Origin of the sequence: Pandoraea fibrosis (genome assembly GCF_000807775.2) — a bacterium.
In the GTDB taxonomy this organism is placed as follows: domain Bacteria; phylum Pseudomonadota; class Gammaproteobacteria; order Burkholderiales; family Burkholderiaceae; genus Pandoraea; species Pandoraea fibrosis.
In genome coordinates, this window is record NZ_CP047385.1 from 1,439,247 (window position 1) to 1,553,390 (window position 114,144).

Consider the following 114,144-nt stretch of genomic DNA (forward strand, 5'->3'; position numbering starts at 1 on the left):
CGCAGGCGTCGACGTGATTCTCGATGACCGTGGCGAGCGTCCCGGCGTGATGTTCGCCGACTGGGAACTCATCGGCGTGCCGCATCGCCTGGTGATCGGCGACCGGGGGCTGAAGGAAGGCAAGATCGAGTATCGCGGCCGCCGCGACGAGGAGGCCCAGTTGCTCGATGCCGGTGTCGCGGCGGAAGTCGTCACCGGTAAGGTGCGTGCAGCCAAAGCGGTCTGAGCAACGGTGGCGTAAGGGGGGCAGGGTGCCGGTGAACGTCTGCCGGTAAAGCACTGCTCCTCTATCGACGCCACAGTCGCAAGCGGCAATACCTGACGGCAGTCGCCCCGGCGGCTGCCGTTGTCATATCCGGAAGCCCTGTCAGTATGGAATACACGTTCGCCTCGGCAACGATCCTGTTGCTGCTCATCACCGACCCGTTCGGCAATATCCCGATTTTCGTGAATGCGCTGAAGAATGTGCCGGCGCACCGACGGCCTCGGGTGATCCTGCGCGAAGTGTTGATTGCGTTCGTCATCCTGCTGATCTTCATGCTGGCGGGGGACCGGTTTCTGCGCATGATGAGCCTGACCGATCTGTCGCTGCAGTTGGCCGGGGGCATTGTGCTGTTTCTGATTGCGCTGCGCATGATCTTCCCGCGTCCCGATCAGGGCTCGTTGCCCGACGCCGGCGAGCCCCTCATCGTGCCGTTGGCGATTCCGGCGCTGGCCGGGCCGTCGGCGCTCGCGACTGTCATGCTGCTCGTGTCGCAGCAGCCGGGACGTATGCTCGAATGGATCACGGCGCTGTGCGTGACGATGGCCGTTTGCGCGGTGGTGCTGTTGCTGGCCGATCGCATCGAGCGATGGGTGGGCTCGCGCGTGGTGGCGGCGTTCGAGCGTCTGATGGGGCTGATTCTCGTGGCGATCTCGGTAGAGATGATCCTCAAGGGCGTGAGAATCTTCGTCCACCAGTTTTGATGGCGGGGCGTGCACCGCGCCAGTCGTGAAAAAGGAGCCTCGCGGGCTCCTTTTTGCTTTCGTGCGGTGCCCCGATGCGACGTTCAGCGCGGCGTGGTGAGCGCACGGATCGCCGGCAGGTTGCGCCAGTAACCCTTTGCGTCCATGCCGCAGCCGAAGACGTAGCGGTCCGGCACCGTGAATCCGCAGAAATCCGGGTGCGACGGCTTTTCCTTCGTCAGGATCTTCTCGCACAGCACGGCGCTGTAGAACTTCGAGGCGCCCATTTCCAGAATCCGGTCACGAATCGCGGCCATCGTGGCGCCTTCGTCGAGAATGTCGTCGAGCACGAGCACCACGCGGTCGCGCACCGAGTCGCGCGGCGCCACGCGCCACTGCATTGCACCGCCCGTAGTGGTGTTGTTGTAGCGCGAGAGGTGGATGTAGTCGAACTCGAGCGGGAAGTCCAGACGCGGCAGCAGCATGCCGGTGAAGACGGCGGCGCCGCCCATGACCGACAGCACCATCGGGAATTCGTCGCCAATGGCGTCCTTGATGGACTTGGCCATCGTGTCGACCGACTGATTCACCTTGTCGGCCGAGACGATTTCTTCGGAATTACGGAATACTTCGAGGGCTTCTTCGCGGTTCATATGGGGCGACCCTGTGGAACGTGTTGCTGGGGGATGTCGCTAAGTGCGGCCCGGAGTATATACGGAAAATCCGTCGCGTTGCCGGGCCGCAACCGGTAAGCCTGGTTCAGCGCATGCCGGGCATCATGCCCTTCATGCTGCGCATCATTTTCATCATGCCACCGCCTTTGAGCTTCTTCATCATGGTGCGCATCTGATCGTACTGATTGAGCATGCGGTTGACCTCCTGCACCTGCACCCCGGCGCCCGCGGCGATCCGGCGCTTGCGGCTCGCCTTGATCAGTTCCGGTTTGGCGCGCTCGGCCGGCGTCATCGAGTTGATGATGCCCTCCATGCGGCGCACCTGCTTCTCGGCCTGATCCATATTCGTCTGGCTGGCAGCGGCCTGGAATTGCGCCGGCAGCTTATCCATGAGCGACGACAAGCCGCCCATCTTCTTCATCTGGCCGATCTGCGCCTTGAAGTCGTTCAGATCGAAGTCGCCGCCTTTCTTGACCTTCTCGGCGAGCTTTTGCGCGGCCTGAACGTCAACGCCGCGTTGCGCTTCCTCGACGAGCGCGAGAATGTCGCCCATGCCGAGAATCCGGTTCGCCATGCGATCCGGGTGGAAGACTTCGAGGCCGTCGAGCTTTTCGCCCACACCGACGAACTTGATCGGCTTGCCGGTGATGTGACGCACCGACAGCGCGGCACCGCCACGCGAATCGCCGTCGAGCTTGGTGAGCACCACGCCGGTGAGCGGCAGCGCGTCGTTGAAGGCGCGGGCGGTGTTCACGGCGTCCTGACCGAGCATGGCGTCGACGACGAACAGCGTTTCAATCGGTTTCAGCTCGGCGTGCAGGGCACTGATTTCCTGCATCATGACTTCGTCGATCCCCAGACGGCCGGCCGTGTCGACGAGCAGCACGTCATGGTGATGGCGACGGGCCCAGTCGACAGCAGCGCGCGCGATGTCCACCGGCTTCTGATCGGGTTGCGACGGGAAAAAGTCGGCGTCGACCTGCTGCGTCACCGTCTGCAACTGGGCGATAGCGGCGGGGCGGTAGACGTCGGTGGACACCGTGAGCACTTTCTTCTTCTGGGCGCGCAACAGCTTGGCGAGCTTACCGACGGTGGTTGTTTTGCCCGCGCCCTGCAGACCGGCCATGAGGATGATGGCGGGCGGCGTGGTCGCGAGGTTGAGTTCGGCGGCACGGCCTTCGTAATCGCCGCCCATGAGCGCGGTCAGCTCGCGCTGCACCACGCCCACGAGCGCCTGGCCTGGCGAGAGGCTGGAAATGACCTCCTCGCCCAGGGCCTTTTCCTTAACCTTGGCGATGAAATCGCGGACCACCGGCAGGGCGACGTCGGCCTCGAGCAGGGCGAGGCGCACTTCACGCAGCATTTCCTGCGTGTTGGCCTCGGTCAGGCGAGCTTCGCCGCGCAGCGTCTTGACGACCTTGGCGAGGCGCGTAGTGAGATTGTCGAGCATGAAACGTATCCTGTAAGACTCGCAGTGGCCCCGGTGGCCCTGCCTCGCGCCCCGGCAGGGGCGGTGGCGGGTACGGCAGCGCGCCCGTCATGGGCTGGTGTAAACTTCAAATATGACTATTTTACTGTATGCGCTGACCGCCATCCTTTACGCCGGGTTGGCGGTTTGTTCGTGGCAAGGATACCGGCGCGATGCCGCGCTCGCTTTGGCGGGCGGGCAGGTCGCGCCTGCGCCGGTCGCGGGCACGCCCTCGCGCTGGCCGATGCAGCTCTCGCTGTTCGCCGCGCTGTTGCTGCACGGGGTGTTGCTGCATCAGACCATCTTCCGCGCGGACAGCATGCACTTCGGTTTCGCGTACATGCTCTCGGCCATGTTGTGGCTCTCGGTCGGCATTTACTGGATCGAAAGTTTCTTCTTCCCGCTCGACAGCCTGCGACTGATGGTCACACCCGTGGCTGCCGTCGCATGTCTGTTGCCGATGATTTTTCCGGATGTACGCATTCTCGGTTTTGCGGCGGATCCGATTTTCAAGGCGCACTTCATCATCGCCAACATGGCCTACGGGCTGTTTGCGCTGGCGGCGCTGCACGCGTTGCTGATGATTTACGCCGAGAGGCAACTGCATCCGTCGCGCAGCAACGAGGCGACCGGCTGGCTCTCGCGCTGGCTCGAGACACTGCCGCCGCTGCTGACGATGGAAAAATTGCTGTTCCGGTTGATTGGCGCCGGGTTCGTGTTGCTGACCCTGACGCTGATTTCCGGGGTGATGTTCTCCGAGGCGCTCTTCGGGCGCGCGGTGCGCATCGATCACAAGACCGTGTTCGCGGTGGTGTCGTGGCTGATGTTCGGCGCGGTGCTGCTGGGCCGGCACTTTTATGGGTGGCGCGGAAAGGTCGCGCTGCGTTGGGTTCTGGCGTCGTTCGTGGCGCTTTTGCTGGCGTATGTCGGCTCTCGCTTCGTGCTTGAGGTGGTGCTGCATCGCATGACGGAGACTTGAAGCGCGATGCGCAATATCTTGCTGTTACTGGTGTTGTTGGTGGCGGGTACATGGTGGATGCGGCACAACGAGCGCAAGCGTCATACCGAGCGTGATGAGCGCAACGAACGCATGCGTCAGCCCCCGGCGAGCGATCCGCGCAAGACGGTGCGCGACGCGCTCCCGCCCGCGGAGCGCATGGTGCAATGCACCGAGTGCAACACTTTTCTTCCCGAGAGCGAAGCGCTGGGCGGTGCAAATGGCAAACATTTTTGCAGCACCGCGCACCGCGACGCCTATCTGACGCGCGAACACCGCGTCTGAGACCCGCTGCGCAGTCCGGCCGCGCAGCGATATCGAAATTCTCCCTCGTCTGCGTCACGGCCCTCGAAAGGGCCGCCTTGCGCATGCCTGTCGCATGCACTAAAACACAGTAACCGGCTCTGTATAAAAGAACCACAACAACAGGGACGAGACGACAGGAGGGCGCAATATGCTAATGCGCAGACGGATGTATTTTCTTCTTCCCGATCTGGCCAGTGCGCAGCGCACGATGAGCGATTTGCTGCTCGCCCGTATCGAGGAGCGTCACATCCACTTCATGGCACGTGACGAAATGGACCTGGAGGGACTGCACGAGGCTAACCTGCTACAGACTTCCGATATCGTGCACGGCGCAGAAGCCGGGCTCGTGATCGGCGGGTTCTGTGGTTTGGCAGTCGGTGCAGTCGCGGCGTTTTTCCCCATCGTGGGCACGCGTCCCCAATGGGAGTTGATGATCGTGACGGCTCCCCTCGGCGCGCTCTTCGGTGCCTGGGTGTCGAGCATGATCGGTGTCTCGGTGCCGAACTCGCGGCTCAAGGCATTTCGCGAGCCACTCGAGCGCGGCATGATCCTGCTGATGGTGGACGTGCGCGACGGCAGGGTGGATGAGATTCGCGAGATGCTCAAGGAGCATCACCCCGAGGCGCATATGGAAGGGGTGGAAGCCGCAATTCCGGCATTTCCATAATGGATGGCAACTTGCGAGGTCATCGTATCGAAAGCGAAAATCGGGTGAGTGCAGGAGACGAGTTTCACCGGCCGGCAACGGCCAATAGCGTCGCACCTGTGAGCGACGCGGGGTGGTGCGCGTGCCGTATGGCACGAGTGCGACGCCATCCCAGGGCGTGGTCACGCCCACGGAAGCCTCTCGGCCAGGTAAGGCGGGAGGCTTCTTCTTTGGGCGTCGTTTTTCCTTGTCGTGCGGTGGCCGACAGGTATCCGGCGGCGTATCATCACTGAACTCGCCGCCTGCGCCCGGCCGACCTGGCGCGCCCACGGCGGCGTCGCGCCAAGTGGGCTACAATGGCGCCCCTCGCCCCCACGGGAGTTCGCTGTGCCCGTCATGCTCCAGTCATTTGCGTCCCCTAATGTTTCGCTCCGGTCTTGTGGCTGCGGGCAGCAGTGCGTGCGGCCGATGATGCCGACGTTGCCGCGAGGTCGCGCATGAACGCGCCGGACCAACGCCTGCCGCTCACGCTCGATGCCGATGGCTGGGTTCGCGAGGCCGAGCGTCTGCCGTCTCCCAATTTCGACATGCGACCCGATGGCATGCCGACCGACCTGCTGGTGGTGCACAACATTTCGTTGCCGCCGGGACAGTTCGGCGGCGGCGAGATCGCCGCGTTCTTCCAGAATCGACTCGACCACGACGCGCATCCGTTCTTCGACGAGATTCGCGGCGTGCATGTCTCGTCGCATTTTCTGGTGCGCCGCGATGGTGCGTTGCAGCAGTTTGTGTCGTGCCATGCGCGGGCGTGGCATGCGGGCGCGTCGTCGTTTGAGGGCCGTACACGCTGCAATGATTTTTCGATCGGCGTTGAGCTCGAAGGAACGGACGACCTGCCATTTACGGCGGCGCAGTACACCACGTTGGCGGCGCTCACGCGTGCGTTGCGTGAGCGTTTTCCGATTCAAGCCGTCGTCGGACATGCCGATATAGCACCGGGCCGGAAGACGGATCCGGGACCGCATTTCGAGTGGGAGCGGTTGCGACGGATGGCGGATCTGAGCCCCGAAGCGTTGCCGTTTCAGCCAACCGATTAATCCCCATCCGGGGGCAGGTTTTGCTTGACAGGGCGATGCCACGGGCTTCCCCGGCGTGAGAAATTTTTGGGTTTGCGGAGTGCGTCATCTCCACTATACTTAGTGCCAATTCCAGTGCCGACCACTACATCTAGTGGTTGATGTCAGGTTCGGCGAAGAATGCAATAACCATCAATACCGTGCTTGTCCTGCGGCGTTTTGTGGGGCGGCATAGCAGCAAAGCCGTGCAGCGGACACCTCGAACCCTTGGCCGTCCGTCGGTCGTGCGGTGTTCAGCACTTCGCTCCATCGGCGCCCCCAGGGCGCATTTTTGCCGGCCGTAAAACTGGTAGAGACGCGCTAACAGCACCATCTCATTGGAACGGGAGTTTTTACATGCAGACTAACGAAAACCTCACCCGCCCGAACCCGACGCCCGCCGCGAATGCCGGCAGTGGCACGGGTGCGTCGGCGCCCCAGACGACGGGCGCATTCGAGCCGGCCACTAACGCCGACTTCAAAGTGATTCGACGCAACGGCGCGGTGGTGGGTTTCGAGCCGTCGAAGATCGCGATCGCCGTGACCAAGGCGTTCCTTGCCGTGAATGGCGGTCAAGGTGCGGCTTCGGCGCGCGTACGCGAACTCGTGGAGCAATTGACGGAGAACGTTGTGCGCGCATTGGTGCGCAGCCGCCCGAACGGCGGCACGTTCCACATCGAAGACATTCAGGATCAGGTCGAACTCGCGCTCATGCGCGAAGGCGAGCACAACGTGGCCCGCGCCTACGTGTTGTACCGCGAGAAGCGTGCGCAAGAGCGCGCCCACGCGGTCGAGACCACGCAGGAAACGGCAACGCCCGACGCGCCGGTGCTGCGCGTGACCGACAACGGCGTGACGCGTGCGCTCGACATGGCCGTGCTGCGTGGCGTGGTGCAAGCTGCCTGCGAAAACCTTGGCGATGAAGTGGTGGCCGAGCCGATCCTGACCGAGACCATCAAGAATCTGTACGACGGCGTGCCGCTGTCGCAGGTCTACGACTCGGCGATCCTCGCGTCGCGCACGCTCATCGAGAAGGAACCGGCGTATAGCCAGGTGACGGCCCGTATCCTGATGCACACGATCCGCCGCGAAATCCTCGGCGAAGAAGTGCCGCAGGGGGAAATGGCCGAGCGCTACATCGAATACTTCCCGCGTTTCATCAAGCAGGGTGTCGAGGCCGAACTGCTCGACGAGCAACTGCTCTCGTTCGATCTGGCCAAGCTGGGCGCCGCGCTCGACGCATCGCGCGACCTGCAATTCAATTACCTCGGCCTGCAGACGCTGTACGACCGCTACTTCCTGCACATCGATGGCCATCGCATCGAAATGCCGCAGGCGTTCTACATGCGCGTGGCCATGGGCCTGGCGCTGAACGAAGTCGAGCGCGAAGCGCGTGCGATCGAGTTCTACCAGATCCTGTCGAGCTTCGACTTCATGAGCTCGACGCCGACGCTGTTCAACTCGGGTACGCGTCGCTCGCAGCTCTCGTCGTGCTACCTGACGACCGTCTCGGACGATCTGGAAGGGATCTACGAAGCGCTCAAGGAAAACGCACTGCTGTCGAAGTTCGCCGGCGGTCTGGGCAACGACTGGACGCAGGTTCGCGCCCTCGGTTCGCACATCAAGGGCACGAACGGCAAGAGCCAGGGCGTGGTCCCGTTCCTGAAGGTGGTCAACGACACGGCCGTGGCCGTGAACCAGGGCGGCAAGCGCAAGGGCGCTGTCTGCGCTTACCTGGAAACGTGGCACCTGGACATCGAAGAATTCCTGGAACTGCGTAAGAACACTGGCGACGATCGCCGCCGCACGCACGACATGAACACGGCGAACTGGATTCCCGATCTGTTCATGAAGCGCGTGATGGAAGGCGCCGAGTGGACGCTGTTCTCGCCGTCGACCTGCCCGGATCTGCACGACAAGTACGGCAAGGCGTTCGAGCAGGCTTACACGGCCTACGAAGACAAGGCCGCGCGCGGCGAGATCAAGCTGTTCAAGAAGGTGCCGGCGCAAGCGCTCTGGCGCAAGATGCTGGGCATGCTGTTCGAAACCGGCCACCCGTGGATCACGTTCAAGGACCCGTGCAACATCCGTTCGCCGCAGCAGCACGTGGGCGTGGTGCACTCGTCGAACCTGTGCACGGAAATCACGCTCAATACGAGCGAGACCGAAATTGCCGTGTGTAACCTCGGCTCGGTGAACCTCGTGGCTCACCTGAAGCAGACGGCCAACGGCTACGAGCTGGATCACGAAAAGCTGCAGCGCACCATTCGTGTGGCGATGCGCATGCTCGATAACGTCATCGACATCAATTACTACGCGGTGGCGAAGGCGCGCAATTCGAACCTGCATCACCGTCCGGTGGGCATGGGCATCATGGGCTTCCAGGACTGCCTGCACCTGCTGCGCACGCCTTATGCGTCGAACGAAGCGGTCGAGTTTGCCGACCGTTCGATGGAAGCCGTTTGCTACTACGCTTACTGGGCATCGACCGAGCTGGCCAAGGAACGCGGTCAGTATTCGTCGTACAAGGGTTCGCTGTGGGATCGTGGCATCCTGCCGCAGGATTCGCTCAAGCTGCTGGCCGAAGAGCGTGGCGGTTACGTCGACGTCGACCTGTCGAGCACGCTCGAATGGGACAGCCTGCGCAAGCACATCGCCGAACACGGCATGCGCAACTCGAACTGCGTGGCGATCGCACCCACGGCGACGATCTCGAACATCATCGGCGTCTCGGCCTGTATCGAGCCGACGTTCCAGAACCTGTACGTGAAGTCGAACCTGTCGGGCGAATTCACGGTGGTCAACGAGTATCTGGTGCGTGACCTGAAGGCCCGTGGTCTGTGGGACGAAGTAATGGTCGCCGACCTGAAGTACTTCGACGGCTCGCTGGCTCGCATCGATCGCGTGCCGGCCGACCTGCGCGAGATCTACGCCACGGCGTTTGAAGTCGAGCCGAAGTGGCTGGTCGAGGCGGCGTCGCGTCGTCAGAAGTGGATCGATCAGGCGCAGTCGCTCAACATCTATATGGCGGGCGCATCGGGCAAGAAGCTCGACGAGACGTACAAGCTGGCGTGGACGCGTGCCCTCAAGACCACGTACTACCTCCGCACGATGGCCGCCACGCACGTCGAGAAGTCGACGGTGAGCCACGGCGCGCTGAACGCAGTGAGTTCGGGGGGCGTGACGCCGAGCGGCAGCCTCGCGGCCGAGCCGACCTCGCCGCTGGCACAGCCGATGCCGGAAGCCGAAGGCGCAGTCTGCACGATGCGTCCGGGCGACCCGGGCTTCGACGAGTGCGAGGCTTGCCAGTAAGTTGAGCGTGCCGCGGTGCCTGACAAGGTGCCCGGCATCTGGAAAAAACCCCGTCGCCCTTGTGGGCCGACGGGGTTTTTTCTTGGGCGGATTCGGATGCGTTCGATGAGCGCGCGCCGTGCCCGGGCGAGTCGGAGGGGATCAGGCCAGATCGATCCGCATCGACAGATCGAGTGTCTGCCCGTGTGCCACGACGACATGATCGTCGTCGAACTCGCCGACGCGGTGGGTCGACGGCTCGAGACACAGATACGGGCGACCGGCAGGCGAGTGCAGCACCAGCCAACTGGCGTCGTCGCTGCTCACCGTGGCCGAGCGCAAACCGCCGGCGTAGTCGATGCGCGCGTTGAATGTACCGGACTCGGAGGGCACTTCGGCGAACCAGGTCGACCGTCCCCCGGTGTCGAGTCCACCACCGACCGACACGACTTCCATTGCGCCGACATGCACGCGCTGCTCGCTCGGCCAGCGAATGTCCTCCGACGGCGAGCGCCAGATGGCTTCCGATTCGAACGTCAGACGCGCGCCTGCGGGCCAGCGGAAGTACGGGTGCAGACCGAGCCCGGCCGGCATGTCTTCGGCGCCGAGATTGGTGATCGACAGGTGCATGTCGACGCCGTGCTCGTCGAGCGTCACCGAGAGGTACGCCTGATAGTGCCAGGGCCACTCGGGTTGTGCTGGGCTGTCGAGTTGCAGCACGCAACAGTGCGGGCTCTCGTCGACGACGTCCCACTCGCGCCGCAGCCCCCAGCCGTGCAGCGAACTCGACGCCACCGGCGTCTCGCGAACGGCAATCGCGCGCTCGCGCCAGTGCAGCGTGTCGTCGCGCAACATATTGGTGTACGGCAGCATCGGAAACGCACCGGCCTTCGGCCATTCGTCCGATGGGAACGGCTCGTTGCCCATGGGGACGAGGTAGTCGAAGAGGTCGCCGCGTGTGTCGCGGCGCGCGAGTCGTGCGAGCCGTCCGCCACAACCGGGTTGAACGTCGGCCACGAGTGCGCCCTTCGAGAGACGGATCGGTTTGCCGGGGGTGAGGGTGCGTGGGGTCGGGCCCGGCGAACCTGCCTGGGCCTGTGCGCTGTGGGCGCCTGCGGATGTCATCGTCGGTATCTCCTTCATCGGCGTCTGGAGGTGGCGCGCGCCGGAATCTGTCGTTCCGGTCCGCTGCGCGGTGACGCTCGTCGCGACAGGATACGCCAATGTGACGTGGCATCGGCGCGCCACACCGCCATGACTGTCGTGCGACGCCGTTTCGTGGCAAGATGCCGGTCCCGCGAGGCCGGACGCCTATGCCCTAGGGAAAACCGCCGGACACTAGGTATAGTGGTCATCGTGCGGTGCGACACTATATCTAGTGTGGTGTGCTGGAATGAGTGACGTAATTGTGCTAAATTGGAGTCATTCAATTCGACGTCGGGAGGTCATGATGTTGTTACCGCTCTCGCGTCGGCGTTGTTGTTCAAAACTGCGCAAATGCGCATCTGCATCACCCCCGAAACACGGCAACTTTTCCGGCGGACTTCGCACTGTCGGCGATAAGTCGCCGGCTGCCGGATCGCAAGTTTTTTGTCAGCCTTCGCTCGCGAACGGCTGATCTGTCACTTCGGCGATGTGCGCGTATGTGTGCATCGCATCAACCTGAACGGACTGAGACCCTATGCTTAACTGGGAAGAAGACACCACCGCCGCCAAGTCGGCTGCCCCTGCCTCCGCTCCGGCCCCTGCGCCGGCGTCGAACATTCTCGGCACCCAAGGGGATACCCCGAGTGTGATCGCTTCGCAGTCGACGCGTCGCGTGAGTGCGTCCGACAAGCGCGTGATCAACGGCACGACGGACGTGAACCAACTGGTGCCCTTCAAGTACAAGTGGGCCTGGGAGAAATATCTGGCCGGTTGCGCGAACCACTGGATGCCGCAGGAAATCAACATGTCGCGCGACATCGCACTTTGGAAAGACCCGAACGGTCTGACCGAAGACGAGCGCCGCATCATCAAGCGCAACCTCGGCTTCTTCGTGACGGCCGACTCGCTCGCCGCGAACAACATCGTGCTGGGCACCTATCGTCACATCACCGCTCCGGAGTGCCGCCAGTTCCTGCTGCGTCAGGCGTTCGAAGAGGCGATCCATACGCATGCCTATCAGTACATCGTCGAGAGCCTGGGCCTGGACGAAGGCGAGATCTTCAACGCGTATCACGAAGTGCCGTCGATTCGCGACAAGGATGAGTTCCTGCTGCCGTTCATTGAAGTCGTGGCCGACCCGTCGTTCCAGACCGGTACGCAGGAAGCCGATCAGAAGCTGCTGCGCTCGCTGATCGTGTTCGCCTGCATCATGGAAGGCCTGTTCTTCTATGTCGGCTTCACGCAGATCCTCGCGCTGGGCCGTCAGAACAAGATGACGGGGGCGGCGGAACAGTATCAGTACATCCTTCGCGACGAGTCGATGCACTGCAACTTCGGCATCGATCTGATCAATCAGGTGAAGCTGGAAAACCCGAATCTGTGGACGCCGGAGTTCCGCGAAGAGATTCGTGAGCTGTTCAAGAAGGCGGTCGAGCTGGAGTATCGCTACGCTGAAGATACGATGCCGCGCGGCGTGCTTGGTCTGAACGCCGGCATGTTCAAGAGCTATCTTCGCTTCATCGCGAACCGTCGTTGTGCCCAAATTGGTCTCGAAGCGCTCTACCCGAACGAAGAGAATCCGTTCCCGTGGATGAGCGAGATGATCGACCTGAAGAAGGAACGCAACTTCTTCGAAACGCGTGTGATCGAGTACCAGACCGGTGGCGCGCTGAGCTGGGACTAAGTCAAAAGTGAAAAATGGGTGCTCGCTGCAAAGCAAGCATCCATGCGGGTTTCCAGAGGGTGGTGTGTTCGCGCGCAGCGCGTGTGACCAGCAGCAAGAGAAGCAAAAGAGAACGTGCAGGTCACGCACATCATCCTCACTCGCGAGAGGTTTCTATCGCTTCGCAAGTGCTTCGCACGCATCGACATGCGAGTGCGATGTGCATCAAATACAACAGATTGACTTCATCGTGACGAATGTTGTGCGCTTTTTTACGCGCAAAGTATTAACATCGCATCACAAAAGAATTATTATTCGCTCAAATAAATTGCAGTCTCGATGAACACACGAAAGCACATCGCTTTCCTCCCGCGACAGAGAGCTGGTAGTTACGGAGCGTAAAAACCTTGGTGCATAGCAAGCAGTATCGCTTATCCGCTATCGCAATCTCCTCCATCCCGATGACGGGACAGGCAAGCTACCCCCCGAAGAATCTGGCGAATCCCCCTTCTCAAGACAATCGAATTGCTGGCGGCAATGTCGCCGGCAATTTTTTTGCGCGCGTGACCACACACGGTCAGCGTCATGCGCGCAGCGCCGAATTCATTAGCGTAAGCCGTCGTTGTCCGATGCGTACGCCGATGAATAGCCCGCTCGCCGGCAGTTCACCGCACGGTGGTCGGGTTTCCTTCTCAGGTGGTTTGTTTGAGTGATCTTTCACGTTAAGGAGCAAAGTGATGGCTACTACTGCTAAGAAAAAACCCGCAGCCAAGAAGGCTGTTGCCAAGAAGCCGGTAGCGAAGAAGGCTGCCGCCGCCAAGAAGCCTGTCGCCAAGAAGGCTGTGGCTGCTAAGAAGCCGGTCGCGAAGAAGGCAGCTGCTGCCAAGAAGCCGGCAGCCAAGAAGGTTGCTGCTAAGAAGCCGGCAGCGAAGAAGGTTGCGGTGAAGAAGGTTGCCGCCAAGAAGCCGGTCGCCAAGAAGGCAGCGGTGAAGAAGGTTGCCGCCAAGAAGCCGGTCGCCAAGAAGGCAGCCGTCAAGAAAGTCGCCGCCAAGAAGCCGGCAGCCAAGAAGGCAGCAGTGAAGAAGGTTGCTGCCAAGAAGCCGGCAGCCAAGAAGGCAGCAGTGAAGAAGGCCGCTGCCAAGAAACCGGCTGCCAAGAAGGTTGCTGCGAAGAAGCCGGCTGCTAAAAAGCCCGCTGCCAAGAAGCCTGCTGCTGCGAAGAAGCCGGCTGTGAAGAAGGTGGCGGCAAAGCCTGCTGCGGCTCCGGCTGCAGCACCGGCAGCACCGAAGACGGCGTTGAACCCGGCAGCGGCATGGCCGTTCCCGACCGGCAGCCGTCCGTAATTCGAGTGCCGATGCAGGAACCAAGGCACTTAGGTGTCTTTTGATCGAGTAGGCCTACTCGATCCGAAACCCGCTGTGATGAGCGATCGTCACAGCGGGTTTTTTCATGGCGGAAATGAAAACGGGCGACCTGAGTCGCCCGAGTGATGCGTGCGCGAGAGCGATGCGGGATCGCCCCCGGCGAGTCTTGCCGGCTTCAGTGCAACGTGACGGCTTAGTGCGTCACGCGGGTCACGCCGCCGCTCGAGAGCAGACGCACGCGCTGTCCCGGCTGGAATCCCTCGTCGGCATCTTGTGTGATGGCGCGCAGTTCGCCGTTGTCGAGTCGCACGGTGATTTCCAGACCCGCCTTCTTGCTCATGCGGCTTTCGATGGCCTGACCCGCGACGGCGCCCAGCAGACCCCCGACGATGCCCGTCGCGATCGAGCCGCGACCCCCACCGATGGCGCTGCCGCCAATCGCACCGAGTGCACCGCCGCCGGCGATACCGAGAATCCCCGGATCGCCGTTGCTGCTGTCGATCGTTACCGGACGCACCGATTCAACCGTGCCCATACGCACGACCTGTTCGCGTTGCGCCTGACGGCTGTTGTAGACGCTCGCAGAATTGCTCGGACCGAACGCCGTGCAGGCGGACAGAGAGAGCGAAGCCGCGGCAGTGAGAATAATGAGCGGTGTGGTCAGTCGTGCCATCGTTATGCCTTTGCTGGAATCATTCGAAGCGCTGGCCGAACGCTTCTACATAGTGCGCCTCGATATCGCTGCGCGTCGGTGCGTAAGTCTGCGGGCCCTGCTCGGCAATCTTGAGGGAACCCATCAGGCTGGCCAGGCGGCCGGTCGTCGGCCAGTCGAGGCCCTTTTCGATGCCATACAGCAACCCGCCACGGAAAGCGTCGCCGCACCCGGTGGGATCGACGACACGCTTGGCGGTCACGGCAGGAATGTCGTGTTGCTTGCCGTCGGCGAAGATTAGGGCCCCGTGCTCTCCGCGCGTGACGACAAGTGCCTCCACACGGGACTGCAGGTCTTCCATCGACCAGCCGGTCTTCGAGCAGAGGAGCTTGGCTTCGTAGTCGTTGACCGCAAGATACGTTGCGAGTTCCACCATGCGACGCAGTGCCTCAGCCGAGAGCAGCGGCAAGCCCTGGCCCGGGTCGAACACGAACGGCACGCCCGCCGCGGCGAAGCCTTCGGCGTGGGCGAGCATGGCGTCGGGAGCGTCGGGGGCGACGATGCCGAGCGTGGCGCCTTGGACATCGGCCACGCGATTGCGCGCCGAGAACATCATGGCGCCCGGGTGGAAGGCGGTGATCTGGTTATTGTCCAGATCGGTGGTGATCATGGCGTTCGCCGTCATGCTGTCGCTGACGGTACGCACGAATTCCGTCGTCATGCCAAGCGACTGGAAGCGCTCGAGATAGGCGCCGCCATCGTCGCCGACCATCCCCATCACCACCGGCGTGCCACCCAGCAAATGCAGGCTGTAGCCGATGTTGCCCGCGCAACCGCCGAAGTTACGGCGCATGGTCGGCACAAGGAAGCTGACGTTCAGGATGTGCACCTGATCGGGCAGGATGTGCTCGCCGAAGCGGCCTTCGAACGTCATGATGTTGTCGTAGGCGAGCGAGCCGCAAATCACGGTGGTCACGGGAGAGGTCCTTGCGAAAAATAGAAAAGGGGGCCAACAAGGGCGGCGGCACATGCGCGTCGGTTCGCGTCGGCGTGTGCAGCTAAAAAACTGGCCGACGCATTCCTTGCGTCGGCGCGGGAACTACGCCCGGCGCACCGGCGGAGCCGGATACGCCAGATAAACGACCGTGATTTACGACAGGGCGGCGAGCGCTGCGTCGTAGTTCGGTTCGTTCTTGATCTCGGGCACGAGTTCAGCGTGAACGACGCGGTTATCGGCGTCGAGCACCACGACAGCGCGTGCCGCCACACCGGCGAGCGGACCCGTCGTGATCGCGACACCGTAGTTCTTGAGGAACTCGCGACCGCGCATGGTCGAGAGCGTAACGACGTTGTTCAGGCCTTCGGTGGCGCAGAAACGGCTCATCGCGAACGGCAGGTCGGCCGAGATCACGAGGACGACGGTATTCTCGAGCTTGCCGGCGGCTTCGTTGAACTTGCGGGTCGACGTGGCGCAGGTCGGCGTGTCGAGACTCGGCACGATATTGAGCACCTTGCGCTTGCCGGCAAAGTCGTCGAGCGTGACGTCTTGCAACTTAGCGTTGACGAGCGAGAGTGCCGGTGCGGTCTGACCTTTCTGCGGGAACTGGCCGTCGACTTCGATGGGGTTACCCCCGAGTGTGACTTGGGACATCAATATCTCCTAGATTGAGTGCAACAGCGCTATCAGGGATAGAACGCGAGCACCCGGTAATTGCTTGCTAGCGCTGCCTGCGCCGACAATCGTAACCGAATCGTGCGTTCATTGCGTGAAGCCAGACCGGCCTCGCGCAGTGCGCTGTCGGTGACGTAGTCGCTGGCCGCAAATACGCGTCGCACGACGGGCTTTCCCTCAAGGTCCGACAGCGTCAACTCGAGCGACGGCCAGGCGAGCGCGTAGTCCGCCTGATTGCGGATGAACACGGTGAGCGTCATCGGCACGGCGTTGCCGGGCGAGGCAGACGCCGCGCTTGCCGTCGTGTCGGAGGTGTCCGCGGTGTCGCCTGCGGTGGCTTCGTCGGTCACCAGCGTGACGCTGGAAATCTGAATCATGTCCGGTTGACGCGGCGGCGCGATCGTCACATGCATCGGGCGGCCGATAGCGGCGAACACACCGCGCAACGCCGGCACCCGGTCGATCACTGCGGCGCGTTCGATCCATGCCCACTGTGCGATCAGACCGAGGATGGCCAGTGTGAGCAGCACGCGCCAGATCACGCGAGCGGCACCGGGGCGTTGCGGTTGTCCGGTGAGCGTAGGCGACATGGGCGGTTCGCTGCGCGGTATCGATGTGTTCTGTGCGGTCGGTGCGGCGAGTACCGTGGGGTCGTCGTCGATGTAGCGTCCCGGGCCGTGATGCATTTGCGCACGGCTTTCGTCGGGGCTGCCCAACAGGGCCGCAATGGCGGTGGGCGTCAGCATCTCGGGCACCGGCGGTCGCCCGCTCGAGGCTGAGGGGGCGCCGGATGCCGAGGATTCGTTCGCCGGAGGCGATATGGAGGCAAGCGACTGAGCAGGCTCCGGCACGGGTGAGGGCGACGTCGCTGCTAGCGATTCGCCCGCGACGTCGGGCGCGCCGATGTCGCTCGTGGCAACGGCGTCGGCAAGCGACGCGTCTTCGACGAGCGCTGTGCCCGTCGCACTCGTGGTTTCGGCGGCCCCGGTGGACGCATCGTCACTCGCGTCGCTCGGCGGGTCGCAAAGATAGACGCGTCCGTCGAACACTTCTCGACAGTTGCCGCAACGCACGAGGCCGTCGCGCAGCTTAAGCTGGTCCGCGACGACGCGAAAGACCGTATGGCAGTGAGGGCAGCGGGTAGCGAGAACGCGCGAGGACTGGGTCATGGGACTCGGGGGCTCGGCGCGTGATGCGCGGCTTAGCTGGCGGCCTGCCCGTGCAGGCAGACCCAGCCATCGTGAGCGCGCCAGACCGACATCTTCATATAGGGCGCGTAGGCCGCGATCACCTCGTCAGCCTGTCGTTCCAGCACGCCAGACAGCGCGAGGCGTCCGCCCGGTGCGACGCGAGACGTCAGCATCGAGGCAAGCAGCTTGAGCGGATTCGACAGGATATTGGCGACCACGATATTGAACTGGCCGTCGCGCAGATCGTCGGGCAGCCCGTATTCGACCGGCGCATGATTGCGTTCGCTGTTGTAGCGGGCGGACTCGACCGCTTGCGGATCGATATCGATACCGATGACCGGATCGGCGCCGCACTTGCGCGCGAGAATCGCCAGAATGCCCGAACCGCAGCCGTAGTCGAGCAGCGACTGACCCGGTTGAACATGCTGTTCGAGCCACTCCATGCACAGGCGCGTGGTCGGATGGCTGCCGGTGCCAAAGGCCAGACCCGGATCGAGTTCGAGGATGAGGGCGTCGGTGTCCGGGGCGTCGTGCCACGACGGCACGACCCAGATCCGCTGGCCGATCTGCATCGGTTCGAACTGCGATTGCGTGAGGCGCACCCAATCCTGGTCTTCCACGTCACGCAAGGTGAACGCGGGGGACTCGGTGAGACCCAGTTCATTGATCGCCGCCGCGAGCAGCACGGCGGCGTCCTGATCTTCCCCCACCAGCGCGACCACGCGCGAGTGTTGCCACGCGGTGTCCGGCGGGGTCAGGCCAGGCTCGCCGAACATCGGCTGCTCGTCGGGCGTGTCGGCGTCCGCGTCTTCGACCGAGACCGACAGCACGCCGAGATCGAGCAGGGCGTCTGACAGGGCCTCGGCCTGAGCACGGGCGACTTCTACGACGAGTTCGCGATACATAGCGAGTAGTTCCTGCGAAATAACGACTTAATTACCGCCGACGGCAGACTTCTGCGCCAGCTTGTGTTCCAGATAATGAATGCTCGTGCCGCCTTCGACGAACTTGGCGTCGAGCATCAATTCCCGGTGCAGGGGGATGTTCGTCTGGATACCTTCGATCACGATTTCCGAGAGCGCCACGCGCATGCGGCGAATCGCCTGATCGCGCGTTGCACCGTAGGCGATCAGCTTGCCGATCATCGAGTCGTAGTTAGGCGGGACGAAATAGCCGTTGTACGCATGCGAGTCAACGCGAATGCCGGGGCCGCCCGGCATATGCCAGGCGGTGATGCGGCCCGGCGACGGCGTGAACTTGAACGGATCTTCGGCGTTGATACGGCACTCGATGGCGTGACCCTGGAACTGGATGTCGCGCTGACGGTAGGCGAGCTTCTCGCCGGCCGCGATGCGGATCTGTTCCTGCACGATATCGATACCCGTGATCATCTCCGTGACCGGGTGTTCGACCTGCACGCGCGTGTTCATTTCGATGAAGTAGAACTCGTTGTTCTCGAACAGGAACTCGAACGTGCCGGCGCCGACATAACCCATCTTCTTGCAGGCGTCGGCGCAGCGATCACCGATGCGCTCGATCAGACGGCGCGGGATCAGCGGTGCAGTCGCCTCTTCGATCACCTTCTGGTGACGGCGCTGCATCGAGCAATCGCGCTCGCCCAGCCAGATGGCATTCTTGTGCTTGTCGGCGAGAATCTGGATTTCGATATGGCGCGGGTTCTCGAGGAACTTCTCCATATAGACTTCCGGGTTGCCGAATGCACGGCCCGCTTCTTCACGAGTCATGTTGACCGCGTTCACGAGCGCCGCTTCCGTGTGCACCACGCGCATGCCGCGACCACCGCCGCCGCCTGCGGCCTTGATGATCACCGGATAGCCGATCTGACGTGCAATGCGCACGATTTCCTTCGGATCGTCGGGCAATGCGCCTTCCGAACCCGGCACGCACGGCACACCGGTCTTGATCATCGTCTGCTTGGCCGAGACCTTGTCGCCCATCAGGCGAATGGTGTCGGGGCGCGGACCGATGAACGTAAAGCCCGATTGCTCGACGCGCTCGGCGAAGTCGGCATTTTCGGAGAGGAAACCGTAGCCCGGGTGAATGGCCTGAGCGTCGGTGACTTCCGCTGCGCTGATGAGCGCCGGCATGTTCAGATAGCTCAACGGCGACGGGGCCGGGCCGATACAAACGGCTTCGTCAGCGAGCTTGACGTACTTCGCTTCCTTATCCGCTTCGGAATACACCACGACGGTCTTGATGCCCATCTCGCGGCACGCGCGCTGGATGCGCAAGGCGATTTCGCCGCGGTTGGCGATGAGAATTTTTTCAAACATTATGTGCAGTCCTGCCCGTAAGGGGAGAGGATCGGGGCCGGGCGCCGCTGGCAGCCGGGCGGCACACAGCCGCGCAGGCGGGGCGTCCGACAACCGGCATTAGCCGATCACGAACAGCGGTTGACCGTATTCCACGGCTTGACCGTTCTCGACCAGAATTTCCTTGATCACGCCAGCCTTGTCCGACTCGATTTCGTTGAGCAGCTTCATCGCTTCGATGATGCACAGCGTCTGGCCTTCCTTGACCGTGTCGCCGACTTGCGCGAACGGATCGGCACCCGGCGACGGGGCGCGATAGAACGTCCCGACCATCGGCGAGGTCACGATATGACCTTGCGGCAGCACCGGCGTTGCCGGGGCCGGTGCGGCGCTCGACGCGACCGGGGCTTGCGCAGCGGCCTGCGGGGCGAGTGCCGGCATGGCCATCTGCATCGGGGCGGCGATCACTTGCGGCGGTGCCTTGACGATGCGGACCTTGCCTTCGCCTTCGGTGACTTCGAGTTCGGAAATACCCGATTCGGCCACGAGGTCGATCAACGTCTTGAGTTTGCGCAAATCCATGAAGGAAGCTCCTTGATTCGATATCGACGCGGAGGCAGCGCCCCCGCGCGGGGAAATAGGGGATGTAAGAGGACTACCCGCCGGCGAGTCGCCGCAGGGCAAAATCGAGTGCGAAGGTGTAACCGCGCCAGCCCAGGCCGCAGATCACGCCTTGCGCAATATCGGATAAGTACGAGTGATGCCGGAAGGCCTCGCGCGCATGGACGTTCGAGAGGTGAACCTCGACGAACGGTATGCCTACCCCGGCCAGCGCGTCGCGAATGGCTACGCTGGTGTGGGTGTAGGCCGCAGGGTTGATGACGATGAAGTCGATCGACTCATCGCGCGCCGCCTGAATCCGGTCAACCAATGCGCCTTCGTGATTGCTCTGGAATGTCGCCACCTCGGCACCCGCCGCCTTGCCTTGCGCCACAAGGGCGGAGTCAATGTCGGCCAACGTCGTGCGACCGTACACCTCCGGCTCGCGAGTACCGAGCAGGTTCAGGTTAGGGCCATGGAGCACGAGAATGCGGTGAGGCATCGGCGAATCAAATTTCACGAAATTGGGCGCAATTAAACGCCAGTTGGTGGATTTTGTCCAGTGGGGCGAAAATCGGGCCCCGCCACTCACGTCTGGCGGGACTTCCCGGGATTTCCCTTTTTCGCGGTGGGGTCAGATGAGCGGTTTGAGCGCTGTGCGGACTTCGTCCGACGTGATGCGGCCGAGTTTCTCGTAGTGCAGACGGCCTTGAGGGTCGATCACGACGGTAAAGGGTAACGCCCCGGCCTTGTTGCCCAACGCCCGGGCCAGATCGGTGCCTGCGTAACCCGCCACGAGCAATGGATAGTCCACCTTCACCTTTTGTTCGAAGGCGATCATGTTCTGCGCGGTATCGATGCCGATTCCGACGAATTGGACGTTTTTACTACCGAATTCCGCAGATAACGCCTGCAAATCGGGCATTTCTTCCACGCAGGGCCCGCACCACGGGGCCCAGAAGTTGACCACCAGTGTTTTGCCGCGCCATTGAGAGACGGCTTGCTCGTTACCGCTCAGGTCGGGCAGGCGGGTAGCGAGCAACTGGGCGACGGCGGCGTCCGAGGCGCTCGCCGCCGGCTGGTTCCGGTGGCCGAGCCAGAATCCGCCCGCCAGTCCTGCGAGCGCCAGAATCACCAGAATAACGATGCGTTTTGCCATGATGGGAGGGTGGGCAGAGGTGCCGGGATCAACGGTAGACGAAAAACGGAGGGTAATTGCGAAGAATTAATGGGGATTTGGTCGCCATCTGACGACAGATCAACTGCTGTGCGCTTGTTCGGTCGCTTCGGCGATCAGTGAGCGCAGACCGTTCGCATCCACGCGCACCGGGCGGCCATTGCCGTCGCTCGCCTTGAGCGCACCCCGCATGTCGTCCATGGAGTAGAGCGACAGGTGCACGCCCGCTGGCTCACCGCGTTGATGACGCTCGCGCCAGAGGAAACTCAGTGTCTCGACCATACCGCGGCCATTGAAATGGCGGCTCTCCGAGACTTCATAGTCGATGCCCCGATTCAGCAGATCAATGGCCACTTCTTTCGGATTGTCGCAAAAAGCCTGCAGATAGATATCCGATAGTGCCGTGGCGGTGCCGTTATAGACGGCGCCGGTAATATATGGCCGGTAGCGCGCCAGCTCAGTCATCACCGTGAGCGCCACCTGACGCAGGTGCGCCAGCTCGGCCGGTTGCGTGTCGGAGAGGAATGTCTGGACATACTCACGGACTTCCGCTTCGATCTGGTCATTATCTGGCAGCAATTCGCCGGCAATGCGCGTCTCTCCGGTGATCTGCTTCGCTGCCTTGCGCTTCGCGCTGGCATAGTCGGCGCCCTCCTCAGCGATCAGGCGGGCGGCGGCCAGCGCAATTTCTTCGCGCAGGCGTTGAGCGTCGGTCCAGGATTTACGTGTCATGCGGACGATGATACCCGAAAGGCATTGCGGAGCACGCCGCAGGTACAATGGAGCCCTTGGCTTTTCGGCACCCCCATTTCCCGCACGGGTTCGGCCCGTTCTCACCACGCTCCCCATCCATGCATATTCATATTCTTGGCATTTGCGGCACGTTCATGGGCGGTCTGGCAGTCCTCGCGCGACAGGCCGGCCATACTGTCACGGGTTGCGACGCCAATGTCTATCCGCCGATGAGCACGCAGCTCGAGGCGCAGGGTATCCGGTTGATCGAAGGGTTCGACGCCGAACAGGTCTCGCTGGAACCCGACCTTTTCGTGATCGGCAACGTGGTCTCGCGCGGCAATCCGCTGATGGAAGAGATCCTGAATCGGAACCTGCCTTACACCTCGGGCCCGCAATGGCTCGGCGAGCACGTGCTGTCGAGCAAGTGGGTGCTGGCCGTGGCGGGAACCCATGGCAAGACGACCACCACGTCGATGCTGACCTGGATTCTTGAAGACGCCGGCTACAACCCGGGCTTTCTCGTTGGCGGCGTGCCGATGAATTTCGGGATTTCGGCCCGTCTGACAGACAGCGATTTCTTCGTGATCGAGGCCGACGAGTACGACACTGCCTTCTTCGACAAGCGCTCCAAATTCGTCCACTACCATCCGCGCACGGTGATCCTGAACAATCTGGAGTTCGATCACGCCGACATCTTCCCGGATCTGACGGCCATCGAGACGCAATTCCACCATCTGGTGCGCACCGTGCCGGGTCAGGGCCGCGTGATCGTCAACGGTCGCGAGGCGGCGCTCGAGCGCGTGCTGGCGCGTGGATGCTGGAGTGAGGTCGAACGCTTTGGCGTGGCCGATGGCTGGCACGTTGCTCAGGCCAACGACACGCTCGCCCCTGGGCAGGAGGCGTTCTGGGTCCACCACGGCCCGGTGGCGGCCGGCGAAGTGAAGTGGTCGCTCCAGGGGGAGCACAACCGGATGAACGCGCTGGCCGCGTTGGCCGCCGCGCGACATGTCGGGGTGCCGCCGGAGCAGGGCGCGGCGTCGCTTGGCAAGTTTCAGAACGTGAAGCGCCGCATGGAAGTGCGCGGCGAAGCGGCGGGTGTCACCGTATATGACGACTTCGCCCACCATCCGACCGCCATCCAGACGACGCTGGCCGGGTTGCGCCGCCGTGCGGGCAGCGCGCGTATTCTGGCGGTGCTCGAACCGCGCTCGAATACGATGAAGCTTGGCGTGATGAAGGCTCAATTGCCCGCCAGTCTCGCAGATGCTGATCTGGTGTTCGGTTATGGCGCCCCTTCGGGCAAAGACGCCCTCGGCTGGAATCTCGCCGAGGCACTTGCTCCGCTCGGCGCACGGGCGCAGGCATTCAGCGATATCGATGGCCTGGTGCGCGCCGTGAGTGCGGCGGCACAGCCGGGCGATCAGATTGTGGTGATGAGTAACGGCGGCTTCGGCGGCATTCATCAGAAATTGCTCGACGCGCTGGCGGCGCGCGCCTGATTCGGGCGCGATGGCGCTCGGCGCACATTGACTTGGTTTTATCGGGGGCTCACATGATTCTCTATTTGCACGGCTTCCGTTCCTCGCCGCGTTCGTTCAAGGCGCAACTGATGGCTGCGCGCATGCACCGGCTCGGGCTCGGTCATGACTGGGCTTGCCCGCAGTTGCCGCCGTCGCCGCTGGCCGCCGTAGTCGACGCGCAGCGTCTGCTGACGGGCGTGGCGCCCGATGACTTGACCATCGTGGGTAGCTCGCTGGGTGGTTACTACGCGACCTATCTGGCCGAGAAGCTTGGCTGCCGCGCGGTGTTGCTCAATCCGGCCACGCGGCCATACGACGACCTCGGGAAGTGGCTCGGCGAGCAGCCGATGTGGCACGGTGGTGGCACGATCGTCGTCGAGCCGCGTCATCTGGACGAGTTGCGCATGATCGATGTGGCGCAGATTACGCGTCCCGAGCGCTATTACCTCGTGGCCGCAACCGGCGATCAGACGCTCGACTACCGTGACATGGTGGCGAAGTTTCCGGGGGCGAAACTGACCCAGATCGAAGGCAGCGACCACGGCATTTCCGACTTCGTCGACTATATGGACGACGTGCTGCGCTTTGCCGGCATCGATGTTCCTCCTTCCCCCGGTTCCGCGGGGCCGTTCGCGGGCGAATGACGCGTTTGCCCGTTCTGCCCTAAACCGCCGTAGTCTGGCGGGCTACAATATCGCCTATTGCGATCGATGGCTGTTTCATGAACATTTTTTTTGAGGAATCCGGCGGCTTCAAGGCTGGCACGGTGTTGTCGCAGCAGGGTGAGTCGTATCAGGTGGAACTGCCTGGCGGACGCCGTAGCAAGATCAAGGGACGCGACGTCCTGTTGCGTTTTGAATCGCCTTCACCCACGGAGCTGATCGCGCAGGCTCAGGCAGCCGCACAGGACATCGATATGAGTTTCCTGTGGGAGTGCGCGCCTGCCGAAGAGTTTCCGTTTCCGACGCTCGCCGCCGAGTACTTCGGCGAAACCGCGAGCGCTGCGCAACAGGCCGGACTGGCGCTGGCCCTGCAAGCCTCGCCGATCTACTTCCGCCGCAAGGGCCGTGGTCAGTATCAACGTGCGCCGCAGGAACAAATTCAGGCCGCGCTCGCGGGCCTTGCCCGCAAGCAGCAGCAGGCCGAGTTGCAGGCCGCCTACGCAGACCAGATGATCGCCGGCACGTTGCCCGATGCGCTCAAGGGCAAGGAACTGCTGTTGCTGTTCCGCCCCGACAAGAACTCCATCGAGTGGAAGGCGCTCGACGCCGCTGCGAGCGCGCTGGGCAAGACGCACGCCGAGGTGATGCTTGCCTGTGGCGGTATTGCGTCGCCGCGCGCTTATCACGAGGCAGCGTTCCTCTACGAATACTTCCCGCGCGGTACCGGTTTCCCCGATGTGGGGCCGGTGCCGACACCGGGCGACGACTTGCCGCTGGCCGACGTCCAGGCGTTCTCCATTGACGATTCGACGACAACCGAAATCGACGACGCTCTCTCGGTGCAATTGCTGCCGGACGGCCTGTTGCGCGTGGGGATCCACATTGCGGCGCCGGCGCTCGGCATCACGCGCGGCGACGCCATCGACGAGATCGCCCGCGTGCGTCTGTCGACGGTCTATGCGCCGGGCGAGAAGATCACGATGTTGCCCGATGCCGTGGTCGAGGCGTACACCCTCGCCGAGGGCGGTGCACGTCCGGCGTTGTCGCTGTACGTCGTGGCCAAGGCCGACACCTACGAAATCGTGGCGACCGAAACGCGTGCCGAGCTGGTGCCGATTTCCGCGAATCTGCGTCACAACGAACTCGACGCGATCATCACGGCGGAAACGTTGGCCGATGGCAGCGGCGATTACCCGCACAAGGAAGAGCTGCGTCTGCTGTGGCCGTTCGCGCAGTCGCTGTACGACAAGCGCCAGGCCGCGCGTGTGGGCTACGGTCTGCGTCCGGAAGTGCAGAACAAGACCGACTTCAGTTTCTATGTCGACGGCGAGCATGTCACGATCAAGCAACGCCTGCGCGGCGCTCCGCTGGATCTGATCGTCGCCGAAATGGCGATTCTTGCGAACAGCCGTTGGGGTCGCCTGCTGGCCGAATGCGGCGTGCCCGGCATCTACCGTGCGCAGCGTGCCTACGGTGTGAATCGCACGCGTATGCAAACGTCGCCGGCGCCGCACGAAGGCCTCGGCGTCGAGCAATACGCGTGGAGCACATCGCCGCTGCGTCGCTACGTCGACCTCGTGAACCAGTGGCAGTTGATTGCCTGCGTACGTCATGGCGTAACGGCGAAGCTGGCTGCGCCCTTCAAGCCGAAGGACGCCGATCTGTATGTCACCGTCTCGAGCTTCGAGGCTGCCTATGCGGCTTACGGCGAGCATCAGAGCCGGATGGAGCGTTACTGGTGTCTGCGCTGGCTGCTTCAGGAGAACAAGTCGCAGGTGCAAGCGAGTGTGCTCAAGGGCGACACGGTGCGTCTGAACGACATTCCGTTGACGTTGATCGTGCCGGGGCTCGGTCTGCACGCGCGCGGCACGCAGATCATGCTCGATGTGCTGTCGCTCGACGTGGTGACGCTGGGTATCTCGGTGCGCCTCTCGCAGGTGCTCGATGCCAGCCAGTCGGTGGCGGCCGATGACGATGACGAAGGGGAAGGCGGCGCAGGGGACGGTGGTGACGGGGCCGAAGGCACCGAAGGCGCCGACGGGTCGAATGGTTCCGCCGGGGCTGACGGCGATGACGGCGACGATGCCGGCGATGCCAACGACGAGGACGGTGAACGCGACGCAGACGACGATGCTGCATCGACGTCGCACGACACGAGTGCTGCTGTCGCCCAGCCGGCGGACGCCGCCAATACCTCGCCGCTGGCTGCTGCGCTGATGGCTGCGGGCACTCGCGACGCCTCTGCCAGCCCGGCGTGCTGAAACCGGCACTCGCCTCCGGCAACCTGGGCGCGGCACGACGTCGCGGCTGGTCGCTCATGCGCGAGCATCCGCTTGCCACCGGTCTCGTCTTTTCGGCCGTGGTGCATTTGCTCGCGCTGGCGGTGCATTTCGTTGCCCCCGACAGTTTCCGGTTGCACAGCGCGGACTCGCCGCTTGAAGTCGTGCTCGTGAACGCGAAGTCCGCCAACGCCCCCGAGAAGGCCACCGCGCTCGCGCAGGCCAACCTCGTGGGTGGCGGTGAGCACGACGGTGAGCGTGCGACGTCGCCGTTGCCGTCGCGTGCGCTCGAACGTGACGGCGCGCCCGTTGCACAGATTCAGCGCAACGTGAGCGATCTCGAGGCGATGCAGGAGAAGTTGCTCTCGCAATTGCGTAGTCAGTACGCTGCCGCTCCCGAGTCACAGCGCAACCGCGCCGACACCCCGCAACGCGGGCAAGGTCTCGACGATCGGAACGTCGATCAGCAAATCGCCCGCTTGCAGGCGGAAATCGACAAGCAATTGCGCGCGTATCAGACGCGTCCGAAACGCGGTCAGGTCACGGCCAATACGCGCGAAGTGGCGTATGCCCGCTACTTCGATACGCTGCGCCATCGCGTCGAGCGCTACGGCACCGATCACTTCCCGCAGATCGGAAATGATCGCCTATACGGCGAGCTGATCGTAACGCTCAACGTCAATCAACGCGGCGGGCTCGGGTATCACAAGGACGGCTGGGACGTCTCGGGGGTGGAGATCACGCGAAGCTCCGGGAATCGCGATCTGGATCGTCGCGCCGTGGCGATCGTGCAGGCGAGCGCGCCGTTCGGTGAGTTCTCCGCCGACATGAAGCAGCGTTACGACATTCTCGAAATTGTCACGCGAATGACGTTTTCACGTCAGGGCGTGCAGGCCGAAACGCTGGTCGCGCCGCCAGGCGCCAAGCCACAGTAAGGCCCGGCAGGGCGCAGTCAAGCGGTGCCTTTCACGGGCAGGTCTGCCCGGAAAAACTTTCCAAATATTTCTATAATTGCCGGGTTTTCTCCGACTTTTGGAAAGTCCGCCATGAAATGGATCGTTCTGGCGATCTTTGCTGCTTGTGCTGTCTACGTGCATTTCCGCGGTAAGGTTCGCCATCAATTCTTCCGCCAGCTCTCTGATCATTCGACGTTTCTGTCGCCACTGAATGTGTTCATGTACACGTTCTCTCGTGTGCCGACCACACCGTATCTGAAAGTCGAAAACTTCCCCGAACTAGAACCACTGCGCCAGAACTGGGAGGCGATTCGTGCCGAAGCGGTGTCGCTGCTCGAAGCGAGTCGCATCAAAGCGTCCGACAAGTACAACGACGTCGGCTTTAACTCCTTCTTCAAGAGTGGTTGGAAACGCTTCTACCTGAAGTGGTATGACGATGCCCATCCGTCCGCCAATGAACTCTGCCCGGTGACGACAGGCCTCGTGCGCCAGATCCCGACGATCAAGGCCGCGATGTTTGCCGAACTGCCGCACGGCAGCCGTCTCGTGCGACACCGGGACCCGTTCGCGGGATCGTTGCGTTTTCACCTGGGATTGCTCACCCCGAACGACGATCGTTGCTACATCGATGTCGACGGCCAGCGTTATAGCTGGCGCGATGGCGAGGGCGTGCTGTTCGACGAGACGTACATTCACTACGCCGAGAACCAGAGCGGCCAGAATCGCATCATTCTGTTCTGCGACGTCGAGCGCCCGATGAGGTATCGCTGGACGCAGGCGATCAATCACTGGTTCGGCCGCCATCTGGTCGGCGCGGCGGCATCGCCCAACGAGGCTGGCGATCGCACCGGCGCGCTGAACAAGGCGTTCAAGTATATTTATTCGATCCGCATTCTCGGCAAACGCCTCAAGGCGTGGAACCGCTACGTGTACTATGCGGTGAAATGGGCTTTGTTCGGCGGCATCGCGCTGTGGATCTTCTGGTGACCGGCGCGCACCGAACGTCGGCCAGACACCGAATCTGACGCACAGCAACAGCGGCGCCTGAGCGAAAGCCAGGCGCCGCGTCTTTGAAAACGATGACAAACCAAACGCCATCCGGGGACCGGCCGGCCGATCGCTACGCGGTGATCGGTCATCCCGTCGAACACAGTCAGTCGCCGTTCATTCACGCGGAGTTCGCGCGCGAGACGGGGCAGCATCTTACCTATGAGCGTCTGCTCGCGCCGCTCGACGCGTTCGCGGCCACCGTGAGCGCCTTCATCGGGCATGGCGCACGAGGGGCGAACGTCACGGTGCCGTTCAAGCTCGAAGCGCACGCACTCGCCGATCGTCTGACCGAGCGCGCGCAAGCGGCGGGTGCCGTCAACACGCTGGTATTCGACGCCCAGGGCGTCACCGGCGACAACACCGATGGTGTGGGCCTGGTGCGCGACATCGAGGGGCCGCTCGGCGTATCGCTCAAGGGGCGTCGCGTGCTGCTGCTCGGGGCTGGCGGGGCGTCGCGCGGGGCGATGCTTCCGCTGATCGAAGCGCAGCCGGCGGCGCTGTTCGTCGCCAATCGCACGGCCGCCCGCGCGGACGAACTCGTTGCGCGTTTCACGAGCGCGGCGCAACGTCATGACGTCGCGTTGGCGGGAGGAGGATGGGACGCAACGCCGGCGGCGTTCGATGTCGTGATCAATGCCACGGCCGGTAGCTTGCAGGGTGACGTGCCGCCGCTGCCGAAGGGCGTCTACGCGCCCGGCTCGCTGGCTTACGACATGATGTACGGTGCGCAGCCGACGGTGTTCATGACACATGCGTTGTCCGCCGGTGCGGCGCGCGCGGCGGACGGACTCGGCATGCTCGTCGAACAGGCGGCTGAAGCGTTTGCGGTGTGGCGTGGTGTCCGACCGTCGACCGAGACGGTGCGCGCCGCGTTGCGCGCCCGGCTCGCGGCCAAGGGCTGATCTTCCCCGATGGTTGCGCCGCGACGCGCTCCGCGCACGACCCGCAAACGCCGCTGGGGACCGTGGCAATGGACGGCCTACGTCGTCACGCTGCTGTTCGTGGGGGTGCTGGCGACACAGCTCTATTACTTCGTGCAAATCGGTTGGTGGGTGCGGTTCAATCCGCAGTCGACGGCCTTCATGCGCGCGGCCGAGGCGAGGTTACGCGAGACCGATCCGAATGCGACGCTCAAGCACGATTGGGTGCCGTACGATCAGATTTCGCGCAATCTGAAACGCGCGATTATCGCGAGTGAAGATGCCAATTTCGTCAACCACGATGGCTTCGAGATTGACGCGATGCTCGGCGCGTGGGAGAAAAATCAGAAGAAGGGGCGCATTGTCGCGGGTGGCTCGACGCTTTCGCAGCAGTTGGCCAAGAATCTGTTCCTGTCGAGCGAGAAGAGCTATCTGCGCAAGGCCGAGGAGTTGAGCATCACCTGGATGCTTGAATTCTGGATGGACAAGCAGCGCATCTTCGAGATCTATCTGAATTCGGTGGAGTGGGGCGAAGGCGTGTTCGGTGCGGAAGCGGCCGCGCGCTACTACTACGGCATTCCGGCCTCGAAGCTGTCGCCGTGGCAGGCGGCGCGACTGGCCGTGATGCTGCCGCGTCCGCGTTACTTCGACACCCATCGCAATTCGCCATACCTTGCGCAGCGCGCCGGGGTGATTGCGCGTCGCATGGGGGCTGCGGAGTTGCCGCAGTAGCGGGGTGCCGTGTGGCGCACGCCGCGCCATTGTCTTCGACATCGGATCGTTTTCGCGACAAAAAAAGCGGCACAACTTTCGTCGTGCCGCTTCATGCGCAACCCTCGCGTTTTTTCGCGCCGAGGCTAGTGTCTCGGCTGTGCGGCGTCCGGTATCGTCTGTGCAGGCACTTGCATGATGGTGCGTGTCGGGAACGGCAGCGAGCAGCCCACGCCCTCGACCGTTTCCTTGACGCGGCGCTGGAGATCCCAGTACAGCCCCCAGTAACTGCCCAGCAGCGACCAGACACGCACGTTCACGATCACGGCGCTGTCGCTGACCTGTTTGACCATGATTTCCGGCGCGGGCTTGTCGAGCACCCGGTCGTCTTGCGCGACATGCGTGCGCAGTGCCGCCATGGCGGCGTCGAGATCATCGTCCAGCGCAATACCCACGGTGATCTCCATGCGACGCGTCGCGTTGCGGCTGTAGTTCGTGATCGGCTGGCCCCAGATCTGGTTGTTCGGCACACACACGTAAATGCCGTCGGCACTGGTGAGCGTGGTGGTGAACAGACCGATTTCTTCGACCGTACCCGCAACGGCCGCGCCGGCGGTGATGTAGTCGCCATTACGGAAGGGACGCAACACGAGCAACATCGTGCCTGCCGCGATGTTCTGCAACGTCCCCTGCAATGCGAGACCGATCGCCAGACCGGCAGCCCCCAACACCGCGATGATGCTGGCCGTCTGCACACCGAACTGCGCCAGCACCGCAATGATGGTGATGATGCGTACCGACCACAGCACGACCGACTCGATGAGCGGCTTGAGCGTGGCGTCGAAGTGCGGCGAACGGCTCAACGTGCGGTGAACGAAGCGGGCCAGTCGTTTCGCAATCCAGAAGCCGATCAGCAGGATCAGCACGGCCTGTACGAACGACAGACCGTAGCGAACGGCGTTGCCCGCGAGAAAACCCATCACGGCGTCGAAAGACGCGAGAGGGGTCGTGACTTCATTCATTCTGCTTTTCTCCCTGTCGATGGACGCGTGAACGCGTCGATACCAAGGTTGACGTAAAGTGCGTGGATTGGTTCGATCAGCTTGCCATCGTTCCCTGCCGAACGTGCGGACTTCCTTGATTTTAGGAGGATTCTTACGAGCGAATCGTCCTTCGACTGACGACCGAACGAGGCCTGTCATCGGTGGAAGGTCGCCGCTCTTGGCGTGTCTGTCGCGTGGCTGCTACACTTGCCGTCGCCGCGTAGCTGGGAGAACCTCGTTTGATCAATGCCTTCGTCATCCATCATGGCCGCCTGCAACAGGTGACTTGTGACCACCCCAGTGACCTGGCCAGCGTCTCGCCGGTTTGGGTCGACTTACATAGCGAATCGGAAGAAGAGCGCCGCTGGGTAGAAGAGGCCTACAACGTCAAGTTGCCGTCGCGCGATGAAATCACCGATATCGAGGCATCGGCGCGCTATTACGAAGACGATGGTGGCGTGCTCCACATTCGCACGGACTTCCTGCTCGACGATGAAGAGCAGTCGCGCAACGTGCCGGTGGCGTTCGTGGTGCTCAAGGATTTGCTGATCTCCATTCACGACGAGGATCTGCCGGTGTTCCGGCTGGTGCGCATGCGCGCGCGCATTCGTCCGGGTTCGGTTCGCGACGCCATGGACGTTTTGCTCGACCTCTATTCGACCGATGCCGAGTATTCGGCCGATTCGCTCGAAGGCGTGTATGCCGCGCTCGAAGAGGTGAGCAAGCGGGTGCTGGGCAAGAATCTCACCGATGCCGACGCCGCCAAGGCGTTGGAGAGCATCGCCGCCGAGGAAGATCTGAACGGCCGGATTCGTCGCAATGTGATGGATACGCGCCGCGCTGTGTCGTTTCTCATGCGCGCCCGCATGCTCAAGGACGAGCAGTATCAGGAAGGCAAGCAGATCCTGCGCGATATCGAGTCGCTGGATAACCACACAGCGTATCTGTTCGACAAGATCAACTTCCTGATGGATGCCACGATCGGCTTCATCAACATCAACCAGAACAAGATCATCAAGATCTTCTCGGTGGCGGCGGTCGCTTTCCTGCCGCCGACTTTGATCGCCAGTATTTACGGCATGAACTTCCAGATGATGCCGGAACTGCATTGGGAGGTCGGCTATCCGTTCGCCATCGGCCTGATGATCTTGTCGGCAATTGCGCCGTTCCTGTATTTCCGTCATCGCGGCTGGCTCGACTGAGCGTCGGCGGCCGGTTTGCCGGAGAACGGGAGGCCGTACCGCCGAGCAGGTAAAATAGCGGCCTTGCTGGATGGAAACAGTCTCGAATCACCTTCCGACGGATGACTACCGCCGGAACCCCGCCGGAACCCCGTCATGACATTCACCGAAGTTCTCAACGCTGCCTGGACGCGCAACAATTCGCTGCTTTGCGTGGGCCTGGACCCTGAACCGTCGCGTATTCCTGCGCATCTGCAAGGCAAACCCGAAGCCATTTTCGAGTTTTGCCGCGAGATCGTGGATGCCACGGCCCAGTATGCATGCGCGTTCAAGCCGCAGATCGCCTACTTCGCCGCGCATCGCGCCGAAGACCAGCTCGAACGGCTGATCGCGCATATCCACGCCGATCATCCGGGCCTGCCGGTGATTCTCGACGCCAAGCGCGGCGATATCGGCAGCACCGCCGAGCAATACGCGCGTGAGGCCTTCGAGCGCTACCGCGCCGACGCTGTGACGGTGAATCCGTATATGGGTTTCGACTCGCTGGAGCCGTATCTCGCACACCGCGAAAAGGGCGTGATCGTGCTGTGCCGGACGTCGAATCCGGGCGGCAGCGATCTGCAGTTCCTCGACGTCGACGGCAAGCCGCTGTATCAAACGGTAGCGCGTCTGGCGGCCGGTCCGTGGAATACGAGCGGTCAGATCAGTCTGGTCGTCGGCGCCACGTTCCCGGCGGAAATCGCCACCGTGCGCAGTATCGTCGGCGATATGCCGCTGTTGATTCCGGGGGTGGGCGCGCAGGGAGGGGACGTGGAAGCGACGGTCAACGCCGGGCGCACCGCTAACGGTACCGGCATGATGATCAATTCGTCGCGCGCCATCATCTACGCGGGACGCGACGAGCAATTCGCTGCGGCCGCCGCGACGGCTGCGCAGAAGACCCGCGACAGCATCAACGCTTATCGCTGATGGGGCTCTCGTGTCGATAGACGAGCGATCGTCGTCGGCACGGTTGCCGTGGGTCATGCGGTGACAGCCATTACAAGGTTCGCTGCCTCGTCATGGGGGCCGCGTTCAAAAAAACAGCGCCTTGCGAGTGAATCGCAGGCGCTGTTTTTTTATGGTGGTGGACGCAGCGTTGGCGCTGTTGTCGCGTCGTCGCACAGCCGGCTGTGCAGGGCAGTTGGGACGAATCCGACGAACGGGACGATTACGGTTCGGCCTTGTCGAGCAACTCGATGACACCACGCAACGCATATTGCGCCGCCTGACTGCGCACCTGTGTGCGATCGCCCTTGAACTGCTTCGTCTCGACGAGGGTCGTGACACGATTACTCCAGCCGAAGCACACCATGCCTACCGGCTTGTCGGGCGTGCCACCGCCGGGACCCGCGACGCCGGTGATCGACAACGAGAGTTGGGCGCGACTATTGAGCAACGCGCCTTCGGCCATCGCGCGTGCCACGGGTTCACTCACGGCACCATGCTTCTCGATAAGTTCGGCTGGCACGCCGATCATCTCGGACTTGGCCTGGTTCGAGTAGGTGACGAAACCACGCTCGAACCATTCGCTGCTGCCGGAAATGTCGGTGATCGCCGTGGCGACGAGGCCACCGGTGCACGACTCGGCCGTCGTCAGCATCAGGCGTTCTTCACGCAGACGGTTGCCGACTTTTATCGACAGTTGAGCCAGAAGATTTTGTTCGGAGACCACGGGACGACGCCTTCAAAAAGTCGATGCAACGATGACGCAACGAGCACGCCGTTTAGATCGAGCGCCACAGCGCAATCACGAGCAGCGTGCAGAAGGCGGCGACGAGATCGTCCAGCATGATCCCGAGGCCACCCTTTACGGTGCGGTCGAAGTAGCGGATGGGCGGCGGTTTGACGGCATCGAAAAAGCGGAACAGAACGAACGCCACCAGTTGGCCACCGAAGCTTGCCGGGGTAATGAACAGCAGCACGATCCAGAAGGCGACGATCTCATCCCAGACGACTGCGCTCGGGTCCTGCGTGCCGAGCTTATGCGCCGTATAGCTGCAAATCCAGACGCCGCCCACAAGCGACGCGGCGATCAACACGCCCCAGCCGGTGACCGTCAGATACAGATTGAGCACCAGATACGACGCCCAGCCGAAAAGGGTGCCCACCGTGCCCGGTGCGAAGGACGACAAGCCTGTGCCGAAGCCGAGCGAAAACAGGTGCGCGGGGTGCGACAGCAGAAAACGTGAGGTCGGCCGGCGCGGGCGACTGCCCGGGTTGACGGCGGCCGTTTGATCAGTGCTCATTGGAAATGGTCGAAACTTTTGAAATCGGCAGCGACGGCCGCGCCGGTATTGTCATGAAGGTGCAGCATCGTTTGGCGCGCGTCGGGAACCGCTATTGTACCGATACGCGTAAGACGTATGCCCAGTTCGTCGCCGATCGCCGTGATTCGCTGCCGTTGGGCACTCTCGGCGCAGAAGCACAGTTGATAGTCGTCTCCGCCTGCGAGCGTGCAAAGTTGTTGAATCGCGGGCGTTTGTGAGGAAAGCAATGCGGAACGGGGAAGTGCATCGACGTTGACCTGCGCGCTCACGTCCGAGCGTTCCAGAATATGGCCGAGGTCGCCGAGTAATCCGTCCGAGATGTCCAGCGCCGCGCGTGCGACGCCCCGCAGGGCCAGGCCGAGTGATATTTGCGGCTCGGGCCAGTCCATTGCACGCCGCGCCAGCGCAAGGTCGTCCGATGGCAGTGACCATTCGCCTCGCAATGCGCCGAGCGCCAGCCGGGCATCGCCGAGGGTCCCGGAGACCCAGACGTCGTCGCCGGGTTGTGCCGCATCGCGACGCAGTGCCTCGGCGCCCGGCACGCTGCCGAACACCGTCACGCAGAGATTTCGCGGCCCCCGGGTGGTGTCGCCACCAATTAACGGGCACGCGTAGCGGTCGGCCAACGCGCTCAGCCCTTGTGCGAATGGCGCGAGCCACGCGGGATCGCTGTCGGGCAGGGCGAGCGCCAGCGTGAATCCCAGGGGCTGCGCACCCATCGCCGCCAGATCGGAGAGGTTGACCGCGAGTGTCTTATGACCGAGCGCGCACGGATCGACGTCCGGGAAGAAGTGTCGGCCTTCGACAAGCATGTCGGTGGAAATTGCGAGTTGCTCGCCCGCTGGCGGGCGCAACAAGGCGCAATCGTCGCCGATGCCGAGCGTGACATGCTCACGCTGACGCGTTGCGTGAGTGAAGAAACGGTCGATGAGCGAGAACTCGGATAGCGGCGAAGTTGACGGGAGGGTTGTGGTCATGGGCACCGGCACGGTTGCCAACCTGGGCGGAGTATTGCGTTGCCGCGCGAGGGCATGGCAACGTCAGACGTCAGGCGGGCAGGCAATGGATCAATGCGTCGGAACGCAGGGCTGCGTAAATGGGCAGCGCGAACCCCTATTCTAAGAGGCTGTCTGCGCTTTCCCAAGCAAACAAACGCGGGGGCGTCCCGAATTCGGTCGATGTCTCACGATCCTCTCGGATAACACCTGAGTCGAATTTCATCTCGCGTCTGAAAAGGCGGGCGATGGTGCGATGCAGCGTTGAGTTCACACGGATTTCTGGTCACTATCGTCATGGAATTGCGGTAACGCAGGTGTGGCCCTTATCCGTTTTTTGCATAAATGGCGTGAATAAATAGGGCTACAATTCGCAGAGAAATTTTGATTCATTTTGTTCGCCCAAGAGCCTTTCTCCATGCCCACGCCGATCGATCCGAAACTGCGCGAAGCTGCGCTCGAGTATCACGAATTCCCCACTCCCGGCAAAATCGCCATCGCGCCGACCAAGCAGTTGCTCAACCAACGCGATCTCGCGCTGGCGTACTCGCCGGGCGTTGCGGCCGCGTGTGAGGAAATCGTCATCGATCCGCTCAATGCGTCGCGCTATACGGCGCGTGGCAATTTGGTCGGTGTGATCTCGAACGGCACCGCCGTGCTTGGGCTGGGCGACATCGGCCCGCTGGCATCGAAACCGGTGATGGAAGGCAAGGGCGTGCTGTTCAAGAAGTTCGCCAATATCGACGTGTTCGACATCGAGATCGACGAGAAAGACCCGGAGAAGCTCGTCGAGATCATCGCCGCGCTGGAACCGACCTTCGGCGCGATCAACCTGGAAGACATCAAGGCCCCGGAGTGCTTCATCGTGGAGCGCAAGCTGCGCGAGCGCATGAAGATTCCGGTCTTCCACGACGATCAGCACGGCACGGCCATCGTCGTCGCCGCTGCACTGATCAATGGCCTGAAGGTCGTTGGCAAGGATCTGAAGTCGGTAAAGCTGGTCACGTCCGGCGCAGGAGCTGCCGCGCTCGCGTGTCTGGACTTGCTGGTCGACATGGGGCTGCCCATTGAGAACGTATGGGTGACGGACCTCGCCGGGGTGGTGTACGAGGGCCGCACCGAACTGATGGACCCGGAGAAGATCCGCTTCTCGCAAAAGACCGATGCACGCAGCCTGGCCGAAGTGATCGGCGGGGCGGACGTGTTCCTCGGTCTGTCGGCGGCCGGCGTGCTCAAGCCCGAAATGGTCAAGACGATGGGCGACAAGCCGCTGATCTTTGCGTTGGCCAATCCGAACCCGGAAATCACGCCGGAACTCGCGAAGGAAGTGCGCCCGGACTGCGTGATGGCAACGGGGCGTACCGACTATCCGAATCAGGTCAACAACGTTCTGTGCTTCCCGTTCATTTTCCGTGGCGCCATTGATGTCGGTGCGACCACGATCACGCGCTCGATGGAAATCGCCGCCGTGAATGCGCTGGCGGAACTGGCGCGTCAGGAGCAGAGCGATATCGTGGCGTCGGCTTACGGTATCAAGAATCTGTCGTTTGGCCCGGAATACCTGATTCCGAAGCCGTTCGACCCGCGTTTGCTGGTCAAGGTCGCCACCGCCGTGGCCGAAGCGGCGATGGCCGCGGGCGTCGCCACGCGCCCGCTTGCGGATGTGGATGCCTACTCGCAGTCGCTGCAGCAGTTCGTGTACCACAGCGGCGGTCTGATGAAGCCGCTCTTCTCGGTGGCGCGTAGCGTGCCTGCCAACAAGAAGCGCATTGCGTTCGCCGAAGGTGAAGAAGAGCGCGTGTTGCGCGCCGTGCAAGTGCTCGTGGACGAGCGTGTGGCCACGCCGATTCTGGTCGGACGTCCGGCCGTGATCGAGCACCGCATCGAGCAATATGGCCTGCGCCTGACGCCGGGCGTCGATTTCACCGTCGTCAATCCGGAGCACGACGAGCGCTATCGCGATTACTGGGAGACGTATCACCAGTTGACCAACCGCAAGGGCGTGACGGCGTCGTATGCGCGTGTTGAAATGCGTCGCCGTACCACGCTGATCGCCGCCATGCTGGTGCGCAAGGGCGAGGCAGACGGCTTGATTTGCGGCACGGTGTCGACGCCGGGCCGTCACCTGCACTTCATCGATCGCGTGATCGGTAAGCGCGCGGGCGGTCATGTCTACGCTGCGATGAACGCCCTGATTCTGCCGAATCGCCAGATTTTCCTGGTCGACACGCACATCAATCAGGATCCGAGCGCCGAAGAGTTGGCCGAGATCACGCTGATGGCGGCCGATGAGATTCGCCGTTTCGGCATCCAGCCGAAGGTGGCGCTGCTCTCGCACTCGAACTTCGGTACGAGCGATGCGAGTTGCGCTCGCAAGATGCGCGAAACATTGGCAATTCTGCAAGAGCGTGCGCCGGAACTGGAAGTCGACGGTGAAATGCACGGCGATTGCGCACTCGATCCGGAACTGCGTGCGCGCATCATGCCGGAATCGACGCTGACCGGTGCCGCCAACCTGCTCGTGATGCCGAACATCGACGCGGCCAACATTGCGTACAACCTGCTCAAGACGGCCGCCGGTAACAACGTTGCGATCGGCCCGATCTTGTTGGGCGCTGCGAAGCCGGTGCACATCCTGACCGAATCGGCTACGGTACGCCGCATCATCAACATGGTCGCGCTGGTGGTGGCCGATGCGGCAGCGCAGCAAGAGTCGCGCTGATCCCGCGGGTGTGCGAGGCGGTTCGCCGCTGTTCGCCACACGTTAACGACAAAACGCCGCACCCGTTCGGGGCGGCGTTTTGTCGTTTTTGCGACGTATTTGGCTGATCGTATATGTTCATGTGAGTGCTTGCTGTCGCGAAAACCCTTGTGTTTTCATGAATTTGTTGACTAGTTTGGTTGCAAAATGTAAGCCGACATTGATTCTCGTGAGCAATAGCGATAACCTTACGGCTTCACCCACCAGAACGGGTCCGCAGCGCAAAACGGCGCCGGGCGACAGGCTAGCTATGACAATGGCACGTTGGCTTCATCGGGGCATCGTGGCGCTGACGGCGGCTGGTAGTGTTTTTCTGGCGGGTAATACCGTGGCGCGCGAAACCGCGCCATACGTCACGGATCAAACGGCAGCGGTTTCCGTTGCCGAATTGCCTCGCGAAGCGCAGCGCACGCTGACGCTGATTGCTCAGGGTGGGCCGTTCCCTTATGCCAAGGATGGCATTGTGTTCGGGAACTACGAAAAGCGCCTGCCAAAAAAGCCGCGAGGCTATTACCATGAATATACGGTGCCGACTCCCGGCGCCCGCAATAGAGGTGCCAGGCGCATCATCTGCGGCGGTGACCAACGTACAGTGGATCCGTGTTACTACACCCAAGATCACTACAACAGTTTTAGACGCATAAGGGAATGACAGCAGTATGAGTGAGCCGGTTTTCGCACAGGAACGCGGGAAAGATCTTATGGCAGATCCATTCGGTGCGGGCGAGGGCAACTTGTTCAAGCAGGTGCTGGGCCTGCATGCTGTCGCGCGGGCTGGCCGCCGCCATACCTTATCGGAAGAGGGAGATATGAGTCTTTTCAAGACCGTCAGGCCGAATATTGTGCAGTCGATCCGCGCATTCCGCGTGCCGGAACTGGCCGCAGAGGCCGAGCGACTCGGACAGCACTTCCTTTACGCCAATTGCTCGCAGGCGCAAAGCAAGACCGAGGTGCTGGAGACGATTGCCACGTCGTTCTTGTTCCCCAAGCATTTCGGGAAGAACTACGACGCGTTGCACGATTGCCTCACCGATCTGGTGAGTCACTCCGGACCGCAGCCGGGTTTCGTGGTGGTGCTGGAGGGATTGCCGGTGGTGACGAAGTTCGATAAGGACGGCCGGGAAACGCTGCTTGATGTTTTCCGCGATGCCGCTGAGTTCTGGTCGGAGCGTCGCGTGAGTTTCCGTGTGTTCTACTCATTTGCCTGATCGTTAATGACTTCATCGACGATGAAGGTTCGCGCCATCCTCGTCTGACGGGGTGAAACGAGTCCGCTGATGTGAGTCGGTGCCATGTCGATGCCGGTCGTTTCGGAGGCAAGAAAAAAGGTCCGCGTTGCGGACCTTTTCTCATTTCTGACCGGGTATTGGCGACGTGTCGCTTGCCCTGCCTCAGCAATCAGCCGGTATGGCCGCCGAGGAATTTCTGCGCCAGACTCGCCAGATCCAATTGACCCTGCGGCAAGTCGCCGTTCGGTGTGAGGTGATTGACCACCTCGGGCAATAGCGAGGACAACTGCTGCGCAGCTTCGTCCTGACTGACGCCCGCGCTATCGGCCAGTTGCTGCAAATGTCCGCCCGGGCCCAGCGCTTGCGCTACCTGATCGGCCGAGACCGGCTGATTGCCGCCGGTGCCGACCCAGGAACGCACGGCGTCGCCGAGGCCTCCGTTTTCGAGCATTTGCGTCAAACCGCCCAAGCCGCCAAGCGCTCCCACCAAATCGCCGGGTGAGGTCGCCGGGGCGCCCGCCCCCGTCGGCTGCGCGGCCTGAGCGCCACCCAGCAAGCCGCCCAGAAGCCCGCCGAGACCGCCACCACCGGCTGCGGCACCACCGCCCAGCATTCCGCCGAGTGCGCCGCCTAGCGAGCCGAGCAGGTCGCCGCCGCCTTGTCCGCCCTGGCCTTGCGCGTTGCCGGAGCGGCTGGCAATCATCGCCAGCAAGCCCATCAGCAGCAACATCTTGGTATTGCCGCCGCCGCTGGTGCCACCGGCCTGATTGCCCGACACACCGCCGAGAATGGAATCGAGGATACCCATGAGGAATTACTCCTTAGGCTTGAGAAGCCGTTGTCCGAGTCATCTTTGCTTACCAACCGCCCCAGCGTGCGGCCAAAGCAGCGAGTACCGCAATGCCCGCTGTTTCCGTCCGCAAGATACGTTCGCCCAAGCGAATGGCCGTGAAGCCGGCCTCCCGCGCCAGCGTTTCTTCCTGAGGTGCCAGCCCGCCTTCCGGGCCGAAGAGCAACACGCCGGGCTCCGGCGGTGCTTCGCGCGGCAGCGAATCGAAACCGCTGTCTGCTCTAGGTGACAATAGCACACGCCATCCGTAGCTTGTCACCGTGTTCTGCTCGCGCAGCCATGCGCCGATTGGGCGGATGGGCAGGATGCGTGGCACGCAATTTCTTCCACTCTGCTCGCAAGCGGCTTGCGCCAACGCCTGCCAGTGCGCCACCCGCTTTGCGGCGCGTTCGGCATCGAGGCGGATGACCGATCGTTCGGTGGCAAGCGGCTGGATATCCGTCACACCGAGTTCGATGGCCTTTTCGATCAGCCAGTCCATTTTGTCGCCGCCGGCAATGCCCTGCGCCAGGGTGACGCGATAGGGCGTCTCCGCCTCCCGGGCATCGTGCTGTCCTAGCTGGGCCGTGGCATGGCGTTTCTCCAGCGTCGTGAGCACCGCTGGGTATTCGCCGCCGGCACCGTTGAACAGCGTGAGCGTGTCACCGGTCTTCAGGCGCAATACCTGAACGTGACGAACCACGGCGTCGGGAAGGTCGAGCAGGGCGCCAGCGTGCAGCGGCGCATCGATGAAAAAGCGAGGCATACGGGCGAAGGGCGAGGGAAGACGCGCGGCGCGTTGGGGACAGAAGCATACCCCAATGCGCTCGCAGCACGGGCTTAACTGCGTGGTGCAACGGGTCGGGCAAAGCCCCAGCGATACCCGTCCAGGTCTTCCAGTTGGCAGAAGCGATCCCCCCAGAACTGATCGTTGGGGGGCATCAGTCCCTTCGCGCCCGCGGCGATGGCTCGGGCGTACAGCGCATCGACATCCTCCGTGTACACGTAGAAGCTTTGCGGCGCTTCCACGCCCGAGGTGCGCGGCGTGCGCGCCGTACTGGCAAACGCGCCTTCGGGGGCGAACATCAGGATCAGTTGGCCCTGATAGAACATTTCGACGTGCATGACAGCACCGTCGTCGTCCACCATGTCGTGCACCGTGAAGCCGAACGCATGCTCGTAGAACGTCGCGGCGGCTCGGGCGTCACGCACGGTCAGGTACGGCGTCAACCACGGCACATGGGATGGGCGAGGATCGGACATGACTGTGCTCCGGTAAGTCCGCCGGCGGGGCGATGGGGGGCGTCCAAAAAACGGGTGAGGGCGCGCACGAGGAAAGCCGACGGTCGTGACCCGCCCTCAATATACAAGGAACGCGTGTTCGCTTCACCCGCACGGCGTCAACTTGTTGTGCGGTCATCGGGCACATCGCCAAGCACCGCGGCCAGTTCTGGCGGGATGTCGAATAGCGAAGCGTGTCGGTCGGGCGAATAGTGACGTAGACGTCGCAACCCGTCGGGCAGCGTGTTCGTCACGCCTGAACGCACGTCGAGCGAATCGCTGGCGACGGCCAATGCCCATTGCGTGCCGTACAGGGGGACATATGTTGTCATGGGTTGGACGTGGGCGAATACCGAGCGCAGGGCATCGAGTATGTGCCGCACCTGTCCGGCCTCGAACCAGGGCGCGCCCAATTGCAGGGCGATTCCGCCACGCGGGCCGAGAATCGTGCGGACTTTGGCGAAGAACGCCGCATCGTGGAGCGGCGCCGCCTCGCCATCGGCTTCCGTCAGGTCGAAAATCACCGCATCGAATCGTTTGCCAGTGGCTAACGCATCGTCCACGAGATCCCGGGCATCGCCGATGACGAGCGTGGTGCGCGCATCGTCGAACGCCCCGTCGGCGAGCGCCGGCATGTGTTGCAGGATCGTTGAAGGTACCTGCGCGTCGAGTTCCGCGACAACCACCTCGCGCACATTGGTGTGGCGTAACGCCTCGCGGGCCGAGCCACCGTCGCCGCCCCCGAGTATCAGTACGCGCTCGGCACTGCCGTGCGCCAGCAGAAGCGGGTGCACCATGCATTCGTGACAGATATGAGCGTCGGCGAGCGAGGCCATGAAGCGGCCATCGAGCCGATAGGCGCGTCCGAGGGGCCCGAAGGCGGGCAAATCCACGATTTCGATGTGCTGATAGGCCGAGTGGGTGGCAAATACGGCGTTCGCGGCGAACGTATAGCTTGCCCAGCGCCCGAGGGGCGCCGTGTAAGGCGACGCGGCGACGCCGGAATCCTTCGCAGGGACGTCACGTTTGGCGGGCATTGGCAGGTTAACTTCCTCTAAATTGGGGCGATCGTGTCACTTTTTTGCATGATTCCACGTTCTCGTCGGTTGGGGAAGTTCGCCGCAAACGACCCGGGCAAGTATCGAATCTGCTAAAATCGTGGTCTTTTCTTGCATTTGAATTTCGCGCGGCAGCTCGCGGCAACGGGGCACGCCCGCTCTTCCGGCTGGTCACCATGACGAACTCCTCTACTGCTACGGCTGCACTGATGGCCTCTGCCATTCGCGTCCTCTCCATGGATGCGGTCCAACAGGCCAACTCCGGTCACCCAGGCGCGCCGATGGGCATGGCCGACATCGCGGTCGCTCTCTGGGGCCGGCATCTCAAACACAATCCCGTCAACCCGCACTGGTTCGATCGCGACCGCTTCGTGCTGTCGAACGGCCATGGCTCGATGCTCATCTATTCGTTGCTGCATCTGACGGGTTACGACCTGCCGATCGAAGAGCTGAAGCATTTCCGCCAGCTTCACAGCAAGACACCGGGTCACCCCGAAGTGGGGATCACCCCGGGTGTGGAGACGACCACGGGCCCGCTGGGTCAGGGCATCACTAACGCCGTGGGCTTCGCCCTGGCCGAAGCGCTGCTTGCCAAGGAATTCAATCGCCCGGGCAACGACATCGTCGATCACTACACGTATGCATTCCTTGGCGATGGTTGCCTGATGGAAGGCATCTCGCACGAAGCTTGTTCGCTTGCGGGCACGCTGCGTCTGAACAAGCTCATCGCGCTGTACGACGATAACGGCATCTCGATCGACGGCGACGTCGAGTACTGGTTTGCCGACGATACGCCCAAGCGCTTCGAAGCGTATGGCTGGAACGTGATTCGTGGCGTCGATGGACACAATGTCGATGCCGTCGACGCGGCCATCGCACAAGCCAAGACGTCGGATCGTCCGACCTTGATCTGCTGCAAGACGCTGATCGGTAAGGGCGCACCGAACAAGCAGGGTGGTCACGACGTGCACGGCGCGCCGCTGGGCGCCGACGAAATCGCCGCCACGCGTGCTGCGCTGGGCTGGACGTTGCCGCCGTTCGAAGTGCCGGCCGAGGTCTATGCGGCATGGGATGCCAAGGCTGCGGGCAAGCAAGCCGAAGCGGCCTGGAACGAGCGCTTCGCCGCCTATCGCGGCCAGTTCCCGGCGGAAGCTGCCGAGTTCGAGCGCCGCATGAAGGGCGAACTGCCGGGCGACTTCAAGTCGGCCGCCGCCGCGTTCGTGGCGAAGACCAATGAAAAGGCCGAGACGGTGGCGACGCGCAAGGCGTCGCAACTGGCCATCGAAGGCCTGGCGGCTGTGCTGCCGGAATTCCTGGGCGGCTCCGCCGACCTGACCGGCTCGAACCTGACGAACTGGAAGGCCAGCAAGCCCGTGCGTGCGAACGCCGATGGCGTGCAGTTCGGCAACCACATCAACTACGGTGTGCGCGAATTCGGGATGAGCGCCATCATGAACGGCATCGCGTTGCACGGGGGGTACATCCCGTTCGGCGGCACGTTCCTGACGTTCTCCGATTACAGCCGCAATGCGCTGCGTATGGCGGCGCTCATGAAGCTGCGTTCGATCTTCGTGTTCACGCACGACTCGATTGGTCTGGGCGAAGACGGTCCTACGCACCAATCCATTGAGCACGTCTCGAGCCTGCGCCTGATTCCGCAAATGGACGTGTGGCGTCCGTGCGATACGACCGAAACGGCGGTCGCATGGGTCGCTGCGGTGGAGCGTCACGACGGCCCTTCGAGCCTTGTGCTCAGCCGTCAGAATCTGCCGTTCGTCTCGCGCGACGACGCGCAGATCGCCAATATCCGTCGTGGCGGCTACGTGCTGCGCGACGTGGCGAAACCGCAGATCGTGCTGATCGCGACCGGCTCGGAAATGGACCTGGCCCTTAAGGGGGCTGAAGCGCTGGCCGCTGAAGGCATCGCGGCGCGTGTCGTGTCCATGCCGTCGACCAACGTGTTCGACCGTCAGGACAAGGCGTATCGCGAGAGCGTGTTGCCGCGTGGTGTGCCGCGGGTGGCCGTGGAAGCCGGTGTGACGGCGTTCTGGCATAAGTACGTCGGCCTGGAGGGCGGCGTGGTCGGCATCGATACTTTCGGCGAGTCGGCTCCGGCCGGCGTGCTGTTCAAACACTTCGGCTTCACCGTCGACCATGTGGTCGCGACGGTCAAGTCCGTGCTTGGCTGATTTCGTTAGACCTTACGGAGATACCCCCATGACCATTCGCGTCGCTATCAACGGCTACGGCCGTATCGGCCGCAACGTACTGCGTGCCCATTACGAAGGTGGTAAGAAGCACGACATCGAGATCGTTGCGATCAACGACCTCGGCAACGCACAGACGAACGCTCATTTGACGCAATACGATACGGCCCACGGCAAGTTCCCGGGCACGGTGTCGGTCGACGGCGATTTCATGGTCGTCAACGGCGACAAGATCCGCGTGCTGGCCAACCGTAACCCGGCAGAGCTGCCGTGGGGCGAGTTGGGCGTGGACGTCGTGCTGGAATGCACGGGCTTCTTCACCACGAAGGAAAAGGCCAGTGCTCACCTGAAGGGTGGCGCCAAGAAGGTCATCATTTCGGCGCCGGGCGGCAAGGATGTGGACGCCACCATCGTGTTCGGTGTGAACGAAGGCGTGCTCAAGGCGACGGATACGGTCATCTCGAACGCTTCGTGCACCACGAACTGCCTGGCACCGCTGGTTCAGCCGCTGCACGAAAAGATCGGTCTGGAAACGGGCCTGATGACGACGGTTCACGCCTACACGAACGACCAGGTGCTGACGGACGTCTATCACGAAGACCTGCGTCGCGCCCGTTCGGCCACGATGAGCATGATCCCGACCAAGACGGGCGCGGCTTCGGCTGTCGGCCTGGTGCTGCCGGAACTCAACGGCAAGCTCGACGGCTACGCCATCCGCGTTCCGACGATCAATGTGTCGATCGTTGACCTGTCGTTCATCGCCAAGCGCGACACGACGGTGGACGAAGTCAATGCGATCCTGAAGGAAGCTGCTGAAGGCAAACTGAAGGCGATCGCCACGTACAACACGGCGCCGCTGGTGTCGGTGGACTTCAACCACAATCCGGCCTCGTCGAACTTCGACGGCACGCTGACCAAGGTGTCGGGCCGTCTGGTGAAGGTCAGCTCGTGGTACGACAACGAGTGGGGCTTCTCGAACCGCATGCTCGACACGACCGTCGCGCTGATGTCGGCGAAGTAAGCGCGTTCGACGCGAGTTGTGAAAAAAGCCGCTGTCGTGAGACAGCGGCTTTTTTACGGGTGATCGGCGCTTTAGTTAGCCGTTCGGTATGAGAGTTAAGCGCTACGTGCGCGATCTTTGCGGCACAGTCCGATGACAATGCCCACAATGGCGCCCAGTACCAAGCCGCCAAGGCCAAAGTACAACTTACGCGGGAAGACAGCGTTTTTATTGACCTGAATTGCGCTGACAATCCGGGTGTTGTATGACTGATCCGGAGCGAGTAGTTGCGCTATACGATACCGACTGTCGTTTAGTGTCGCGCGTTCGGACCTGCTGTTTTGTAGCGCGCTTAGTGCCATCACTGAATCGGTGTTCTTCGATCGCACCAAGGCTGCGCTCAATTGCTCTTGCGCCTTGGTATTCGCCTCGATGGCGGCATCGATGACACTTAACTGTTGCTTGGGGAGCGAGCGTACGCGCTCAAGAATTGCGGCGTGCTCGGTTTCAATCCGGTGCGATGCAGCACTCAGGACTTGCTCTGCCTGCTCTTGAGAGCTTCCGCGAGCGGTGATCTCAATATAAGCTGTGCCGGCCAGTGTTCGAGCTTTCAGCGCGTTCCATGCAAGGGTTCGGCGCAGCGCATCCGGGTCGCTTTGCAACTGAGGAAACACGTCTGCGGCCACCTTGTCTTTGAAGGTGCTTAGTTGAACGCGTCCAACTGTCTGCTGAAGCGATTCAATCAGCGGGCCGTCGGGGCCCGCGACAGGTGAACCAGCGGCTCGCCCGACTTGCAGCGTTACCGTGCCTTCCCATTGTTTATGAATGGCGAACGTGCTTCCAATGCCAATGGCGGCACCTACCAAAGCTAGACCAGCTATCACCTTCAGGTTGTCACGGGCAAAACTGAGAATATCCGCCAGCGAGATTTCGTCTGCGTCACTCTGTGTCATGTCGTCGGGTAGTTCTTCGCGATTCATGTGAAAATTCGGGGGACGGTGGTGCTGTGGCGCGTCCGCGTAGGCTGGCCTTACCGCACCTTACGGGGAGTTATTGTAGACGACGCGCAGTAATGTGGACTTTCGCGGGTGGTGGGGATCTGTGGAAAATCCCAGAATGCCTTTGCGAAAAGGCATCCTGACATACCAATTTTTAATTTTTCTGACGGTGAGGGCACGGGTCTTTCGTGCAAGTTCCGTACATGGCGAGCGAGTGCTCTTGCAGCGCGAAGCCATATTTCTTCGCAATCATTTGCTGCCGTTCCTCAATGTCCTTGTCACAAAACTCTTCGACAAGGCCGCAGTCAAGGCACACCAGGTGATCGTGGTGATGGCCCAGGTTGAGTTCGAAAACGGCCTTGCCGGATTCGAAGTTGCTGCGCGACAATAGCCCAGCTTGCTCGAATTGGGTCAGCACACGGTAGACCGTGGCGAGACCGATATCGAGATTTTCGTTGAGCAGATGGCGATAAACGTCTTCTGCGGTCAGATGACGCACCTCGGTATTCTGGAAAATTTCCAGAATCTTGAGGCGCGGAAGCGTGGCTTTCAGTCCGATATTTTTCAAATCGGCGGGATTCGGCATCGCTCTACGTCCCTAGAGTACAATACAGCCCCAATAATAATGCCTTTTTGCCTTGCCCGGGTGCAAACCGGGCAAACGGGACGGTAAATGCCGTCAACGAGGGCGATGTGGCGGCGCGCCCGGCGTGCCGGAGTCATGTTCGATTTTTTTGAAAGCGAGTCAGATTTGCGTCGTTATCTCTCCCTTCCGTTCTCCGTCTGTGCTGCGGCGGCATTCCTGGCTCTGGCCGGCTGTTCGACGTACGACAGCGTGACCGACAAAGTGATCGGCGTGGTCACGCCGTATCGAATCAACATCGTTCAAGGCAATTTCGTCTCGAAAGAGGCCTATGACCAGCTTAAGCCCGGCATGACGCGCGATCAGGTGCGGCAATTGCTCGGCACACCGCTGCTCACGGATATATTCCACGCCAACCGCTGGGACTACGTCTTCTATTTCAAACGTGGCAACGCGTCGGTGGTGCAGGAGCGCCATCTGAAGGTGTACTTCGAAGGCGATACGCTGGCCCGTTGGGAAGGCGGGGAAAACTTGCCGACCGAGTACCAACTGGTTCAGGAAATCGATGGACAGAAGGGTAAGGCTGTGAAGACCGAAGCGCCTGCGCCGTCGACAGCGAGCGCTGCCGCCGCCGAGGCTGCGGCGCCGTCGCCGGATGCGGTGGCTGTCGCCCCCACGGCCGCGCCCGCCGCAACGGATGCCGCAACGGTGTCTGCCCCCGCCTCGCAAGCCGCTCCTGTCGCTGACAGCAGCGCGTCGGGTGGCTCGGGCGTGTCGGGCGGTACCGGACTCGTGCCGTCGCCGCGCGTCACCTCGGGTGGCGGTCTTTTCTCGACACCCAAGTAAGCTGTTGAAAGCAGAAAGAATCACGATGATGAAAATTGCGATTGCCGGTGCGTCCGGCCGTATGGGCCGGATGCTGATCGAAACGGTTCTGGCCGCCGATGACGCTGAGCTGGTCGGGGCGCTTGACCGTGAAGGCAGCCCCGCGCTTGGGCATGACGCAGGTGCTTTCCTGGGCCGCGAGACGGGGGTAAGAATTACCGCTGATCTCGACGCGGCACTCGCCAGCGCCGAATACCTGATCGATTTCACTCGCCCCGAAGGCACGCTGGCGCATCTGGCCGCCGCCGAAAAGCACGGTGTGAAGATGATCGTCGGCACGACGGGCTTCTCCGAAGACGACAAGGCGCGTCTGGCTGCCGGTGCCGAGCGTGTAGCAGTCGTGTTTGCGCCCAACATGAGCGTTGGCGTCAATGCCACATTCAAGCTGCTCGAGGTCGCCGCCAAGATTTTGAACACGGGTTACGACATCGAGATTATCGAAGCTCACCATCGCTACAAGGTCGATGCCCCGTCCGGCACGGCGTTGCGCATGGGGGAAGTCGTGGCCGAAGCGTTGGGTCGCGACCTGAAGGAATGCGCCATCTACGGCCGCGAAGGCGTGACCGGCGAGCGCGATCCGTCGACCATCGGTTTTGCTACCGTGCGTGGTGGCGATATCGTCGGCGATCACACGGTGCTGTTTGCCGGCATCGGCGAACGCATCGAAATCACGCATAAGTCGTCGAGCCGTCTTTCGTATGCACAGGGCTCGCTGCGCGCTGCCCGCTTCCTCGCGCAGCACAAGACCGGCCTGTTCGACATGCAGGACGTGTTGGGCCTACGCTGATCCAGCGTTGGCCTCTGGCCGGGTTGCCGGTGGCGTACCTCAGATGCGTCAACCGGCTCTCCGAGGCCATCGAAAGGGGCGGACGCCACCGCAGATCGCATGACGCATCCGCGGGTTCCGGCGTCAAGGTGACCCAAAGGTCGCATCCCCTCGCTGCCGCCGCGCCGAATCCGCTCCCGGCGGCGTTATAATCATCGTTTTCCCCGGATCTGCCCTGAAAGTCCTGCGTGCCGCACTGTCCGTGCCGCATGCCAGTGGGGGCCGACCGAGCCGAATCCTATCCGCCGACCCATCATGCAAGAAAAATACGTTCCCGCCGACGTCGAAGCTTCCGCCCAGTCTCACTGGCAGGCGATCGATGCCTACAAGACCACCGAGCGCGCGGACAAACAGAAATTCTATTGCGTCTCGATGCTGCCGTATCCGTCGGGCAAGCTGCATATGGGCCACGTGCGTAACTACACCATCAATGACGTGATGTACCGTCAGATGCGCATGCGAGGCTACAACGTGCTGATGCCGATGGGCTGGGATGCCTTCGGCATGCCGGCGGAAAATGCGGCCATGGCCAACCACGTGCCGCCGGCCAAGTGGACGTACGACAACATCGCGTACATGAAGAAGCAGATGCAGGCCATGGGCCTGGCGATCGATTGGTCGCGCGAAGTCGCCACCTGCAAGCCGGAGTACTACCGCTGGAACCAGTGGCTGTTTCTCAAGATGCTCGAGAAGGGTGTCGCCTATCTGAAGACGGGGACGGTGAACTGGGATCCGATCGATCAGACCGTGCTCGCGAACGAGCAGGTGATCGACGGTCGTGGCTGGCGTTCGGGCGCCCTCGTCGAGAAGCGCGAAATCCCGATGTACTACATGCGCATCACCGACTACGCCGACGAACTGCTCGGCGATCTGGACGAACTCGGCTGGCCCGAGCGCGTGAAGGTGATGCAGCAGAACTGGATCGGCAAGAGCTTCGGTGTGAACTTCGGCTTCCCATACGAGCTGGACGGCGAGAGCAAGTTGCTGCGCGTGTTCACCACGCGTGCCGACACGATCATGGGGGTGACCTTCTGCGCGATCGCTGCCGAGCATCCGTTGGCCACGCGTCTGGCGGCCGAGCGTCCCGAGTTGCAGGCATTCATCGCTGAATGCAAGCAAGGTGGCGTGGCGGAAGCCGATATCGCCACGATGGAGAAGAAGGGAATGCCGACGGGCTTCTTCGTCACGCATCCGCTGACCGGCGAGAAAGTCGAAGTCTGGATCGGCAACTACGTGCTGATGGGTTACGGCGAAGGTGCCGTGATGGGCGTGCCGGCGCACGACGAGCGCGATTTCGCGTTCGCGCGCAAATATGGCCTGCCGATCAAGCAAGTCGTTGCCGTTGCGGGTGAGACCTATTCGACCGACGCCTGGCAGGCGTGGTACGGCGACAAGGAAAACGGCACGTTGATTAACAGCGGCAAGTACGACGGCCTGGGCTTTGCCGCTGCCATCGACGCCATTGCTGCGGATCTCAAGGCGAAGGGGGCGGGCGACAAGCAGGTCACCTATCGTCTGCGTGACTGGGGTATTTCGCGCCAGCGCTACTGGGGCACGCCGATCCCGATCATTCATTGCGACGCGTGCGGTGCCGTGCCGGTCCCGGAGAAGGATCTGCCGGTCGTGTTGCCCGAAGATCTCGTGCCGGACGGCACCGGCAACCCGCTCGCCAAGTCCGAAGCATTCCTCAAGTGCGATTGCCCGAAATGCGGCAAGCCGGCACGCCGTGAAACCGACACGATGGACACGTTCGTCGACTCGTCGTGGTACTTCTCGCGCTACGCCTGCCCGGACGCCGACAAGATGGTCGACGAGCGCACCGATTACTGGATGCCGATGGATCAGTACATCGGTGGCATCGAGCACGCGATTCTTCACCTGTTGTATTCGCGCTTCTGGACCAAGGTCATGCGCGATCTGGGGCTGGTGAGCTTCAAGGAGCCGGCGCAGAATCTGCTCACGCAAGGTATGGTGCTCAACGAGACCTACTATCGCGAAGACACTTCGGGCAAGAAGACATGGTTCAATCCGCTCGATGTGCAAGTGCAGTTCGACGACAAGGGCCGCCCGACCAGCGCGACCTCGAAGGCCGACGGCGCGGATGTGACGCTTGGCGGTATCGAGAAGATGTCGAAGTCGAAAAACAACGGCGTCGATCCGCAGTCGTTGATCGATCAGTACGGTGCCGATACGGCGCGTCTGTTCGTGATGTTTGCCGCACCGCCCGAGCAGCAGCTCGAGTGGTCGGGCGCAGGCGTTGAGGGGGCGAGCCGCTTTCTGCGTCGTCTGTGGGGCTTCGGTCAATCCCAGGCGGCCTTGCTGCGCCAGGCGGACGCCGCCATCGATACGGCCAATCCGGCCGCTCAGGCACTGCGCCTGGAGATTCATAGCGTGCTCAAGCAGGCCAACTACGATTACCAGCGTGTGCAGTACAACACGGTCGTGTCGGCGGCGATGAAGATGCTCAACGCCATCGAGAGCGACAAGGGCGCTGCGGGTGCCGGTGCGGTGCGCGAGTGCTACGGCATTCTACTGCGCGTGCTGTACCCGGTCGTGCCGCACGTCACGCACGGCCTGTGGGTCGAATTGGGCTACGCCGCTCAGCAGGGCGATCTGCTCGACGCCGCCTGGCCGGAAGTCGACGAAGCCGCACTGGTGCAAGACGAGATCGAACTCGTGCTTCAGGTCGCCGGTAAGGTGCGCGGTGCCGTTCGCGTGGCGAAGGATGCTTCGCGCGAGGCCATCGAGCAAGCCGCACTGGCACACGAAATGACGGCCAAATTTGGCGAAGGCAAGCCGGTGAAAAAGGTCATCGTCGTGCCGGGCCGTCTCGTGAACGTGGTGGTCTGAGGCGGCGACCGCTGCCGCTGGTCGATGATTTGATGACGTTTGGTGACAAGAGGGCACATCACGTGCAAATGACATCCGGGCAACGAGGCGTCGGCGTGACGCGCAGAATTTTCGGCTGGCTCGCGCTGTTGGGCTGCGCATTGACGCTGTCTGCGTGCGGCTTCCAACTGCGTGGCGCAAGCGAGTACGCATTCCATCGTCTGTACATTTCGGGTGGCGGTCAGATGGCGACCGACATCTCGCGCTACATCCGCTACGGCAGCAAGGGAACGGTGGTTGTTACCGAGCCGAAGGATGCCGATGCCCGGTTGGAGATCGTGAATACTTCGGGCTCACGCACTGCCGTCAGTCTCGACGCGAACGGTCAGGCGCGTGAGTACGAAATGCGCAGCTCGTACACCTTCCAACTGGTGACACCGGATGGAACACCGATCATTCCGTTGAGCACCATTCGCCTGACACGCAATTTGCCCTATAGCGACAGCGAAACGACCGCACGCGACGCGGAAGCTGCTTTGCTTAGCCGGGACATGCAGAAAGATGCCGTGGCCCAGATCATCCGTCGCATGGAAGCTGTGAAGGCCATGCCGGAGAAGAAGCCGGAAGAGTAACGCCCACCGCCATGCAACTGCGTCCCGACGCGCTCGACGCGCATCTCGCCAAGACCCTCTCGCCGATCTATACGATCTACGGCGACGAGAGCCTGCTCGTGCAGGAGGCGGTGGATCGTGTGCGTGCCGCGGCGCGTGCGGGAGGCTTCACCGAGCGCGATGTGCTCAGCGTCGAGCGTAGCTTCGACTGGGGCGCCCTCGCCAATGCCGGGCAGTCGATGTCATTGTTCGGTGACCGTAAGCTCATCGAACTGCGTATTCCCGGCGGCAAGCCCGGCAAGGATGGCGGCGCTGCGCTCAAGGCACACGCCGATGCGGCCAATAGCGACGTCCTGACGATCGTCACACTGCCCCGGCTCGATGCCACGGCGACCAAGTCCGACTGGTTCTCGTCGCTCGATCGCGTTGGTGTCACGATCAAGATCGATCCGGTTGACCGAAGCCGTCTGCCGGACTGGATCGCGCAGCGTCTCACCGCACAGGGACAGCGCGTCGAAGCCGGTGAGTCGGGACGTCGTGTCCTGCAGTTCATTGCGGATCGCGTCGAAGGCAATCTGCTCGCGGCACATCAGGAAATTCAGAAGCTTGGCTTGCTGTATCCAGCGGGCGTACTGGCGTTCGAGCAGGTGCAGGACGCTGTGCTTAACGTTGCACGTTACGACGTTTTCAAGCTCAGCGAAGCGGTGCTGGCGGGCGACGCCGCCCGACTCGTTCGCATGCTCGACGGCTTGCGCGGCGAGGGCGAAGCCGCGCCGCTGGTGCTGTGGGCACTGACCGAAGAAGTCCGCACGCTGGCCAAGATCACGCGCGGGATGGCGGCGGGCAAACCGCTGGCCATGTTGCTGCGCGAATACCGGGTCTGGGGCCCGCGTGAGCGTCTGATGGAACAGGCGGCGAATCGTGCCACGCCGGCCATGCTCGCACAGGCATTGCAGTTGGCTGCGCGTCTGGACCGTCAGGTCAAGGGCTTGCGCGCCGACGGCCTGCCCGGCGACCCCTGGGACGGCATGCTTCAGCTCGGCCTGCTGCTTGCCGGCGAGCGACCGCCGGCGGCGCGCTCCGCCCGCGCACCGCGTCCGGTGCACGCGTAGACCGCGCCCCAGATCCTGCCAACGCCGGCTGCCCGTACTGGCAGCCAACAGAATGCAACGGCGACCGCGTCGCCCCAAGAACAGCCGAACCGACGATATGGATATCAAAGCCTACATGCAATCGCTGGGCCAGCGTGCCCGCGACGCCTCGCGCGCGATGGCGCGTGCCGATACTGCCGCCAAGAATCGCGCGCTGCTGGCGATTGCGGATGCCATCGAACGCGATGGCGCGCAGTTGCAGGAAGTGAACCGCCGCGATCTGGAGCGAGCCCGCGCCAACGGTCAGGACGCCGCATTCATCGACCGCCTCACGCTCTCCGACAAGGCGCTGCGCACGATGATCGAAGGCCTGCGCCAGATCGCGGGCCTGTCCGATCCCATCGGCGAGATCAGCAACGTGCGTGTGCAGCCCAGTGGCATTCAGGTCGGCCAGATGCGCGTGCCGCTGGGTGTCATCGGCATCATCTACGAATCGCGTCCCAATGTGACCATCGACGCCGCAGCGCTGTGCCTCAAATCGGGCAACGCGACCATTCTGCGCGGTGGTTCGGAAGCCATTGAAAGCAACACCGCGCTGGCGGCGCTCATCGCGAAGGCACTCGCACAGACCGGCTTGCCGGGCGACGCCGTGCAGGTCGTGAATACGCCCGATCGCGCAGCCGTCGGCGAACTCATCACGATGACCGACTATGTCGATGTGATCGTGCCGCGCGGTGGCAAGAGCCTGATCGCGCGTCTGATGCAGGACGCGCGTGTGCCGATGATCAAGCACCTCGATGGTATCTGCCACGTCTACGTCGACGGCCGCGCCGATCCGGCGAAGGCGCTGACGATCTGCGAGAACGCCAAGACGCACCGCTATGGGACTTGCAACACGATGGAGACGTTGCTCGTCGATCAGCAGGCCATCGGCCAGTTGCCTGCCATTGCGCGCATGTTCCAGGGCAAGCAGGTCGAATTGCGGGGTTGCGAGCACACGTTAGCAGCGCTGGCCGATGCCGGTGTCTCAGGCGCGGTAGCGGCAACCGAGGAAGACTGGTCGACGGAATATCTTGCCCCAGTGCTGGCCATCAAGATCGTCGACGGTCTTGCGCCGGCCATCGAGCACATCAACCGCTACGGCTCGCATCACACCGACGCCATCGTGACAGAGGACTACACCGCTGCGATGCAATTCCTGCGCGAAGTCGATTCGGCCAGCGTGATGATCAATGCGAGCACGCGCTTTGCCGACGGCTTCGAGTTCGGTCTGGGCGCCGAGATCGGTATCTCGAACGATAAGCTGCACGCGCGTGGGCCGGTGGGTCTCGAAGGCCTGACGAGTTTGAAGTACGTCGTGTTCGGACACGGCGAAGTCCGCCAGTAATCGCGTCGCCAACGACGACTTATGAAACTGCAAGTGCTCGGCCCGGCCGATTTTCTGAAGATGCCGTGGAAGAACGGCCAGGGGGTGACGACGGAACTCGCCGTCGCACGACGCGCCGACGACGACGGCTTTGACTGGCGCATCAGCACCGCGACGGTCGCCGTACCGGGACCGTTCTCCGTGTTCTCCGGCATCGACCGTTCGCTGGCCATTGTCCGGGGCGGCACATTGACGCTCAACGTCGAGGGCCGTCCGGACGTCACGCTCACCACGCGCACGCCTGCCTACCCCTTCGCGGGAGAGTTGGCGGTGAGCAGTACGCCGGTGCTGGAGACGGCCGGTGTCCCCATTGACGACTTCAACGTCATGACGCGCCGCGCCGAGTGGCAGCACACGCTGGTTCAGCATCATCTCGATGGAGCACCGGTCACGTGGGCACTGCCCGTGGAGGCCGATGCCGTCGCCTTCCTCTACTGCGCGAACGGACAAGTGCGATTGACTTTCGGTGATGGTCAGACCGTGAGCGTTGCCGAAGGACATGCGCTTCGCATCGACGGCAGTGACAGCAAAGCCTGTGAACTGCACGCCGACGCAAATCCTGCCGAAGTCTTCCTGACGACGCTCTCGCGCCGGTAGCCAATTGACCTGTGTGCCGCATCGCGGGACATAGGTCGATCGCACCCCGGCCGACATCCTCCGGCACCGCCTGCCGACGTGCCGCCTTGCTCCCCGTATTTTCCCTAGGACGATCCCGATTCTTTTCCGGCGAGCGAAACGGCATACTTTGATTTATCCATAGATAAATCAAAGTTCCACCCATGAAACAAACAATGCTTCACGCCGCGCCAGCCGGGGCGATATGGATCCGCTGAGCGACGTCCTCAACGATCTGCGTGCGGATGCCGTCGTCACGGGCCGGTTCACATTCGGCGCCCCGTGGTCGCTACGCAAACCTGCACTCGATGGCGCACCGTTTCGCACGGCGATGGGAGAGCCGTTCTATCTTGTCGTGGCGGGAATGGCACCCGTGCGCGTCGAGCCGGGCGACTGCGTGTTGTTGCCACACGGCCATGAGCATGTGATGTGTTCGTCGCTCGACGAGACACCGATCGCGTTCGAACAACTGATGTCGGCGCAGGGCATCGAGCCGAGACTCGACACACCGCTCGCCTTTCGCGCGGGGGGACAGGGACCGGTCAGCGATCTCTACACGGGCGTGGTGATGTTCCGCGAACGCGTGCGCAATCCCTTGCTGGCCTCGCTGCCGCCGTTGATCCACATTCGTGCGGGAGACCCTGCGGTTCCGGCGTTGCTGACCACGACCATTGCCGGTTTCATCGAGGAGTCGATGCAACGCGGGGCAGGATGGCGCGTGGCGGTCGCGCGATTGGCCGACGTGTTGTTCGTTCAGATCCTGCGTGCGTATCTGAGCGCCAATGGCGGCGCGACGACGCATTGGTTGCGCGGCATGACCGATCCGCAACTGGGCCGCAGTATCGCGTCGATGCATGAAGCGCCACAACGGCCATGGACGGTCGAGCAATTGGCCGATATCGCGGGCATGTCTCGATCGAAGTTCTGTCTGCGCTTTCGCGACCTCGTGGGCGAATCGCCGATGTCGTATCTCACCACGCATCGCATGTATCTGGCGGCCGAGCGTCTGGCGGGTGCGGGCGCGCGTATTGCCGACGTAGCCGACGCCGTCGGTTATGCCTCCGAGAAAGCCTTCACCCGTGCCTTTCGCCGTTGCTACGGCCTGCCGCCGCGCGAATACCTCCGAAGCTGCGAACTGGGCAACTAGTGCAACCGTAGCGTTGCATGCCTGAGGGTTTTCCCGTCTCTGGACGAACGGCATCCTTTTCGGGCCGAGCGGTCGTTGTTCGCCAATTTTCTCGTTGTGAGAATTCACTCGCCATCTTCCAGTGCGCCGTGAGGGTCACCGGCGCAGGCGGAAGTCACAACGGGAGACATCATGGAATTCCAACTCAACGGGCGGCCCTTCGCCTTCGATGGCGATGACGACACGCCTTTGCTGTGGGTCATTCGCGATGCCGCAGGCCTGACCGGCACCAAATATGGTTGCGGCATCGGCGCTTGCGGCGCCTGCACGGTGCATGTCGAGGGCGTGGCGACGCGCACGTGTGTGCTGCCGGTCTCGGCGGTTGCGGGCAAGCGCATCACCACCATCGAGGCGCTGTCGCCGACACGCTCCCATCCGATTCAGCAGGCGTGGATCGCCAAAGATGTGCCGCAGTGCGGCTACTGCCAGTCCGGCATGGTGATGGCGGCGGCGGCGTTGCTCGACAAACACCCGCAGCCGACCGATGCCCAGATCGACGAGGCCATGACCAACCTCTGCCGTTGCGCGACCTATCACCGTATCCGGGAGGCAATCCATGTCGCAGCAAAACGCTGAGTACAAGGCCTCTGCCGTGGCCAACGCGGGATCGGGTGCCCCGACGTCTCCCTCCCGCCGTCGTTGGCTGGGTGGCATGTCGTTGGCGGCGGGAAGTCTGCTGATTCCGATCTCGGCATCGTGGGTAGCGAGCCCCGAGGCGCGTGCGGCGGGCGAGAACCTCATCGAGATCAACGACTGGATTCGGATCGATGCCGACGGCACGACCGTGTTGGGGCTGTCGCAATGCGAAGTCGGACAGGGCGTCTACACCGGATTGCCGCAGGTGCTTGCCGACGAACTGGATGCCGACTGGCGGCGGGTACGCGTCGAATTCGTGACGGCACGCGACGCCTATCGCACGGCGGCCGCCAACGAAGCATTGCAGCAATTCGTTGGCGCATCGATGTCGGTGACACTGTTCTACGAGCGGTTGCGAGTCGCCGGTGCGCAGGCACGCGAAGCGCTCGTGGCCGTTGCTGCACGCCGGTTCGGTGTGCGCACGACCAACTGTGTCACGCGTGAGGGTCGCGTTCTGCATCCGCAATCGGGGCGCTCGCTGGGCTATGGCGAGTTGGCTGCCGAAGCTGCGAAGCAACCGCTCAATCCGCATCCGCAACTCAAAAACGAAGCCGCACACGCGTTGATCGGCAAGCCCGTGCCGCGCCTGGATACGCCGTCGAAAGTCGATGGCTCGGCGGTCTTCGGTATCGATGTGAAGGTGCCGGACATGCTCGTCGGCGCAGTGCGCATGGCGCCGACCTCCGGAGGCACGCCGCTTGCTGTGCGCAATCGCGATGAGATCAAGGCGCGCAAGGGGGTGCACGACGTCGTCATGGCGAAGGACGCCATCATCGTCGTCGCGAGCGACTACTGGCGTGCGAAGACCGCTTGCGACGCGTTGGACGTCGAGTGGAAAGTGGGCCCGGCCGCCGACAGCAAAACGATTCTGGCACAGCGACGTGCGGCCTTGCTCGATGGGCATGCCGGTGTCGCCACTAACATCGGCGACGCGCCGGGGCGCATCGCGGCGGGCGGCAAGGTGGTGACTGGCGAGTATCACACGCCGTACATCGTCCACGCGACGATGGAGCCGGTGAACGCCACCGTGCATGTGCGCAAGGACAAGGGCGAGATTGAAGTCTGGGGCCCGATTCAGGGACAGGACAAAGTCCGATGGGCACTTGGCGGCATCTTCAAACTGCCGCCGGAGAAAGTCACGGTGCACACCACGTTCCTCGGCGGCAGTTTCGGCCGCAAGTACGTGCCTGACTTCGTGATCCATGCGGCGGTAGCGTCGGCGGCTGTCGGCCGACCGGTCAAAGTGATTCGCTCACGTGAAGACGACACGCGGCATGGCTTCTATCGTCCGTGCGCGTCGGGCCGGTTTCAGGCCGTGCTCGGTCACGACGGATTGCCGACGGCACTGCATGTCCGCGTGGCGGGACAGTCGCTTTACAACGTCATCAAGAAAGACCACTACGAGAAAGCTGGCTACGACGAGACCATGCTCGACGGGCTCTACGACCTTGCGTATGCCGTGCCGAATCTACGCGTGGAAGGCATCGACGTGCCGCAGCCGAACATTCCCGTGAGCTTCATGCGCTCGGTCGGTTCGACATCGAGCGTGTTCTTTCTCGAGAGCTTCATCGACGAAATGGCCGAGGCGGCCGGGATCGATCCCATCGAGTATCGCAAACGTCTGCTCAAGCACGACGCGCTGGCCACCCGTGTGATCGAGACCACCGTGACGTCGGCCGGCTGGCAGGCGAAGGCGAAGCCCGGCGTCCATCGGGGCTTTGGATACAGCACCTATACCGGACGCGGCGCGGCGTTCTCGACCTATGTCGCCGTCGCCGTGGAACTGCGTGTGGTGGACGGGCGCTTCAAAGTCGAACGCGTTGTGTGCGGTGTCGACTGCGGCCGCGCGATCAATCCGAACCTGATTCGCGCCAACATCGAAGGCGGCATTGGGTTCGCGCTGACCAACACGTTCAAGAGCCAGATTACCTTCGCCAACGGTGGCGTGGAGCAAAGCAACTTCGGCGATTACCCGCTGCTGTACCTCGTCGAGATGCCGAAGATCGAGACTGTGATTCTGCCCAGCGACCGTCCGCCCCAGGGCTGTGGCGAAGTGTCGTTGCCGCCGATGGCGCCGGCAGTGGCACAGGCGATCCGGCGCGCCACCGGCGTGCGTGCGCGGTCGATGCCACTGCCGCAAACCGTCGCCGAGGCCAACGCCCTTAGCCGCGAGGGGCATGCCTGATGGACGGAGTCGACGCCGAGGTACTCGACGCCGTTGCGCGCTGGCAGGCGCAGGGTGACGACGTGCTGCTCGCGACCGTGGCACGGACGTGGGGATCGGCGCCGCGTCCCGTAGGCGCAATGATGGCGCTCGCGACCCGGGGACGCGTCGCCGGCTCCGTCTCGGGCGGTTGCATCGAAGACGATCTGCTCGCCAAAGTGGCGGGCGGGTTCCGGCCGGGGGAGCGTCCGCATGTGCAGACGTATGGTCTGACGGCCGACGAGGCGCATCGCTTCGGTCTGCCCTGCGGCGGCACGCTCGAGTTGGTCGTGGAGCGAGTGACGCCACGCAGTGCGCTTGATGCCATGCGGGATGCCATCAGGCGCGGCAGCCTCGGCGTGCGCGACCTCGATCTGCACACTGGCCAGGCGCGGGTGCGCAGCGTGGCGAAACCCTCGGCGTTCGCCTATACCCCCACGCGGCTGACCGTGCCGTTCGGTCCTCGCTGGCGAATCATCGTGATCGGCGACGGGCAACTCACGCACCACCTGGTCGCCATGGCGGTCCCGCTGGGGTATCAGATCGTCATCTGCGATCCCCGCGACATTCACGACGAACCTCCCGATGCGAGGCACGGCGCCTCCCCCAGCGTCCATGTCACCCGCACGCGGGAGATGCCGGACGACCTGATTGTGCGTCTGCGTCCCGATGGTCGCACGGCCATCGTTGCACTCACACACGATCCGAAGCTTGACGACATGGCGCTGTTGGAGGCGCTCAAATCCGATGCGTTCTATGTCGGCGCGATCGGTTCACACCGCAATCAAACGTCGCGTCGCGAGCGTTTGGGAATGTTCGATCTGACCACCACGCAGATCGAACGTTTGCACGGCCCCGTTGGTTTGCCGCTCGGTGCGCGCACACCGCCGGAAATCGCGCTGGCGATTCTGGCGGAGATCACGGCGTTGCGAAACGGCATGGCATGACGGATATGTAATTCGTAGTCCAATATAAATACAGGGGATGTCATGAAACACAAGGTGTGGTTGGCGATGATGTTGACGCTTGGGGCGGGCTGTGCCAAAGCGGATGGGTTGCAAATCTACGGCATTCTGGACAACAGTCTGGAATACCTGAGCAATGCCGGGACGGGGGCGAATGGCAGCAAGCAATCGTTGTTTCGCGTGAGCAATGGATCGCAGGCACCGAACCGGTTCGGTTTCAAGGGATCGGAAGATCTTGGGGGTGGTCTGAAAGCGATCATGCAGCTCGAGGCGGGTTTCAACCTCGACACGGGGCAGTTGCAGCAGGGTGGACGGATGTTCGGCCGTCAGGCGTATGTCGGTTTGCAGAACGAATGGGGTGCGGTGACTATTGGCCGCCAGAAGAACCTGATCTACGACGCGTTTTTGGAACTAGATCCGTTGTCGTACTACAGCTACTCGTTGCCTGCGCTAGACGCGCAGTTTGTCGGAAAGGCGGACAACTCGATCAAGTATGCGGGCAACTTCAGTGGTGTCAAAGTGGCGGGTTTGTTCTCGACCGGGTATGACGCGACGATCACGAATGGCGGACAGGTGCCGGGCGAGTGGCGAGTGGGAAAGGAGTACAGCGTGTCGGTGGGGTACGGCAGTGGGCCGTTCAACATGTCGCTCGTGTATGACCAGCAGCAGGGCACGTCTGTTGCTACGCAGGGGGCGACGACACAGCGGGTGGCGGCGGGTGCCAGCTATGCCATTGGGAACTTCAAGCCATTCGTTGGGTACCAGTGGTATTTGAGCAACGTGCCGGGCGTGGCGGGTCGAAACGAGTTGTACTTCGCGGGTTTGCAATACCGACCTGTCACCGAGGTGATACTTTCGGGCGCGATGTACTACAACAACATCACATCGGCGAATCAGCATCCGTACCTGATGGCGGCGAATGCGGCGTATCTGCTTTCCAAGCGCACACAGCTTTTCGCCCAAGTAGGATTCGCTCGAAACCAGAACCATTCGAATCTGGGCGTGACGGGTTACGGCATGACCATCGTGCCGGGCAGCAATCAGATTGGTGTAGCCGTAGGTCTAGCGCACTACTTCTGAGATGACACCGTCAACGCGAGCCCACACGCGGACAGTCACGAGAGAGTAAGAAGCGGAGAGGTTTCGGTAGAAGTACGGAGGGCAGTGAGGGGGATGGGCCGGGGCCCCTTTCTGCAGCGAGTTGGGTTTATGTCTGAGAGGCGGAAAGGGGCCCCGGCCCATCTGGGGGGAGGTGTGGAAGGAGAGCGTCCGACACCGTCTCCAAACGAAGTCCCGTAAAGTCTCAAAAAAAATGCCGCTTCGAATCATCTCGAAGCGGCATTTTGTCTTCACTGAACGGCGAGCCCAAAAAAGAGGGCGTGCGTCCTGCGTCGCAGCGTTGGGCTTAGTGACGGAAGTGGCGGGTGCCCGTCATCAGCATAGCGACGTTGCGCTCGTCGGCGGCGGCGATGACTTCGTCGTCGCGCATGGAGCCGCCCGGGTGGATCACGCAGGTGGCGCCTGCGTCGACCACTACGTCGAGGCCGTCGCGGAACGGGAAGAACGCGTCCGATGCCACGGCCGAGCCGTTCAACGACAGGCCGGCATTTTGCGCCTTGATGCTGGCGATGCGTGCCGAGTCGACGCGGCTCATCTGGCCTGCGCCTACGCCGAGCGTCATGCCGCCGGCGCAGAACACGATGGCGTTCGATTTGACGAACTTTGCCACGCGCCATGCGAAGAGCAGGTCTTCCATTTCCTTGGGCGTCGGATGGCGTTTCGTGACCACGCGGAGTTCATGCGGCGCCACGTTCTTGGCATCCGGCGACTGAACGAGCAGGCCGCCGCCGACGCGTTTGAAGTCGTACTGATTCACGCCGTTGCCGAGTGGGACTTCCAGCAGACGCACGTTCTGTTTGGCCGCGAAGATTTGCTTGGCTGCGTCGGTGAACGACGGTGCGAGCAGCACCTCCACGAATTGCTTGGCCACCGATTGCGCGGTGGCTTCGTCAACTTCGCGGTTGAACGCGATGATGCCGCCGAAGGCGGATGTCGGGTCGGTCTGGAAGGCCTTGGCGTAGGCGTCGGCTGGCGTGGCAGCCACGGCCACGCCACACGGATTCGCGTGTTTGATGATGACGCAGGCGGGGGCGTCGAATGTCTTCACGCATTCCCAGGCGGCGTCGGCATCGGCGATGTTGTTGTACGACAGTTCCTTGCCCTGAAGCTGGCGATAGTTCGCGAGCGAGCCTTCCGGCGTGACGATGTCGCGGTAGAACGCGGCGCTCTGGTGCGGGTTCTCGCCGTAGCGCATGTCCTGCACCTTCGTGTACGCCAGATTCAGCGTCGACGGGTAGGCGGAGCGTTCGCTGTGACGCAGCGATTCGCCAAGGCTCGTGAGGTAGTTCGTGATCGCGCCGTCGTACTGGGCCGTGTGCGCGAACACCTTCGTGGCCAGACGGAAGTTCGTGGCGTAGCCGACGGTGTTGGCGTTCGCCTTCATTTCGTCGAGCACCACAGCGTAGTCGGCCGGGTCGACGATCACGGTGACGTCGCGATGGTTCTTTGCGGCCGAGCGCAGCATCGTCGGACCGCCGATGTCGATGTTCTCGATGGCGTCTTCGAGCGAGCAGTCATCGCGGGCGACGGTCTGCACGAACGGGTACAGATTCACGACCAGCAGGTCGATCGTCGGAATGTCGTGCTTCTCGAGCGCAGCCATATGCTCGGGCAGATCGCGACGCGCCAGAATGCCGCCGTGAACCTTCGGATGCAGCGTCTTCACGCGCCCGTCGAGCATTTCCGGGAAGCCGGTGTAGTCGGCCACTTCGGTCACCTTCAGGCCAGCTTCGGCCAGCAGTTTGGCGGTGCCGCCAGTGGAGAGGATCGACACGCCCTGAGCAGCGAGCGACTTGGCGAAGTCGACGATGCCGGTCTTGTCGGAGACGGAAATGAGAGCTTGCTTAATCATGACGGACGGTAGTGAAGCGGCAAAAACTGGCGAGTTGGGCGAATGGCTGGGCGTGGCGGTTACAGCAGGCCGTGCTGCTGCAACTTCTTGCGCAGCGTGTTGCGGTTGATTCCCAGATATTCAGCGGCGAGCGACTGGTTGCCGTCGGCCTTGCCGAGCACGAACTCGAGCAGCGGCTTCTCAACGACCGAGACGACCATATCGTAGACATCGTGTGGCCGTGCGCCATCCAGATCGCGGAAATACGAATCCAGACTGTCGCGCACGCATTGTTCTATGTTTGTTTTGCTCATGCGGCTAATAGCTCCCTCGGCGATTCTTGTTCATAGCAGAGACGGTCCGAGTGCGCCTTCTGCTGTTCGAAAAACTCGTTGACCGCAGCCAACTGTTCCTGCGTGGTGTCGAGCGTATTCATACGCTGGCGGAACGTGGCTGCCCCCGGCAGGCCACGCGAATACCACGCGATATGTTTCCGCGCGGTCCGCACCCCCGTGTATTCCCCGTAAAACTCGTAATGGTCTTCGAGGTGTTCGTTCATGATCTGCTGGATCTCGTCGACGCGTGGCGGCAACGCGATCTCGCCCGTCGTGAGAAAGAGTTCGATGTCGCGGAACAACCACGGACGTCCTTGCGCGGCACGGCCGATCATGAGGGCGTCCGCGCCCGTGACTTCCAGCACATGCTTCGCTTTCTGCGCCGTGGCGATATCGCCGTTGGCGACGATCGGAATGCGTGCAGCCGCTTTCACGGCGGCGATGGTCTCGTACTCCGCGTCGCCGTGATACAGGTCGGCGCGGGTGCGGCCGTGGACTGTGAGCATGCTGATGCCGCAGTCTTCCGCGATACGCGCGACCGTCAAGGCGTTCTTGTGGTCGCGGTCCCAGCCCGTGCGAATCTTGAGCGTGACCGGCACCACGTCGCCCACGGCGCCAACGACAGCGGACACGATGCGTGCGACGAGCGGTTCGTTCTGCAGCAGGGCCGAGCCGGCGGCGACGTTGCACACCTTCTTGGCCGGGCAGCCCATGTTGATATCGATGATCTGTGCGCCGCGTTCCACGTTATAGCGGGCGGCTTCGGCCATCATGACCGGGTCGGCGCCTGCAATTTGCACGGAGATCGGGGCGACTTCGCCAGCGTGATTCGCGCGGCGCATCGTCTTCTCGCTTTTCCATAGCTGTGCGTTCGACGCCACCATCTCCGAGACGGCATAACCCGCGCCGAGTCGTTTGCACAACTGGCGGAAAGGCCGATCCGTCACACCCGCCATGGGCGCGACAAACAGGTTATTGCGGAGTTCGTGGGGACCAATACGCACGATGAAGGGAAAAGCCGGGAAAAAGTTTGTATTTTACTGCGAAAACCCGTCCCCGTCGCCTAAAAAATGTGCAAATCGTTCTGCGACCCCGCCGGCCGGGCGGGGCGCAGCCCGGCTCAGCCGCGTTGGCCGAACATCATCTGGCGGGCGAAGGCGGTTTTGACAGGCGGGACGAGGTCGAGACCGGCCAGCGCCATGCCGCGCAGAACGGCGACAGGTGCGGCGTCGATACCGAAGAGGCGGGGTAGCAGATCCGTAATGCGAATCGTGAGGCCGCGGTCGGCACGACGCCGGCGGGCGAAGGCGGCGAGGGCAGCGGGGCCCGGCACGCCGTGATGGAGGGAGGACAGGCGTGCGTCGCGCACCAGCGTGTCGGCCAGATCGAAGGCATCGCGCAGGCCGAGGTTCAGGCCTTGCCCGGCGACCGGGTGGAGCGTTTGCGCGGCATTGCCGATGGCGGCTACCCGGCCATCGACTACATGGCCTAGGGCGTTGAGGCCCAGCGGAAAGCTCGCACGGCCCGTGATCGACGTGAACCGGCCCATCCGGTCGCCGAACACCGTGTGCAGTTCCGCGAGGAATGACGCGTCGTCCATTTCGCGTCGACGCTTCGCCTCGCCGTGCGCGCAGCACCACACCAGCGCATAGCCGTTTTCCTGTGGCAGCAGCGCCAGCGGGCCATCCGGTGTAAAGCGTTCCCATGCCCAGCCGATGCGTGGCCGTTCACAGGTGACGAAACCGACGAGCGCCGTCTGCCCATAGTCGCGGACACGAGGGCGAGCCGTCTGCCCCTCGAACAGGCCACCTTCGGCATTCACGGCCAGCGTGGCGTGCAGCGTGTGCGCCTGATCGTCGATCGACGTGCCAAGCGTGATCGCGACCTGCTGCGAATCCTGATGCAGGGCGATAGCCCGGTACGGACGGAAGTGATGCAAGCCCGGCGCATCCCGCGATGCGAGTGAGGGGGACGATGCGGTCGATACCTCCGACGGTGCGTGTTCGAAACGGGCGGGCACGCGCGACATGGCGGCGTCCAGTGCGCGCATCAGCGCGCCATACCGCACCACGTAACCCAGCGCCGGAACGCCGTGATCGAGATAGTCGATTTCCGTGCTGCCGAAGCGCCGCGCCTGTGAGACGTGGATATGCTGAATCGGTGTGCTGTCGAGCCCCGATCCGTTGTGTGGCCACGCTCCGGCGCGCGAAAGAATCTCGCGGCTGCCGTGCGAGAGGGCCAGGGTACGCGGGTCGTCATAGCCGGTCTGCGCGCCGCGGCCGTCCACCAGCGCGATGCGCAATTGCGGCGCTCGTTGCGCGAGCATCAGGGCGAGCGCAGCGCCGACCGGACCGGCACCGACGATCGCGACATCGAAACGCCGGGCGAGGCGGTCGTCTGCGGCCAGAGTATCGTGCGTCGGGGACGCGGGAGCTGCGTGAGTCATCAGCCGCGCATCAGGGCTTCGATCTCATCGGCATCGACCGGCACGTCGCGCGTGAGCAATGTGCAGCCGTCAGCGGTCACGACCGCGTCGTCCTCGATACGAATACCGATGTTCCAGTAGCGCTCGTCGATGTCCGGTGCCGGGCGCACGTAAATGCCCGGCTCGATGGTCGTCACCATGTTCGGGGCCAGCGTGCGCCACGGGCGTTCGCCGTTTGGTCCGTCCTCGCGATACTCGCCGCAATCGTGCACGTCCATGCCGATCCAGTGCCCCGTGCGGTGCATGTAGAAGCGGCTGAACGACTTGTTGGCGATCACGTCGTCCAGGCTGCCGACGGTATCGTGCTTGAGCAGGCCGGTATCGAGCATGCCCTGCGCAAGAACGCGCACGGCGGCTTCATGGGGCGCATCGAAGCGCACGCCGGCGCGCGTCGCGTCGATGGCGGCTTGCTGCGACGCGAGCACGATGTCGTACAGCTCGCGCTGTGCCGGGGTGAACTTGCCGTTCACGGGGAACGTGCGCGTGATGTCCGACGCGTAGCCGTCCAGTTCGCAGGCGGCGTCGATCAGGCACAGATCGCCGTCGCGCAATTCGGTATCGCCAGCGCGATAGTGCAGCACTGTGGCGTTGGCGCCTGTGGCGACAATCGAACCGTAGGCGGGGAATTGCGAGCCGTTGCGGCGGAATTCGTACAGCAGTTCGGCTTCGAGATGGTACTCGCGCAGCCCGGGACGCGACGTCTTCATCGCACGGACGTGGGCATCGGCTGAAATCTTGCCGGCGCGCGCCATGATGTCGAGTTCGACACTGTCCTTCACCAGACGCATCTCGTCGAGAATCGCGCGGATATCGCGTGCAGCAGACGGGGCCGACACCCCCGTGCGGCCCTGCGCGCGAACGGCGCTCAGCCAGTGACGCACCTGACGGTCCTGCTGGGCCGATGCGCCCAAGGCGTAGAAGAGCGCGGGCGCGTCGGCCAGCAGTTGCGGCAGACGCGTGTCGATCTCGTCAATCGGATAGGCCGCGTCGAAACCAAAGGTCTCGCGTGCGGCGTCGGGACCGTAGCGGAAGCCGTCCCAGATCTCGCGTTCTTCGTTCTTCGCGCGGCAAAACAGAATCGAGTGGCCGGTACGGCTGTCGAGCACGACGACCGCTTCGGGTTCCGTAAAGCCCGACAGGTAATAGAAATAGCTGTCGTGACGGTAAGGGTAGTCGCTGTCGCGGTTACGCGGCACCTCGGGCGCCGTGGGCAGAATGGCAACGCCGCCGCCGGCCTTGCGCATCTGTTCGATGACTCGCTCGCGGCGGGCACGGTACGGGGAATCAGACATCGCGGGCTCCATTTCGGTCTAGTCGTTCTACTCGGTCGATTGCAGACGTGTTCAGGCGATTCTACTGCCGGGGGCGAGGTCGTGCCGTGCGCGCACTTCGGTGTCCAGTGCGGCGAGCTGCGCCGGCGTGCCGACGTTTTCCCAAATACCGTCGAACCGTTCGCCGCTTGCCTGGCCGGCGGCGATCGAGCGTTGATACAGCGGCGTGAGCGCCATGCGCGTGCCGGAGGCAATGCCGTCGAACAGACGCAGGTCGTACAGTGCAATGCTGCCGAACGTCAGCGACTCGGCCGACGCGGGGGCTGCCGCTGGCAAGTGCAGACGGCCTGTCTCGTCGAGCGCGAAGTCGCCTTTCGGGTGAAACGGCGGGTTCGGCACCATGACCAGATGCATTTGCGGCTCGGCCTGCGCCGCCATGCGCGTCGCGTGCGGGCGCAGCGTGGCGAAGTCGAACGACGTGAAGACATCGCCTGCAATGGCCAGAAACACGTTCCCGGCGCCTTCCAGCAATGTCCGCGCTTTCGCGATCCCGCCTGCCGTCTCGAGCGCCTCGGTCTCGGCCGAATAGGCGAGCCGCACGCCGAACGCGCTGCCGTCGCCAAGCGCGGCTTCGATCTGCGCACCCAACCAGGCGTGATTGATGACGATATCCCTGAAGCCCGCCCGTGCGAGCGCTTCGATCTGCCAGACGATGATCGGCTTGCCGCCAACGCTCAGTAGCGGCTTCGGTGTAACGTCGGTGAGCGGACGCATGCGCTCGCCGCGTCCGGCTGCGAAGATCATCGCCCTCATGGCGGTCATGCGGCGCGCCTCAGAACGTATAGCCGACGTCGACCTGCTGGCCGGTCAGCTCGTCGAGCAGTTTGGCCAACGGGCGCAAGGGCGCATAACGATCGGCGACCTTGCGGGCGTACTCGATGAAACGCGGCGTGTCGGCCAGATAGCGCGGCTTGCCGTCGCGATAGTTGATGCGCGCGAAAATGCCGAGCACCTTCAGGTGACGTTGCAGCCCCATCCATTCGGCCTGACGATAGAACTCGCCGAAGTCGGCGTCGACCGGCAGACCAGCTTTGCGTGCACGTTCCCAGTAATACGCCAGCCAGTCGAGTTGGCGTTCTTCGTCCCAACTGAGGAACGCGTCGCGCATGAGCGAGATGACGTCGTAGGTGAGCGGTCCGTAGACGGCATCCTGAAAGTCCAGAATGCCGGGCCCTGTCGTGCCCGGCAGACCCGGCATCAGATTGCGCGGCATGTAGTCGCGGTGCACGAACACCTTCGGTTGGGCGAGCGCACTGTCGATGAGCAGTTGATTGATGCGATCGAGGGTGGCCCGCTGGTCGGCGTTCAGTTCGAATTTCAGATGCTTGCCGACGTACCAGTCGGGGAACAGATCGAGTTCGCGCTGGAGCAGCGCCGTGTCGTAAGCGGGCAGGACTTCCGGGCGCGAGCTTTTCTGCCAGACGATCAGCGCATCGAGGGCGGCACGCATGAGCGCTCGCGCGTTCTCCTCGTTGATCACGTCGAGATATGTCTCGTGTCCGAGGTCCGTGAGCAGCAGAAAACCCTGCGCAAGATCTTCTGCCAGCACCTTTGGCGCTTGCAAGCCCGCTTCGTCGAGCAATTGCGCGACGTGAACGAACGGGCGGCAATCTTCCTGCGGCGGCGGCGCGTCCATCACGATCAGGCTCGGATGGGCGGGGTCGTGACTGCCAATGCGGAAGTAACGCCGGAAGCTGGCGTCGGCCGATGCCGGGGCCCATTGCGTCATGTCGAGCGCAAACGGTTCGGCGACGCTGGCGAGCCAGTCGCTGAGGGCTTTCAGGCGGGGATCGGCGGCGTCGGAGCGCGCGTGGGAAGCGTTGGAAACACTCGCGGCGGCAATGGGGTGTGCGGTCATGATGGGGGCGGTAAACGTCTTGCCATATAATACCCGATCATGTTTTCCCGACACCCTGATTCTCGACCTCGATCGACCGTCCCGAATGTCCCGGTAAAGCCGAGCCGACATACGAGATTGGCTGCCCGCAAGCGGCGCCACGATTGTCACGCTGTTTGCGTACATGCCGGATAAACAAGTCCATACGAATGAAGTTTCTTCGCTGCGTCGCCTGATGCGTACGCGGCGCAAGCCGCTGGCACTCCTGCTCTCCCTTCCGGGGGTGTGGTGTTCGCTCGCCGGCGCGCAGGAAGCCCCCCCTCCCGATATCGCCAAGAGCGACGGTCTCGTGCTGCGCACGGTGCCGGCGCTTGTCGACAACCCGTTGGGTGCCGGTGAAGACGTGCCGATGTACGTGCGCGGCATGCACCTGACCGGCCGGACCAACGTGGATGCGACGGTCGATGGCGACGCCGAGGCGCGCAAGTACCGCCAGTTCGTGAAGGGCGACCGCCTGACGTACGACCAGGACTCGGATGAAGTCGTGGCGAGGGGGAATGCACACCTTTCCCAGGGCGGAAATCTGTTCGTGGGCCCCGAGGCCCATATGTATACCGGTGCAGGCGACGGTTACATGCTGACGCCGACCTATCGGCTCGTGTCGGGTGGCGGTGGCAAGTCGGAACGGGCGGACATCGAGGCGAACAACGTCATCACGATGCAACGGGGCACGTATTCGGGGTGCGCCTGTACGGAAGAGGGGCAGACGCCGGCCTGGTATATCAAGGCATCCGAGTTCGAGTTCGATCAGGAACAGCAGGAAGGCACGGCGTACAACGGCATTCTGTTCTTTCAGGGCGTTCCGATTTTCGCCAGCCCTTATATGTCTTTCCCGACGTCGAGTGAACGTCGTTCAGGCTTTTTGCCGCCGACCTTCACACAGTCAAGTCGTACTGGCTTCGAACTGGCGACACCGTATTACTTCAATATCGCGCCGAACCGGGACCTGACGCTCACGCCCCGCTTCATGACCAAGCGCGGTGTGATGCTCATGGGGGATTTCCGTTACCTTGAGCCGACGTATTCAGGGTTGTTCCACCTTGAGTATCTGCCGAAGGATCGGGTGACTGGCGACGCGCGCTACACCTTCACGTGGCAGCATAGCCAGTCGCTTGGCTACGGCGTTAACGCCTACGTCAACTTCACGAAGGTTTCGGACGACACGTATCCGGACGATTTCGGCGCTGGCTATAATTTTCAAAGCGGCGTGCAGCGCGTGTACAACCGCGAAGCCGGGTTGACCTGGAGTTATGGGGACTGGTCGTTCCTTGCCCGGGTATTGAAGTATCAGACGCTTGCACCAAGTGCGCCTCAATACGAGTCGGTGCCGGAATTATCTGCGACGTACAACAAGGCAGATTTCCACGGTTTCGATTTCACGATGCCGATTCGGTACAACCGGTTCCAGATTGCATCGTGGACCGGCCAGCCGAATGGCGAACGGCTCTATGCCCAGCCGACGTTGAGCTACCCGATCCTGACGCCGGGCTACTTTGTTATCCCGAAGGTCATCTTTAATGCGGCTTCGTACAACATCGATTACCCGAATGGATCGACGATGCAGTCGTCGATCACGCGGACGGTGCCGACTGTCAGCCTTGATACCGGGCTGACCTTCGAGCGCTCGTTGAACCTGTTCGGCACGGCAATGCGCCAGACGTTGGAACCTCGCCTGTTCTACGTCTACACTCCGTACCGCAATCAGAGTTCGATCCCGATCTTCGATAGCGCGGTGTCCGACTTCAACCTTGCGGAAATCTTCAGCGAGAACTCGTTCATCGGCGTGGACCGGATTCAGGATGCCAATCGCATCACGATGGCACTGACGTCGCGTTTGATCGATGAGGACTCCGGGGTGGAGCGCGGCCGCGTCTGGTACGCGCAGCGATACAACATTCAGCAGTCGCGGGTGACGATGCCGGGCGGCGTGCCGGAAGACGCCGGCGTGTCCGACTTCCTGGTGGGAGGATCGGCCCTGCTGTACAGCAACCTGACGTTCACAACCAACGTGCAGTACAGCCCGAGCACGTCGCAATTCAACCGGTCGGATGTGGGTTTCACATGGCGCCCGGGCGAGCGCCGGGTGTTCAACCTGTATTACCGTTATCTGCGCAATCCCCCGCCGGTCGTGGGACAAACCGCATTGACGGTCACGCCGATCAATCAGGTCGAACTTTCCGGACAATGGCCGATCACACCGCGTCTCGGGATTGTCGGGCGTCTGAACTACAGCATCACCGACAAGACGTTCATCGATGCCCTGGCGGGTTTCGAGTATGATGCCGACTGCTGGGCCTTCCGGGTGGGGCTGCAGCGCTACGCGACCAATGCCACCACGACGACTTCGCGCATCTTCGCGCAGTTGGAGTTGAAGGGCTTGACCAAGTCCGGCACCGCGGCCACAGAAGCCTTCAAGGTCGGCGTGCCGGGTTATCAACCGCCGCCGACGAACCAGATTCCTTCTCGATTCAGCAACTATGAATGACATGTTTGTGAAGCGTGCCTCGCTGCTGGCGAGCCTGTGTCTCGCCGCTGGGGTGGCGGTGGCTCAGCCGGCGCCGGTCAGTGCCAAAGCCGCCGGCGCACCTGCGTCGTCCGCGCGTGCGGTCGATTCCATCGTGGCCGTGGTCAACGACAGCGTGATCACGCGCAAGGAACTCGACACGCGGATCGAGGAGGCCAAGCACCAACTCACGCTCGCCAAGCGACCGATCCCGGACGCCGACATGCTGCAGCGTCAGGTGCTCGAACAAATGATCGTCACGCAGGTACAACTCCAGCGCGCGAAGGAAGACGGCATCGTCGTGAAAGACGCCGACGTCGAGCAGGCGTTGCAACGCATTGCCGCCGACAACCGTTTGAGCGTCGATCAGTACAAGGCACGCCTGTCGCAGGCAGGGGTGCCGTGGGATGCTTTCCGTAAGGAAGTCCGCGAACAGATCATTCTGGCGCGTCTGCGCGACCGCGAAGTCGACAGCCAGGTGCAGGTCAGCGACTCGGAAGTCAATACCTTCCTGGCGGCACAGCGCGGCGCGACGGCCACGCCGTCCTCCACGGAATACCGTCTGAGCGAAATTCTGGTGAAACTGCCCGACGGCGCGACGCCCGATCAGGTCAGCGCCGCACAGAAGAAGGCCAACGAGGCGCTGGACAAGGCAAAGGCCGGCGGGGACTTCGCTGAGCTGGCGAAGCAGTATTCCGACGCGTCGGATGCCGCGAATGGTGGCGACATGGGCTTTCGCATTCCCGAACGCATTCCCGATCTGTACCTGAATCAGGTGCAGAAGCTGCAGCCTGGCACGGTGGTGCCGCAGGTGCTGCGCAGCAACAACGGTTTTCACGTCGTCAAGCTGATCGAGACCCGCAAGCAAGGTGGCGATCAGGGCATGACGGTGCCGCAAATCCACGCCCGTCACATCCTGATTCGCGTGGGTGACGGTGTGTCGGAAGCGCAGGCACGTCAGAAGCTGCTCGACATCAAGGCGAAGATCGAATCGGGCAAGGGCGATTTCGCCGACTTCGCCCGGCAGTTCTCGGTGGACGGATCGGCGTCGCAGGGCGGCGATCTTGGCTGGATCTCGCCGGGCGAGACCGTGCCGGCGTTCGAGCGCGCCATGTCCGAACTCAAGGACGGCCAGATCAGCGATCCGGTGCGCTCGGAGTACGGCTATCACCTGATTCAGGTGCTGGGTCACCGCGAGTCGCAGGTCTCGGGCGATCAGGAGCGCAATCTCGCGATGCAGGAACTGCGTGGCCGCAAGGCAGAGCAGCAATATCGCGACTGGTTGCAGCAACTGCGCGACAGCGCTTACGTCGACTATCGTCTGAGCAGCGCGCAGCAGTAAGCGCCGCGTGAGACGTTTCGCCACCTCCGACCCCTTCCAGGCATGACTCCCGACCGGTCCTTCGTCCTCGCCATCACCACGGGTGAACCGGCGGGCGTCGGGCCGGAACTGACCGTGCAGGCGCTCGTGCAGTGCCTGTCCGCCCCGGACGCCGCCGCCGGCACTCCCTTCGACGTTTCCCTTGCGCTTTCCCGCTGCCGGTTCGCCGTGCTGGGCGATGCCTCGTTGCTCGCCGAGCGTGCGCAGGCGGTCGGGTTGGGCGATGCGTGGCAGACGTTGTTGGCGGGCGATCGCGTGCGTGTCGTGCACCACGCGCTCGCGGTCGCGGCACAGCCGGGGCAACTCGATGCCGCCAACGGCCGCTACGTGCTGGACCTGCTCGACGACGCCATCGACGGTGCGCTGGCAGGCACCTACGACGCCATCGTTACCGCACCGCTGCAAAAGAGCACGATCAACGACTGCGGCGTGGCTTTTACCGGCCACACCGAATACCTCGCCGAGCGCACCGGCACGCCACGCGTCGTCATGATGCTGGCGGGCGGCGGATTGCGCGTGGCGCTGGCAACGACACATCTACCGCTCGCGCAGGTTCCCGGGGCGATTCGTCGCGACGATCTGCTGCAAACGCTCATCATCCTCAATCAGGATCTGATGATGCATTTCGGCGTGAAACGTCCGCGCATTCTCGTGACGGGGCTCAACCCGCATGCTGGCGAGTCGGGCTACCTGGGCCGCGAGGAAATCGATGTCATTTCCCCTGCGCTCGACGATGCGCGTGCCGCCGGCATCGACGCCCGTGGCCCGTATCCGGCCGACACGCTGTTCCAGCCGAGGCATCTTGAAGGGGCCGACGCAGTTCTCGCGATGTACCACGACCAGGGACTGCCGGTCCTCAAATACGCGAGCTTCGGTGCCGGCGTGAATATCACGCTCGGTCTGCCGATCATCCGAACGTCGGTCGATCACGGCACCGCGCTCGATCTCGCCGGCACGGGGCAAGCCGAGAGTGGTAGCCTGCTCGAAGCCTTGCGCACGGCAGCCATCATGGCGGCCAACGCCGCAACACACGCACAATTGACGGCCGGCACGACCGGCGGTCCGGACGCCGTACCACCGCGTTCATAAGGAATTTCACATGAGTAGCGCATCGAAGCGCACGGGCGTCCAACAGGGCCACGTGGCGCGCAAACGTTTTGGTCAGAATTTTCTCGTCGACATGGGCGTCATCGACGCGATCGTGAGCGCCATTTCACCGCGCACCGACGACCTCATGGTCGAAATCGGGCCGGGACTGGGCGCGCTGACGACGCCGCTGACCGAATGGCTTGCTCATCTTCACGTCGTCGAACTCGACCGCGATCTGGTCGGGCGCCTCTCGCGCAAGTTCGGCGAGCGCGTGAGCGTGCATGCGGGCGATGCGCTCGACTTCGACTTCGGCTCGCTTGTTTCGGAAGACCGCCGTGACGAAGCGCCGCTGCGCGTTGTTGGCAATCTGCCGTACAACATCTCCAGCCCGCTGCTCTTTCACCTGATGCGCTACGCAACGCTGGTGCGCGATCAGCACTTCATGCTTCAGAACGAAGTGGTCGAGCGCATGGTGGCACCTGCGGGGTCGAGCAACTACAGCCGGCTCTCCGTCATGCTCCAGTATCGCTACTGGATGGACAAGGTGCTCGACGTGCCGCCCGACGCATTCAACCCACCACCGAAAGTCGATTCCGCTGTCGTGCGAATGATTCCACGTGCGGTGGCCGATCTGCCGCAAGTCGACCTGGATGTGTTCGAAGCCGTGGTCGCGCAAGCCTTCTCGCAACGCCGGAAAATGCTGCGCAACACGCTGAACAGTTATCGCGACCGGGTCGATTTCGACGCGCTCGGGTTCGATCTCACCCGCCGCGCCGAAGATGTGCCGGTCGACGAATACGTGAGCCTGTCGCGCGCGATCAGCGGCGCCGGTTCACAAGGCTGATCCCGGCGAACACGAGAGCGACGGCGCATCCGAAGCGCCAGCCGACGGATTCGCCGAGAATCAGCACGCCGAACGTCACACCGAAGAGCGGGCTCAGGAACGAGAACGACGCGAGGCGGGCGGCGCTGTAGTGGGTAAGCAGCCAGAACCAGATCAGATAGCTCGCGAAAGCTACGCCGATGGACTGATAGACGAGGCTGACCCACGTCGTGGTCGTCATCGGGGCGATGTGTACGTTGCCCGTCACCAGCGCCAGCGCGCATAGCAATACGGCCGAGACGGCCAGTTGATAGAGCAGTGTCTTCGATGGCGCGGCCGTCGCGAGTCGCGACGCGCGCACCACCACCGTCGTCAATCCCCAGAACAGCCCCGCCAGAATCCCGAGCAGGTCGCCCGGCCAGGTCGTCGCAAGGTCCGAACCGCTGCCGTCGGAGAACGCCACCACGATGCCGCAGAAGGCGATCGCCATGCCCAGCCATTGCATCGTGCGCAAGCGCTCGCTGGGCACTGTCCAGTGCAGGCCGATGGCGGTGAAGCACGGGGCAGTGTAGAGGAAGACCGCCATGCGCGAGGCGGTCGTGTGCGTCAGTCCGACGAAAATGCAGAGGAATTCCAGCGAAAAAAGTACGCCGGCGAGAATGCCGGCGGGCAGCGTGCCGTCGCCCGTCATCAGTTTCTGACGGCGCCACAGCATCCAGCCGCCCACGAGTACCGTGGCGACCATGGAGCGCAAACCCGCCTGCAATACCGCCGGAACCACGGGCACGGCCAGTTTGACGGCAACTTGCTGGCCGCCCCATATGGTGCACAGAACCAGCATGATGGCGAGCGCGGTGGCATCGATCGGACGCGGCGTGGTTTTCATGGCATTGGTTAGGATGGCGATGTAATGTGAGTGCAGTGCGCAATGCCGGTCATTGTCACCGATCCCGCTGCCGTCAGCCTCATTCTGGTGCAGGCAGCATGGGTAATCCGGCACCTATTGTTTCGTCGTTCGGCACAATGTCTCCCCGTTTCAAGGGTTTATTGCGCCGGAGTGCACCGATACAATGCTTCGCGAGCCGTGACGCGGCTTGCGTCGTATCCGTGTCTGCTCACCCCCGTCGTCATTCATTGCTGTCTCTCGTATGTATAAGAAAGGCTCTGCCGTCGAACTTCAGTTCTCCCCGTCGCGACTCAACGACGGGGCGGGTGATCCGTACTGGATCGATCTCACTCGCGACGAGGCGCAGGCGTTGCTTGCGGCCCTGCAATCGCATCTGAGCCGTGCGCAGCACGATGCTTCGGGCACGGAATCGCCGCTGGTGTTCACGTTGACCGATCCGGGGGCGCTGCCGAAGACCGATGGCATTCTGGGTGACGATGCCGCTCTCGCGCCGTCCGGGGAGCACGCGGGGGCGTCGCGGCAATGGGTCTGCGTGATCTGTGGCTGGATTTACGACGAGGCGCAGGGCTATCCCGAAGACGGCATTGCGCCGGGAACTCGCTGGGAAGACGTGCCGGAAGACTGGCGTTGCCCGCTGTGCGACGTGGGCAAGGAGGATTTTGCGATGGTGGAGTTCTGACGTCTTGAATGCGTCACGCCGGTTTGCAAGAGAGAAACCGGCGCGACGTTGACCTCTCTGCGGTGCGACCGCTGCCAAAGCATGGCCACCACCTCAGGACGCCGGGCCAAACGGATCCGGCGTGTTGGCAGACCGGCAGACTTACAGACCGCCCTTGGCCGAGTGCTTCTGGATCAGTTCGATCTTGTAGCCGTCCGGATCTTCCACGAAGGCGATGACCGTGGTGCCGCCCTTGACGGGGCCGGCTTCGCGACTGACCTTGCCGCCGGCAGCACGGATCGTGTCGCAGGCTTGGTAGGCATCGTCCACTTCGACGGCCAGATGACCGAACGCGGTGCCGATTTCGTACTTTTCCACACCCCAGTTATAAGTCAGCTCGAGCACGGTGTTTTCCGACTCGGCGCCGTAGCCGACGAAAGCCAGCGTGTACTTGTATTCAGGATTCTCGCTCTGACGCAGCAGTTGCATGCCGAGCACGCGCGTGTAGAAATCGATCGAGCGCTGCAGGTCGCCGACGCGCAGCATGGTATGGAGCATTCGCATGGTGTTTTAACGTGTGGGGACAACGAGACCTCGATTGTACCCGCGTCCATGAAAATGAGCCGCGTTCATGCAGCGTTGAATAATTCCGATTATCCAGGGCGGCATTCGCTCAGAACGCTCAGAATTCCGGCAACCACTCCGGTGCGTGCGACTTGAGCGTATCGCGCGCGGCTTCGAATTCCGGAAAGATCGACGCCACGGCCTGCCAGAAGCGGGGCCCGTGGTTCATTTCCTTCAGATGCGCCAATTCGTGCGCGACCACGTAATCGATCACGCCCAGCGGGAAGTGGATCAGCCGCCAGTTCAGGCGGATACGCCCATCTGCGCTGCAACTGCCCCAGCGGGTCGATGCCGACGATAGTCCCAGCGCCGTGTAGCGCACGCCAAGCCGCTCGCCGTAGACTTCCAGCCGGGTCGTGAAGAGCTTGCGCGCTTCCTGCTGCAACCAGCCTTGCACGCGGTCTCGCATTTGCTCCGGCGCGGCCTGCGGCGGCAGATCGAGCCACAGTGTGTGGGTATGGATGTCGTATTGCGCGGCGCCCGGGCGCTCGCCGAGTCGCACCGTCAGCGTGTGCCCGAGGTAAGGCAGCGTGGCGCCGTCGACCCAGGTCACGCGTGGCACGACACGACGTGCCGCGCGCTCGCGAAACTCGGCGATCTTGTTGAAGATCCAGCGCTTCTTCTCGACGATGGCCGCTTCCACATCGGCGAGCGTGACCCAGCGCGGGGCGGTCACGGCAAGTCCCGATTCGTCGATCATGAAGCCGATGGTGCGGCGCGAGGACCGCTTGAAACGGTAATAGATCGCATGCCCATCGAGCACGATCACGCGCTCGCCGTTGGCAGGCGTTCTGCGCGGACCGGAGGCACCTGGCGGAGCGGTTTGCAGTGTATTCGTGTCGGCAGCAGACGGACTCAGCGCAGCGGACGGGCCGGGCGCGTCGGTGGCCACGCCATTGGCTTCGGCGGCGGGATTGCCGAACAGGTCGAGTTCCATCTGGGGAGCAGGCGTCTCATGCCGGGAGCGGGTGTCGCGGGTAGCGGGTTGGACTTTCGACATGAGACAGTCTCGGCGTGCGGATCAGGTCCGTGGTGAAGCGTCTGGCTTGTCGGACGAGTGCGGTGTGCTCGCCACAGGCTTCGACGTGTAGGCGTCCGGGTCGATGCGTATCATTTCGCGCTCGATCCATTCGGCCACTTCGGCATTGACGGCTTCGGCCGTGCGGCCTTCCGTTTCAATGACCGGCCCGATCGAGACGATCACTTCGCCCGGGAATTTCTTGAATGAGTTGCGCGGCCAGACACGTCCGGCATTGTGCGCGATGGGGACCACCGGCGCACCGGTCGTGGTCGCGAGCCGGGCGCCGCCCGACTTGTACTTGTTGCGCGAGCCGGTCTTTGTGCGCGTGCCTTCGGGGAACATGATGATCCACGATCCCTCGGCCAGACGCTCGCGACCTTGCGCGACGACCGATTGGAAGGCGTCGGTGCCCTTGCTGCGATTGATGTGAATCATGCTGAGCAGGCCGAGCGCCCAACCGAAGAACGGCACATAGAGCAACTCGCGCTTGAATACGTAGCACAGCGGGCGCGGCATGAGCGCGGGCAGCGCGACCGTCTCCCAGGCCGACTGATGCTTCGACAGAATGATCGCGGGGCGCTCCGGCAGATTCTCCCAGCCGATGACGCGGTAACGCATGCCGCACAGCTTGTCGGCCACACGGATCACGACCTTGCACCAGCCCACCGCGAACCAGTAGCGCTGCACGCGCGAGAGGAACGGGAACGACAGGATGCACGCAATGGCATACGGAATCGTCCAGACAATCTGGAAGATGAAGAACAGAATCGAACGAAATTGCAGCATCGGGTCTTGGCCTGGGGTGGGGTGCCGGAGCGATTGTCCTACGCGTTTGAACGCGCGTCCTGGGTCATGTGGCGGGCGATGGCCACTTACACGCTCTTGGCGTCCTCTTCGGCGAGCAAGTCGTTCACGAAGGCTTGCAGACTGTCGTGAACACGCGTGCCTTCGGGCAGGTTACCCGCGGCCAGCGTTTTCTTGCCCTTGCCTGTGAGTACCAGATGCGGCTTGGCGCCCACGGCTGCGGCAGCCTGCAAATCGCGCAGCGAATCACCGACCGCCGGCACGCCGGTCAGGTCGGTTTCATAGCGGCGCGCGATTTCCTGAAACATGCCGGGCTTCGGCTTGCGGCAGTCGCAAGCGTCGGCAGCGGTGTGCGGGCAGAAGAACACGGCGTCGATGCGTCCGCCGGCGGCCGCCGCCAGCTTCGACATCTTCGCGTGCATGGCGCCGAGCGTCGCCATGTCGAACAGCCCGCGTCCGACACCCGACTGGTTCGTCGCCACGACGACCCGGTAGCCGGCCTGATTGAGACGGCCGATCGCTTCGAGGCTGCCGGGCAGCGGCACCCACTCCTCCTTCGACTTGATGAACTGATCCGAGTCGACGTTGATGACGCCGTCCCGATCGAGAATCACGAGCTTGCGGGCGGCGGGGCCGGGGGTGCGATCTTTGCGCGAATCCATGGCGACTGGCTTCCGGGACATTGAGCCGCGATCAGGCGGCGAGCTTCGAGAGATCGGCCACGCGGTTCATCTGCACATGCAGATGCCAGAGCAGCGCGAGACGATTGTTGCGCAGTCCCTCGTCCTCCGCCATCACCATCACGTCGTTGAAGAACGCGTCGACCGCGTCGCGCAGTTCGGCCAGCGCCGAGAGGGCTTGCGCGTACTCGCGCGCGGCGAACTTTTGCTCCACGACAGGGGCCACCTTCTCGAGCGCAGCGGCGAGCGACTTCTCGGCCGGCTCCATCAGCAGGGTCGGCACGATCACGCCATCGGGCGGCGGCGCTGTCTTCTTCAGGATGTTGCCGATGCGCTTGTTCGCCGCTGCGAGCGCTTCGGCCTGCGGCAGTGCCGAGAAGGCGCGCACGGCTTCCAGACGCTCGATCAGATCGCTCAGATCCAGATACATCGACGGCGACACCAGCACGGCCTCGATCTCGTTGGCGGCGTAGCCACGCTCACGCAGATAGCCGCGCAGACGGTCGAGCACGAACTGGTAGACGTCGGTCAGGTATTCGGGACCGGCAACGCCCGTCGTGAATTGCTGATAGGTGACGTTGAGCAAATCGGACAGCATCACCGGCAGGCGGCGCTCGATGAGCATGCGCACGATACCCAGCGCATGACGGCGCAACGCGAACGGGTCTTTTTCACCCGTCGGTTGCAGGCCGATGCCCCAGATACCGACGAGCGTTTCGAGCTTGTCGGCCAGTGCCACCACCGTGCCGGTCTGACTGCCGGGCAATGCGTCGCCGGCGAAGCGCGGCTGATAGTGCTCCGAGCAGGCACGGGCGACCTCGTCGGCTTCACCGTCGTGGCGCGCGTAGTACGTGCCCATCGTGCCTTGCAGTTCCGGGAACTCGCCGACCATGTCGGTCAGCAGGTCGGCCTTGGCCAGCAGGGCGCCGCGCTCGGCCAGCGTCACACCGTTGTCGTCTGCGCCGATCATCTGCGCAATGGCACCGGCCAGCTTCACCAGACGCTGCGTGCGCTCGAACTGCGAGCCCAGCTTGTTGTGATAAACGACGTTCGCGAGCAGCGGCACACGATCCGCGAGCGGCTTCTTCTTGTCCTGCTCGAAGAAGAACTTCGCATCGGCAAGACGCGGGCGTACCACGCGCTCGTTGCCCGTCACGATCTGTTCGGGGTGAGCGGTCTCGATATTGGAGACGATCAGGAAGCGGTTCGTCAGACGGCCGCCCTCGGCGAGCGGCTTGTCGGTCAGCGCGAAGTACTTCTGGTTCGTCTGCATCGTGAGAATCAGACATTCCTGCGGAACCGCCAGGAATTCCTTCTCGAAGTGGCAGGCGTAGACGGCGGGCCATTCGACGAGTGCGGTCACTTCGTCGAGCAACGCGTCGGGCATAACCACATGGTCGTTGCCTGCGGCGGCGAGCAATTGCGTGCGGATCGCGTCACGGCGACCCGCGAAGCTCGCCAGCACTTTGCCTTCGGTTTCGAGAACGGCAGCATAGGCGTCGGCATGGGCGACGGTGACTTCGCCCTTCGACAGGAAGCGGTGACCCAGCGTCTTGTTGCCCGAGGTCAGGCCAATGGCCGTGGCAGGCACGCGCGTGTCGCCGTGCAGGGCGATCAGACCATGCACCGGGCGCACGAACTGGACCGTCTCGCCGTCCGGGCGCTGATAGCTCATGACCTTCGGGATCGGCAGCTTGCCGAGCGTTTCGTCCAGTGCGGCTTGCAGGGCGTCGGCCAGTTGCGCGCCCGCAGCGGTGTACGTGTGGAAGAAGGCTTCGGCCTTGCCGTCCATCGCGCGCTCCAGGCTGGCGACCGACAGGTCGGCGAAGCCCATCGCAGCGAGTTTCTTTGCGAGCGGCGGCGTTGGATTGCCGTTGGCGTCGAGAGCGACGGACACGGGCAGCACCTTCGCGCGGATCGTGGCGTCCGGGGCGCGCTCGAGCACGTTCGAGATCGTGACGGCCAGGCGGCGCGGCGTGGCGTATGGCGTGACGACGCTGGCGTCGGTGGTCAGGCCGCGCGTGCGCAGGCCGTTGGCAATGCCGTCGGCGAACGCGTCGCCCAGACGCGCCAGCGCCTTCGGAGGCAGTTCTTCGGTCAGCAGTTCGACCAGCAGGGTGCGTTGTGCGGTGCTCATCATGCGGCTTGCGTTTGGGTTTGGGCGGCAGGGGCGTTCAGCATCGGGAAGCCGAGCTTCTCGCGCGACGCGTAGTAGGCCTGTGCGATCAGACGCGACAGCGCGCGGATACGGCCGATGTACGCGGCACGTTCGGTCACCGAGATGGCACCGCGCGCGTCGAGCAGGTTGAAGGTGTGTGCGGCCTTGAGAATCATCTCGTAGGCGGGCAACGCCAGTTCGGCTTCGATGAGGCGCTTGGCTTCGCTCTCGTAGTTGTCGAAGAAGCTGAACAACATCGGCTGGTTCGAATGCTCGAAGTTGTACGTCGACTGCTCGACTTCGTTCTGATGGAACACGTCGCCATAGGTCAGGCGGCGCTTGACCGGGCCGTCGGCGGTTTGCTCTTCCCACTCCGTCCACACGAGGTCGTAGACATTCTCGACCTGTTGCAGATACATGGCCAGACGCTCGATGCCGTAGGTGATTTCGCCGAGCACCGGCTTGCAATCGAGACCGCCGACTTGCTGGAAGTAGGTGAACTGGGTGACTTCCATGCCGTTCAACCACACTTCCCAGCCCAGCCCCCAGGCGCCGAGCGTGGGGTTTTCCCAGTCGTCTTCCACGAAGCGCACGTCGTTCTCGGTCAGATCGAGGCCGAGCGCGCGCAGCGAACCCAGGTACAGGTCGAGAATGTTCTCCGGTGCCGGCTTGAGCACCACCTGATACTGGTAGTAATGCTGCATGCGGTTGGGATTCTCACCGTAACGGCCATCCTTGGGACGGCGCGACGGCTGCACATAGGCGGCGCGCCACGGCTCGGGGCCGATCGCGCGCAGGAACGTGGCAGTGTGCGAGGTACCGGCGCCGACCTCCATGTCGTAAGGCTGGAGCAACGCACAGCCTTGCTTGTCCCAGTAATCCTGCAAAGTCAGGATGACTTGTTGAAAGGTAAGCATGATGAATTCGCGCGGACGAACAGGAAAAAATGCGGATTTTGCGCAGCTTGCCGACCCGGCCGCGAGCGCGGCCGACAAACTAAAACGTTGAATTTTAGCGGGAATTCGACCCGAATGGGGCGTCACTGCCCATTGGGTGGTGCGACAGGGGGAATTTCACGTCCCCCTGCGTCGTTTCGATGATGCCCGCCGAGTCTTAGCGCGAGCGGCGGGTCATTGCCAGACCGAGGCCCAGTGCGATGAGCGCCAGCACCAGTGCAGGCGTATTGCCGAAGCGAACATACGGCGTGAGGCCGCTGTACGGCTGGACGTTGCCGGTGAGCGCACCCGTGGTCATCGCCGGCAGACGGCCCTGCACACGGCCGTGCGCATCGATGATCGCCGTGGCGCCGGTGTTCGTCGCCCGCAACATGGGACGCCCCGTCTCCAGTGTGCGCATGCGTGCGATCTGCAAATGCTGATCCAGCGCGATGGTGTCGCCGAACCACGCGAGGTTCGTGGAGTTGGCGAGCACCGTGGCCGGCGCCGGCATATTGCGCAGCGCCTGCGCGATCTCCTCGCCGAACAAATCTTCGTAACAGATGTCGAGCGCCACGCGCTGATCGCGAATCGCGAAGCCGCTCGGCGTGGCGGTTCCCCGCAGGAAATCGCCCAGCGGGATGTGCATCATGTCGACGAACCAGCGGAAGCCCCACGGGACGAATTCGCCGAAAGGCACGAGGTGATGCTTGTCGTAGCGGTACAGCGTCTGGTCACGCGGCGTGACACCGAACAGACTGTTGGTCAGGTCCGTCGGGCCACGATCGGTGAGGGTCGCGCCCACGGCGCCGAGCACCACATGCGAGCCGGTGCGATCGACGAATTCCCGGATCGGGCCGGCCACGTCGGGCGGAATGGCTTGCAGCAGCACCGGGAACGCCGTCTCCGGCGTGATGATGAGGTCGGCCGGCGCGGCCACGATCATGTCGCGATACAGCGCCATGGCGTGGTCGATCCCGGCGCGCTCGAATTTCATGTCCTGCGCGATATTGCCTTGCAGCAGCCGCACCGTGAGCGGTTTGCCCGAAGGCGTCGTCCATTCGTGGCGGGCGAGCAGGGCACCTGCACCGAGCAGCGCCAGCGTGCCGACGACGGCCGCGAAGCGTCGCATGGGGGGCGTTGTCACCGCGAAGGGCAGGACGGCGCGGGCAAGCCACGCCGCTGCGAGTGCCGCGAGTCCGCCGATGCCATAGACCCCGACGAGCGGTGCGAAGCCCGAGAGCGGGCCGTCGACATGGGCGTAGCCGGGCGACAGCCATGGAAAGCCGGTGAAGACGGTGCCGCGCAGCCATTCCGCGAGTGTCCACGCGCCGGCGAACGCGAAGGCGCGCCACGGTCCGGCGGCCGTCACCCAGCGCGTGGCGTACGCCGCCAGCGCGGGGTACAGCGCGAGATAGATCGAGAACAGGACAACCGCTGCACCGGCCATGATGGCGGGCATGCCGCCATACGTATGCATGCTGATGTAGAGCCACCAGATGCCCGATACGAACGAGGCAAGCCCGAAGCATCCGCCAAGCCAGAAGGCATCGCGACGCGAGGCGCTGCGCTCGACGAGCGCAAAGAGGCCCGCCATGGCGAGCAGTTGCAACCACCAGACGTCGCGCGGGGCGAAGGCCAGCGTCTGTGCAATACCGGCCAGACCGGCGAGCACACGGGCGCGCCAGGCCGGCCACGAGCGCCGCTCGGGCGCGTGGACGGTCATTTCCTGCATGGATCGATGGAGGGGTTACTCGGGCTGAACGGCCGGTGCCGGCTCCACGCGCCGCAACAGCAGCATGTGGACCTGACGGCCGTCGGCGCGCAGCACTTCGAACACGAGATTGCCGATGCGCATACGCTCACCACGGCGCGGCACACGGCCGAACTGGTGGGTGATCATACCGCCGATCGTGTCGTTTTCGTCATCGTGGAACTGCGTGCCGAACGCTTCGTTGAACTGCTCGATTTCGGTCAGCGCACGAATGCGATACGTTCCGTCGGGCGCGGCAATGATGTTGTCTTCTTCCTCATCGAAGTCGTATTCGTCTTCGATGTCGCCGACGATCTGCTCAAGCACGTCTTCAATGGTGATCAGACCGGCCACGCCGCCGTATTCGTCCACGACGATGGCGATGTGGTTGCGATTCACGCGGAAGTCGTGCAGCAGCACGTTCAGGCGCTTCGACTCCGGAATGAACACGGCCGGGCGCAGCATGTCGCGCACGTCGAAATCGTGATTCGCGTAGTAACGCAGCAAATCCTTGGCGAGCAGAATGCCGATGATGTTGTCGCGATTCCCCTCGTAGACCGGATAGCGCGAGTGCGCCTGTTCCAGCACGAACGGGACAAATTCTTCGGGGGTCTGTTCGATGTTGATGGCGTCCATTTGCGCGCGCGGCACCATGATGTCGCGGGCGCACAGATCGGCCACCTGGAATACGCCCTCGATCATCGCCAGGGAATCGGCGTCCATCAGGTTGCGGGCGTGAGCGTCTTGCAGAATTTCGAGCAACTCTGCGCGCGACTCCGGCTCCGGGGAGATCAGATCGGTGAGGCGTTCGAGCAGAGAGCGAGGTTTATCAGGGTTTTTTCGACCGGGTCGACTGGGATAAGGGTCGTTCATGACGGCGCGTCCAAGTTGGGCGGACGCCGAGCTGTTACAGGAAGCTAAAGGATACACCAGATGTGCGGCATCTCCGCGACAGGTCCGCAGCGTTTGCATCGTGTTTCGTTACGCGGCGCTGGTTGCAGGACGATGCTGCGGATTTCAGGACATTTCGGGGGCTTGAGTGCACATCAGCGCACACCGCAGCGGTGCAAAATCGCTTCCAGCGCCGGATCGGGCATGCCGGCCTCGCGCAGCGCCTTGACCGTCCGGGCGACGTAATCCTGTGTCGTGCCGTAGCGCCCCTGCGCCTGATCGAAGACCTTACGGATGGTCTCGTCGGGCAGGCGGCCTGCATAGCTTTTCACGTCGCGTCGCATGACGAACGCGAGGGCGGGCGCGGTGCGGCCGTCGGCGAGCGCGCAGTTCAGCCACGCGGGGCGATACGAACCCATCGCCATCTCGCGATACCAGAGCGTTTCGAGTTCGGCGCGCGCTTTGGCGGCCGAGAGCCGCAACGCCACGCCTGCACACGAGCCGCCGCGGTCGAGCGCGAGCACGAGACCCGGCTGCTCGGGCGTGCCGCGATTGACGCGCGACCACAGATACAGCCCCCGGTGATAGCCATACACGCGAGCGCGCTGGGTTTCCTCGACCGGCAGGCCGGGATTCCAGATGAGCGAGCCGTAAGCGAAGATCCACAGATCCTGATACCCGTCCCAGCCGGTAAGCGCGGCGTCGAGCGACGTCGAGAGTTCTTCCGGCGTCAGATGGCGGCCCAGTCCGATGTCGGGAGGATATTGCGTGCACCCGGGACCGCTCGACACGCTGGCCGGTGGAGTCTCGGAGGCAGTCGGGCGATCGGGGATGCGGTCCATACGATGTCGGTTCAGGCGCGGCGCGGTTTGGCCGGTGCTTTAGCGTTGGTTTTGGCGTCGGCGAAAGTGGCCGGCGCAGACTTTTCCGACGCATAGGGATCGGCGTACCCGAGACCGGCGAGAATTTCCGTCTCCAGGCCTTCCATCTCCTGCGCCTCGTCGTCGGCCTCGTGATCGTATCCCTGCGCGTGGAGCACGCCGTGCACGATCAGGTGCGCGTAATGCGCTTCGAGGGGAATGCCTTGTTCGTTCGCTTCGCGCTCGACGACCGGGCAGCACAACACGATGTCGCCCGTGACCGGATCGCTTTCATCTTGCGCGTAGGCAAACGTGAGCACGTTGGTGGCGTAGTCCTTACCGCGATAGCCTCGATTGAGCGTCTGGCCTTCCTCGGCATCGACGAAGCGCAGCGTCAGTTCGGCGTCGGCCAACAAGGCCGCCTGCACCCAGCGGCGTACCGCCGTGCGCGAGAGCAGCGCCTTGTGCGCGGCGAATGCCGGGCCGGCCACGAACTGGCTCGTCAGCGTGAGCGCGTGGCGCGGCGAACGAGGGGCCCGCTCGCTCATGCCTTGCCTCGCGTCGCCCGGCCATCTCGGCGTTCGCGGTCGTTCGATTCCGGCAGGTCCAGTCCGGCTTCGGCGTGTTGCGTGTGCGCGTCGTAGGCTTCGACGATGCGGGCGACCAACGGGTGACGCACCACATCCACGCTGGTGAAGCGGGTCATGGCGATGCCGCGAACGTTCTTCAGGATCAGTTGTGCTTCCATCAGGCCGCTCTTCGAGCCGCGCGGCAGGTCGACCTGCGTGGTGTCGCCGGTCACGACGGCCTTGCTGCCGAAGCCGATCCGCGTGAGGAACATCTTCATCTGTTCGGGCGTCGTGTTCTGCGCCTCGTCCAGAATGATGAACGCGTGATTGAGCGTGCGCCCGCGCATATACGCGAGCGGCGCGATCTCGATCATCTGCTTTTCGAAATACTTCTGCGTCTTGTCGAAGCCGAGCAGGTCGTACAGCGCGTCGTAAAGCGGGCGCAGGTACGGGTCGACCTTCTGTGCCAGATCGCCGGGCAGGAAACCCAGACGCTCGCCGGCTTCCACCGCCGGGCGCGTGAGCACGATGCGCTTGACCGCGTCACGCTCAAGCGCGTCGACAGCGCACGCGACCGCGAGGTAGGTCTTGCCGGTACCGGCTGGCCCGATGCCGAACGTGACATCGTGCGACAGAATCTGCTTCAGGTAATCGCGCTGCGCCGGGGTACGGCCGTGAAGGTCGCTGCGGCGCGTGTGCAGCACGGGCGAGCCGTCCTCGGTTTCGCCGGCGGCAAACGGGTTGTCATCGCCGTGACGCACGGTCGGCACGAGACCCTGGCGCGATTCCACGAGGCCCAACTGAATATCGTCGACCGACAAGGGTTCGGTGGCGCGGTTGTAGAAACTCTCGAGGGCCTGCGTGGCGATCACGGCGCTCTTGCCGCGCACGGAGAAGCGATGGCCGCGCCGGGTGATCGAGACGTCGAGTGCCTGTTCGATCTGACGCAGGTTTTCGTCCAGCGGGCCGCAAAGGTTGGCCAGCCGGCGATTGTCGTCGCGCGGGGCGGTGAATTCTTGGACGGGTGCTTTCAAGATGATCCGGTCGGTTGCCTGTTCAGGTCGTTCGATGGAGTCGCCGGGGGCAGGCTCGGGTATGCGGTGGGTACGCCAGGGACTGCCGGGTCCGTTCATATTCGCAAATTTCGCTTAGTGCGTGGTGACCAGTTCGCCACGCAACGAGTGCGGGTAGGCGAAGGTGATTACCACGTCGGTCATCTGGCCGATCAGGCTGGCGCGTTGCGCCTCGGGCACGGGGAAGTTCACCACGCGATTGTTCTCGGTGCGCCCTTGCAGCTCGTTCGGGTCCTTGCGCGAGACGCCTTCGACGAGAATGCGCTGACGCGAGCCGACCATGCGCTGGCTGATGCGCGCAGCATTTTCCTCGATCACGGCTTGCAGATGTTGCAGGCGGCGCAGCTTGACCTCGCGCGGCGTGTCGTCCGGCAGGTTGGCAGCGGGCGTGCCAGGGCGCGGGCTGTAGATGAACGAGAAGCTCGTGTCGTAGCCGATGTCGTGGATCATCGCCATGAGCTTGTCGAAATCCTCTTCCGTCTCGCCGGGGAAGCCGACGATGAAGTCCGACGACATCGACATGTCCGGGCGCACCTGACGCAGGCGGCGAATGATCGACTTGTATTCGAGCACGGTATAGCCGCGTTTCATCGCCGAGAGCACGCGGTCGGCGCCGTGCTGCACGGGCAGGTGCAGATGGCTCACGAGCTTGGGCACCTTGGCGTAGGTGTCGATCAGACGCTGCGTGAATTCCTTCGGGTGGCTGGTCGTGTAGCGGATACGCTCGATGCCGGGCACTTCGGCGACGTATTCGATGAGCAGCGCGAAGTCGGCGATTTCGCCGTCGGCCATCAGGCCTCGATAGGCGTTCACGTTCTGACCCAGCAGCGTGATTTCGCGCACGCCTTGTTCGGCCAGACCGGCAATCTCGGTGAGCACGTCTTCGAACGGGCGCGATACTTCGTCGCCACGCGTGTAGGGCACCACGCAGTAGCTGCAATACTTCGAACAGCCTTCCATGATCGAGACGAACGCCGTGGCGCCCTCGACCTTGGCCGGCGGCAGGTGGTCGAACTTCTCGATTTCCGGGAACGAGATGTCGACCTGCGAGCGGCCCGTGGTGCGGCGCGCTTCGAGCATCTGCGGCAGACGGTGCAGCGTTTGCGGGCCGAATACCACGTCTACGTAGGGCGCACGTTGCACGATGGCGGCGCCTTCCTGACTGGCGACACAGCCGCCTACGCCGATGACCAGATCCGGCTTGATCTCCTTGAGGGCGCGCATGCGGCCCAGATCCGAGAACACCTTTTCCTGTGCCTTTTCGCGCACGGAGCACGTATTGAACAGGATGACGTCGGCGTCTTCGGGGGAATCGGTCTTTTCGAGACCTTCGGCTGCGCCGAGCACGTCCGCCATCTTGTCGGAGTCGTACTCGTTCATCTGACAGCCGAACGTCTTGATATAAATCTTCTTTGCCATTGAGTGTGCGCCGTTCGCAGTGGTTAACCTGGGGGCGTCCGTATTGGATGTTTCAGGGGTTCAGTCATGCCGGGCCGCGAGAGAAATGCGGTGACCCAAACGCAAAAGCCGGCGTGGCCGGCCTGTCCGGACCTCCGTAGCGGGGCCGGTGAGTGGTGCACGCATTATACCGCGTGCACCGCAGGGGAGCGCGTCCGGACTAGCGGTTGTCCTTCATCGCGGCAGCAAGGGCGCGGATGTTGTGCTGGAACAACTGGAGGTAGGTCGAGGCTTCCGGGTTCTGTGAGAGCGCGTCGGAGTAAAGCTTGCCGTCGACCGTCACCTTGGCGTCCTTGGCGATGCGCTGGACCAGACGGGGATTGGAGATGTTTTCCATAAAGACCGCCTTGATGCCGGTACGGCGGATCACGCGAATCAGGTTCGCCACATCCTTGGCGCTGGCTTCGCTTTCCGTCGACACGCCTTCCGGGGCGAGGAACCTGATGCCGAAGCGCTGGCCGAGATAGCCGAAGGCGTCATGCGAGGTCAGCACCACGCGGCGGGCCGGCGGAACCGGGGCGAGTTGCTTGTTGGCCCAGGTGATCAGGTCGTCGAGCGCAGCCTGATAGTTCTTGGCGCGATCCGCGTAGTAGGCGCTGCCGGCGGGATCGGCCTGCGACAGGGCGGCGGCAATGTTGGCGACCATCGCCTTCACGCGCTCGGGGTCCTGGAACATGTGCGGATCGGTCACGGTCTTGCCGTCGTCGACCATGGTACGGGGCTTGAGGCCCTTTGTGACCGTGACGAGCGTGCCTGGATAGTGGCTCGACTTCATCAGGCGCGGCAGCCAGCCTTCGAAGCCCAGCCCGTTCACGAAGAAGAGCTTGGTGCCGGAGATCTTGGCGACGTCCGCCGGGGTCGGCTCATAGACGTGCGTGTCCTGATCGGGGCCGACGAGCGTGGTGACATCGACCCGGTCGCCGCCAACCACTTTCACGATGTCGGACAGGATGCTGAAGCTCGCACCGACGGGCAGGCGCGTGTCCTGCGCGCGTGCCGGGCTGACGAACGCCAGCGCCAGGGCAACCATTGTGGCGACGAGCCCTGCGCCAAGCCAGGATTTGCCGCCCGACGCTTTGCTGCCCCATTGACCCAATCCGAACATGTTTTCCTCTCTTAAAGCGCCGGAGCCTTCGCACTATTTGCCTGGCCCGGCGTGACCAGCAATGCGCTCAGATAGGCGATGCCAGCCGTCAAAACGATGGCCGGTCCCGAGGGACAGGCCAGGTAATACGAAAGCAGCAGCCCGATCACGCTCGACGCGCTCGCGACCAGCCAGGCCACTAGCAGCATGCCGGGGAGCGTGCGGGCGACGAGCCGGGCGGTCGCTGCCGGCAACATCATCAGTCCTACGGCCATGAGCGTGCCCATCGCCTGAAATCCCGCCACGAGGTTCATCACCGTCAGCACGGTAAAGCCGAGGTGGTAACGCATCACGCTCTTGCCCTGGCCGTGGCCGAGGAATGTCGGATCGGCACTATCCAGCACGAGACCGCGATAATGCCAGCCGAACCAGAGCAGCGTCACCGTCGCGATCGCCGCGACGAGCAGGAGCGACGGGTCGTCTACCGCGAGCACCGAACCGAAGAGCAGATGCATCAGATCGACGCTGTTGCCCCATTTGGACACGATCACCACGCCACCGGCCAGCGCCAGTAGATAGAAGCCGGCAAACGACGCGCCTTCGTCAAGCCGCGTGCGACGGCTCGACAGCCCGGCGAGCAAGGCCACCAGCAAGCCGGCCACCATGCCGCCGCCCGCCATCCACGGCAGCGAGAGGCCGCCGATCAGATAGCCGACGGCCGCGCCCGGCAACACCGCGTGAGAGAGCGAGTCGCCCATCAGGCTCATGCGACGCAGCAGCAGGAACACACCCACCGGCGTGCAACCGATCGACAACGCAAGGCTGCCGACAAGGGCGTGCCGCATGAAGTCGAATTCCGAGAACGGGCCGACGAGCAAATCCACGACCGTGCTCATCGCTGGCCTGCGCGCGTTGCCGCGACGGCGCCCGGCGAAGACGCTCCCTCCTGGGCCGATAAATAGGGCGACACGGCGGGCGACGCAGCGCCCGCGATCCGGGCGGTGTAACCTCCGGCCCCCGACAGGCCAACATGCGCGCTGCCTGCTGCGACCTCGCCGGATGGCAGCCCGCCGTGCAGACACGCGGCCGGCGAGCCCGAGGCCACCAGCCGGCCCGCCATCACGACGACATACGAAAACCGTTCGAGGACAAGCGGCAGGTCGTGAAGCACCGTCACCACAGTGCGACCCTCGTTGCGCCATTGATCCAACAATGCGAGCAACAGTTCCGCCGACGGGACATCGATGCCTGTGAGTGGTTCATCCAGCAAAACGATGGGAGCATCTTCCACGATCAGCCGGGCGAAGCGGGCGCGCTGCCATTGACCGCCCGACAAGACTTCGAGCGGTTGCGCGCGCTTGTCCGCAAGGCCGACACGGGCGAGGGCGTCGTGGGCGCGGTCGAACTCGTTGCGTCCGAGACGGCGGGCGTCACCCGTGCGTCGCCAGGTGCCGGTCAGCACATACTCCTCGACGCACATGGGGAACCGGTGATCGGTTTCGGGGCGTTGCGAGAGATAGGCCACCGGCCCGTCGCAAACGATCTTGCCGCTCGAGGCTTTCTGCAAACCGGCAAGGGCACGCAACAGCGTGGTCTTGCCGCCGCCATTGGGCCCGACGACCGCCGATAGCACACCGGGAGCGAAGGTGGCGCTCACGCCTTCCAGTGCAACGTTCGGTCCAAAATGAACCGAAAGGTCATGGCAGCCGATCACGAGGCGACTCCTTGCAGCGCCCAATAAACGAGCGCCCAAAGCGGGACGAGCACAAGCAATGTCAGTGCCGTGCGTTCCCAGCCTGCGAGACGGTAGAGCCAAACGGAAAAACGGATCATGGGTGAGACGGGCGATGCCCAGACACAGATTGCAACTGTGTAATAAATGCAACAAAGTTGCATTATGGCATGAATTGTCCCATGGCGCGGCACCGATCGATCGGGCGCGTCGGACGTCGCAAAACGCCTGTGGCAGGTGCCGGTACACAACGCGTTACATATCAGCGCAGCACATTTTGGCGAACCGGCGTAACATGGGTTCACGCCTGATCGACTGGCACGCTGTTCGCTTCATTCCAGAGATCGGCAATATGCAAGGCATTGATGAGACGGTGGCATGGTGCGGTGCGGCGACTCGAGTCAGCGTCTCTGACGAGAGGTCCGGCGCACGACCGGTAACCGTCGCTGCCGAGGAGGTTCGCCCGTTCAGATCACCGGCCGTCTTCGACTTTCCGCCCGCGACACCCTGCGCCGACGCATGATGATCGCACGACCTTCGCGACTTCGCGCAGTCGCGTCGCCTCGACAGGAAAGCACCTCGTCACGCGCCCACGTCTTCGCATTCGTCGACGTTGTCGGGCAGCCCACTTTTTTCCGCAAACATTGCACGTCGTGCTTCGAACGTTCGCAAGAAATTCTATCTAATAGATAGGATTCCTTAGTGAGTGATGAGCCTATTCGAACGTTTCGTAATGCAGGCAAACCCGAATGCGCAATGCGTGCGAGAGTATGCGGAAAGTCGCTCGATTTTTGATGTATTACCGCTGACGTGCGCAATGCGTAGATGGTGCGGAAACCCTTGTGGAATGCGGGTTATCGGCGATGCTTAGCGCTGCGGAAAATATCTAGCGACAGTTTTTTTGTTTGTGCATATGATGAGTTAACGGTTGCAATTTTCAGTGACAAGTTTAAAGTCAACCTAAACCGATTTTGAGTCGTTCATGTAAGGGAGGGGACAGTGCGAAAGGTTTCGCGAAAGTCGCTCCGGCATGCAGTGAGCCAGGTCGAAACCATTGCGCAGTCATCCGGGTCTTAGGCAACAGAGCGGACATCGTTTCCGATGTTTTCCGATGAAGCGGGGGTGAGGCATATGGATATTTTCAGCCACTACACGACACGTTTCGAAGCACGCAGGGAAGAGGAATACAGCATCCAGGAATATCTGGAGATCTGTAAGAAAGACTCGACAGCGTATGCAACGGCAGCCGAGCGTATGCTGAGCGCCATCGGTGAGCCTGAGCTTATCGACACGCACCACGACCCGCGGCTCTCGCGGTTGTTCTCGAACAAGATCATCAAGATCTATCCTGCCTTCCGTGAGTTCTACGGCATGGAAGACACGATCGAGCAAATCGTCTCGTTCTTCAAACACGCCGCGCAAGGGCTCGAAGAGCGCAAACAGATCCTTTACCTGCTTGGCCCCCCTGGAGGTGGCAAGTCGTCGCTGGCTGAGAAGCTCAAGGCGTTGATGGAAGACGTGCCCATCTACTGCCTGAAGGGATCGCCGGTGCACGAGTCGCCTCTGGGCCTGTTCTCACCCGAGGAAGACGGCAAGATTCTGGAAGAGGACTTCGGCATTCCGGTGCGGTATCTCAATACGATTCCGTCGCCGTGGGCCACCAAACGTCTGAACGAGTTCAACGGCGACATCACCAAGTTCCGCGTGGTGAAGGTGCGACCGTCGGTGCTGCAACAGATCGCGATTGCGAAGACCGAGCCGGGGGACGAGAACAATCAGGACATCTCGTCGCTTGTCGGTAAGGTCGACATTCGCAAGCTCGAGGAATTTCCGCAGGACGACCCGGACGCGTACTCCTACTCCGGCGGGCTTTGCCTGGCCAACCGCGGCCTGCTCGAGTTCGTCGAAATGTTCAAGGCGCCGATCAAGGTGCTCCACCCGTTGCTGACCGCCACGCAGGAGGGCAACTACAAGGGGACGGAAGGGTTCGGTGCGATTCCGTTCGACGGTATCGTGCTGGCTCACTCGAACGAGGCCGAATGGCAGAGCTTCAAGGGCAATCGTAACAACGAGGCCTTCCTCGATCGTATCTATATCGTGAAGGTGCCCTACTGCCTGCGCGTGACCGACGAGGTGAAGATTTACGAGAAGCTCGTGAAGAACAGCTCGCTCGCGAACGCGCCCCGAGCGCCAAACGTGCTCAAGATGCTCGCGCAATTCGCCGTGCTCACGCGTCTGAAAGAGCCGGAGAACTCCAATATCTTTTCCAAGGTTCGTGTCTACGACGGTGAAAACCTCAAGGACGTCGATCCGAAAGCGAAGTCATATCAGGAGTATCGCGACTACGCCGGGGTGGACGAGGGGATGACGGGCATGTCCACGCGTTTCGCCTTCAAGGTGTTGTCGAAGGTCTTCAACTTCGACAACACCGAAGTGGCGGCCAACCCGGTGCACATGCTGTACGTGCTCGAGCAGCAGATCGAGCGAGAACAGTACGCCGGCGAAGTCGAGAAGCGCTATCTCGCCTACATCAAGGAGTATCTGACCGCACCGTTTGTCGAGTTCATCGGCAAGGAGATTCAGACCGCCTATCTCGAGTCGTACTCGGAGTACGGCCAGAACATCTTCGACCGCTACGTGAACTTCGCGGATCTCTGGATTCAGGATCAGGAGTATCGCGATCCGAACACCGGCGAGATTCTCGATCGCACCGCGCTCAACGATGAACTGGAGAAGGTCGAGAAGCCGGCCGGGATTACCAACCCGAAAGACTTCCGCAACGAGATCGTCAACTTCGTCCTGCGCGCACGCGCCAACAACGCGGGCAAGAATCCGCTCTGGACGAGTTATGAAAAGCTGCGCGCAGTCATCGAGAAGCGCATGTTCTCGACGACCGAGGATTTGCTGCCGGTGATCTCGTTCAACGCGAAGTCGTCCAAGGAGGATCAGGAAAAGCACGCCAACTTTGTCAACCGAATGGTGGAAAAAGGCTATACCCCGAAGCAGGTTCGCCTGCTCGTGGAATGGTACCTGCGCGTGCGCAAATCCTCGTAACCAACCGGGGCCACTATGTCAGCAATCATCGACAGACGGCAAAACGGCAAGAACAAAAGCGCCATCAACCAGCAGCGTTTCATCAAACGCTACCGCGACCAGATTCGACGCGCGGTAGCGAAGGCGGTGGGCGGGCGCAAGATTACCGATATCGATGGCAGCGGACAGGTCTCGATCCCGGTCAAGGACATCACGGAGCCGTTGTTCCACCACGGGCCCGGCGGGCGACGGGAGATGGTTCATCCCGGCAATCGCGAGTTCGTGGTGGGCGACAACTTCGAGCGTCCGCCATCGGGCGCGGGGGGCGGCGGAAGCCGCGCCAGCGACTCGGGAGAGGGCGAGGACGATTTCGTCTTCAACCTCTCGCGCGAGGAGTTCCTGAAATTCTTCTTCGAGGATATGGCCCTGCCGGATCTCGCGAAACGACGTCTCGCGCAGATTCCGGAGTTCCGCAAGGTCCGTGCGGGCTATTCGATCGACGGCACGCCGTCGAACCTCAACGTCATTCGGACGATGCGCAGTTCGCTGGGCCGTCGCATTGCCCTCACGGCGCCCTATCGCAAGCAGTTGCGCGAGCTCGAAGCCGAATACGCGGACATCGTCTCGCGTGAGGGCGATACGTCGCCGCGAGCATTGTCGCTGGCGCACGAGATCACGCATCTGCGCACTCGCGTCGAAGCGATTCCGTACATCGAGAAGCTCGATCTGCGCTACTCGAACCGGGTCATGCAGCCGCGTCCTCAGGCGCAGGCCGTCATGTTCTGTCTGATGGACGTGTCCGGCTCGATGGACCAGAGCCGCAAGGATCTCGCCAAGCGCTTCTTCATGCTGCTCTATCTGTTCCTGCGGCATAACTACGAGCGTATCGATCTGGTGCTCATCCGGCACCACACCACGGCGAAGGAGGTCAACGAAGACGACTTCTTCTATGCACGCGAATCGGGCGGCACGGTGGTCTCGAGCGCGCTCAAACTGATGACGGAAATCATCGCGGATCGATACTCGCCGAGCGACTGGAATATCTACGGGGCGCAGGTGTCCGATGGCGACAACTGGGACGGGGATTCGCCCATCTGCCGCGACATTCTGAATCAGACGATCATGCCTGCGGTGCAGTACTTCGCGTATGTGGAGGTGGCCAGCGCCGAACCACAGAACCTGTGGAACGAGTACTTGTCGGTCAAGCAGCAGCATCCGAATTTCGCGATGCAGCGCATCATGGAAGCCGCCGAGATTTATCCGGTGCTGCACGACCTGTTCAAGAAGAAGGCGGCCTGAAAACGGTCCCGCGTCGATACCCCAACGAGGGCAACGAGGACGCATCATGGCGTATATATCCACCGGATCGGAATGGACGTTTGAACTGATTCAACGTTACGAGCACGAGATCGCGCGCATTGCGGCGGACTTCAAGCTCGACACGTATCCGAATCAGATCGAGATCATCACCGCCGAGCAGATGCTCGACGCCTACGCGACGGTGGGGCTGCCCATCGGCTATCACCACTGGTCGTATGGCAAGCACTTCCTGTCTTCCGAGCGCGGTTACAAGCGCGGGCAGATGGGGCTGGCCTATGAGATCGTCATCAACTCGAATCCCTGCATCGCGTATCTGATGGAGGAGAACAGCATGACCATGCAGGCGCTGACCATCGCGCACGCCAGCTACGGTCACAACTCGTTCTTCAAGGGGAATTATCTCTTCCGCACCTGGACCAGTGCCGACGCCATCGTCGACTACCTGTTGTTCGCACGTAACTACATCACCGAGTGCGAGCAGCGCTATGGCGAACAGTCGGTCGAGTTGCTGCTCGACTCCTGCCACGCGCTCATGAACTACGGGGTGGATCGTTACAAGCGGCCGAAGCGGTTGTCGCTCGCGCAGGAACAGGCGCGTCAGAAGGAGCGAGAGAACTATCTGCAATTGCAGATCAACGATCTGTGGCGCACGCTGCCGCACCACGCGTTGCACGATGACGACGAGGACGATGGCCTCGATCCGACCGAATCGGACGACCCGCGTTTTCCCGGCGAGCCGCAGGAGAACCTGCTGTACTTCTTCGAGAAGAATGCCCCCAAGCTGGCCCCGTGGCAGCGCGAGATCGTGCGCATCGTGCGCAAGCTCGCACAGTATTTCTATCCGCAACGTCAGACCAAGGTGATGAACGAAGGCTGGGCAACGTTCTGGCATTACACGATCCTGCAGCAGCTCTACAAGGAGAAACTCGTCAACGACGCGTTCATGATGGAGTTCCTGCACGCGCACACGAACGTGGTCTATCAGCCATCGTTCGACAGTCCGTACTACAGCGGCCTGAACCCCTATGCGCTGGGCTTCGCGATGTTCCAGGACATTCGCCGCATGTGCGAGGAACCGACCGACGAAGACCGTCAGTGGGCCCCCGACATTGCCGGCAGCGACTGGCTGACGACGCTCGACTTCGCCATGCGCAACTTCAAGGACGAGAGCTTCATCCAGCAGTTCCTCTCGCCGAAGGTCATTAGAGACCTGAAGCTGTTCTCTGTGCTCGATGACGATCGCGACAGCCGCTTGCGCGTGACCGCCATCCACAACGATACCGGCTATCGCGAGATCCGCGAGATGCTTGCGCAACAGTACAACCTTAGCCAGCTCGAGCCGAACATTCAGGTCTCGCATGTGGATCTGCATGGCGATCGGTCACTGACGTTGCGACATGTGCAAACCGATCGCAAGCCACTGGACGATGGCTTCGAGGAGGTCCTCAAGCACGTTGCGCGTCTGTGGGGCTTCACCGTGCGACTGGAGACGGTGTTCGAGGACGGCCGCAGCGAGATGACCCACGAGACCAAGGTCGAGAAGCGGCGGCGCTATGCATTGAGCGCGTGATGAAGATTCCGTTCGTCGCGCTCGATCATGTAGTGCTGCGCACCAACGACATTGCCCGCCTTCAGCACTTCTACATGGATGTGCTCGGCTGCACGCTGGAGAAGGTGCAGGCGGATATCGGACTCGTGCAGTTGCGCGCGGGCGATGCATTGATCGATCTGGTCGACGTGGCCGGGCAGATCGGCCGCCAGGGCGGTGTGGCGCCCGGCCCGGAAGGCCACAACCTTGATCATTTCTGTTTGCGCGTCGAGCCCTTCGACGATGAGGCCATCCGGCAGGGACTGGCCTCGCACGGCGTGACGCTGGGCGAGGTTGTACAGCGCTATGGCGCGCATGGCGAAGGGCCGTCGTGCTATCTCACCGATCCGGACGGAAATACCGTCGAACTCAAGGGGCCACCGTCGCGTCCGAATCGCTGAGCGCGTGCCTCGCGAGTTGTCTTCGGCGTACGCTCACGCCGCCATCTGCCCCAGCACGCTTTGATCCCGTCCCTTGTGTTTGGCCTGATAGAGCGCCTTGTCGGCGCGCTCGAGCATCGCGCTGATCACGAGTGGCTCGCCCGGTTGCCATGACGCAATGCCGACACTGATCGTGATGGCTTCGCCATCGTCTCGCGCAGTTTGCGGAAGCAGGTCCGTGCTGGCCCGCTTGACGGATTCCCGAATGCGGTCTGCCACGCGAAGCGCGGCGTGTTGATCGATCTCGGGCAGCACCACGGCAAATTCTTCTCCCCCCAAACGCACGGCGAAATCGCTCGGCAGGCGGATGCAATGCTGAATCGTATTGGCGATGCGCTGAAGCACGGCGTCGCCAAACGGGTGCCCGTAGCGATCGTTGACCTGCTTGAAGAAATCGATGTCGATCAGCAGCACCGACAGCGGAATCGCTCGTTGCTGAACACGCTCCGCGACGAGGCGAATGCGGTTGTCGAAGTAGCGCCGGTTGTAGATATGCGTGAGCGGGTCGATGAAGACCTTCTCGACAAGATCCGTGTTCGTGAGCGCGAGCGACTGATACTGTCGTGTGATTTCCCAGACCAGCGCGAGCGTGGCAACCCCTGGCGAGGCCAGTGCGAGAAGGCGCGCGGCATACCACTGGTACGAGGCTTCGCTCGGCGCTGTCAGCGACAGCAGCAACTGGCACAGCGAGATCGTGACGACCACCCACACGAGCAGGAACAGCTTGTGCGTGAGCCGCGTGACGGCCGCAATACGCCACCACAACGCCAGGTAGCCGACAAAGAGCGCGCCGAGGGCGAGGGTCTCGATGTCCACGCCGCCCGCCAGACGCGGGGTGACGAGCGTGCGTCCGGCGCCGACCAGCGAGAGCGAAACCACCACCCAGACGATCAACACGACGGCGCCATAGCGCGCGGCTTCGGAATAGCCGGGACGGGTATGTGGATCGGTGCGCGTGAGCGAGTAACTGCGCACGCTGAGCATCACGTACACCGCGAAGCTGGCCTCCGCCATGAGCCAGAGCCAGAAGGGGGCGCGCGTGACGTGCGACGAGATGCCCGCGAGTTGATTCGCGAGTAATACACCTTCGGTGAACATGAACAGGCCGCGCAGCAGAAACGCACAACCGAATTGCGCGAAGTACCGCTTGCCGTTGTAGAGATACTGCACGCCGAGCAGACAGGCCGTCGACAAATTGAGAATGCCGCCGGCGGAGACGAGGAAGAACGTCAGCAGCGGATTCACTGCGCCTTCGAGCGCACGAGCGAGAAATCCAGCGAGAGTGAGCGCGGCACACGCCACCAAGATCATGGTCGCGGCAACGCGGTTGCCCTGTTCGGTACGGCTGATGGTACTTTTCATAGTTGTTATTCGCCGATCAACGACCTCGTGCCTCGCGCACGATTGCCTTTTTACCGTTCAACTATCGCGTCCGAAACTGGTCGCAAGGTCATGGCCTCGCGTTACCGTTTCGTTTCCCCGAATTCGCGCTAAATAGTTGAAAACTAAGATAAACCTCGGAGAATACACGAGTTTCTTCGGGTTGGCATCCGTTTCGAAGGGACGACTCTAATTTCCCATTCGACCCACCAAAACATGCGGATTTCAGACGATTTGTGCACCGTTTTCGGGCGCGTGAAAGTGCCTCGTCGCCTCGCGTGACAAAAATTCTCTGCGATACGGTAATCCGCTGTGCGAAACACAAAAATGGTTAATTTCGGGACGACACCACCGATATGACCGTAACCCCAGTGATGACGGGGGATTGCGGAGTGTACAATTAATTCGGAGTGCGATTTATATGACGAATGTGCCGTGTAATATCGTGTAAATGCATGGGATTCAACGCGAGAAAGGGGCTACGGGTTGGCATCGACGCGCTATCTGTACTAAAATAAAAAAAGCCAATCGCTGCGATTGGTCCATAGAAACAGAAGTAAAAGCATCGTCGGTGTTCCTCGTTGCGCCGGCGATCGGTTCCATCACGCAATGAGTTTGTGCAGTAAAACATTCGCGCGCTTTCAATAAGCGTGCACCGAGAGGCCCAGTCGCCCACGGCGTCGAAAGCTCGTCTCTCATGTCGCATTTCGCGACGCCTGGTTCGTCACCGTTGTCTTTCACAGACCTTCGGAGCGAACACTTCACAATTCGCAAGGCAGCTAACAGTTGTCATGCTTGTTTGACCGCGTTGTCACGCGGGGCGATTGCTATTGCCTCGCGACAGCGCTGCCAACCCATTCAAAGGGAGCATGAACGTGGCGAAGCAGTATCGCATTCTCTATTTGGCCGGTTTCGGACTGCTCGGTGTCGCCGCCGCAGTCGCCGGCCTGGTGTATTGGCTGGGCGTCGACACGCTCGTCAAATACCGGGGCGACCTGGTGTACTACACCCAACAGCACCTCAAGCTTGTGGCGATATCGATGGCGATGGCCATCGCTGTCGGCGTGCCCGCGGGCGTGCTGATTTCGCGGCCGAAGTTCGAGAAGCACGCCGAGCGTGCCGTGCAGATTTTCAATATCGGCAACACGCTGCCGTCGCTTGCCGTGCTGGCATTGTCGATGGCAGTGCTTGGCATCGGCGATCGGCCTGCCATTCTGGCGCTGTGGCTCGCGTCGCTGCTGCCGATTGTGCGTAATGCTTACGAAGGCTTGCGACAAGTGCCGCCCGCATTGCGGGAATCGGCGCGTGGCATGGGAATGACACCCTCGCAGGTGCTCTTCCGCGTGGATCTGCCCAACGCCATGCCGGTCATCGTCGGCGGCATTCGCACCTCGCTCGCGATCAACGTCGGCACCGCGCCGCTCGCATTCCTGATTGGCGCGGACAGTCTGGGACAACTGATCTTCCCGGGCATCTATCTGAACGACCAGACGAAGCTGCTTCTCGGCGCGGCCGGGACTGCGCTGCTCGCGCTCGTCCTCGACGGCATCGTTGCCTTCACGAGCGGGCTCTGGTTCGCACGTCACGGCGCCCCCGCGCGTTGAGACAAAGGAGACCCATACGTATGCAAGTTTCATTTCCTCGCACGCTCGCCGGTGTCATGCCGCGCTGGATGCGGCTGCTGGTTGCAGCCTGCGTCACGCTGGGTGTGATGGCCACGAGCGCCACCGCAAGTGCCGCCACGCTCACCATTGGCGGCAAGAACTTCACCGAGCAGTTGATTCTCTCGGAGATGACCGCGCAGTACCTGCGCAGCAAAGGCTATGACGTCGAACTCAAGAATGGCCTGGGCAGCGTGGTCATGCGCCAGGGCATGGAGAGCAATCAGCTCGACATCGTCTGGGAATACACCGGCACGGCGCTGATCGTCTACAACAAGATCACCGAGAAGCTCGATCCGGAGCAAACCTATGAGCGCGTGAAGGCGCTCGACGAGAAGATCGGCCTCATCTGGCTCAACGCCTCGACGCTCAACAATACCTACGCCTTTGCCGTGCCGGGCAAGATCGCCCGCGAAGAAGGCATCGAGACGGTTTCGCAGCTCATTGACCGATTCCGCGCGAATCCGAAGATGCAGTTTGCCTTCGACATGGAATTCGTCGGCCGCTCGGATGGTCTCGAACCGATGGAACAGCTCTATGACTTCCATCTCGAGCGCCCCAACATCAAGCAGATGGATCCGGGCCTCGTCTACACGGCGCTGCGCAACGAGCAGATCGACGCCGGTCTGGTCTACACGAGCGACGGTCGCAACAAAGGTTTCGATCTGAAAGTGCTGGCCGACGACAAGGGCTTCTTCCCGGCCTACGCGGCCACGCCCGTGGTGCGCAAGGAAGTGCTCGACGCCAACCCCAAGCTCGCCGACGAACTCAACGCGCTGTCCGAGAAGATCAACAGCGAGAACATGAGCGACATGAACGCTAAGGTCGATATCGACCATCGGGCCGTGTCGCGTGTGGCGAGCGACTTCCTCAAGCAGGAAGGGCTGGTGCAGTGACGGTCCTGCCGTCGTTGCCCCTGATGTTACTGACTGAGGAGTCCCATGATTGAATTTTTGACGCATAACTGGCACCGCCTCCTGACCCTGACGGGGCAGCACGCGTGGCTGGTGGCCGCATCGGTCGGGGCGGCCATCGTGGTTGGCGTGCCGCTGGGCGTGCTGGTCACGCGCTTTCGCTGGCTGTCGGGCGCGGTGCTTGGTCTGGCGACCGTGGTTCTCACGATCCCGTCGATTGCGCTGTTCGGCCTGATGATCCCGGCCCTGTCCGTCTACGGCATGGGTATCGGGCCGGCCCCGGCCGTGGCCGCTGTCTTCCTGTATTCGCTCCTGCCGATCATGCGCAACACGAGTCTCGCGCTGCGGCAGATCGACCCGAGCATCCGCGAAGCGGGTATCGGCATCGGCATGACGTTCTGGCAGCGCCTGCGCCTGGTGGAGTTGCCGCTGGCCGTGCCGGTGGTACTGGGCGGCGTGCGCACCGCCGTCGTGATGAATATTGGCGTGATGGCCATTGGGGCCATCGTCGGCGCCGGCGGTCTCGGGGTGTTGATCACCCAGGGGATCAGCCAGAGCGATACCCGACAACTCGTCGTAGGTGCGGTTCTGGTGAGTCTGCTCGCCATTGTGGCCGACACCCTGTTGCACCGCCTGCAGCGTGTGCTGACACCGAAAGGAATCCGAACCGTATGATTACACTCGACAATCTCACCAAGACCTTCGTCCAGAAGGACGGCAAGCCTGTCACCGCTGTCAACGCCGTCAGCCTCGAAGTGCCGCCGGGCGAAATCTGTGTCTTTCTCGGCCCGTCGGGCTGTGGCAAGACGACCACCCTCAAGATGATCAACCGGCTCATCAAGCCGACATCCGGGCGCATTCTGCTTAACGGCGAAGACACCGGCAAGATCAATGAAATCGAACTGCGCCGCCATATCGGCTATGTGATCCAGCAGATCGGTCTGTTCCCGAACATGACCATCGAGGAGAACATCACTGTCGTGCCGCGTCTGCTCGGCTGGGACAAGAAGCGTTGCCGCGAACGTGCGATCGAACTGATGGCCATGGTGGCGCTCGATCCGAAGCACTATCTGTCGCGGTATCCGCGCGAACTGTCGGGCGGGCAGCAACAGCGCATCGGCGTGATTCGTGCATTGGCGGCCGATCCCCCCGTATTGCTGATGGACGAACCGTTCGGTGCGGTCGATCCGATCAACCGCGAGTCGATTCAGAACGAGTTCTTCCAGATGCAGCGTCAATTGGGCAAGACCGTCATCATGGTCAGCCACGATATCGACGAAGCCATCAAGCTGGCCGACCGCATTGCGATCTTCCGTCAGGGACGTCTGGTGCAATACGCGCAACCCGATGCGTTGCTGGCACGTCCGGTCGACGAGTTCGTGGCGAGCTTCGTGGGACACGACCGAATCTTGAAGCGCCTGCTGCTGGTGCGTGCAGAGGATGCGGCCACGCCGCAGCCGACCGTGAAGCCGCAGACCACGCTGGCCGAGGCCTACGGCATGATGGACGAGCTCGATACGCGTTCGCTGGTCGTGGTCGACGAGAACGCCCGCGCGCTGGGTTACATTGCGCGTCGAGACACGCGCCATGCGCAGGGAACGTGCGGCGAGCGCGTGCGCGACTTCAAGGCGTCGGCGGTTGCCGCCGATAACCTGCGGGTGCTGCTCTCGCGCATGTACGAACACAATCTCGCGTCGCTGCCGGTGTTGGGCGACGACAACCAGTATCTCGGCGAGGTGACGCAGGATTCCATCGCCGACTATCTGAGCTCGGGCAAGTCGCGCGGAAATGGCGGCGGCACCATCATCACGGCGCCGTTGCCTGGCGCGTCGAGCGTGGTGGCCAGTGTGCCGTTCGGGGCATCGCAGTAAGCTGGCTGGCGTGTCGATCGGAGGAGCGACGACATCGTTCCTCCGGCAGGTTGGAGAATGACGGCCCGATGCGGCCGTCATTTTTGCATTCATACGCCCGTCGGGCGTTGGGAATAATCGGTAGCAAGGAGTTGCGGGATGACGTGGGAAGCGGTGATGACGTGGTTCGATAACGCCCCCTGGGCACGAATGGCCGGCGGGTTGGCGCTTCTGGTCGGGGTGGCCGTGCTGGTGCAGGCAGTGGCGCAGTTTCTGATCGTGCGTGTCGTGCGTCTCGTCGTGCAACGCACGGCCAACCGCTGGGACGACGCATTGCTCGCGCATCGCGTGTTTCATCGTGCGGCGCGCATCCTGCCGTATCTCGTGATTCAGTTCGGTATTGCGTGGGTGCCGGATCTGCCGCCGAAGGCCGTGATGGTCATCAGCAATGTGGCGCTCGCCACGACGCTGCTCTACGCCACGCTGGCCATCGCCGGTATTCTCGACGCCGCGCAGACGGTCTATGCGCTGTCCGAACACGCGCGCACGCGCTCGATCAAGGGTTACGTACAGCTAGGCAAGATCGCGCTGTATGTGGTGGCGGCGATTGCCATCGTGGCGACCATCATCGATCGCTCGCCGTGGCTGTTGCTCTCCGGGCTTGGCGCGATGTCGGCGGTGCTGCTGCTGGTGTTCAAGGACACGATCATGTCATTCGTCGCCAGTGTGCAATTGACATCGAACGACATGCTGCGCGTGGGCGACTGGATCGAGATGCCGCAAGTCGGGGCCGATGGCGACGTGGTGGATATCGCGTTGCACACGGTGAAGGTACAGAATTGGGACAAGACGATCACAACCATCCCGACGTGGCGACTGATTTCCGAGAGCTTCCGCAACTGGCGCGGCATGCAACAGTCGGGCGGTCGTCGTATCAAGCGCACGTTGTGTGTGGACGCGGGCAGCGTTGGATTTCTCGACGAGGCGGAGATCGCGCGCCTGTCGAGGCTGCATCTGCTTGGCCCTTATCTGACGGACAAGCAGCGCTTGCTTGCGGACGCGAATGCCGCATTGGGCGTTGCGGCGGGCGTGCCGGCCAACACGCGGCGTCTGACGAACCTCGGGACGTTCCGCGAGTATGCGCTGGCGTATCTGAAGGCACATCCGAACATTCACAAAGGCATGACGTGCATGGTGCGCTCGCTCCAGCCGTCGGCTACAGGGATTCCCATCGAGTTGTACTGCTTCACGAACACGACGGTGTGGGCCGAGTATGAACGCGTGCAGGGCGACGTCTTCGATCATCTGCTCGCGATCCTGCCGGAGTTCGGCCTGCGCATGTACCAAAATCCGGCCGGTGCGGATCTGGTGCGCTGGCAGGGGCAGCCGGCGGCGTAACGGTCAGGTTTGACGGGCGGGGCATGCGGTAACGCGTCGTCTGAGTGCGCCTCGGAATCGTGCCATCGTGCTTCAGGATTATTCCGGAATACTTTCGACTTTGTTTACTTCGGCCTTTCCGACTGCGACGATGCTCATGACTCCACGTAAGAGGGGGAGCGGGGGATCGCATCGGAGTGGAATATGGACGAACGAGAAGACATGGGATGTATGGCGAGTGTGCAGAGTGAAATGCCGGCTGTCGAACTGGGCGACATGGACAGCGAAGAGGAACTGCAGTTGTGGAGTTTCGGCAACGACTTCGACGAGGAGGAGTGGACGTGGTGAGACGAGGCGAAGTCTGGGTCGTGTCACTGGACCCTGCCGTTGGGTGTGAGATCAGGAAGACACGGCCTTGTGTCGTGATATCGCCAACCGATTTGCGCAAACATTTGCGTAGTGTGATCGTAGCGCCTATGACATCGTCGCTGCACGCGTCTCGATACCGAATCCCGGCCATGTTTTCCGGGCGACGCGGTGCGGTAACGCTCGATCAGATCAGATCGATTGATCGGCGACGGCTGGTGCGTCGCGTCGGCGCCTTTGACTGCGCAACGTTGAAGGCAACGATGGGAGGGCTTCGGGAAGTATTCGCGGAGGAGATGGGCGAAGAACGTCACGAATCATACTGTCCCGGTGACAGCAACGAAAAGGGCTCCCGCAGGAGCCCTTTTTGATTCAAGCCAAAGCGAACCCCGTTGATGCGGCGGCGTTAGGGCCTTACCGCACTACCGCACTAAGGCCTTGTAGCGGCCCAGCCTTACGCGGCCGCTTCGTCGAGCGTCGGATAGTCGACATAGCCGCGGGCGTCGCCGCCGTACAGTGTGTCACGATCCAGCGCGTTGAACGGGCCACCGCGCTTGAGGCGTTCCACCAGATCCGGGTTGGCGATGAACGGCTTGCCGAACGCAATCAGATCGGCCAGGTTTTCCTTGCGAGCCTTCAACGCGAGCGCGAGGTCGTAACCGTTGTTGGCCATGAACGTGCCCTTGAAGAGGTGGCGCAACTTCTGCAGATCGAAGCCGTTCTCCACTTCACGCGGACCGCCCGTCGCGCCTTCGACCACATGCAGGTACACGAGGCCGAAGCGGTTGAGTTGCTCGACAGCGTATGTGAATACCGGCTCCGGATGGCTGTCGCCGCAATCGTTCGCCGGGCTGATCGGCGAGAGACGAATGCCAACGCGCTCGGCACCCCAGACGTCGACGACCGCTTGCGTGACTTCCAGCGTCAGACGCACGCGATTCTCGATGCTGCCGCCGTATTGGTCGGTGCGATGGTTCGTCTTGTCGCGCATGAACTGGTCGAGCAGATAACCGTTCGCGGCATGGACTTCCACGCCATCGAAACCGGCGCGCTTCGCGCACTCGGCCGCATGCCGGTATTGCTCGATGATGCCGGGGATCTCCGAGGTTTCGAGCGCACGCGGTGTCGGATGCGGTTCGAAGCCGTGCTCGGTGAACGCGTTGCCCGCCGGTCGAATGGCGGACGGGGCGACCGGCAGGGCTCCGCCGGGTTGCAGCGAGGGGTGCGAGATGCGACCGACGTGCCAGAGCTGGCAGAAAATCTTGCCGCCCTTCGCGTGCAGGGTGTCCGTCACGTGCTTCCATCCGGCGATCTGTGCTTCGGTGTAGATGCCCGGGGTGAACGCGTAGCCTTTGCCTTGCTGCGAGATATTGGTGGCTTCGCTGATGATGAGGCCGGCCGAGGCGCGCTGGGCGTAGTACTCGGCGACCATCGGGCCCGGGACGTCGCCGGCACCGGCGCGGCTGCGCGTGAGCGGGGCCATGACAACGCGGTTGCTAAGTTCGAGCGGGCCGAGCGTGTACGGGGAGAAAAGATCCGTATCCAGCGCTGCGAGTTGGGTCTGTTGCGAGTCCGTCATTGCTGAAGGTCCTGTGAAAGTGGGGGGATGCTGTGCTGCACAAAACTCGCACAGGTTACGACAATTCTTCCGGCCTTGCAGACGCCCCGAAAACCGGGAAAGCCAGCGGCTTGTCATCGACCATCGCCCGGCGCCAGGCACCAAAAACAGTCACCTACGACGCGCTATCGCTACGAGCATGCCGGATTCACGGCCATCGTTTCAACGCCATGTTGATGGTTGATCAGCATGGCGATTTCACGTCACCTATGCGGCCTGTGCCACGTCAGGCGCCTGCGGTCACGGGCCGTTTCGGCGCGTGCGGCGCGATACGCAGCACCATGAACGCCCCGATGATGCACACGCCGCCCGAGAGCATCGACGCCATCGTGTAGTTGCCCAACGTGGCGCGCAGCGAACCCGCAACGAGTGCCGCCGTTGCTGCACCGAGCTGGTGGCCGGCCACGATCCAGCCGAACACGATCGGGGCCATCGTTTTGCCGAAAACATCGGTGGTGAGGCGTACCGTCGGTGGCACCGTCGCGATCCAGTCCAGACCGTAGAACAGTGCGAAGAGCGGAATACCGAAGAAGTCGAAGCCGAAGGCGTAAGGCAGATAGATCAGCGACAGGCCGCGCAGTCCGTAGTACCAGAACAGCAGCACACGGCTGTTGTAGCGATCCGAGAGCCAGCCCGATGCCGTGGTGCCCACGAGGTCGAGCACCCCCATCGCTGCCAGAATGCCCGCACCCTTGACTTCGGAGATGCCGTAATCGCCACACATGGCGATAAAGTGCGTGCCGATGTAGCCGTTGGTGCTCGCGCCGCAGATGAAGAAACTGAAGAACAGCAGCCAGAAGTCGCGCTTGCCGACCGCCATGCGCAGTGCCGACAGCGCCGTCGTCAGCGGATTGCCCTGGGCGAGCGGAACATCGGGGGCGTCTTCCGGTGCGCCGACCGGACGCAGACCGACCGACCCCGGCCGCTCGGGCACGAGAAACGCCACGAGCGGCAGCACCAGCGCCGCGACCAGCGCCACGATCAGCACGACCGGGCGCCAGCCGTAGCGCTCGGTGATCGCGGCCATGATCGGCAGGAACACCATCTGACCGGTCGCGGAGCTGGCGGTGAGAATCCCCATCGCCAGGCCGCGATGCGTGTGGAACCAGCGATTCGAGACCGTCGCGGCCAGCGTCACGGCGGCGACGCCCGTGCCGCCACCGACCATCACGCCCCAGATCAGCACCATCTGCCAGGGGGCCGTCATCAGCGAAGAGAGCGCCGTGCCCGACGCGAGCAGTAACAGCGCGACCATGACCGTCGGACGAATGCCGAAGCGCTGCATCGCGGCGGCAGCGAACGGGCCGGTCAGGCCGTAGAGCGCCAGATTGACGGAGATCGCCAGCGAGATCGTGGCGCGGCTCCACCCGAAGTCGTGCTCGAGCGGCACCATCATCACGCTCGGTGTCGCGCGAATGCCCGCCGACGCAAGCAGAACCAGAAAAATTACGCCGACGACGATCCATCCATAGTGGAAGCGTCCGTCAATGCGCCTTGCAAGTGCAGCCTTCATGGCGGAAATCCTGGCAAGGGTTCGGTCTCATCGACCGAACCGGGAACGTTTGCGAGAACCGGGCTGTCTACGTTCATCAGTAGACTTGTGACAGATCGGTAACATTAGGTTGCCATGTTATGAACCGCTCGGTAACATGTCAAGTATTCCTTCGCGGCGTAGGGGCTTTGCTCCGCGTCGCGAATCACTGCTTTTGGGGAGCGCCAGACAATGGCCAAATCGACAACGACCGTACCGCCCTTGCGACAAGACATGTCCGACATGGCAAATCCGGGCGTGGCGGCGGAGGCTGCGACGAAGGCGGTAGTCAAGGGCGAGGGTAAGGCCGAAGCCAAGGCGACGCCGGTGCGCCGGCGCGCCGCAGCGTCGCGCGCGGGCAAGACCGGCCGACATGTGACGCCTGCGCCGGTGGCACAGCAGTACCTGCTCAACGCTGCCGTGGAGCTGTTCCACACCGAAGGCGTGCGCGCCGTGGGGGTGGACGCCGTGGTCAAGCGCGCCGGTGTGAACAAGATGTGTCTCTATCGTCAGTACGCGTCGAAAGACGATCTGATTCTGGCGTACCTCGATCACATGCAAACCGCCAGTCTGGCGCGCATCGACGAAAGCATCGCGAAACGCGTGGGCGAACCGCGCGCGCAGATGCTGCAAATCTTCGTGGATCTTGCCGAGCGGGCGAGCAAACCCGGCTATCGCGGGTGCCCGTTCGTGAACGTGGCGGCCGAATTTCCTGACCCGGAGCACGCGGCGCGCAAGTCGGTCGTGAACTACAAGGCGGAAGTGGTGCAGCGTTTCACGGCACTCGCCACGGCCGCCGGATTGCAGAATCCGGCGCCGCTGGTCGACGCGCTATCGCTGATTCTCGAGGGCGCCTACGCCGCAAGTCAGACGTTCGGCCCCGGTTCGCCGCCGCTGCGCATCCTGCCGACGGTGGCGCGTCAGATCATCGAGGCGGGGATGGCGGGGGCGTTGGACGCCGCGTGACGCCGGACGACACCGGTCGCATTCAGATGTCGTGACACGATGGCGCATGCGCGCCATCGACTGGTCAAGCGTTAGCGCCCGACGCCGTCAGGCAGCCAGCCGCTCGAACGCCGTTGCCGCCGAGCCCCGGGTGCTGGCCGTCGCACCGGCAAGCTGAATCTCCGACGTCATGCGAAACGCCGCCACTGCCTGATCGAGGGCGAGCGCCTGATCCTCCATCGACGCGGCTGCCGCAGCCGCCTGCTCGACAAGCGCGGCGTTCTGCTGTGTGACTTCATCCATTTGCGTGACGGCGCGACCGACTTGCTCGATGCCGTGGCTCTGTTCGGCCGAGGCCGCCGAGATCTCGCCCATGATGTCGGTGACGCGCCGCACGGCCTGCACCACGTCGTGCATTGTCTGACCGGCTTGTGCCACGAGGACCGAGCCGTCCTGAACCCGTCCGTTCGACGATTCGATCAGTTCCTTGATTTCCCTGGCTGCCGCGGCACTGCGCTGGGCGAGCGTGCGCACCTCGCCCGCGACGACCGCGAAGCCGCGTCCCTGTTCACCGGCACGGGCCGCTTCCACGGCGGCGTTGAGCGCGAGGATGTTCGTCTGGAATGCGATGCCGTCGATCACGCTGATGATGTCGACCACTTTGCCGGAGCTGTGCGAGATACCTTCCATCGTCGCCACGACCTGATCGACGACTTGCCCGCCGCGCACGGCAATCGCCGACGCGTTCTCCGCCAGTTGGCTGGCCTGACGCGCATTGTCGGCATTCTGGCGGACGGTGGACGTGAGCTGTTCCATCGACGATGCCGTCTCTTCCAGCGCAGCGGCCTGCTGCTCGGTGCGAGCGGACAGATCGGTATTCCCTTCGGCAATTTCCCGCGCCGCGAGCGTGATGGCGCTCGTGCCGCCGCGAATGCGTCCGATCATCTGTTGAAGATTGGCTTGCATGCGCTGCATCGCAAACAGCAGGCTGGCGCGGTCGCCTTCGCGCAGCCGGACCTGCGTGAGCAGATCGCCATCGGCAATGCGCGTGGCGATATCGGCGGCGTATTCGGGCTCGCCGCCGAGGCTGTGCTGGACGTTACGGATGATGAGCAGCATGACCCCGGATACGGCCAGACCGATCACGGCGAGCATGGCGCCCCAGCGCAGCAGTGCACCGATGAACGCGGCATTGATGTCGTCGACATAGACGCCGGTGGTCAGGTACCAGTCCCACGGCGAATATGCCCCCACGCGGCTGATCTTCTCGACGGGCTTGTCCGAGCCGGGTTTGGGCCAGAGATAGGTGACGAACGGGTCGTCGGTGCGCGCGGCGGTGACGATGTCCGAGAACATGAGCTTGCCCGACGGATCGCGGAACTGGCTCATGTCCTTGCCTTCGAGCTTGGGATTGACCGAGTTCAGCACGATCACGCGCTGCGAGTTCAAGATACCGAAATAGTTGTCGCCGTCGTAGCGGATCGCGCCGATCTGCTCGCGCGCGAGCTTCTGCGCGTCGGCAACGCTGAGCTCACCGCGCTCTGCGCGTGCGGCGTAGTGCCTGACAAGGCTCAGGCCGGATTCGACCACGTGCGTCAGCCCTGCACGACGCTCGGCAAGCATGGTGTCGCGCTGTGCCCACGCCCCCCAGACCGCCATTGCCAGCAGGCTTACCCACATCAATGCAACGGCAGACCACAACTTCGCTTTCAAACTCAACTGCTGGATCACTTCGTCTTCCCCACGGATTCCGCTCCGGTGTCCCTGTCGCGGCGGCCGCGCGTGACGTGTCGCCACATCCGTGCGGTCCGATTGTCGATCGATTGTCAGTGCTCCTGATGAGAGCACGGGCCAGACGTGTGCTAACGGCAGTCTGCGAAAGGACTTGAGCGACGGGGGGAGGCGGGCGGTAAGCGGCGAGCGGAGCCGGACGTGACTTATCCGTGAATTACCACCAGCAGGCCGCGCGCGACCGATTTGCCCACATTGCGGATGGCATGGGCGCGGTCGGCCGGATAGCGGGCGGTCTCGCCCGGCTTGGCGCGTCGTGCGAAGTGCTCGACTTCGACGTCGACCTGACCGTCGAACACCGTGAAATGCTCGCGCGTGCCCGGATCGTGCGGCTCCGACACGAGCGCGGCCCCCGGTTGCAGCGTCAGTTCGTACCACTCGTACTTACCGGCCAGTTCCATCGGGCCCAGGATCTTCAACTGATAGGCATGCTCCGCGCCCGCGAGCGTCGGAATTTCATGCTTGCCGATCACGCGCACCGGCTCGGGGTCGCCGGTGGGCGCGCCGAGCAGTTGGTCGAGCCGCACGCCCAGCGCATTGGCCAGCCGCCATGCCACGGCAATGGTCGGGTTGGCCTTGTCGCGCTCGATCTGCGAGAGCATCGACTTCGAGACGCCGGACGCCCGCGAGAGCGTCTCCAGCGTCATCCCGCGCTCTTTGCGCAGTTGCTGAATCATGTCGCCGACAGGCGGCGGGGCGACCGGGGACACCGCAGACGCTGCGGGAATGCTTGCCATATGAATTCCGGGATATTAGAATTTTCCAATATATTGAAACTTGTTCAATATAAAGTATAGTTTCCGATAAGGTGAATGGCTGCATGGTAGCAGAGCCGATAGCTCACGCATGCCCGGCCTTCGATCCTTCAGATTTCACGTATTCCGTATTCGATAGCCGGCGGCATTCACCGATGCCGCCCGCATCTTCCGGCGCCGCCGCACAACGGCGAGCGCCGACCGCACACAGGAGAGGCGCACGATGACTGCACACACCCCGGAGGCCCGCGAGGGCTTCTACCGCCAACTGACCGAACGACTGGAAGACACGCGCCGCCAGGGCCTTTTCAAGCAGGAACGCGTGCTCATGTCGCGGCAGGGGCCGGAGGTCATGTGCGACGACGGGCAGACGCGTATCAACCTGTGCGCCAATAACTATCTGGGACTCTCGGGCAGCGAGTCGCTCGTCAAGGCGGGGCAGAAGGCGCTGGAAGACTTCGGTTTTGGCTTGTCGTCGGTGCGCTTCATCTGCGGCACGCAAGGCCCGCACAAGGATCTCGAGGCCCGCATCGCCGCGTATCTGGGCACGGAAGACGCCATCCTGTACGCCGCCGCGTTCGACGCCAATGGTGGCGTGTTCGAACCGTTGTTCGACGAGCAGGACGCCATCATCTCCGACGCCCTCAACCACGCCTCGATCATCGACGGCGTGCGTCTCTGTAAAGCGCAACGTCTGCGCTATGCCCACAACGACATAGAGGACCTCGAGCGCCAGTTGCAGGCGGCAGCCGGGGCTCGCCATCGCATCATCGTCACCGACGGCGTGTTTTCGATGGACGGCACGATCGCTCAAC

General features: G+C 62.7%; 105 protein-coding genes (2 of these 105 running past the window's edge). 54 read left to right on the forward strand and 51 right to left on the reverse strand.

Annotation, left to right across the window (positions count from 1 at the left end; translation table 11 throughout):
• Positions 1–226 carry the final stretch of a proline--tRNA ligase gene (locus PI93_RS06410; RefSeq protein WP_039374917.1) on the forward strand. The gene continues 1,514 nt to the left of window position 1, outside the view, so only the last 226 of its 1,740 coding nucleotides appear in the window; the start codon falls outside the window, past its left edge; the stop codon is at positions 224–226.
• A 146-nt stretch (positions 227–372) separates the two neighbouring features.
• Positions 373–966, forward strand: coding sequence for a MarC family protein (locus PI93_RS06415; RefSeq protein ID WP_039374916.1), 594 nt, complete (start codon positions 373–375; stop codon positions 964–966).
• A gap of 83 nt (positions 967–1,049) precedes the next feature.
• On the opposite strand, the gene PI93_RS06420 is transcribed toward PI93_RS06415, so the two are convergent.
• Both PI93_RS06420 and ffh read right to left on the reverse strand, forming a co-directional pair.
• Positions 1,050–1,598 carry a hypoxanthine-guanine phosphoribosyltransferase gene (locus PI93_RS06420; RefSeq protein WP_039374915.1) on the reverse strand — a complete coding sequence of 183 codons (549 nt, stop codon included), beginning with the start codon at positions 1,596–1,598 and terminating at the stop codon, positions 1,050–1,052.
• 106 nt (positions 1,599–1,704) lie between these two features.
• Positions 1,705–3,069, reverse strand: coding sequence for a signal recognition particle protein (gene ffh / locus PI93_RS06425; RefSeq protein ID WP_039374914.1), 1,365 nt, complete (start codon positions 3,067–3,069; stop codon positions 1,705–1,707).
• A gap of 112 nt (positions 3,070–3,181) precedes the next feature.
• Here ffh and PI93_RS06430 point away from each other — a divergent pair, with 112 nt between their 5' ends.
• From PI93_RS06430 to PI93_RS06450, 5 genes are all read left to right on the forward strand, one after another.
• A complete protein-coding gene (locus tag PI93_RS06430) occupies positions 3,182–4,066 on the forward strand; it encodes a cytochrome C assembly family protein (RefSeq protein ID WP_039374913.1) in 885 nt (294 codons plus the stop codon).
• A 6-nt stretch (positions 4,067–4,072) separates the two neighbouring features.
• Positions 4,073–4,369 carry a PP0621 family protein gene (locus PI93_RS06435; RefSeq protein ID WP_039374912.1) on the forward strand — a complete coding sequence of 99 codons (297 nt, stop codon included), beginning with the start codon at positions 4,073–4,075 and terminating at the stop codon, positions 4,367–4,369.
• Between the two features lie 175 nt (positions 4,370–4,544).
• On the forward strand, positions 4,545–5,057 hold the full coding sequence (locus PI93_RS06440) for a DUF1269 domain-containing protein (protein WP_039374911.1): 513 nt from the start codon (positions 4,545–4,547) through the stop codon (positions 5,055–5,057).
• Between the two features lie 476 nt (positions 5,058–5,533).
• A complete protein-coding gene (ampD, locus tag PI93_RS06445) occupies positions 5,534–6,133 on the forward strand; it encodes a 1,6-anhydro-N-acetylmuramyl-L-alanine amidase AmpD (RefSeq protein ID WP_039374910.1) in 600 nt (199 codons plus the stop codon).
• A 375-nt stretch (positions 6,134–6,508) separates the two neighbouring features.
• A complete protein-coding gene (locus tag PI93_RS06450; protein WP_039374909.1) occupies positions 6,509–9,463 on the forward strand; it encodes a ribonucleoside-diphosphate reductase subunit alpha in 2,955 nt (984 codons plus the stop codon).
• A 141-nt stretch (positions 9,464–9,604) separates the two neighbouring features.
• Here the strand turns inward: PI93_RS06450 and PI93_RS06455 are convergent, their stop codons facing one another.
• On the reverse strand, positions 9,605–10,567 hold the full coding sequence (locus tag PI93_RS06455; RefSeq protein WP_039374908.1) for an aldose epimerase family protein: 963 nt from the start codon (positions 10,565–10,567) through the stop codon (positions 9,605–9,607).
• Between the two features lie 556 nt (positions 10,568–11,123).
• Here PI93_RS06455 and PI93_RS06460 point away from each other — a divergent pair.
• From PI93_RS06460 to PI93_RS06470, 3 genes are all read left to right on the forward strand, one after another.
• Positions 11,124–12,272 carry a ribonucleotide-diphosphate reductase subunit beta gene (locus PI93_RS06460; RefSeq protein WP_039374907.1) on the forward strand — a complete coding sequence of 383 codons (1,149 nt, stop codon included), beginning with the start codon at positions 11,124–11,126 and terminating at the stop codon, positions 12,270–12,272.
• Positions 12,273–12,658: 386 nt separating this feature from the next.
• Positions 12,659–12,964: a hypothetical protein gene (locus PI93_RS06465; RefSeq protein ID WP_144400428.1), complete on the forward strand. Its 306-nt coding sequence runs from the start codon at positions 12,659–12,661 to the stop codon at positions 12,962–12,964.
• Between the two features lie 24 nt (positions 12,965–12,988).
• Entirely contained in the window at positions 12,989–13,594 is a 606-nt protein-coding gene (locus PI93_RS06470) for a histone H1-like DNA-binding protein (protein ID WP_039374906.1), read from the forward strand.
• Between the two features lie 214 nt (positions 13,595–13,808).
• On the opposite strand, the gene PI93_RS06475 is transcribed toward PI93_RS06470, so the two are convergent.
• The 10 genes from PI93_RS06475 to PI93_RS06520 form a co-directional block, all read right to left on the reverse strand.
• Entirely contained in the window at positions 13,809–14,288 is a 480-nt protein-coding gene (locus tag PI93_RS06475; protein WP_039374904.1) for an outer membrane lipoprotein, read from the reverse strand.
• Between the two features lie 19 nt (positions 14,289–14,307).
• Complete coding sequence (locus tag PI93_RS06480; protein ID WP_039374903.1) at positions 14,308–15,243, reverse strand: carbohydrate kinase family protein; 936 nt, start codon at positions 15,241–15,243, stop codon at positions 14,308–14,310.
• 174 nt (positions 15,244–15,417) lie between these two features.
• Positions 15,418–15,918 carry a thiol peroxidase gene (gene tpx / locus PI93_RS06485; protein WP_039374902.1) on the reverse strand — a complete coding sequence of 167 codons (501 nt, stop codon included), beginning with the start codon at positions 15,916–15,918 and terminating at the stop codon, positions 15,418–15,420.
• Between the two features lie 32 nt (positions 15,919–15,950).
• The gene (locus tag PI93_RS06490) at positions 15,951–17,108 is read right to left on the reverse strand and encodes a DUF3426 domain-containing protein (RefSeq protein WP_080759469.1); all 1,158 of its coding nucleotides are present in this window, start codon (positions 17,106–17,108) and stop codon (positions 15,951–15,953) included.
• A gap of 32 nt (positions 17,109–17,140) precedes the next feature.
• A complete protein-coding gene (gene prmA / locus PI93_RS06495; RefSeq protein WP_039374898.1) occupies positions 17,141–18,034 on the reverse strand; it encodes a 50S ribosomal protein L11 methyltransferase in 894 nt (297 codons plus the stop codon).
• Between the two features lie 27 nt (positions 18,035–18,061).
• Positions 18,062–19,423, reverse strand: coding sequence for an acetyl-CoA carboxylase biotin carboxylase subunit (gene accC / locus PI93_RS06500; RefSeq protein ID WP_039374896.1), 1,362 nt, complete (start codon positions 19,421–19,423; stop codon positions 18,062–18,064).
• A gap of 99 nt (positions 19,424–19,522) precedes the next feature.
• The gene (gene accB / locus PI93_RS06505) at positions 19,523–19,984 is read right to left on the reverse strand and encodes an acetyl-CoA carboxylase biotin carboxyl carrier protein (RefSeq protein ID WP_039374895.1); all 462 of its coding nucleotides are present in this window, start codon (positions 19,982–19,984) and stop codon (positions 19,523–19,525) included.
• A gap of 73 nt (positions 19,985–20,057) precedes the next feature.
• Positions 20,058–20,504 (reverse strand): type II 3-dehydroquinate dehydratase, encoded by a 447-nt coding sequence (gene aroQ / locus PI93_RS06510; protein WP_039374893.1) that lies wholly within the window; start codon positions 20,502–20,504, stop codon positions 20,058–20,060.
• Between the two features lie 132 nt (positions 20,505–20,636).
• Positions 20,637–21,161, reverse strand: a complete 525-nt coding sequence (locus PI93_RS06515; RefSeq protein ID WP_039374892.1) for a TlpA family protein disulfide reductase — start codon at positions 21,159–21,161, stop codon at positions 20,637–20,639.
• A 99-nt stretch (positions 21,162–21,260) separates the two neighbouring features.
• The gene (locus PI93_RS06520) at positions 21,261–21,911 is read right to left on the reverse strand and encodes a hypothetical protein (protein ID WP_039374891.1); all 651 of its coding nucleotides are present in this window, start codon (positions 21,909–21,911) and stop codon (positions 21,261–21,263) included.
• Positions 21,912–22,030: 119 nt separating this feature from the next.
• Here PI93_RS06520 and mpl point away from each other — a divergent pair, with 119 nt between their 5' ends.
• The 7 genes from mpl to mtgA all read left to right on the forward strand — a co-directional run bounded on the left by mpl (position 22,031) and on the right by mtgA (position 30,033).
• Positions 22,031–23,413 carry a UDP-N-acetylmuramate:L-alanyl-gamma-D-glutamyl-meso-diaminopimelate ligase gene (mpl, locus tag PI93_RS06525; RefSeq protein WP_039374889.1) on the forward strand — a complete coding sequence of 461 codons (1,383 nt, stop codon included), beginning with the start codon at positions 22,031–22,033 and terminating at the stop codon, positions 23,411–23,413.
• 53 nt (positions 23,414–23,466) lie between these two features.
• On the forward strand, positions 23,467–24,078 hold the full coding sequence (locus PI93_RS06530; RefSeq protein ID WP_039374888.1) for a YqiA/YcfP family alpha/beta fold hydrolase: 612 nt from the start codon (positions 23,467–23,469) through the stop codon (positions 24,076–24,078).
• A gap of 77 nt (positions 24,079–24,155) precedes the next feature.
• Entirely contained in the window at positions 24,156–26,357 is a 2,202-nt protein-coding gene (locus PI93_RS06535; RefSeq protein WP_039374887.1) for a ribonuclease catalytic domain-containing protein, read from the forward strand.
• On the forward strand, positions 26,351–27,310 hold the full coding sequence (locus PI93_RS06540) for an energy transducer TonB (protein WP_236105650.1): 960 nt from the start codon (positions 26,351–26,353) through the stop codon (positions 27,308–27,310). Before PI93_RS06535 ends, PI93_RS06540 begins: the two co-directional genes overlap by 7 nt.
• Positions 27,311–27,421: 111 nt before the next feature.
• Positions 27,422–28,318, forward strand: coding sequence for a lipid A hydroxylase LpxO (lpxO, locus tag PI93_RS06545; RefSeq protein ID WP_039374886.1), 897 nt, complete (start codon positions 27,422–27,424; stop codon positions 28,316–28,318).
• A 92-nt stretch (positions 28,319–28,410) separates the two neighbouring features.
• Positions 28,411–29,283, forward strand: a complete 873-nt coding sequence (gene aroE / locus PI93_RS06550; protein WP_039374885.1) for a shikimate dehydrogenase — start codon at positions 28,411–28,413, stop codon at positions 29,281–29,283.
• Between the two features lie 9 nt (positions 29,284–29,292).
• A complete protein-coding gene (gene mtgA, locus PI93_RS06555; RefSeq protein ID WP_039374883.1) occupies positions 29,293–30,033 on the forward strand; it encodes a monofunctional biosynthetic peptidoglycan transglycosylase in 741 nt (246 codons plus the stop codon).
• Positions 30,034–30,158: 125 nt separating this feature from the next.
• On the opposite strand, the gene PI93_RS06560 is transcribed toward mtgA, so the two are convergent.
• Complete coding sequence (locus PI93_RS06560) at positions 30,159–31,034, reverse strand: mechanosensitive ion channel family protein (protein ID WP_039374881.1); 876 nt, start codon at positions 31,032–31,034, stop codon at positions 30,159–30,161.
• Between the two features lie 260 nt (positions 31,035–31,294).
• On the opposite strand from PI93_RS06560, the gene corA reads away from it, so the two are divergent.
• Together corA and pyrF are read left to right on the forward strand one after the other, a co-directional pair.
• A complete protein-coding gene (gene corA, locus PI93_RS06565; RefSeq protein WP_039374880.1) occupies positions 31,295–32,257 on the forward strand; it encodes a magnesium/cobalt transporter CorA in 963 nt (320 codons plus the stop codon).
• 135 nt (positions 32,258–32,392) lie between these two features.
• Complete coding sequence (pyrF, locus tag PI93_RS06570) at positions 32,393–33,205, forward strand: orotidine-5'-phosphate decarboxylase (protein ID WP_039374878.1); 813 nt, start codon at positions 32,393–32,395, stop codon at positions 33,203–33,205.
• A gap of 241 nt (positions 33,206–33,446) precedes the next feature.
• Here the strand turns inward: pyrF and PI93_RS06575 are convergent, their stop codons facing one another.
• From PI93_RS06575 to thiL, 3 genes are read right to left on the reverse strand one after another with little or no spacing between them, the layout of a single operon-like run.
• Positions 33,447–33,950 (reverse strand): CinA family protein, encoded by a 504-nt coding sequence (locus tag PI93_RS06575; RefSeq protein WP_039375726.1) that lies wholly within the window; start codon positions 33,948–33,950, stop codon positions 33,447–33,449.
• Positions 33,951–34,002: 52 nt separating this feature from the next.
• Positions 34,003–34,524 (reverse strand): phosphatidylglycerophosphatase A family protein, encoded by a 522-nt coding sequence (locus PI93_RS06580; protein ID WP_039375724.1) that lies wholly within the window; start codon positions 34,522–34,524, stop codon positions 34,003–34,005.
• Positions 34,521–35,522 carry a thiamine-phosphate kinase gene (gene thiL, locus PI93_RS06585; RefSeq protein ID WP_039375723.1) on the reverse strand — a complete coding sequence of 334 codons (1,002 nt, stop codon included), beginning with the start codon at positions 35,520–35,522 and terminating at the stop codon, positions 34,521–34,523. The genes PI93_RS06580 and thiL overlap by 4 nt, the downstream gene beginning before the upstream one ends.
• Positions 35,523–35,958: 436 nt before the next feature.
• On the opposite strand from thiL, the gene PI93_RS06590 reads away from it, so the two are divergent.
• The 3 genes from PI93_RS06590 (at position 35,959) to PI93_RS06600 (ending at position 39,509) form a co-directional block, all read left to right on the forward strand.
• Entirely contained in the window at positions 35,959–38,262 is a 2,304-nt protein-coding gene (locus PI93_RS06590; RefSeq protein ID WP_039375721.1) for an NADP-dependent malic enzyme, read from the forward strand.
• A gap of 295 nt (positions 38,263–38,557) precedes the next feature.
• Positions 38,558–38,953: a ribonuclease domain-containing protein gene (locus tag PI93_RS06595; RefSeq protein WP_039375719.1), complete on the forward strand. Its 396-nt coding sequence runs from the start codon at positions 38,558–38,560 to the stop codon at positions 38,951–38,953.
• Positions 38,954–39,002: 49 nt separating this feature from the next.
• A complete protein-coding gene (locus tag PI93_RS06600) occupies positions 39,003–39,509 on the forward strand; it encodes a barstar family protein (protein WP_370834217.1) in 507 nt (168 codons plus the stop codon).
• A 190-nt stretch (positions 39,510–39,699) separates the two neighbouring features.
• Here the strand turns inward: PI93_RS06600 and PI93_RS06605 are convergent, their stop codons facing one another.
• The 4 genes from PI93_RS06605 to PI93_RS06620 form a co-directional block, all read right to left on the reverse strand.
• Positions 39,700–40,338 (reverse strand): YidB family protein, encoded by a 639-nt coding sequence (locus PI93_RS06605; protein WP_039375716.1) that lies wholly within the window; start codon positions 40,336–40,338, stop codon positions 39,700–39,702.
• A 49-nt stretch (positions 40,339–40,387) separates the two neighbouring features.
• Positions 40,388–41,125: a 16S rRNA (uracil(1498)-N(3))-methyltransferase gene (locus tag PI93_RS06610; protein ID WP_039375715.1), complete on the reverse strand. Its 738-nt coding sequence runs from the start codon at positions 41,123–41,125 to the stop codon at positions 40,388–40,390.
• 74 nt (positions 41,126–41,199) lie between these two features.
• Positions 41,200–41,622, reverse strand: coding sequence for a VOC family protein (locus PI93_RS06615; RefSeq protein ID WP_039375713.1), 423 nt, complete (start codon positions 41,620–41,622; stop codon positions 41,200–41,202).
• A 137-nt stretch (positions 41,623–41,759) separates the two neighbouring features.
• Positions 41,760–42,677, reverse strand: coding sequence for a spermine/spermidine synthase domain-containing protein (locus tag PI93_RS06620; RefSeq protein WP_052241140.1), 918 nt, complete (start codon positions 42,675–42,677; stop codon positions 41,760–41,762).
• Positions 42,678–42,874: 197 nt separating this feature from the next.
• On the opposite strand from PI93_RS06620, the gene tkt reads away from it, so the two are divergent.
• Positions 42,875–44,887 (forward strand): transketolase, encoded by a 2,013-nt coding sequence (tkt, locus tag PI93_RS06625; protein ID WP_052241139.1) that lies wholly within the window; start codon positions 42,875–42,877, stop codon positions 44,885–44,887.
• Between the two features lie 28 nt (positions 44,888–44,915).
• Positions 44,916–45,926, forward strand: coding sequence for a type I glyceraldehyde-3-phosphate dehydrogenase (gene gap, locus PI93_RS06630; RefSeq protein ID WP_039375710.1), 1,011 nt, complete (start codon positions 44,916–44,918; stop codon positions 45,924–45,926).
• Between the two features lie 95 nt (positions 45,927–46,021).
• On the opposite strand, the gene PI93_RS06635 is transcribed toward gap, so the two are convergent.
• Positions 46,022–46,885: a YveK family protein gene (locus PI93_RS06635; RefSeq protein ID WP_039374839.1), complete on the reverse strand. Its 864-nt coding sequence runs from the start codon at positions 46,883–46,885 to the stop codon at positions 46,022–46,024.
• A gap of 172 nt (positions 46,886–47,057) precedes the next feature.
• The gene (gene fur / locus PI93_RS06640) at positions 47,058–47,489 is read right to left on the reverse strand and encodes a ferric iron uptake transcriptional regulator (protein WP_039374837.1); all 432 of its coding nucleotides are present in this window, start codon (positions 47,487–47,489) and stop codon (positions 47,058–47,060) included.
• Between the two features lie 135 nt (positions 47,490–47,624).
• On the opposite strand from fur, the gene PI93_RS06645 reads away from it, so the two are divergent.
• From PI93_RS06645 to PI93_RS06700, 12 genes are all read left to right on the forward strand, one after another.
• On the forward strand, positions 47,625–48,332 hold the full coding sequence (locus PI93_RS06645) for an outer membrane protein assembly factor BamE (protein WP_236105648.1): 708 nt from the start codon (positions 47,625–47,627) through the stop codon (positions 48,330–48,332).
• A gap of 28 nt (positions 48,333–48,360) precedes the next feature.
• Positions 48,361–49,158, forward strand: a complete 798-nt coding sequence (gene dapB / locus PI93_RS06650) for a 4-hydroxy-tetrahydrodipicolinate reductase (protein WP_039374846.1) — start codon at positions 48,361–48,363, stop codon at positions 49,156–49,158.
• A gap of 294 nt (positions 49,159–49,452) precedes the next feature.
• On the forward strand, positions 49,453–52,047 hold the full coding sequence (gene leuS, locus PI93_RS06655; RefSeq protein WP_039374836.1) for a leucine--tRNA ligase: 2,595 nt from the start codon (positions 49,453–49,455) through the stop codon (positions 52,045–52,047).
• Positions 52,048–52,142: 95 nt separating this feature from the next.
• A complete protein-coding gene (locus PI93_RS06660; protein ID WP_158453324.1) occupies positions 52,143–52,658 on the forward strand; it encodes an LPS-assembly lipoprotein LptE in 516 nt (171 codons plus the stop codon).
• An 11-nt stretch (positions 52,659–52,669) separates the two neighbouring features.
• On the forward strand, positions 52,670–53,749 hold the full coding sequence (holA, locus tag PI93_RS06665) for a DNA polymerase III subunit delta (protein ID WP_039374834.1): 1,080 nt from the start codon (positions 52,670–52,672) through the stop codon (positions 53,747–53,749).
• Positions 53,750–53,846: 97 nt separating this feature from the next.
• Positions 53,847–55,115: a glutamate-5-semialdehyde dehydrogenase gene (locus tag PI93_RS06670; protein WP_039374833.1), complete on the forward strand. Its 1,269-nt coding sequence runs from the start codon at positions 53,847–53,849 to the stop codon at positions 55,113–55,115.
• A gap of 21 nt (positions 55,116–55,136) precedes the next feature.
• Complete coding sequence (locus PI93_RS06675) at positions 55,137–55,751, forward strand: HutD/Ves family protein (protein ID WP_052241061.1); 615 nt, start codon at positions 55,137–55,139, stop codon at positions 55,749–55,751.
• 223 nt (positions 55,752–55,974) lie between these two features.
• Positions 55,975–56,916, forward strand: a complete 942-nt coding sequence (locus tag PI93_RS06680) for an AraC family transcriptional regulator (RefSeq protein WP_039374832.1) — start codon at positions 55,975–55,977, stop codon at positions 56,914–56,916.
• A 171-nt stretch (positions 56,917–57,087) separates the two neighbouring features.
• Positions 57,088–57,531 carry a (2Fe-2S)-binding protein gene (locus tag PI93_RS06685; RefSeq protein WP_039374830.1) on the forward strand — a complete coding sequence of 148 codons (444 nt, stop codon included), beginning with the start codon at positions 57,088–57,090 and terminating at the stop codon, positions 57,529–57,531.
• On the forward strand, positions 57,512–59,776 hold the full coding sequence (locus tag PI93_RS06690) for a xanthine dehydrogenase family protein molybdopterin-binding subunit (protein WP_052241060.1): 2,265 nt from the start codon (positions 57,512–57,514) through the stop codon (positions 59,774–59,776). Before PI93_RS06685 ends, PI93_RS06690 begins: the two co-directional genes overlap by 20 nt.
• Positions 59,776–60,741 carry an XdhC family protein gene (locus tag PI93_RS06695; protein ID WP_052241059.1) on the forward strand — a complete coding sequence of 322 codons (966 nt, stop codon included), beginning with the start codon at positions 59,776–59,778 and terminating at the stop codon, positions 60,739–60,741. The genes PI93_RS06690 and PI93_RS06695 overlap by 1 nt, the downstream gene beginning before the upstream one ends.
• A 42-nt stretch (positions 60,742–60,783) precedes the next feature.
• A complete protein-coding gene (locus tag PI93_RS06700) occupies positions 60,784–61,839 on the forward strand; it encodes a porin (RefSeq protein WP_039374828.1) in 1,056 nt (351 codons plus the stop codon).
• Positions 61,840–62,164: 325 nt separating this feature from the next.
• On the opposite strand, the gene purH is transcribed toward PI93_RS06700, so the two are convergent.
• From purH to PI93_RS06735, 7 genes are all read right to left on the reverse strand, one after another.
• Positions 62,165–63,730, reverse strand: a complete 1,566-nt coding sequence (purH, locus tag PI93_RS06705) for a bifunctional phosphoribosylaminoimidazolecarboxamide formyltransferase/IMP cyclohydrolase (protein ID WP_039371069.1) — start codon at positions 63,728–63,730, stop codon at positions 62,165–62,167.
• A gap of 59 nt (positions 63,731–63,789) precedes the next feature.
• On the reverse strand, positions 63,790–64,023 hold the full coding sequence (locus PI93_RS06710; RefSeq protein WP_010803993.1) for a Fis family transcriptional regulator: 234 nt from the start codon (positions 64,021–64,023) through the stop codon (positions 63,790–63,792).
• Positions 64,020–65,048 carry a tRNA dihydrouridine synthase DusB gene (gene dusB / locus PI93_RS06715; protein WP_039371064.1) on the reverse strand — a complete coding sequence of 343 codons (1,029 nt, stop codon included), beginning with the start codon at positions 65,046–65,048 and terminating at the stop codon, positions 64,020–64,022. Before dusB ends, PI93_RS06710 begins: the two co-directional genes overlap by 4 nt.
• Positions 65,049–65,164: 116 nt before the next feature.
• Positions 65,165–66,490: a UbiH/UbiF/VisC/COQ6 family ubiquinone biosynthesis hydroxylase gene (locus PI93_RS06720; protein WP_039371061.1), complete on the reverse strand. Its 1,326-nt coding sequence runs from the start codon at positions 66,488–66,490 to the stop codon at positions 65,165–65,167.
• Positions 66,490–67,821, reverse strand: coding sequence for an aminopeptidase P N-terminal domain-containing protein (locus tag PI93_RS06725; protein ID WP_080759213.1), 1,332 nt, complete (start codon positions 67,819–67,821; stop codon positions 66,490–66,492). Before PI93_RS06725 ends, PI93_RS06720 begins: the two co-directional genes overlap by 1 nt.
• 51 nt (positions 67,822–67,872) lie before the next feature.
• A complete protein-coding gene (gene murU, locus PI93_RS06730) occupies positions 67,873–68,613 on the reverse strand; it encodes an N-acetylmuramate alpha-1-phosphate uridylyltransferase MurU (protein WP_039371184.1) in 741 nt (246 codons plus the stop codon).
• A gap of 19 nt (positions 68,614–68,632) precedes the next feature.
• Positions 68,633–69,718 (reverse strand): aminoglycoside phosphotransferase family protein, encoded by a 1,086-nt coding sequence (locus PI93_RS06735; RefSeq protein ID WP_052240705.1) that lies wholly within the window; start codon positions 69,716–69,718, stop codon positions 68,633–68,635.
• A 214-nt stretch (positions 69,719–69,932) separates the two neighbouring features.
• Here PI93_RS06735 and PI93_RS06740 point away from each other — a divergent pair, with 214 nt between their 5' ends.
• Genes PI93_RS06740 through rsmA form a run of 4 tightly spaced genes read left to right on the forward strand, consistent with a single transcriptional unit; the run spans position 69,933 to position 75,574 of the window.
• Positions 69,933–72,242: an LPS-assembly protein LptD gene (locus tag PI93_RS06740; RefSeq protein WP_052240704.1), complete on the forward strand. Its 2,310-nt coding sequence runs from the start codon at positions 69,933–69,935 to the stop codon at positions 72,240–72,242.
• The gene (locus PI93_RS06745; RefSeq protein WP_080759212.1) at positions 72,235–73,602 is read left to right on the forward strand and encodes a peptidylprolyl isomerase; all 1,368 of its coding nucleotides are present in this window, start codon (positions 72,235–72,237) and stop codon (positions 73,600–73,602) included. Before PI93_RS06740 ends, PI93_RS06745 begins: the two co-directional genes overlap by 8 nt.
• Positions 73,603–73,644: 42 nt before the next feature.
• The gene (gene pdxA / locus PI93_RS06750) at positions 73,645–74,730 is read left to right on the forward strand and encodes a 4-hydroxythreonine-4-phosphate dehydrogenase PdxA (protein WP_039371050.1); all 1,086 of its coding nucleotides are present in this window, start codon (positions 73,645–73,647) and stop codon (positions 74,728–74,730) included.
• A gap of 10 nt (positions 74,731–74,740) precedes the next feature.
• A complete protein-coding gene (gene rsmA / locus PI93_RS06755; RefSeq protein WP_039371047.1) occupies positions 74,741–75,574 on the forward strand; it encodes a 16S rRNA (adenine(1518)-N(6)/adenine(1519)-N(6))-dimethyltransferase RsmA in 834 nt (277 codons plus the stop codon).
• Here the strand turns inward: rsmA and PI93_RS06760 are convergent.
• Positions 75,549–76,439 (reverse strand): DMT family transporter, encoded by an 891-nt coding sequence (locus PI93_RS06760; RefSeq protein ID WP_039371044.1) that lies wholly within the window; start codon positions 76,437–76,439, stop codon positions 75,549–75,551. The genes rsmA and PI93_RS06760 overlap by 26 nt on opposite strands.
• Before the next feature lie 262 nt (positions 76,440–76,701).
• Here PI93_RS06760 and PI93_RS24980 point away from each other — a divergent pair, with 262 nt between their 5' ends.
• Complete coding sequence (locus PI93_RS24980; protein WP_080759211.1) at positions 76,702–77,139, forward strand: rubredoxin; 438 nt, start codon at positions 76,702–76,704, stop codon at positions 77,137–77,139.
• A 141-nt stretch (positions 77,140–77,280) separates the two neighbouring features.
• On the opposite strand, the gene gloA is transcribed toward PI93_RS24980, so the two are convergent.
• From gloA to PI93_RS06840, 15 genes are all read right to left on the reverse strand, one after another.
• Positions 77,281–77,682, reverse strand: coding sequence for a lactoylglutathione lyase (gene gloA / locus PI93_RS06770; protein ID WP_039371041.1), 402 nt, complete (start codon positions 77,680–77,682; stop codon positions 77,281–77,283).
• 118 nt (positions 77,683–77,800) lie between these two features.
• The gene (locus PI93_RS06775; RefSeq protein WP_407945347.1) at positions 77,801–78,742 is read right to left on the reverse strand and encodes a M48 family metallopeptidase; all 942 of its coding nucleotides are present in this window, start codon (positions 78,740–78,742) and stop codon (positions 77,801–77,803) included.
• Between the two features lie 21 nt (positions 78,743–78,763).
• Entirely contained in the window at positions 78,764–79,549 is a 786-nt protein-coding gene (locus tag PI93_RS06780) for a lysophospholipid acyltransferase family protein (RefSeq protein ID WP_039371035.1), read from the reverse strand.
• Between the two features lie 86 nt (positions 79,550–79,635).
• On the reverse strand, positions 79,636–80,229 hold the full coding sequence (gmhB, locus tag PI93_RS06785) for a D-glycero-beta-D-manno-heptose 1,7-bisphosphate 7-phosphatase (protein ID WP_052240703.1): 594 nt from the start codon (positions 80,227–80,229) through the stop codon (positions 79,636–79,638).
• 31 nt (positions 80,230–80,260) lie between these two features.
• Complete coding sequence (gene glyS / locus PI93_RS06790) at positions 80,261–82,387, reverse strand: glycine--tRNA ligase subunit beta (protein WP_039371034.1); 2,127 nt, start codon at positions 82,385–82,387, stop codon at positions 80,261–80,263.
• Entirely contained in the window at positions 82,384–83,322 is a 939-nt protein-coding gene (glyQ, locus tag PI93_RS06795; RefSeq protein ID WP_039371170.1) for a glycine--tRNA ligase subunit alpha, read from the reverse strand. Before glyQ ends, glyS begins: the two co-directional genes overlap by 4 nt.
• A 196-nt stretch (positions 83,323–83,518) precedes the next feature.
• A complete protein-coding gene (gene lnt, locus PI93_RS06800; protein ID WP_052240702.1) occupies positions 83,519–85,075 on the reverse strand; it encodes an apolipoprotein N-acyltransferase in 1,557 nt (518 codons plus the stop codon).
• Between the two features lie 15 nt (positions 85,076–85,090).
• The gene (locus PI93_RS06805; protein WP_039371032.1) at positions 85,091–85,966 is read right to left on the reverse strand and encodes an HlyC/CorC family transporter; all 876 of its coding nucleotides are present in this window, start codon (positions 85,964–85,966) and stop codon (positions 85,091–85,093) included.
• Positions 85,967–86,139: 173 nt separating this feature from the next.
• Positions 86,140–86,826 (reverse strand): gamma-glutamylcyclotransferase, encoded by a 687-nt coding sequence (locus PI93_RS06810; protein WP_052240701.1) that lies wholly within the window; start codon positions 86,824–86,826, stop codon positions 86,140–86,142.
• A gap of 11 nt (positions 86,827–86,837) precedes the next feature.
• Positions 86,838–87,392, reverse strand: coding sequence for an rRNA maturation RNase YbeY (gene ybeY / locus PI93_RS06815; protein ID WP_236105645.1), 555 nt, complete (start codon positions 87,390–87,392; stop codon positions 86,838–86,840).
• Positions 87,389–88,447, reverse strand: coding sequence for a PhoH family protein (locus tag PI93_RS06820; RefSeq protein ID WP_052240700.1), 1,059 nt, complete (start codon positions 88,445–88,447; stop codon positions 87,389–87,391). The genes ybeY and PI93_RS06820 overlap by 4 nt, the downstream gene beginning before the upstream one ends.
• 114 nt (positions 88,448–88,561) lie before the next feature.
• Positions 88,562–89,905 (reverse strand): tRNA (N6-isopentenyl adenosine(37)-C2)-methylthiotransferase MiaB, encoded by a 1,344-nt coding sequence (miaB, locus tag PI93_RS06825; RefSeq protein WP_039371031.1) that lies wholly within the window; start codon positions 89,903–89,905, stop codon positions 88,562–88,564.
• 199 nt (positions 89,906–90,104) lie between these two features.
• Positions 90,105–91,049 (reverse strand): metal ABC transporter substrate-binding protein, encoded by a 945-nt coding sequence (locus tag PI93_RS06830; protein WP_080759210.1) that lies wholly within the window; start codon positions 91,047–91,049, stop codon positions 90,105–90,107.
• Between the two features lie 11 nt (positions 91,050–91,060).
• Positions 91,061–91,924, reverse strand: a complete 864-nt coding sequence (locus PI93_RS06835) for a metal ABC transporter permease (protein ID WP_039371028.1) — start codon at positions 91,922–91,924, stop codon at positions 91,061–91,063.
• On the reverse strand, positions 91,921–92,742 hold the full coding sequence (locus tag PI93_RS06840; protein WP_052240699.1) for a metal ABC transporter ATP-binding protein: 822 nt from the start codon (positions 92,740–92,742) through the stop codon (positions 91,921–91,923). Before PI93_RS06840 ends, PI93_RS06835 begins: the two co-directional genes overlap by 4 nt.
• 1,149 nt (positions 92,743–93,891) lie before the next feature.
• Between PI93_RS06840 and PI93_RS06845 the strand changes: the two genes are divergently transcribed.
• Genes PI93_RS06845 through PI93_RS06860 form a run of 4 tightly spaced genes read left to right on the forward strand, consistent with a single transcriptional unit; the run spans position 93,892 to position 99,102 of the window.
• Positions 93,892–95,814, forward strand: a complete 1,923-nt coding sequence (locus tag PI93_RS06845) for a PrkA family serine protein kinase (protein WP_039371025.1) — start codon at positions 93,892–93,894, stop codon at positions 95,812–95,814.
• Positions 95,815–95,829: 15 nt separating this feature from the next.
• A complete protein-coding gene (locus PI93_RS06850; protein WP_039371022.1) occupies positions 95,830–97,092 on the forward strand; it encodes a YeaH/YhbH family protein in 1,263 nt (420 codons plus the stop codon).
• Positions 97,093–97,138: 46 nt separating this feature from the next.
• Positions 97,139–98,683 (forward strand): SpoVR family protein, encoded by a 1,545-nt coding sequence (locus PI93_RS06855; protein ID WP_039371018.1) that lies wholly within the window; start codon positions 97,139–97,141, stop codon positions 98,681–98,683.
• Positions 98,683–99,102: a VOC family protein gene (locus tag PI93_RS06860; protein WP_039371013.1), complete on the forward strand. Its 420-nt coding sequence runs from the start codon at positions 98,683–98,685 to the stop codon at positions 99,100–99,102. Before PI93_RS06855 ends, PI93_RS06860 begins: the two co-directional genes overlap by 1 nt.
• A gap of 33 nt (positions 99,103–99,135) precedes the next feature.
• On the opposite strand, the gene PI93_RS06865 is transcribed toward PI93_RS06860, so the two are convergent.
• A complete protein-coding gene (locus PI93_RS06865) occupies positions 99,136–100,503 on the reverse strand; it encodes a GGDEF domain-containing protein (RefSeq protein WP_039371010.1) in 1,368 nt (455 codons plus the stop codon).
• An 887-nt stretch (positions 100,504–101,390) separates the two neighbouring features.
• Here PI93_RS06865 and PI93_RS06870 point away from each other — a divergent pair.
• From PI93_RS06870 to PI93_RS06900, 7 genes are all read left to right on the forward strand, one after another.
• Entirely contained in the window at positions 101,391–102,125 is a 735-nt protein-coding gene (locus PI93_RS06870) for an ABC transporter permease (RefSeq protein WP_052240698.1), read from the forward strand.
• A gap of 68 nt (positions 102,126–102,193) precedes the next feature.
• Positions 102,194–103,078, forward strand: coding sequence for a glycine betaine ABC transporter substrate-binding protein (locus PI93_RS06875; protein WP_407945356.1), 885 nt, complete (start codon positions 102,194–102,196; stop codon positions 103,076–103,078).
• A gap of 45 nt (positions 103,079–103,123) precedes the next feature.
• Complete coding sequence (locus PI93_RS06880; RefSeq protein ID WP_039371007.1) at positions 103,124–103,771, forward strand: ABC transporter permease; 648 nt, start codon at positions 103,124–103,126, stop codon at positions 103,769–103,771.
• Entirely contained in the window at positions 103,768–104,967 is a 1,200-nt protein-coding gene (locus PI93_RS06885) for an osmoprotectant ABC transporter ATP-binding protein OsmV (RefSeq protein WP_039371004.1), read from the forward strand. Before PI93_RS06880 ends, PI93_RS06885 begins: the two co-directional genes overlap by 4 nt.
• A gap of 138 nt (positions 104,968–105,105) precedes the next feature.
• A complete protein-coding gene (locus PI93_RS06890) occupies positions 105,106–106,344 on the forward strand; it encodes a mechanosensitive ion channel family protein (protein WP_039371002.1) in 1,239 nt (412 codons plus the stop codon).
• Positions 106,345–106,527: 183 nt separating this feature from the next.
• Positions 106,528–106,671, forward strand: coding sequence for a hypothetical protein (locus PI93_RS06895; protein ID WP_158453321.1), 144 nt, complete (start codon positions 106,528–106,530; stop codon positions 106,669–106,671).
• A 20-nt stretch (positions 106,672–106,691) separates the two neighbouring features.
• Positions 106,692–107,060 carry a type II toxin-antitoxin system PemK/MazF family toxin gene (locus tag PI93_RS06900; RefSeq protein ID WP_328803349.1) on the forward strand — a complete coding sequence of 123 codons (369 nt, stop codon included), beginning with the start codon at positions 106,692–106,694 and terminating at the stop codon, positions 107,058–107,060.
• A gap of 83 nt (positions 107,061–107,143) precedes the next feature.
• Here the strand turns inward: PI93_RS06900 and PI93_RS06905 are convergent, their stop codons facing one another.
• Both PI93_RS06905 and PI93_RS06910 read right to left on the reverse strand, forming a co-directional pair.
• Positions 107,144–108,268: an alkene reductase gene (locus tag PI93_RS06905; RefSeq protein ID WP_039370999.1), complete on the reverse strand. Its 1,125-nt coding sequence runs from the start codon at positions 108,266–108,268 to the stop codon at positions 107,144–107,146.
• Between the two features lie 265 nt (positions 108,269–108,533).
• Positions 108,534–109,820 carry an MFS transporter gene (locus tag PI93_RS06910; RefSeq protein ID WP_039370996.1) on the reverse strand — a complete coding sequence of 429 codons (1,287 nt, stop codon included), beginning with the start codon at positions 109,818–109,820 and terminating at the stop codon, positions 108,534–108,536.
• Between the two features lie 261 nt (positions 109,821–110,081).
• Here PI93_RS06910 and PI93_RS06915 point away from each other — a divergent pair, with 261 nt between their 5' ends.
• Positions 110,082–110,804, forward strand: coding sequence for a TetR/AcrR family transcriptional regulator (locus tag PI93_RS06915; protein WP_167525563.1), 723 nt, complete (start codon positions 110,082–110,084; stop codon positions 110,802–110,804).
• Positions 110,805–110,891: 87 nt separating this feature from the next.
• Here the strand turns inward: PI93_RS06915 and PI93_RS06920 are convergent, their stop codons facing one another.
• Complete coding sequence (locus PI93_RS06920) at positions 110,892–112,511, reverse strand: methyl-accepting chemotaxis protein (protein ID WP_052240708.1); 1,620 nt, start codon at positions 112,509–112,511, stop codon at positions 110,892–110,894.
• Positions 112,512–112,720: 209 nt separating this feature from the next.
• Positions 112,721–113,311, reverse strand: coding sequence for a helix-turn-helix domain-containing protein (locus tag PI93_RS06925; protein WP_039370993.1), 591 nt, complete (start codon positions 113,309–113,311; stop codon positions 112,721–112,723).
• A 241-nt stretch (positions 113,312–113,552) separates the two neighbouring features.
• Between PI93_RS06925 and kbl the strand changes: the two genes are divergently transcribed.
• Positions 113,553–114,144: the 5' end (the start) of a glycine C-acetyltransferase gene (gene kbl / locus PI93_RS06930; RefSeq protein ID WP_039370990.1), read on the forward strand. It continues 626 nt past the right edge of the window; only the first 592 of its 1,218 coding nucleotides appear in the window; its start codon is at positions 113,553–113,555; the stop codon falls past the right edge of the window.

Excerpts from the sequence above, each read along its gene's own strand:
- PI93_RS06620 (WP_052241140.1), bottom strand. The coding sequence starts at position 42,677 with ATGCCCGCCAAACGTGACGTCCCTGCGAAGGATTCCGGCGTCGCCGCG.
- PI93_RS06725 (WP_080759213.1), bottom strand. The coding sequence starts at position 67,821 with ATGTCTGATTCCCCGTACCGTGCCCGCCGCGAGCGAGTCATCGAACAG.
- rsmA (WP_039371047.1), top strand. The coding sequence starts at position 74,741 with ATGAGTAGCGCATCGAAGCGCACGGGCGTCCAACAGGGCCACGTGGCG.
- PI93_RS06605 (WP_039375716.1), bottom strand. The coding sequence starts at position 40,338 with ATGGGTATCCTCGATTCCATTCTCGGCGGTGTGTCGGGCAATCAGGCC.
- PI93_RS06635 (WP_039374839.1), bottom strand. The coding sequence starts at position 46,885 with ATGAATCGCGAAGAACTACCCGACGACATGACACAGAGTGACGCAGAC.
- ybeY (WP_236105645.1), bottom strand. The coding sequence starts at position 87,392 with ATGAGCGAGCGGGCCCCTCGTTCGCCGCGCCACGCGCTCACGCTGACG.
- pyrF (WP_039374878.1), top strand. The coding sequence starts at position 32,393 with ATGACATTCACCGAAGTTCTCAACGCTGCCTGGACGCGCAACAATTCG.
- PI93_RS06430 (WP_039374913.1), top strand. The coding sequence starts at position 3,182 with ATGACTATTTTACTGTATGCGCTGACCGCCATCCTTTACGCCGGGTTG.
- purH (WP_039371069.1), bottom strand. The coding sequence starts at position 63,730 with ATGATTAAGCAAGCTCTCATTTCCGTCTCCGACAAGACCGGCATCGTC.
- PI93_RS06915 (WP_167525563.1), top strand. The coding sequence starts at position 110,082 with ATGGCAAATCCGGGCGTGGCGGCGGAGGCTGCGACGAAGGCGGTAGTC.
- PI93_RS06740 (WP_052240704.1), top strand. The coding sequence starts at position 69,933 with ATGCGTACGCGGCGCAAGCCGCTGGCACTCCTGCTCTCCCTTCCGGGG.
- PI93_RS06470 (WP_039374906.1), top strand. The coding sequence starts at position 12,989 with ATGGCTACTACTGCTAAGAAAAAACCCGCAGCCAAGAAGGCTGTTGCC.
- PI93_RS06460 (WP_039374907.1), top strand. The coding sequence starts at position 11,124 with ATGCTTAACTGGGAAGAAGACACCACCGCCGCCAAGTCGGCTGCCCCT.
- PI93_RS06535 (WP_039374887.1), top strand. The coding sequence starts at position 24,156 with ATGAACATTTTTTTTGAGGAATCCGGCGGCTTCAAGGCTGGCACGGTG.
- glyQ (WP_039371170.1), bottom strand. The coding sequence starts at position 83,322 with ATGCTTACCTTTCAACAAGTCATCCTGACTTTGCAGGATTACTGGGAC.
- PI93_RS06830 (WP_080759210.1), bottom strand. The coding sequence starts at position 91,049 with ATGTTCGGATTGGGTCAATGGGGCAGCAAAGCGTCGGGCGGCAAATCC.
- PI93_RS06560 (WP_039374881.1), bottom strand. The coding sequence starts at position 31,034 with ATGAATGAAGTCACGACCCCTCTCGCGTCTTTCGACGCCGTGATGGGT.
- PI93_RS06780 (WP_039371035.1), bottom strand. The coding sequence starts at position 79,549 with ATGCTGCAATTTCGTTCGATTCTGTTCTTCATCTTCCAGATTGTCTGG.
- PI93_RS06880 (WP_039371007.1), top strand. The coding sequence starts at position 103,124 with ATGATTGAATTTTTGACGCATAACTGGCACCGCCTCCTGACCCTGACG.
- PI93_RS06745 (WP_080759212.1), top strand. The coding sequence starts at position 72,235 with ATGAATGACATGTTTGTGAAGCGTGCCTCGCTGCTGGCGAGCCTGTGT.
- gmhB (WP_052240703.1), bottom strand. The coding sequence starts at position 80,229 with ATGGATTCGCGCAAAGATCGCACCCCCGGCCCCGCCGCCCGCAAGCTC.
- tpx (WP_039374902.1), bottom strand. The coding sequence starts at position 15,918 with ATGTCCCAAGTCACACTCGGGGGTAACCCCATCGAAGTCGACGGCCAG.
- PI93_RS06845 (WP_039371025.1), top strand. The coding sequence starts at position 93,892 with ATGGATATTTTCAGCCACTACACGACACGTTTCGAAGCACGCAGGGAA.
- glyS (WP_039371034.1), bottom strand. The coding sequence starts at position 82,387 with ATGATGAGCACCGCACAACGCACCCTGCTGGTCGAACTGCTGACCGAA.
- PI93_RS06875 (WP_407945356.1), top strand. The coding sequence starts at position 102,194 with ATGCGGCTGCTGGTTGCAGCCTGCGTCACGCTGGGTGTGATGGCCACG.
- PI93_RS06435 (WP_039374912.1), top strand. The coding sequence starts at position 4,073 with ATGCGCAATATCTTGCTGTTACTGGTGTTGTTGGTGGCGGGTACATGG.
- PI93_RS06870 (WP_052240698.1), top strand. The coding sequence starts at position 101,391 with ATGAACGTGGCGAAGCAGTATCGCATTCTCTATTTGGCCGGTTTCGGA.
- gloA (WP_039371041.1), bottom strand. The coding sequence starts at position 77,682 with ATGCGAATGCTCCATACCATGCTGCGCGTCGGCGACCTGCAGCGCTCG.
- PI93_RS06735 (WP_052240705.1), bottom strand. The coding sequence starts at position 69,718 with ATGACCGCACACCCCATTGCCGCCGCGAGTGTTTCCAACGCTTCCCAC.
- PI93_RS06865 (WP_039371010.1), bottom strand. The coding sequence starts at position 100,503 with ATGAAAAGTACCATCAGCCGTACCGAACAGGGCAACCGCGTTGCCGCG.
- leuS (WP_039374836.1), top strand. The coding sequence starts at position 49,453 with ATGCAAGAAAAATACGTTCCCGCCGACGTCGAAGCTTCCGCCCAGTCT.
- aroE (WP_039374885.1), top strand. The coding sequence starts at position 28,411 with ATGACAAACCAAACGCCATCCGGGGACCGGCCGGCCGATCGCTACGCG.
- PI93_RS06760 (WP_039371044.1), bottom strand. The coding sequence starts at position 76,439 with ATGAAAACCACGCCGCGTCCGATCGATGCCACCGCGCTCGCCATCATG.
- PI93_RS06710 (WP_010803993.1), bottom strand. The coding sequence starts at position 64,023 with ATGAGCAAAACAAACATAGAACAATGCGTGCGCGACAGTCTGGATTCG.
- thiL (WP_039375723.1), bottom strand. The coding sequence starts at position 35,522 with ATGACCACAACCCTCCCGTCAACTTCGCCGCTATCCGAGTTCTCGCTC.
- PI93_RS06590 (WP_039375721.1), top strand. The coding sequence starts at position 35,959 with ATGCCCACGCCGATCGATCCGAAACTGCGCGAAGCTGCGCTCGAGTAT.
- PI93_RS06720 (WP_039371061.1), bottom strand. The coding sequence starts at position 66,490 with ATGACTCACGCAGCTCCCGCGTCCCCGACGCACGATACTCTGGCCGCA.
- PI93_RS06610 (WP_039375715.1), bottom strand. The coding sequence starts at position 41,125 with ATGCCTCGCTTTTTCATCGATGCGCCGCTGCACGCTGGCGCCCTGCTC.
- PI93_RS06450 (WP_039374909.1), top strand. The coding sequence starts at position 6,509 with ATGCAGACTAACGAAAACCTCACCCGCCCGAACCCGACGCCCGCCGCG.
- PI93_RS06600 (WP_370834217.1), top strand. The coding sequence starts at position 39,003 with ATGGCAGATCCATTCGGTGCGGGCGAGGGCAACTTGTTCAAGCAGGTG.
- PI93_RS06890 (WP_039371002.1), top strand. The coding sequence starts at position 105,106 with ATGACGTGGGAAGCGGTGATGACGTGGTTCGATAACGCCCCCTGGGCA.
- PI93_RS06515 (WP_039374892.1), bottom strand. The coding sequence starts at position 21,161 with ATGGCAAAACGCATCGTTATTCTGGTGATTCTGGCGCTCGCAGGACTG.
- fur (WP_039374837.1), bottom strand. The coding sequence starts at position 47,489 with ATGCCGAATCCCGCCGATTTGAAAAATATCGGACTGAAAGCCACGCTT.
- dapB (WP_039374846.1), top strand. The coding sequence starts at position 48,361 with ATGAAAATTGCGATTGCCGGTGCGTCCGGCCGTATGGGCCGGATGCTG.
- PI93_RS06690 (WP_052241060.1), top strand. The coding sequence starts at position 57,512 with ATGTCGCAGCAAAACGCTGAGTACAAGGCCTCTGCCGTGGCCAACGCG.
- PI93_RS06905 (WP_039370999.1), bottom strand. The coding sequence starts at position 108,268 with ATGACGGACTCGCAACAGACCCAACTCGCAGCGCTGGATACGGATCTT.
- PI93_RS06700 (WP_039374828.1), top strand. The coding sequence starts at position 60,784 with ATGAAACACAAGGTGTGGTTGGCGATGATGTTGACGCTTGGGGCGGGC.
- PI93_RS24980 (WP_080759211.1), top strand. The coding sequence starts at position 76,702 with ATGTATAAGAAAGGCTCTGCCGTCGAACTTCAGTTCTCCCCGTCGCGA.
- PI93_RS06645 (WP_236105648.1), top strand. The coding sequence starts at position 47,625 with ATGTTCGATTTTTTTGAAAGCGAGTCAGATTTGCGTCGTTATCTCTCC.
- PI93_RS06680 (WP_039374832.1), top strand. The coding sequence starts at position 55,975 with ATGGATCCGCTGAGCGACGTCCTCAACGATCTGCGTGCGGATGCCGTC.
- PI93_RS06805 (WP_039371032.1), bottom strand. The coding sequence starts at position 85,966 with ATGAACGACCCTTATCCCAGTCGACCCGGTCGAAAAAACCCTGATAAA.
- PI93_RS06670 (WP_039374833.1), top strand. The coding sequence starts at position 53,847 with ATGGATATCAAAGCCTACATGCAATCGCTGGGCCAGCGTGCCCGCGAC.
- PI93_RS06475 (WP_039374904.1), bottom strand. The coding sequence starts at position 14,288 with ATGGCACGACTGACCACACCGCTCATTATTCTCACTGCCGCGGCTTCG.
- murU (WP_039371184.1), bottom strand. The coding sequence starts at position 68,613 with ATGAGGGCGATGATCTTCGCAGCCGGACGCGGCGAGCGCATGCGTCCG.
- PI93_RS06925 (WP_039370993.1), bottom strand. The coding sequence starts at position 113,311 with ATGGCAAGCATTCCCGCAGCGTCTGCGGTGTCCCCGGTCGCCCCGCCG.
- PI93_RS06855 (WP_039371018.1), top strand. The coding sequence starts at position 97,139 with ATGGCGTATATATCCACCGGATCGGAATGGACGTTTGAACTGATTCAA.
- lpxO (WP_039374886.1), top strand. The coding sequence starts at position 27,422 with ATGAAATGGATCGTTCTGGCGATCTTTGCTGCTTGTGCTGTCTACGTG.
- PI93_RS06675 (WP_052241061.1), top strand. The coding sequence starts at position 55,137 with ATGAAACTGCAAGTGCTCGGCCCGGCCGATTTTCTGAAGATGCCGTGG.
- PI93_RS06810 (WP_052240701.1), bottom strand. The coding sequence starts at position 86,826 with ATGGACCGCATCCCCGATCGCCCGACTGCCTCCGAGACTCCACCGGCC.
- mpl (WP_039374889.1), top strand. The coding sequence starts at position 22,031 with ATGCATATTCATATTCTTGGCATTTGCGGCACGTTCATGGGCGGTCTG.
- PI93_RS06420 (WP_039374915.1), bottom strand. The coding sequence starts at position 1,598 with ATGAACCGCGAAGAAGCCCTCGAAGTATTCCGTAATTCCGAAGAAATC.
- mtgA (WP_039374883.1), top strand. The coding sequence starts at position 29,293 with ATGGTTGCGCCGCGACGCGCTCCGCGCACGACCCGCAAACGCCGCTGG.
- PI93_RS06685 (WP_039374830.1), top strand. The coding sequence starts at position 57,088 with ATGGAATTCCAACTCAACGGGCGGCCCTTCGCCTTCGATGGCGATGAC.
- prmA (WP_039374898.1), bottom strand. The coding sequence starts at position 18,034 with ATGTATCGCGAACTCGTCGTAGAAGTCGCCCGTGCTCAGGCCGAGGCC.
- tkt (WP_052241139.1), top strand. The coding sequence starts at position 42,875 with ATGACGAACTCCTCTACTGCTACGGCTGCACTGATGGCCTCTGCCATT.
- pdxA (WP_039371050.1), top strand. The coding sequence starts at position 73,645 with ATGACTCCCGACCGGTCCTTCGTCCTCGCCATCACCACGGGTGAACCG.
- PI93_RS06850 (WP_039371022.1), top strand. The coding sequence starts at position 95,830 with ATGTCAGCAATCATCGACAGACGGCAAAACGGCAAGAACAAAAGCGCC.
- PI93_RS06580 (WP_039375724.1), bottom strand. The coding sequence starts at position 34,524 with ATGAGCACTGATCAAACGGCCGCCGTCAACCCGGGCAGTCGCCCGCGC.
- PI93_RS06775 (WP_407945347.1), bottom strand. The coding sequence starts at position 78,742 with ATGTCGAAAGTCCAACCCGCTACCCGCGACACCCGCTCCCGGCATGAG.
- PI93_RS06615 (WP_039375713.1), bottom strand. The coding sequence starts at position 41,622 with ATGTCCGATCCTCGCCCATCCCATGTGCCGTGGTTGACGCCGTACCTG.
- holA (WP_039374834.1), top strand. The coding sequence starts at position 52,670 with ATGCAACTGCGTCCCGACGCGCTCGACGCGCATCTCGCCAAGACCCTC.
- PI93_RS06415 (WP_039374916.1), top strand. The coding sequence starts at position 373 with ATGGAATACACGTTCGCCTCGGCAACGATCCTGTTGCTGCTCATCACC.
- PI93_RS06455 (WP_039374908.1), bottom strand. The coding sequence starts at position 10,567 with ATGACATCCGCAGGCGCCCACAGCGCACAGGCCCAGGCAGGTTCGCCG.
- PI93_RS06530 (WP_039374888.1), top strand. The coding sequence starts at position 23,467 with ATGATTCTCTATTTGCACGGCTTCCGTTCCTCGCCGCGTTCGTTCAAG.
- PI93_RS06895 (WP_158453321.1), top strand. The coding sequence starts at position 106,528 with ATGGACGAACGAGAAGACATGGGATGTATGGCGAGTGTGCAGAGTGAA.
- PI93_RS06520 (WP_039374891.1), bottom strand. The coding sequence starts at position 21,911 with ATGACACGTAAATCCTGGACCGACGCTCAACGCCTGCGCGAAGAAATT.
- ffh (WP_039374914.1), bottom strand. The coding sequence starts at position 3,069 with ATGCTCGACAATCTCACTACGCGCCTCGCCAAGGTCGTCAAGACGCTG.
- PI93_RS06490 (WP_080759469.1), bottom strand. The coding sequence starts at position 17,108 with ATGACCCAGTCCTCGCGCGTTCTCGCTACCCGCTGCCCTCACTGCCAT.
- PI93_RS06910 (WP_039370996.1), bottom strand. The coding sequence starts at position 109,820 with ATGAAGGCTGCACTTGCAAGGCGCATTGACGGACGCTTCCACTATGGA.
- PI93_RS06860 (WP_039371013.1), top strand. The coding sequence starts at position 98,683 with ATGAAGATTCCGTTCGTCGCGCTCGATCATGTAGTGCTGCGCACCAAC.
- PI93_RS06835 (WP_039371028.1), bottom strand. The coding sequence starts at position 91,924 with ATGAGCACGGTCGTGGATTTGCTCGTCGGCCCGTTCTCGGAATTCGAC.
- PI93_RS06440 (WP_039374911.1), top strand. The coding sequence starts at position 4,545 with ATGCGCAGACGGATGTATTTTCTTCTTCCCGATCTGGCCAGTGCGCAG.
- PI93_RS06595 (WP_039375719.1), top strand. The coding sequence starts at position 38,558 with ATGGCACGTTGGCTTCATCGGGGCATCGTGGCGCTGACGGCGGCTGGT.
- accC (WP_039374896.1), bottom strand. The coding sequence starts at position 19,423 with ATGTTTGAAAAAATTCTCATCGCCAACCGCGGCGAAATCGCCTTGCGC.
- miaB (WP_039371031.1), bottom strand. The coding sequence starts at position 89,905 with ATGGCAAAGAAGATTTATATCAAGACGTTCGGCTGTCAGATGAACGAG.
- PI93_RS06885 (WP_039371004.1), top strand. The coding sequence starts at position 103,768 with ATGATTACACTCGACAATCTCACCAAGACCTTCGTCCAGAAGGACGGC.
- aroQ (WP_039374893.1), bottom strand. The coding sequence starts at position 20,504 with ATGCCTCACCGCATTCTCGTGCTCCATGGCCCTAACCTGAACCTGCTC.
- PI93_RS06695 (WP_052241059.1), top strand. The coding sequence starts at position 59,776 with ATGGACGGAGTCGACGCCGAGGTACTCGACGCCGTTGCGCGCTGGCAG.
- gap (WP_039375710.1), top strand. The coding sequence starts at position 44,916 with ATGACCATTCGCGTCGCTATCAACGGCTACGGCCGTATCGGCCGCAAC.
- ampD (WP_039374910.1), top strand. The coding sequence starts at position 5,534 with ATGAACGCGCCGGACCAACGCCTGCCGCTCACGCTCGATGCCGATGGC.
- lnt (WP_052240702.1), bottom strand. The coding sequence starts at position 85,075 with ATGCAGGAAATGACCGTCCACGCGCCCGAGCGGCGCTCGTGGCCGGCC.
- accB (WP_039374895.1), bottom strand. The coding sequence starts at position 19,984 with ATGGATTTGCGCAAACTCAAGACGTTGATCGACCTCGTGGCCGAATCG.